At 62.8% G+C, this 114,590-nt stretch carries 105 protein-coding genes (2 of these 105 cut by a window edge); 78 read left to right on the forward strand and 27 right to left on the reverse strand.

All coding sequences use genetic code 11. From position 1 onward, the window contains the following. From rfbF to VUG52_RS08105, 57 genes are all read left to right on the forward strand, one after another. Positions 1-468, forward strand: the 3' portion of a protein-coding gene (rfbF, locus tag VUG52_RS07825) for a glucose-1-phosphate cytidylyltransferase (RefSeq protein ID WP_050706696.1). The gene continues 303 nt to the left of window position 1, outside the view; 468 of the gene's 771 nt are visible here — the last part of the coding sequence; its start codon lies beyond the left edge, outside the window; the stop codon is at positions 466-468. Further along, positions 450-1,523, forward strand: a complete 1,074-nt coding sequence (gene rfbG, locus VUG52_RS07830; RefSeq protein WP_262974389.1) for a CDP-glucose 4,6-dehydratase — start codon at positions 450-452, stop codon at positions 1,521-1,523. The genes rfbF and rfbG overlap by 19 nt, the downstream gene beginning before the upstream one ends. Then, positions 1,520-2,842 carry a lipopolysaccharide biosynthesis protein RfbH gene (rfbH, locus tag VUG52_RS07835; protein ID WP_331832651.1) on the forward strand — a complete coding sequence of 441 codons (1,323 nt, stop codon included), beginning with the start codon at positions 1,520-1,522 and terminating at the stop codon, positions 2,840-2,842. Before rfbG ends, rfbH begins: the two co-directional genes overlap by 4 nt. After that, complete coding sequence (locus tag VUG52_RS07840) at positions 2,842-3,537, forward strand: sugar phosphate nucleotidyltransferase (RefSeq protein WP_331832652.1); 696 nt, start codon at positions 2,842-2,844, stop codon at positions 3,535-3,537. The genes rfbH and VUG52_RS07840 overlap by 1 nt, the downstream gene beginning before the upstream one ends. Further along, positions 3,534-4,898, forward strand: coding sequence for a GHMP family kinase ATP-binding protein (locus VUG52_RS07845; RefSeq protein WP_331832654.1), 1,365 nt, complete (start codon positions 3,534-3,536; stop codon positions 4,896-4,898). Before VUG52_RS07840 ends, VUG52_RS07845 begins: the two co-directional genes overlap by 4 nt. Beyond that, positions 4,895-6,466, forward strand: a complete 1,572-nt coding sequence (locus VUG52_RS07850; RefSeq protein ID WP_331832656.1) for an N-acetylneuraminate synthase family protein — start codon at positions 4,895-4,897, stop codon at positions 6,464-6,466. Before VUG52_RS07845 ends, VUG52_RS07850 begins: the two co-directional genes overlap by 4 nt. Continuing rightward, positions 6,405-6,794: a TIM barrel protein gene (locus tag VUG52_RS07855; RefSeq protein WP_331832658.1), complete on the forward strand. Its 390-nt coding sequence runs from the start codon at positions 6,405-6,407 to the stop codon at positions 6,792-6,794. Before VUG52_RS07850 ends, VUG52_RS07855 begins: the two co-directional genes overlap by 62 nt. Before the next feature lie 43 nt (positions 6,795-6,837). Further along, positions 6,838-8,625 (forward strand): thiamine pyrophosphate-binding protein, encoded by a 1,788-nt coding sequence (locus VUG52_RS07860; protein ID WP_082337810.1) that lies wholly within the window; start codon positions 6,838-6,840, stop codon positions 8,623-8,625. 1 nt (position 8,626) lies between these two features. After that, complete coding sequence (locus VUG52_RS07865) at positions 8,627-9,388, forward strand: TylF/MycF/NovP-related O-methyltransferase (protein ID WP_050706690.1); 762 nt, start codon at positions 8,627-8,629, stop codon at positions 9,386-9,388. Next, positions 9,381-10,469 (forward strand): FkbM family methyltransferase, encoded by a 1,089-nt coding sequence (locus VUG52_RS07870; protein WP_262951838.1) that lies wholly within the window; start codon positions 9,381-9,383, stop codon positions 10,467-10,469. The genes VUG52_RS07865 and VUG52_RS07870 overlap by 8 nt, the downstream gene beginning before the upstream one ends. Beyond that, positions 10,462-11,772 carry an FkbM family methyltransferase gene (locus VUG52_RS07875; RefSeq protein ID WP_262951839.1) on the forward strand — a complete coding sequence of 437 codons (1,311 nt, stop codon included), beginning with the start codon at positions 10,462-10,464 and terminating at the stop codon, positions 11,770-11,772. Before VUG52_RS07870 ends, VUG52_RS07875 begins: the two co-directional genes overlap by 8 nt. Before the next feature lie 60 nt (positions 11,773-11,832). Further along, positions 11,833-12,480: a class I SAM-dependent methyltransferase gene (locus tag VUG52_RS07880; RefSeq protein WP_050706687.1), complete on the forward strand. Its 648-nt coding sequence runs from the start codon at positions 11,833-11,835 to the stop codon at positions 12,478-12,480. Next, complete coding sequence (locus VUG52_RS07885) at positions 12,477-13,394, forward strand: nucleoside-diphosphate sugar epimerase/dehydratase (RefSeq protein WP_050706686.1); 918 nt, start codon at positions 12,477-12,479, stop codon at positions 13,392-13,394. Before VUG52_RS07880 ends, VUG52_RS07885 begins: the two co-directional genes overlap by 4 nt. A gap of 5 nt (positions 13,395-13,399) precedes the next feature. Continuing rightward, positions 13,400-14,482 carry an NAD-dependent epimerase/dehydratase family protein gene (locus tag VUG52_RS07890; protein ID WP_256206019.1) on the forward strand — a complete coding sequence of 361 codons (1,083 nt, stop codon included), beginning with the start codon at positions 13,400-13,402 and terminating at the stop codon, positions 14,480-14,482. 52 nt (positions 14,483-14,534) lie between these two features. Then, entirely contained in the window at positions 14,535-18,017 is a 3,483-nt protein-coding gene (locus VUG52_RS07895) for a glycosyltransferase family 2 protein (protein WP_331832660.1), read from the forward strand. 243 nt (positions 18,018-18,260) lie between these two features. After that, complete coding sequence (locus VUG52_RS07900) at positions 18,261-19,196, forward strand: ketoacyl-ACP synthase III (RefSeq protein WP_050706683.1); 936 nt, start codon at positions 18,261-18,263, stop codon at positions 19,194-19,196. Between the two features lie 238 nt (positions 19,197-19,434). Further along, positions 19,435-20,283, forward strand: coding sequence for a flagellin domain-containing protein (locus VUG52_RS07905; RefSeq protein ID WP_050706682.1), 849 nt, complete (start codon positions 19,435-19,437; stop codon positions 20,281-20,283). Positions 20,284-20,355: 72 nt separating this feature from the next. Beyond that, on the forward strand, positions 20,356-20,730 hold the full coding sequence (locus VUG52_RS07910; RefSeq protein WP_050706681.1) for a flagellar protein FlaG: 375 nt from the start codon (positions 20,356-20,358) through the stop codon (positions 20,728-20,730). A 78-nt stretch (positions 20,731-20,808) separates the two neighbouring features. Next, a complete protein-coding gene (gene fliD / locus VUG52_RS07915) occupies positions 20,809-22,212 on the forward strand; it encodes a flagellar filament capping protein FliD (RefSeq protein ID WP_050706680.1) in 1,404 nt (467 codons plus the stop codon). 131 nt (positions 22,213-22,343) lie between these two features. Next, positions 22,344-22,739, forward strand: coding sequence for a flagellar export chaperone FliS (gene fliS / locus VUG52_RS07920; RefSeq protein ID WP_050706679.1), 396 nt, complete (start codon positions 22,344-22,346; stop codon positions 22,737-22,739). 14 nt (positions 22,740-22,753) lie between these two features. After that, positions 22,754-23,050 carry a flagellar protein FliT gene (locus tag VUG52_RS07925; RefSeq protein ID WP_186714840.1) on the forward strand — a complete coding sequence of 99 codons (297 nt, stop codon included), beginning with the start codon at positions 22,754-22,756 and terminating at the stop codon, positions 23,048-23,050. Positions 23,051-23,216: 166 nt separating this feature from the next. Further along, complete coding sequence (fleQ, locus tag VUG52_RS07930; RefSeq protein ID WP_262951843.1) at positions 23,217-24,692, forward strand: transcriptional regulator FleQ; 1,476 nt, start codon at positions 23,217-23,219, stop codon at positions 24,690-24,692. A gap of 162 nt (positions 24,693-24,854) precedes the next feature. After that, a complete protein-coding gene (locus VUG52_RS07935; protein ID WP_262951853.1) occupies positions 24,855-26,072 on the forward strand; it encodes a sensor histidine kinase in 1,218 nt (405 codons plus the stop codon). Continuing rightward, positions 26,069-27,445, forward strand: a complete 1,377-nt coding sequence (locus VUG52_RS07940; RefSeq protein ID WP_050706675.1) for a sigma-54-dependent transcriptional regulator — start codon at positions 26,069-26,071, stop codon at positions 27,443-27,445. The genes VUG52_RS07935 and VUG52_RS07940 overlap by 4 nt, the downstream gene beginning before the upstream one ends. Positions 27,446-27,552: 107 nt before the next feature. Next, on the forward strand, positions 27,553-27,885 hold the full coding sequence (gene fliE / locus VUG52_RS07945; RefSeq protein WP_050706674.1) for a flagellar hook-basal body complex protein FliE: 333 nt from the start codon (positions 27,553-27,555) through the stop codon (positions 27,883-27,885). A gap of 15 nt (positions 27,886-27,900) precedes the next feature. Next, on the forward strand, positions 27,901-29,679 hold the full coding sequence (fliF, locus tag VUG52_RS07950) for a flagellar basal-body MS-ring/collar protein FliF (protein ID WP_050706673.1): 1,779 nt from the start codon (positions 27,901-27,903) through the stop codon (positions 29,677-29,679). Further along, positions 29,672-30,691: a flagellar motor switch protein FliG gene (fliG, locus tag VUG52_RS07955; protein WP_023631000.1), complete on the forward strand. Its 1,020-nt coding sequence runs from the start codon at positions 29,672-29,674 to the stop codon at positions 30,689-30,691. Before fliF ends, fliG begins: the two co-directional genes overlap by 8 nt. A 193-nt stretch (positions 30,692-30,884) precedes the next feature. Next, positions 30,885-31,658, forward strand: a complete 774-nt coding sequence (gene fliH, locus VUG52_RS07960; RefSeq protein WP_262974386.1) for a flagellar assembly protein FliH — start codon at positions 30,885-30,887, stop codon at positions 31,656-31,658. Further along, on the forward strand, positions 31,648-33,003 hold the full coding sequence (fliI, locus tag VUG52_RS07965) for a flagellar protein export ATPase FliI (RefSeq protein WP_038706560.1): 1,356 nt from the start codon (positions 31,648-31,650) through the stop codon (positions 33,001-33,003). Before fliH ends, fliI begins: the two co-directional genes overlap by 11 nt. Before the next feature lie 6 nt (positions 33,004-33,009). After that, the gene (fliJ, locus tag VUG52_RS07970) at positions 33,010-33,462 is read left to right on the forward strand and encodes a flagellar export protein FliJ (protein WP_050706671.1); all 453 of its coding nucleotides are present in this window, start codon (positions 33,010-33,012) and stop codon (positions 33,460-33,462) included. 79 nt (positions 33,463-33,541) lie between these two features. After that, positions 33,542-33,847, forward strand: coding sequence for an STAS domain-containing protein (locus VUG52_RS07975; RefSeq protein ID WP_050706670.1), 306 nt, complete (start codon positions 33,542-33,544; stop codon positions 33,845-33,847). Between the two features lie 8 nt (positions 33,848-33,855). Further along, complete coding sequence (locus VUG52_RS07980) at positions 33,856-35,547, forward strand: fused response regulator/phosphatase (RefSeq protein ID WP_262974385.1); 1,692 nt, start codon at positions 33,856-33,858, stop codon at positions 35,545-35,547. Between the two features lie 50 nt (positions 35,548-35,597). Beyond that, complete coding sequence (locus VUG52_RS07985; RefSeq protein WP_050706668.1) at positions 35,598-35,945, forward strand: Hpt domain-containing protein; 348 nt, start codon at positions 35,598-35,600, stop codon at positions 35,943-35,945. A gap of 67 nt (positions 35,946-36,012) precedes the next feature. Then, on the forward strand, positions 36,013-37,359 hold the full coding sequence (locus VUG52_RS07990; RefSeq protein ID WP_050706667.1) for a flagellar hook-length control protein FliK: 1,347 nt from the start codon (positions 36,013-36,015) through the stop codon (positions 37,357-37,359). A gap of 146 nt (positions 37,360-37,505) precedes the next feature. Further along, positions 37,506-38,003 (forward strand): flagellar basal body-associated protein FliL, encoded by a 498-nt coding sequence (gene fliL / locus VUG52_RS07995; protein WP_050706666.1) that lies wholly within the window; start codon positions 37,506-37,508, stop codon positions 38,001-38,003. A gap of 10 nt (positions 38,004-38,013) precedes the next feature. After that, positions 38,014-38,982, forward strand: coding sequence for a flagellar motor switch protein FliM (fliM, locus tag VUG52_RS08000; protein ID WP_050706665.1), 969 nt, complete (start codon positions 38,014-38,016; stop codon positions 38,980-38,982). A gap of 46 nt (positions 38,983-39,028) precedes the next feature. Next, entirely contained in the window at positions 39,029-39,493 is a 465-nt protein-coding gene (fliN, locus tag VUG52_RS08005) for a flagellar motor switch protein FliN (protein WP_050706705.1), read from the forward strand. Next, entirely contained in the window at positions 39,494-39,940 is a 447-nt protein-coding gene (gene fliO, locus VUG52_RS08010) for a flagellar biosynthetic protein FliO (protein WP_050706664.1), read from the forward strand. Then, positions 39,940-40,695, forward strand: coding sequence for a flagellar type III secretion system pore protein FliP (gene fliP / locus VUG52_RS08015; protein ID WP_050706663.1), 756 nt, complete (start codon positions 39,940-39,942; stop codon positions 40,693-40,695). Before fliO ends, fliP begins: the two co-directional genes overlap by 1 nt. A 21-nt stretch (positions 40,696-40,716) precedes the next feature. Next, complete coding sequence (gene fliQ / locus VUG52_RS08020) at positions 40,717-40,986, forward strand: flagellar biosynthesis protein FliQ (protein ID WP_050706662.1); 270 nt, start codon at positions 40,717-40,719, stop codon at positions 40,984-40,986. 7 nt (positions 40,987-40,993) lie between these two features. Beyond that, positions 40,994-41,770: a flagellar biosynthetic protein FliR gene (gene fliR, locus VUG52_RS08025; RefSeq protein ID WP_050706661.1), complete on the forward strand. Its 777-nt coding sequence runs from the start codon at positions 40,994-40,996 to the stop codon at positions 41,768-41,770. 2 nt (positions 41,771-41,772) lie between these two features. Next, entirely contained in the window at positions 41,773-42,915 is a 1,143-nt protein-coding gene (gene flhB, locus VUG52_RS08030; RefSeq protein ID WP_262951850.1) for a flagellar biosynthesis protein FlhB, read from the forward strand. A 168-nt stretch (positions 42,916-43,083) separates the two neighbouring features. After that, positions 43,084-44,447 (forward strand): IS3 family transposase gene (locus tag VUG52_RS08035; RefSeq protein ID WP_423812696.1). Its coding sequence is split into 2 segments (ribosomal slippage): positions 43,084-43,569 and positions 43,572-44,447, totalling 1,362 coding nucleotides; the frame shifts between segments, so codons are not numbered across the junction. Between the two features lie 875 nt (positions 44,448-45,322). Continuing rightward, positions 45,323-47,452, forward strand: coding sequence for a flagellar biosynthesis protein FlhA (flhA, locus tag VUG52_RS08040; RefSeq protein WP_050706658.1), 2,130 nt, complete (start codon positions 45,323-45,325; stop codon positions 47,450-47,452). An 11-nt stretch (positions 47,453-47,463) separates the two neighbouring features. Continuing rightward, positions 47,464-48,777, forward strand: coding sequence for a flagellar biosynthesis protein FlhF (gene flhF, locus VUG52_RS08045; RefSeq protein WP_050706657.1), 1,314 nt, complete (start codon positions 47,464-47,466; stop codon positions 48,775-48,777). A gap of 114 nt (positions 48,778-48,891) precedes the next feature. After that, complete coding sequence (gene fleN, locus VUG52_RS08050) at positions 48,892-49,725, forward strand: flagellar synthesis regulator FleN (RefSeq protein ID WP_016393812.1); 834 nt, start codon at positions 48,892-48,894, stop codon at positions 49,723-49,725. After that, positions 49,722-50,462 carry an RNA polymerase sigma factor FliA gene (gene fliA, locus VUG52_RS08055; protein WP_050706656.1) on the forward strand — a complete coding sequence of 247 codons (741 nt, stop codon included), beginning with the start codon at positions 49,722-49,724 and terminating at the stop codon, positions 50,460-50,462. The genes fleN and fliA overlap by 4 nt, the downstream gene beginning before the upstream one ends. A 103-nt stretch (positions 50,463-50,565) precedes the next feature. Beyond that, positions 50,566-50,940, forward strand: coding sequence for a chemotaxis response regulator CheY (locus VUG52_RS08060; protein WP_172402424.1), 375 nt, complete (start codon positions 50,566-50,568; stop codon positions 50,938-50,940). A gap of 19 nt (positions 50,941-50,959) precedes the next feature. Continuing rightward, a complete protein-coding gene (locus VUG52_RS08065; protein WP_050706655.1) occupies positions 50,960-51,748 on the forward strand; it encodes a protein phosphatase CheZ in 789 nt (262 codons plus the stop codon). Between the two features lie 12 nt (positions 51,749-51,760). After that, positions 51,761-53,983 (forward strand): chemotaxis protein CheA, encoded by a 2,223-nt coding sequence (locus VUG52_RS08070; RefSeq protein WP_050706654.1) that lies wholly within the window; start codon positions 51,761-51,763, stop codon positions 53,981-53,983. A 45-nt stretch (positions 53,984-54,028) separates the two neighbouring features. Further along, a complete protein-coding gene (locus VUG52_RS08075; RefSeq protein ID WP_050706653.1) occupies positions 54,029-55,153 on the forward strand; it encodes a protein-glutamate methylesterase/protein-glutamine glutaminase in 1,125 nt (374 codons plus the stop codon). Beyond that, positions 55,153-55,893: a flagellar motor protein gene (locus VUG52_RS08080; protein WP_186735477.1), complete on the forward strand. Its 741-nt coding sequence runs from the start codon at positions 55,153-55,155 to the stop codon at positions 55,891-55,893. Before VUG52_RS08075 ends, VUG52_RS08080 begins: the two co-directional genes overlap by 1 nt. A gap of 3 nt (positions 55,894-55,896) precedes the next feature. After that, positions 55,897-56,754 carry a flagellar motor protein MotD gene (gene motD, locus VUG52_RS08085; protein WP_331832666.1) on the forward strand — a complete coding sequence of 286 codons (858 nt, stop codon included), beginning with the start codon at positions 55,897-55,899 and terminating at the stop codon, positions 56,752-56,754. Positions 56,755-56,832: 78 nt separating this feature from the next. Further along, positions 56,833-57,621, forward strand: coding sequence for a ParA family protein (locus VUG52_RS08090; RefSeq protein ID WP_028691011.1), 789 nt, complete (start codon positions 56,833-56,835; stop codon positions 57,619-57,621). Further along, complete coding sequence (locus VUG52_RS08095; protein WP_050706650.1) at positions 57,621-58,541, forward strand: CheW domain-containing protein; 921 nt, start codon at positions 57,621-57,623, stop codon at positions 58,539-58,541. The genes VUG52_RS08090 and VUG52_RS08095 overlap by 1 nt, the downstream gene beginning before the upstream one ends. Before the next feature lie 67 nt (positions 58,542-58,608). Continuing rightward, a complete protein-coding gene (locus VUG52_RS08100; RefSeq protein WP_003254393.1) occupies positions 58,609-59,088 on the forward strand; it encodes a chemotaxis protein CheW in 480 nt (159 codons plus the stop codon). Position 59,089: 1 nt separating this feature from the next. Then, positions 59,090-59,485 carry a DUF2802 domain-containing protein gene (locus VUG52_RS08105; RefSeq protein ID WP_023630608.1) on the forward strand — a complete coding sequence of 132 codons (396 nt, stop codon included), beginning with the start codon at positions 59,090-59,092 and terminating at the stop codon, positions 59,483-59,485. A gap of 32 nt (positions 59,486-59,517) precedes the next feature. On the opposite strand, the gene VUG52_RS08110 is transcribed toward VUG52_RS08105, so the two are convergent. From VUG52_RS08110 to fliK, 4 genes are all read right to left on the reverse strand, one after another. Continuing rightward, positions 59,518-62,235, reverse strand: a complete 2,718-nt coding sequence (locus tag VUG52_RS08110) for a dermonecrotic toxin domain-containing protein (RefSeq protein WP_331832677.1) — start codon at positions 62,233-62,235, stop codon at positions 59,518-59,520. Positions 62,236-62,351: 116 nt separating this feature from the next. Beyond that, on the reverse strand, positions 62,352-65,060 hold the full coding sequence (locus VUG52_RS08115) for a dermonecrotic toxin domain-containing protein (protein WP_050706648.1): 2,709 nt from the start codon (positions 65,058-65,060) through the stop codon (positions 62,352-62,354). Between the two features lie 105 nt (positions 65,061-65,165). Next, positions 65,166-65,507, reverse strand: coding sequence for an EscU/YscU/HrcU family type III secretion system export apparatus switch protein (locus tag VUG52_RS08120; RefSeq protein WP_050706647.1), 342 nt, complete (start codon positions 65,505-65,507; stop codon positions 65,166-65,168). Next, positions 65,504-67,066, reverse strand: coding sequence for a flagellar hook-length control protein FliK (gene fliK / locus VUG52_RS08125; RefSeq protein WP_050706646.1), 1,563 nt, complete (start codon positions 67,064-67,066; stop codon positions 65,504-65,506). The genes VUG52_RS08120 and fliK overlap by 4 nt, the downstream gene beginning before the upstream one ends. A gap of 186 nt (positions 67,067-67,252) precedes the next feature. Between fliK and ccmA the strand changes: the two genes are divergently transcribed. The 10 genes from ccmA to VUG52_RS08175 are packed head-to-tail and all read left to right on the forward strand — an operon-like array spanning position 67,253 to position 74,598. Next, a complete protein-coding gene (ccmA, locus tag VUG52_RS08130; protein WP_050706645.1) occupies positions 67,253-67,885 on the forward strand; it encodes a cytochrome c biogenesis heme-transporting ATPase CcmA in 633 nt (210 codons plus the stop codon). Further along, on the forward strand, positions 67,882-68,550 hold the full coding sequence (gene ccmB, locus VUG52_RS08135) for a heme exporter protein CcmB (RefSeq protein WP_028691018.1): 669 nt from the start codon (positions 67,882-67,884) through the stop codon (positions 68,548-68,550). Before ccmA ends, ccmB begins: the two co-directional genes overlap by 4 nt. A gap of 46 nt (positions 68,551-68,596) precedes the next feature. Beyond that, complete coding sequence (locus VUG52_RS08140) at positions 68,597-69,364, forward strand: heme ABC transporter permease (protein WP_050706644.1); 768 nt, start codon at positions 68,597-68,599, stop codon at positions 69,362-69,364. After that, positions 69,361-69,537: a heme exporter protein CcmD gene (gene ccmD / locus VUG52_RS08145; RefSeq protein ID WP_011534872.1), complete on the forward strand. Its 177-nt coding sequence runs from the start codon at positions 69,361-69,363 to the stop codon at positions 69,535-69,537. The genes VUG52_RS08140 and ccmD overlap by 4 nt, the downstream gene beginning before the upstream one ends. Beyond that, positions 69,534-69,989, forward strand: coding sequence for a cytochrome c maturation protein CcmE (gene ccmE, locus VUG52_RS08150; protein ID WP_028691020.1), 456 nt, complete (start codon positions 69,534-69,536; stop codon positions 69,987-69,989). The genes ccmD and ccmE overlap by 4 nt, the downstream gene beginning before the upstream one ends. Before the next feature lie 11 nt (positions 69,990-70,000). Then, on the forward strand, positions 70,001-71,974 hold the full coding sequence (locus tag VUG52_RS08155) for a heme lyase CcmF/NrfE family subunit (RefSeq protein WP_177330856.1): 1,974 nt from the start codon (positions 70,001-70,003) through the stop codon (positions 71,972-71,974). Next, on the forward strand, positions 71,971-72,507 hold the full coding sequence (locus VUG52_RS08160; RefSeq protein WP_050706642.1) for a DsbE family thiol:disulfide interchange protein: 537 nt from the start codon (positions 71,971-71,973) through the stop codon (positions 72,505-72,507). The genes VUG52_RS08155 and VUG52_RS08160 overlap by 4 nt, the downstream gene beginning before the upstream one ends. Then, entirely contained in the window at positions 72,504-72,980 is a 477-nt protein-coding gene (locus VUG52_RS08165; RefSeq protein WP_050706641.1) for a cytochrome c-type biogenesis protein, read from the forward strand. The genes VUG52_RS08160 and VUG52_RS08165 overlap by 4 nt, the downstream gene beginning before the upstream one ends. Continuing rightward, entirely contained in the window at positions 72,973-74,160 is a 1,188-nt protein-coding gene (gene ccmI, locus VUG52_RS08170) for a c-type cytochrome biogenesis protein CcmI (protein ID WP_050706640.1), read from the forward strand. Before VUG52_RS08165 ends, ccmI begins: the two co-directional genes overlap by 8 nt. Before the next feature lie 12 nt (positions 74,161-74,172). Further along, entirely contained in the window at positions 74,173-74,598 is a 426-nt protein-coding gene (locus VUG52_RS08175) for a hypothetical protein (RefSeq protein WP_050706639.1), read from the forward strand. Between the two features lie 43 nt (positions 74,599-74,641). Here the strand turns inward: VUG52_RS08175 and VUG52_RS08180 are convergent, their stop codons facing one another. Further along, on the reverse strand, positions 74,642-75,424 hold the full coding sequence (locus tag VUG52_RS08180; RefSeq protein WP_156329662.1) for a hypothetical protein: 783 nt from the start codon (positions 75,422-75,424) through the stop codon (positions 74,642-74,644). A 249-nt stretch (positions 75,425-75,673) separates the two neighbouring features. Between VUG52_RS08180 and VUG52_RS08185 the strand changes: the two genes are divergently transcribed. Beyond that, the gene (locus VUG52_RS08185) at positions 75,674-76,612 is read left to right on the forward strand and encodes a 2-hydroxyacid dehydrogenase (RefSeq protein WP_050706637.1); all 939 of its coding nucleotides are present in this window, start codon (positions 75,674-75,676) and stop codon (positions 76,610-76,612) included. A gap of 297 nt (positions 76,613-76,909) precedes the next feature. Then, a complete protein-coding gene (locus VUG52_RS08190) occupies positions 76,910-77,698 on the forward strand; it encodes a PhzF family phenazine biosynthesis protein (RefSeq protein ID WP_331832678.1) in 789 nt (262 codons plus the stop codon). 71 nt (positions 77,699-77,769) lie between these two features. Here VUG52_RS08190 and VUG52_RS08195 read toward each other — a convergent pair whose 3' ends face one another. The 5 genes from VUG52_RS08195 to VUG52_RS08215 all read right to left on the reverse strand — a co-directional run bounded on the left by VUG52_RS08195 (position 77,770) and on the right by VUG52_RS08215 (position 87,046). Further along, on the reverse strand, positions 77,770-79,920 hold the full coding sequence (locus tag VUG52_RS08195; protein WP_331832679.1) for a hypothetical protein: 2,151 nt from the start codon (positions 79,918-79,920) through the stop codon (positions 77,770-77,772). 304 nt (positions 79,921-80,224) lie between these two features. Continuing rightward, positions 80,225-82,303 carry a hypothetical protein gene (locus VUG52_RS08200; protein ID WP_331832680.1) on the reverse strand — a complete coding sequence of 693 codons (2,079 nt, stop codon included), beginning with the start codon at positions 82,301-82,303 and terminating at the stop codon, positions 80,225-80,227. Between the two features lie 208 nt (positions 82,304-82,511). Next, positions 82,512-84,737 carry an autotransporter outer membrane beta-barrel domain-containing protein gene (locus VUG52_RS08205; RefSeq protein WP_262951587.1) on the reverse strand — a complete coding sequence of 742 codons (2,226 nt, stop codon included), beginning with the start codon at positions 84,735-84,737 and terminating at the stop codon, positions 82,512-82,514. 256 nt (positions 84,738-84,993) lie between these two features. Beyond that, on the reverse strand, positions 84,994-86,616 hold the full coding sequence (locus VUG52_RS08210) for a hypothetical protein (RefSeq protein WP_052896068.1): 1,623 nt from the start codon (positions 86,614-86,616) through the stop codon (positions 84,994-84,996). Continuing rightward, positions 86,564-87,046, reverse strand: a complete 483-nt coding sequence (locus VUG52_RS08215; RefSeq protein WP_331832681.1) for a hypothetical protein — start codon at positions 87,044-87,046, stop codon at positions 86,564-86,566. Before VUG52_RS08215 ends, VUG52_RS08210 begins: the two co-directional genes overlap by 53 nt. 149 nt (positions 87,047-87,195) lie before the next feature. Between VUG52_RS08215 and VUG52_RS08220 the strand changes: the two genes are divergently transcribed. The 5 genes from VUG52_RS08220 (at position 87,196) to VUG52_RS08240 (ending at position 90,648) form a co-directional block, all read left to right on the forward strand. Beyond that, on the forward strand, positions 87,196-87,609 hold the full coding sequence (locus VUG52_RS08220) for a GFA family protein (RefSeq protein ID WP_050706630.1): 414 nt from the start codon (positions 87,196-87,198) through the stop codon (positions 87,607-87,609). Between the two features lie 73 nt (positions 87,610-87,682). Beyond that, on the forward strand, positions 87,683-88,021 hold the full coding sequence (locus tag VUG52_RS08225; RefSeq protein WP_050706629.1) for an FKBP-type peptidyl-prolyl cis-trans isomerase: 339 nt from the start codon (positions 87,683-87,685) through the stop codon (positions 88,019-88,021). 179 nt (positions 88,022-88,200) lie between these two features. After that, positions 88,201-88,446: a hypothetical protein gene (locus tag VUG52_RS08230; RefSeq protein WP_262951584.1), complete on the forward strand. Its 246-nt coding sequence runs from the start codon at positions 88,201-88,203 to the stop codon at positions 88,444-88,446. A 300-nt stretch (positions 88,447-88,746) separates the two neighbouring features. Next, positions 88,747-89,409 carry a histidine phosphatase family protein gene (locus VUG52_RS08235; protein ID WP_186732943.1) on the forward strand — a complete coding sequence of 221 codons (663 nt, stop codon included), beginning with the start codon at positions 88,747-88,749 and terminating at the stop codon, positions 89,407-89,409. Positions 89,410-89,454: 45 nt separating this feature from the next. Beyond that, positions 89,455-90,648 carry a D-amino acid dehydrogenase gene (locus tag VUG52_RS08240; RefSeq protein WP_331832683.1) on the forward strand — a complete coding sequence of 398 codons (1,194 nt, stop codon included), beginning with the start codon at positions 89,455-89,457 and terminating at the stop codon, positions 90,646-90,648. 89 nt (positions 90,649-90,737) lie between these two features. On the opposite strand, the gene VUG52_RS08245 is transcribed toward VUG52_RS08240, so the two are convergent. The 3 genes from VUG52_RS08245 to VUG52_RS08255 all read right to left on the reverse strand — a co-directional run bounded on the left by VUG52_RS08245 (position 90,738) and on the right by VUG52_RS08255 (position 93,955). Continuing rightward, entirely contained in the window at positions 90,738-91,466 is a 729-nt protein-coding gene (locus VUG52_RS08245; RefSeq protein ID WP_028692810.1) for an aspartate/glutamate racemase family protein, read from the reverse strand. Between the two features lie 18 nt (positions 91,467-91,484). After that, positions 91,485-93,020 (reverse strand): NCS1 family nucleobase:cation symporter-1, encoded by a 1,536-nt coding sequence (locus VUG52_RS08250; RefSeq protein ID WP_050706625.1) that lies wholly within the window; start codon positions 93,018-93,020, stop codon positions 91,485-91,487. A 497-nt stretch (positions 93,021-93,517) separates the two neighbouring features. Further along, the gene (locus VUG52_RS08255) at positions 93,518-93,955 is read right to left on the reverse strand and encodes an Lrp/AsnC family transcriptional regulator (RefSeq protein WP_050706624.1); all 438 of its coding nucleotides are present in this window, start codon (positions 93,953-93,955) and stop codon (positions 93,518-93,520) included. Positions 93,956-94,088: 133 nt separating this feature from the next. On the opposite strand from VUG52_RS08255, the gene VUG52_RS08260 reads away from it, so the two are divergent. Then, the gene (locus tag VUG52_RS08260; RefSeq protein WP_262951578.1) at positions 94,089-94,994 is read left to right on the forward strand and encodes a DMT family transporter; all 906 of its coding nucleotides are present in this window, start codon (positions 94,089-94,091) and stop codon (positions 94,992-94,994) included. 208 nt (positions 94,995-95,202) lie between these two features. On the opposite strand, the gene VUG52_RS08265 is transcribed toward VUG52_RS08260, so the two are convergent. The 8 genes from VUG52_RS08265 to VUG52_RS08300 all read right to left on the reverse strand — a co-directional run bounded on the left by VUG52_RS08265 (position 95,203) and on the right by VUG52_RS08300 (position 103,575). After that, entirely contained in the window at positions 95,203-96,063 is an 861-nt protein-coding gene (locus tag VUG52_RS08265) for a glutathione S-transferase C-terminal domain-containing protein (RefSeq protein ID WP_050706622.1), read from the reverse strand. A gap of 1 nt (position 96,064) precedes the next feature. Beyond that, positions 96,065-96,712 (reverse strand): FMN-dependent NADH-azoreductase, encoded by a 648-nt coding sequence (locus VUG52_RS08270; protein ID WP_050706621.1) that lies wholly within the window; start codon positions 96,710-96,712, stop codon positions 96,065-96,067. A gap of 206 nt (positions 96,713-96,918) precedes the next feature. Then, complete coding sequence (locus tag VUG52_RS08275; RefSeq protein ID WP_028692820.1) at positions 96,919-97,356, reverse strand: PaaI family thioesterase; 438 nt, start codon at positions 97,354-97,356, stop codon at positions 96,919-96,921. Positions 97,357-97,367: 11 nt separating this feature from the next. Continuing rightward, positions 97,368-98,444, reverse strand: a complete 1,077-nt coding sequence (locus VUG52_RS08280) for an acyl-CoA dehydrogenase family protein (RefSeq protein ID WP_050706620.1) — start codon at positions 98,442-98,444, stop codon at positions 97,368-97,370. A 10-nt stretch (positions 98,445-98,454) separates the two neighbouring features. Continuing rightward, positions 98,455-99,579: an FAD-dependent oxidoreductase gene (locus tag VUG52_RS08285; RefSeq protein WP_062574716.1), complete on the reverse strand. Its 1,125-nt coding sequence runs from the start codon at positions 99,577-99,579 to the stop codon at positions 98,455-98,457. Next, positions 99,576-101,519 carry an asparagine synthase (glutamine-hydrolyzing) gene (asnB, locus tag VUG52_RS08290; RefSeq protein ID WP_331832685.1) on the reverse strand — a complete coding sequence of 648 codons (1,944 nt, stop codon included), beginning with the start codon at positions 101,517-101,519 and terminating at the stop codon, positions 99,576-99,578. The genes VUG52_RS08285 and asnB overlap by 4 nt, the downstream gene beginning before the upstream one ends. Before the next feature lie 80 nt (positions 101,520-101,599). Further along, positions 101,600-102,382, reverse strand: a complete 783-nt coding sequence (locus tag VUG52_RS08295) for an enoyl-CoA hydratase-related protein (protein WP_331832687.1) — start codon at positions 102,380-102,382, stop codon at positions 101,600-101,602. A gap of 5 nt (positions 102,383-102,387) precedes the next feature. After that, positions 102,388-103,575 (reverse strand): hydroxymethylglutaryl-CoA synthase, encoded by a 1,188-nt coding sequence (locus VUG52_RS08300; protein WP_331832688.1) that lies wholly within the window; start codon positions 103,573-103,575, stop codon positions 102,388-102,390. On the opposite strand from VUG52_RS08300, the gene VUG52_RS08305 reads away from it, so the two are divergent. Together VUG52_RS08305 and VUG52_RS08310 are read left to right on the forward strand one after the other, a co-directional pair. Continuing rightward, a complete protein-coding gene (locus VUG52_RS08305; RefSeq protein ID WP_331833199.1) occupies positions 103,498-103,704 on the forward strand; it encodes a hypothetical protein in 207 nt (68 codons plus the stop codon). The genes VUG52_RS08300 and VUG52_RS08305 overlap by 78 nt on opposite strands. 453 nt (positions 103,705-104,157) lie before the next feature. Further along, entirely contained in the window at positions 104,158-105,054 is an 897-nt protein-coding gene (locus tag VUG52_RS08310) for a LysR family transcriptional regulator (RefSeq protein ID WP_052896062.1), read from the forward strand. 635 nt (positions 105,055-105,689) lie between these two features. Here the strand turns inward: VUG52_RS08310 and VUG52_RS08315 are convergent. The 4 genes from VUG52_RS08315 to VUG52_RS08330 form a co-directional block, all read right to left on the reverse strand. Then, positions 105,690-107,057 (reverse strand): TolC family outer membrane protein, encoded by a 1,368-nt coding sequence (locus tag VUG52_RS08315; RefSeq protein ID WP_331832689.1) that lies wholly within the window; start codon positions 107,055-107,057, stop codon positions 105,690-105,692. Between the two features lie 78 nt (positions 107,058-107,135). Continuing rightward, positions 107,136-110,213 carry a MexW/MexI family multidrug efflux RND transporter permease subunit gene (locus tag VUG52_RS08320; RefSeq protein WP_050706615.1) on the reverse strand — a complete coding sequence of 1,026 codons (3,078 nt, stop codon included), beginning with the start codon at positions 110,211-110,213 and terminating at the stop codon, positions 107,136-107,138. 36 nt (positions 110,214-110,249) lie between these two features. Beyond that, entirely contained in the window at positions 110,250-111,353 is a 1,104-nt protein-coding gene (locus VUG52_RS08325; protein ID WP_331832690.1) for an efflux RND transporter periplasmic adaptor subunit, read from the reverse strand. Beyond that, positions 111,350-112,003 (reverse strand): DsbA family oxidoreductase, encoded by a 654-nt coding sequence (locus VUG52_RS08330; RefSeq protein WP_110739300.1) that lies wholly within the window; start codon positions 112,001-112,003, stop codon positions 111,350-111,352. Before VUG52_RS08330 ends, VUG52_RS08325 begins: the two co-directional genes overlap by 4 nt. A gap of 161 nt (positions 112,004-112,164) precedes the next feature. Between VUG52_RS08330 and VUG52_RS08335 the strand changes: the two genes are divergently transcribed. Beyond that, a complete protein-coding gene (locus VUG52_RS08335) occupies positions 112,165-113,094 on the forward strand; it encodes a class I SAM-dependent methyltransferase (RefSeq protein ID WP_331832691.1) in 930 nt (309 codons plus the stop codon). 111 nt (positions 113,095-113,205) lie between these two features. Here VUG52_RS08335 and VUG52_RS08340 read toward each other — a convergent pair whose 3' ends face one another. Continuing rightward, a complete protein-coding gene (locus VUG52_RS08340; protein WP_050706612.1) occupies positions 113,206-114,204 on the reverse strand; it encodes a sulfate ABC transporter substrate-binding protein in 999 nt (332 codons plus the stop codon). 221 nt (positions 114,205-114,425) lie between these two features. Beyond that, positions 114,426-114,590: the final stretch of an ion transporter gene (locus VUG52_RS08345; protein ID WP_050706611.1), read on the reverse strand. Its footprint extends 657 nt past the window's final position; only the last 165 of its 822 coding nucleotides appear in the window; its start codon lies off the right edge, out of view; it ends in the stop codon at positions 114,426-114,428.

The following is a 114,590-nucleotide window of genomic DNA, read 5'->3' on the forward strand; positions in this document are numbered from 1 at the left end:
GAGAACACCGCCACCGGCGGGCGGATCAAGCGGGTGCGCGACTATGTCGGCGACGAGACCTTCTGCCTGACCTACGGCGATGGGGTTGCCAATGTCGATATTCCCGCGCTGATCGATTTCCACAAGAACCACGGCAAGCTGTCGACCGTTACCGCCGTGCAGCCACCCGGGCGCTATGGCGCGCTCGATGTGCGGGGCGAGCAGGTGCAGGGTTTCCAGGAGAAGCCCCTGGGTGACGGCGGCTGGATCAACGGCGGTTTCTTCGTGTTGGAGCCGGGCATCTTCGACTATATCGACGGTGACGACACCACCTGGGAATACGAGCCCATGCGTGCGCTCGCCCAGGACGGCCAACTGATGAGCCATACCCACCGCGGTTTCTGGCAGGCCATGGACACCCTGCGTGACCGCAATTACCTCGAAGAGCGCTGGAAGTCGGGAGAGGCGCAATGGCGGGTATGGCCGTAAGCCGCGATTTCTGGGTCGGGCGTCGGGTATTCCTGACCGGCCACAGCGGCTTCAAGGGCGGCTGGTTGGGGCTGTGGCTCAGCCAGTTGGGTGCCGAGGTGTATGGCTATTCGCTCGCACCGGACACCCAGCCTGCGCTCCACCAAAACGTGCGCCTGAACGAGTGCATGGCGGGCGAGTTTGCCGATATCCGCGATGCCGGGCACCTGGTGCGCAGCCTGCAGGCGTTTCGCCCCGAAGTGGTCCTGCACCTGGCCGCGCAACCTTTGGTGCGTGAGTCGTACCGGACCCCGGCAGACACCTACGCAACCAACGTCACCGGCACCCTCAACCTGCTCGAGGCTGTGCGCCAGTGCGATACGGTGCGTGCGGTACTGGTGGTGACCAGCGACAAGTGCTACGAAAACCGCGAATGGTTCTGGCCTTATCGCGAGCAGGATCCCCTGGGCGGCCATGACCCCTATAGCAGCAGCAAGGCCTGCGTAGAACTGCTGTGCGCGTCGTGGCGCGATTCCTTTCTGCGCGAGCGTGGTGTCGCGTTGGCGACCGCCCGTGCCGGCAACGTAATCGGTGGGGGCGACTGGTCGGCAGACCGCCTGTTGCCGGACATCCTGCGTGCCTGGGACGCGGACGAGACGCTGACCCTGCGCTATCCGGGCGCGGTGCGGCCGTGGCAGCACGTGCTCGACCCCCTGCACGGCTATCTGCTCTTGGCCCAGGCGCTGGTCGAGCGCGGCCAGGCGGTGGCCCAGGCCTGGAATTTCGGCCCCGACAGCCAGGGCACGGCCACCGTCGGCGAGGTGGTCCAGGCCATGGCCGGGCTGTGGCCAGGCGAAGCGCGCTGGACGGTCGAGTCGCTCGGCCAGCCCCACGAGGCCGGGCTGCTCACACTTGATTCATCCCGGGCCCGTCAGCTGTTGGGCTGGCGCCCGCGCTGGGGCTTGCCGCAGGCCCTGCAACGAACCCTTGATTGGCATCGTGCCTGGCGCGACGGCCAGGACATGCAGCAATACAGCCGTGTGCAGATCGCGGCATATGAAGGCGAAAACCAATGACTGATCAAACGGCGCAGCAGTTGCGCCAGCAAATTGCCGAACTCGTCGGGCGTTACGCCGAACTGGAATTGGCAACGCCGCAGTTCGTGCCTGGACAGCATGCCGTACCGCCGTCGGGCAAGGTCATCGGTGCGCCGGAGTTGCAGGCCATGACCGAGGCGGTGCTTGATGGCTGGCTGACCACTGGCCGTTTCAACCAGGCTTTCGAAAAGCGCCTGGCCCGTTACCTGGGGCGCCGTGGCGTACTGACCGCCAACTCCGGGTCGTCGGCCAACCTGCTGGCGTTTTCCGCGCTGACCTCGCCGCGCCTGGGTGATCGTGCGATCCGCAAGGGTGATGAAGTCATTGGCGTCGCCGCCGGTTTCCCGACCACGGTCAATCCGATCCTGCAGTTCGGCGCGGTGCCGGTGTTCGTCGATATCGAGATGGGCACCTACAACATCAACCCGGCGTTGATCGAAGCGGCCATCGGCCCGCGTACCAAGGCGATCATGCTCGCCCACACGCTCGGCAATCCGTTCAATCTCAAGGTGGTGCGCGAGTTGTGCGACCGCTATGGCCTGTGGTTGATCGAGGACTGCTGCGACGCCCTGGGCGCGACCTACGATGGCCGTCAGGTGGGCAGTTTCGGTGACCTGGGGACGCTGAGCTTCTACCCGGCGCACCACATCACCATGGGTGAGGGTGGCGCGGTGTTCACCGACTCGCCGTTGCTCAAGCGCATCGTCGAGTCCTTCCGCGACTGGGGCCGGGACTGCTACTGCGGCCCAGGCGAGGACAACACCTGCAGCAAGCGCTTCTGCTGGCAGCTTGGCGATCTGCCGCAGGGTTACGATCACAAGTACACCTACTCACACCTGGGCTACAACCTGAAGATCACCGATATGCAGGCCGCCTGTGCCTTGGCGCAGATGGACCGGGTGGATGACTTCATCGCTGCGCGCAAACGCAATTTTGCCTGGCTCAGCGATCGCCTCGCCGGCTGCACCGAGCAACTGATCCTGCCTCATGCGACACCGAACAGCGATCCGTCCTGGTTCGGTTTCCCGTTGACCCTGCGTGACGAGAGTGGCACCGAGCGCCTGGACCTGCTGCGTCATCTCGATGCGCAGAATGTCGGCACGCGCCTGCTGTTCGCCGGCAACCTGACTCGCCAGCCCTACATGAAGGATCAGCAGTACCGTGTGGCCAGCGACCTGAGCGTGACCGAGAAAGTAATGAACGACACCTTCTGGATCGGCCTGTGGCCGGGGCTCTCGGAGGATCATCTGGAGCATGCGGCCCGCAGTATCGAAACCTACGTGCGGAGGCTGCGTTGATGCGCGCCTACGTCCTTTGCGGCGGCTTTGGCACGCGTCTGCAGAGTGTGACCCAGGGCGGCCAGAAAGCCCTGGTGCCGGTGCATGGCGCGCCGTTTCTGCAGGGCGTGCTGGGCCAGCTGGCACAGGCAGGCATCTCCCAGGTGGTGCTGTGCGCTCATTACCGTGCCGACCAGATGGCCGAGCAGCTTGATACCTTGGCCCAGGCCAGCGGTCTGGAGCTGCGACTGGTGGTCGAGGCCGAGCCGCTTGGCACCGGTGGCGCGTTGTTGAATGCCTTGGGCGAGCAGCCGGCCGATGGACGTTTTCTTGTGCTCAATGCCGACACCTACCTGGATGCACCCGCCTACCGCTTGGCGGTGGAGGCAGACGGGCATGCCATCGTCGGCGTCAAGGTCGAAGAGCGCAGCCGTTATGGCAGCCTGGCGACCGATGCCGCAGGCCACCTGTACGCCATCGAGGAGAAGGGTGCAAACGGCCCAGGCCTGATCAATGCAGGTGTCTACGCGTTCACCGCCACGGCGTTCGTCGACCAGACCGTGCGCGCCTGTTCCCTGGAGCGTGAGCTGCTGCCAACGCTGCTGGGGCGTGAGTCGATTGCCGTATGCCAGTATCAGGGTCGCTTCATCGATATTGGCACGCCCGAGTCGTTTGCCCGCTACTCCGCAGATTTCCACAGGGGCGCCGCGCAATGACCTCACTTGTCCAGACCTTGAGCATCAGCGAGCGGCACAGCATCCTCGATGCGGTCGAGCGCATCGAGGCCGGCACCCTGCAGATCGTCTTCGTCGTTGATGAAGCCGGATGCCTGGTGGGCGTGGTAACCAACGGCGACGTTCGCCGCCACCTGCTGCAGGGGGGGCAGACCGACCTGCCGGTGACCGCCTGCATGAACCGCCAGTTCCGCGCCGTGCCGGTCGGTACCTCGCGCGAGGAGCTGCTCAAGCTGTTCGACCTGGGGTACATCGCCCTGCCGGGTGTGGATGCCGAGCATCGTCTGGTAGAGGTCTATACCCGCCAGCTGGCCGCCAGCCCCGAAGTGCCAGTGCTGGCCCGGGCCCGGGCGCCGGTGCGCATGAGCTTCTGCGGCGGTGGCACCGACCTGACCTATTTCTTCATCGACCACCCGGCCGCCGTGCTGAGCTGCACCGTGGGCCTGTACGCCCATGCCACCCTGGTACCGCGCAATGACCGGCAGATCAGCATCCATGCCGAGGACCTGGGCCAGGAAGAACTCTTCGACTCCCTGGCCGATCTGTTGGCGGCCGACGGCAAGAGCCTGCTGGCGACCATCATCTCGGTGATCAAGCCCAGCTACGGCTTCGACCTGTTCCTGCGCTCGGACTTTCCGGTGGGCTCGGGGCTGGGCGGTTCTTCGGCAGCGACCACGGCGACCATCGCGGTGTTCAACGAGCTGCGCCAGGATCGCTGGAGCACCTACGAAATCGCCGAGCTGGCGTTCCAGTCCGAGCGGTTGTGCTTCGGCATTGCCGGCGGCTGGCAGGACCAATACGCCTCGGCCTTCGGTGGTTTCAACCTGATCGAGTTCGAGAACCAGCGCAACCTGGTGCATCCGATCCGACTGGAAGATGCGATCCGCAACGAGTTCGAATCCTGCCTGCTGCTGTGCAACACCGGTATTTCCCACGACTCCGGGCGGCTGCATGAACAGCAGCGCGAAGAGATCGAAGCACAGGACAACCAGACCGATCTGCTGCACGCCAGTGTGACGCTGTGTCGTCGTATGCACCGTCATCTCATTCGCGGCGAACTGCATGGCGTGGGCCTCTGCCTGGACGAAGCATGGCGCCTGAAAAAGCGCTTTTCTTCAGGGATCAGTCATGGGCGTCTCGATGAGATCTACGAGTCCGCCATCGCGGCCGGTGCGGTTGGCGGCAAGCTGCTGGGAGCCGGTGGTGGTGGTTTCTTCCTGTTCTATGTGCAGCCCCAGTCGCGTCAGCGCGTGATTCGCGTGTTGAACGGATTGGGCTGTCAAACCCAGAATTTCCGCTTTGAATCCAGCGGCGTAACCTCATGGCGAGCGAAAATCCAATGACTTCCATTCTTCTTGACGGCATCCCGCTGGGCGGCGAGCGCGTCTATGTCATTGCCGAGGTGGGCAACAACCACAACGGCTCCCTGGAGCTGGCACGACAGTTGGTGGACGCGGCCATTGCGGCTGGTGCGGACTGCGTCAAATTCCAGTTGCGCAACCGCGAGGCGCTGTACCGACGCAAGGCCGATGGCTCGCGGGCCGAAGATCTTGGCGTGGAATACATCCAGGACCTGCTGGACAAGGTCGAGCTAAGCCTCGATGAACACCGTCAGGTGCGTGCGTATTGCGCACAGAAGGGTATCACCTACCTGTGCACACCTTGGGATGAACCGAGTGTCGATGCCTTGGCCGAGTTCGATGTGGCGGCGCTGAAGATTGCCTCGGCGGACCTGTGCAACCCCTACCTGATCGCCAAGGCGGCCAGCCTGGGCAAACCGTTGATCCTGTCCACGGGGATGTCGTTCGAGCATGAAATCATCCGTGCGATCGAGCAGCTCAAGGCGTTGGGCACCCCCTTTGCGTTGCTGCATTGCAACAGCGCCTATCCGGCGCCGGAGTCCGACATCCAGCTGGGGTATCTGCGACGCCTGCAGGAGCTGCACGACCTGATCGGTTACTCGGGGCACGAACGCGGCACCGCCATCACCCTTGCCGCCGTTGCGCTGGGCGCCAGGCTGGTGGAACGGCACATTACTCTGGACCGCGACATGGAGGGGCCTGATCACCTGGCCAGTCTGGAGCCGACCGAGTTCCGCCAACTGGTCGACGGCATTCGCCAGTTGGAACTGGCGCTGCCATGGCAAGGTCCTGGCCGGCATGCCAGCCAGGGGGAACTGCTCAACCGTGAAAACCTCGGCAAGAGCGTGATTGCCGCCCAGGATATCGCGCGCGGTTGCGTGCTTGAGTCGCACATGTTGCGCGTCGCGAGCCCGGGCCAGGGATTACCGCCCTATCGACTGCCGGAGCTGCTTGGCAAGGCTGCCCAGCGCGATATCGCCTTGGGTGACTTCCTGTTCGAAAGCGACCTGGAAGAACAGCAAGCTGAGCAGCGGCTGGAGTTCCAGATGCCGATTCGCTGGGGGGTGCCGGTGCGTTATCACGACTTCCTTGACTACCGTCGTCGAATTCAGCCGGACTTGTTCGAGTTCCACCTGTCGTACCGCGATCTCAGCCTGGCGCCGCAGTCGTTCCTTGCGCCGGTCGACTGTTCGCGTCTGGTGGTACATGCCCCCGAGTTGTTCGAGAACAGCGAGTTGCTGGATCTGGTGGCCGATGATCCAGCCTATCGCCAGCGTTCCATCGACAACCTTCAGCGCGTGGTGGATGCGACCCAGCAGATTGGCGAGTTCTTCACCCATGCCGATGCCCGCCTGATCGTTGCCAACATTGGCGGGTTTTCCGCTGACGCTCCGCGTCCGCTGGCTGAGCGTGAGCAACTGTACGAACGCTTCCATGAGTCGTGCGCGCGCATTGACTTTGGCTCGAACAGAACTCATTCCGCAGAACATGGCACCGTTCCCTTGGCACTTCGGCGGCCAGCGTCACCAGAACATCTTCATGATGCCTGACGAGTTGGCGGCCCAGGCCCGTGACAATGGAATGCGCCTGTGTCTGGACCTGTCCCACCTGCAAATGACCTGCTTCCATTTCGGCCTTGATTTCCAAGAGGCGCTGACCTTGCTGCTGCCGTATTCGGCGCATCTGCACGTGGCTGATGCCAAGGGTACCAATGGCGAAGGCGTGCTGATGGGGACGGGTGATATTGACTGGCCTTCGGCGTGGGCACAGGTCAAGGCGCACCCACAGGTGAGCTTCATTCCGGAAGTGTGGCAGGGGCATAAAGATCACGGCGCAGGGTTTTGGTCGGCGCTGGCGTTTTTGAATCAATTGAATTGAGCCGAACGCTCGGCGGATAAGGGTTTGAGGGATGGGAAACAAAATGCGTGTAGCTGACTACATCATGAATCGATTGGCAGAGCTTGGTATCAAGCAAGTTTTCTTCCTGCCAGGTGGTGGTGCCATGCACCTGAACGATGCGCTGGGGCGCCACCCCGATCTTGAGCCAGTGTTGTGCCTGCATGAGCAAGCGTGCGGTGTTGCTGCCGAAGCAGCCGGCAAACTGTCTGGCGGCCCCAGCGCTTGCATGACCACCTGCGGTCCGGGTGCGACCAATGCTGTAACCGCCACGCTGGGGGCATGGTTGGATTCTACCCCGGTATTTTTCATTTCCGGTCAGGTAAAAACTGCTGACCTCAAGGCCGACAGTGGGCTGCGCATGTTGGGCGTGCAAGAGGTCGATATCGTCTCTATCGTGTCATCGATTACCAAGCGTGCAGTGACGTTAACCGATCCCGAGGCGGTAGCCGAAGTGTTCGATGAACTCGAACACGCCGCGCTCACTGGGCGCCGCGGTCCGGTCTGGCTGGATGTGCCGCTTGACGTTCAAGCGGTCCAGATCGATCCCTCCACCCTGCGCAGGGCGCAATTGCCGACACCGGCCAAGTCTGTCGAGTTGGCTGGCCCCGTAGCCCGTACTCTTGAATTGCTCAAGGGGGCCAAGCGTCCGGGGATTATTGCGGGAAGTGGCATTCGCATGGCTGGAGCGGTCGAGGCCTTCCGCCAGTTGGCGCAGAGTGCTGGCGTGCCGGTAATGCCGACCTGGCTGGCGATGGACCTGATCGAAGATGAGCACCCTCTCTATGGCGGCCGTCCGGGCTCCATCGCGCCGCGCTGGGCCAACTTCACACTGCAGAACTGTGATTTGCTGATTGTCCTCGGCTCACGACTTGACATGGCGTTGACTGCCTACAATCACGCTCACTTCGCACCCAAGGCGAAGAAAGTTGTGGTCGACATCGATCCAGCCGAAATCGCCAAGCTGCAGATGGAAATAGAGTTGCCAGTCGTATCGGACGTCAAGCCATTCATCGAGCAATTGCAGGCGGCGATTGACGTGGAATGTCTGCCGGACTTCGCCGCTTGGCGTGAGCAGATTGCAAGCTGGCGTGCGCGTTATCCATTGCTGCAACCAGAGCATGCTGACGATAGCCAGGGCGTGAGCATGTATCACTTCAGTGATCGACTCTCCGATCTGTTGAAGGAAGGGGATGTGATCGCTCCGGGCAGCTCCGGATTTGCCTCCGAGTTGTTTCTGCTGAATCTGCGTCTGAAAAAGCATCAGCGATGCTTCCATAACCGAGGTACCGGATCAATGGGCTTCGGAGTGCCTGCTGCCATTGGCGCCTGCCTGGCGGCGGGGCGCAAACAGACGATCTGCGTCGATGGTGACGGTGGTGTGCAGATGAACATCCAGGAGTTGGCAACCTTGGCCGCGCAGAAGCTGCCGATCAAGGTATTTGTCATCAATAACCAGGGTTATGCCTCGATACGTACATCGCAAAGTGCGCATTTCAAGTTGCTGGTGGGGGCCGATGCCAGCAGCGGCCTGCAACTGCCAGACTTGCAGCAGCTCACGGCGGCCTACGGAGTAGGGTATTCACGCATCGATAGTCATATGGCACTCGACGAAAAGCTGATGGAGGTGCTTGATCGCGATGGTCCGGTCGTTTGTGAGGTGGTGGTGCAGGTCGAAGAAGCCCGGGTGCCTCGCGTCATGACCCGCATCAACGAACAGGGCAAGCCGGAAACTGGGGCGTTGGAAGATTTGTACCCGTTCCTCCCTCGCGACGAGTTTGCTGCACAGATGGCCGTGTCGGAGCGTGATTGAGATGGCATGGCTCAAGAAAAAACTGACAGGTCTCAGCTATCGCTACCTACGCGGCACTACTCCATGGTCCCATGATCGTTCGCCGGAAATCCGTCATGAACGATTGCTGCCTTATGCCAGCTATGCCCCTTGGCATGGCGATCAGGCTTTTGTCAGAGCCCTTGGGTTGGTCCAGGCCAATACGTTGGTCGATAAGTATCGTCTTTATGAACTCTGGTCACTGGTACGGCAACTGGATGGTTTGGAGGGGGACTTTCTCGAGGTTGGCGTCTGGCGAGGCGGTTCGGGCTGCCTGCTGGCGCTGGCCAACCAACGTGCAGGGCGCCAGGTGTTCTTGGCGGATACCTTCTCCGGCGTGGTCAAGGCGGGTAGCCAGGACACCCGTTATCAGGGGGGGGAGCATGCTGACACCGATGTGCAGTTGGTCGAAAGCCTGGCCGCGAAATGCGGTGTTTCGGACAGTGTGAAACTGCTCAAAGGGATGTTCCCTGAGCAAAACGCGGAATGCGTGGCAGGTCAACTAGCACTACTGCATATCGATGTCGATGTTTATGACTCGGCGCGTGACGTTTTGATTTGGGCGTTGCCGCGTTTGTCGACCGGTTCCGTGGTTGTCTTCGATGATTATGGTTTCTTTGGCTGCGAAGGTGTCACCCGCTTGGTGAATGAGTTCATTGCCGAGAATCCTGATTTCCGCTTTGTGCACAATCTAAACGGGCACGCCGTGCTCGTGCGGGTGGCCCAAGGGGTCAGTCATGTTTGATAGGCAGAGCCACCGGCAGTTACTGATTTACGGCGCGCGCCTTGCGGGTCAGCGGGTACAGGCTTACCTGGCGGATCGTGACATTGGGGTTGATGGTTACCTTGACAGAGACGAGTCACTGTTCGAGGTGGATGGAATTCCTGTCATGACCGCCGGTAAGTGGGCCGACCGGCATGACCCATCGGAAGCCTGTGTGATCATAGGTTTGTTCAATAACTATGTAGATGTCGCTCAAGTCGTGCGTGACTTGCAATTGCTGGGCTTTGGGCGCGTCATGAGTCTTGTGGAGTTTGTCAATTATTTTCCTCAGGACCAGCCGTTTCGCTACTGGCTCGTCGAGGGCAACTTCTACAGAGCGCATGCTGACCGGATTGCCTACCTGCGAGCACACTTGGCTGACGAGACCAGTCGGCAGTTGCTCGATCGTATCGTCGAGTTCAGGACTTCCGGCAACTACCAATGCCTTCCCCCGCCCTCTGGGCGCCAGTACTTCCCAGCGGACTTGCCTGATTGGCCTCAGCCATTACGTTTCATCGACTGTGGGGCCTATATCGGGGATACGGTCATGGAAATGCGTGAGGCCGGTATGGACTTTGCGGCGGTCGCTTGTTTTGAACCTAATCTTGAGTATTACTCGACGCTGTCCCGCAGTGTGGCTGGCCTGAATGTCGTTAATTTTCCTTGTGGGGTTTCGAGCCACAATCGCCGTGTTGGGTTCGACGGTGCTCTTGGTGCTGGCGGGCACTTGGCGGAGTCGGGTGCAGATACGGTCACCTGCGTGTGTATTGACGACGCAGTGCCGGGTTTCGCGCCCAATCTGATCAAAATGGACATTGAGGGGGAGGAGCCGCAGGCGCTCGAAGGAGCACGGCAAACGTTGGTGCGGCATCGGCCCAATCTCGCCATCAGTGTTTATCACCGTGCCGAGCATCTCTGGACAATCTTCGAGCAGTTGCAGGGGTATGCCTTGGGCTACCGCTTCTATTTACGTTGTCATGCGCAGAGCACATTCGACACCGTTCTTTACGCCGTAACATCCTACAAAGCAAATATGCAGGCCGAGGATTCGCCCCATGGATAAGTTTCAGGATATCGCGTCCTTGTTTGGTGAAGACTGGGCGGAAGGAAAAAGTATAAAGCTACAGCTTGATGTGAACGGTGAAGTGCTGCCCCTCACGGTTCGTCTTGGTTTGAATACGCCGATTGCGGCTAGCGAAGGCGTCAGCCTGCGTTCTCCTGACAAGCTGGATGTTCTGAAGCGAGTGGGGGAATTCCCCGCTATGTCCGAATTGCTGTCAAGGGCGCCGTCCGACTTTCCCTATGAGGCGCTGGAAAGGCGGCTGCAGGCCAAGATATTTATCTTCGGTGCTCATCAAGTTGGGGTGTTGCTGGCGAGGCTTTATGCGGAGCGTGGTGGGCAGATTGACGCGTTCCTAGACAACGATGTTGCCAAGCACGGTTCTCAAATCGATGGAATACCGGTGTTGGCGTTTGATCGTAATAACATGCCAGAGGATGCTCTGATCGTACTGGGCAGCGGGCGTTACAGTGCGGTGATCGAGCAGGAGCTGCGAGCGCTGGGCTGGAGCAACATCATGACGAAGCAGCAGTTCCTGGCTGCTATTGATGCGCCTTACATTACCGAGAGTAGCTTCCGAAACTACCGGTCCACAGTGATTCGGCAGCGAGATGCTTTCTTATCAGCATTCCTCTGTCTGGATGATGAGCGTTCCCGTCAGGTTTTCGATGGCCTGATAGCGCAACGGCTGCATTTTGGACATGCCGCACAAGAGATTCGCTCACCCTTCGCAGATGAGTACCTGGAAGCAGACTTCGTCTCTCAGCTTGACACTCGGCATTATGTCGATGCGGGTGCATATAACGGCGATACGTTGGCCAGACTGGAGGCTAGATTCGGGCAGGTTGAGAGCGCCCTGTTGTTCGAGCCGGAGACCCTTGCCTTTCAGGCGTGTCGCGAAAGGTTTAGAGACCGAGCAGGGGTCAGAGCGCTGCAGGCTGCAATGACCGAGCAGCATTGTGAACTTCCTTCCCCTGCAAGCAACAGTTGTGACGTATTGGGCGAATTGTCCGCTGAGTCGCAGCATTGCGCCCCCGCGAATGTGGTCGGATTGCCGTTGGACGAAGTGGCTGACTCTGCTATCACAATGATCAAGTTCGATATTGAAGGCGGAGAAGAGGGGGCGCTCAAAGGTGCTCGCCAAGTCATTTTGCGAGATCGTCCGAAGCTGTGTGTCTGTGCCTACCATCGCAGTGACGACTTGTGGAAACTGGTCGATACGGTCCTGTCGATACGGGGCGATTACAAGGTGGGTGTAAGACACTACTCCGATATCGTCGACGACACCACGCTGTACTTTTATTGATGCTCCGGCTCGTGAGTGATTTCACGATTGATTAATAACGCTGAAAGGGTTGCTCGCTCGATGAGTTCCATATCCACTCCCGCTGATCGCCAAGCTTACTGGGACGATTTTTACAGCCGCCAGGACGTCGCGCTACCCCTATTGCCTTCGCAGTTTGCGGTCTTTGCCGCTAGTGATTTCCCCGGCGTGGACAGCGTTGTCGAGTTTGGTTGCGGCAATGGGCGAGATAGTGAGTTTCTTGCCATGACTGGTCTTCAGGTGTTGGCGCTCGACGCATCGTCTGAAGCGGTGGAGCTTTGCCGGCAGCGAACTCGAAGTGCCAACGTCAGGTACGAGCACTGCAGTGTCCAGAATAGTGCTGAAGTGCTTCGCGCATTTGTGGCTGATAAGCGTCGTGTTGTGGTTTATGCGCGTTTCTTCTTGCACGCAATCGACGAGGCGATGGAAGCGGTGTTCATGGACCTGCTGGCCACTGGGCTACCTACTGGAAGTCTGCTGTATTTTGAGTATCGGACCAAGGAGGACGAGCAGGTTCAAAAGAAATTTGGCCAGCACTACCGCCGTTACATCGATCATGAGGCGTTGATCTGCAAGTTGCGAGCGCTTGGCTTCTCGCTAGATTACCAAGTTCAGGGCCGCGGTTTTGCCAAGTATCGTGACGAGGATGCATTGGTCGGACGTTGCGTTGCAGTGAAGGAGCAGCCATGATTCCAATTGATTTTAAGGGCAAGCGTCTGGTCCTGTTCGGCGCGGGGCGTGTGGCTCGGCTTATGTTCTCCCGGTTTCCGGAACTGAATGTGGTTGCCTTTGCAGATAATGACAGCGCAAAACATGGCACTTTTGTCGGCAAGGTGCCTGTGGTGCAGCCTGAAGCATTGCGCCATCTGGAATACGACCTGGTAGTGATCAGCACGGGCTGGTGGGAAAGTATCACTGCCCAGTTGCAGGCTCTTGGGGTGGCCCCTTCGAGGATTGTGCTTCCGCCAAAGAACATGCTGGCGATCAATAATGGTGAGAAACCATTTTCCCATGCGCCGACCAAGGCGCTGGCTTTGGAGGTTCTAGGGTGTGTGGCCGATTTCAGTGCGCGTCATGCCATTCCCATCATGCTGGATTTCGGCACTTTGTTGGGTGCGGTCCGTGATGGTGATCTGATTCCATGGGACGATGATATCGATTTTTCTTTAAACGACCATGCGTATCCACTCTTCGTTAATCACTTGGCTGATTTGAAAGTCGCGTTACCCAAGCCTGCGGGTTGTGATTTGGACATGACAGTGCTCGAGGCAGAAGACCTCATCACCGGGGTTGCAGTTACCTATAGGAATGCTGTCGGGTGTAACGCCATCGTGCCGTTCGAGATAGGTTTCATGCGTCGTGTGATTGAAAATGGCCAGTCCGTAACCAAAGGGGCAGGGCCTTCGTTTATCGCGCCTGAGGTGCATTTTCACAACGTTGGAAGCATCACCTTCCTCGGCAAGCAGTTTTGCACGCCTGATGATGCACTAGGTTATTTGTCCTATGTTTACGGGGATTGGAAAACTCCTAGGCAGGATGTGACGTTGGCAGAATACCCCATGCAAGAGTCCGAATATCTTGAAACTTCCCGGACATTGGTTTGATCGTTGTGGATAGCATTTCGCGAACATTGTTGCCGATACCTGAAGCGTTGCTTCCTCTTCTGGCCAGTCTGGGGTTGCGTGATGCTTTTGCTGGAAAACACTTGCTTATTACCGGAGGTACCGGCTTTTTTGGTAAGTGGTTGCTTTCCGTGCTAGCTGAACTCAATCGCCAAGGGGCCGAAGTTACGGTAACGGTCGCTTCTCGCGATCCGCAGCGATTTCTATCCAGTTGGCCTGTTTGTCGTTATTTCACTTGGCTTGATTGGATTCCCGGAGACATCAGGGAGTTATCTGCCCTGCCTGGTCGGAATGCGGATTTTATCTTGCATGCGGCGGCAGATACGAGTGCTGCAGCGGGTGACAGGCCACTCGAGTTGTTTCAGACCATCGTGCAAGGTGCGCAGCGAGTGTATGAGCTCGCCTTGCGAAGTGGGATGGCAAGGGTTCTGATTACGGGGTCCGGAGCGCAATACGGGAGCCTGCCGGTGAGTGGCGGAGTTTGTGAGACTTACGCCGGGGCCTGTAGTAGCAATACACCGTCAAGTGCCTATGGGGAAGGTAAGCGGGTCCAGGAAACTCTGGGTGCCCTCTATGGCCACTCTCACGGACTGGAGGTAGTGATGACGCGCTGCTTTGCCTTTGCCGGCCCAGGCCTGCCGTTGGACGGTCATTTTGCTATCGGTAACTTTGTCCGCGATGCATTGCTGGCTGACGAGGTAGTACTCAACTCCAGCGGTGAGGCCGTACGCAGCTATCTGCATGGTGCAGATCTGGCGATCTGGTTGTTGACCCTCTTGATAAAGGGCAAGTCGGGTGTTGCATACAATGTTGGATCCGATAGTGCCGTCAGCATTGCCGAGCTAGCCCGGCGTGTGGTTGCGCGACTGGCTCCGCACAAGACTGTGCGAGTGCTCGGGCGGCCAGAAGGATTGTCGCGCTCGAATTACGTGCCAGACATCTCGCGGGCTCGCGAATTGGGGCTGGAGGTATGGACCTCCCTGGATGCGTCGATCGACAGTATGGCTACCTGGGCCAGTCGGGACGGGACTGATAGCGTCATTGGCCAATCCCGCTCCATTTCTGAATGAGCCCAGTGCTGGGCATTTATTGTTTCTGCTGCTTGTGAACTCGAGGTCAACGGTGACACGCAAACTATTCTCCAAACGCTCACAGCCATACTACATCTATGCGCCGGATTATCGCCGCAGTTCTGCAGGTATTCGCGTTCTGCATATGTTGTGTGATGCACTCAACCGTTCGGGGCAGGAAGCTTATGTCACGACCCGCGTGCTGGAGCCGCAGTTGGTAACCCCTTACCTGACGGACGATATCATCGCGCTTCACAAATCTCAGCGGCTTGAACCTATCGTGGTTTATCCGGAGATCGTCGACGGTAACCCGCTAGGCGGAAAAGCCGTTGTTCGCTATCTGCTGAACAAGCCTGGGCATCTGGGAGGACGTGGCGAATATGCCAAGGATGACCTGATTTTCGCCTACACCCGGGGTTTGTTGCCTGCCGGTGTGTCAGAGCAAAACGTATTGTACTGTCCCGCCATTGACCTGAGCATTTTCCGTCCGCCGCTTGATGGTAATACCCGTGTGCCAGGCAAAGTATGCTATTACCAGGGGCGAAGCGGTCAGGCGCTCGTTGATCCCACCCTCCTACCGCCGGATGCGGTGGAAATAACACCCACGTTCCCGGGGTCCTGGGAGGCTCTGGCAAGCCTATTCCAGCAGTGTGAGTACCTCTATTTGGGAGAACGCTCGGGTTTGGCTGCCGAAGCCGTCTTGTGTGGTTGTGTATGTATTGTCATCCCTGGCAAATGGGCGCCTGAGCCATTATCCCTGTCTGAGAATAATAGCTATGGGACCGCGTGGGGAAATTCTCCCGAGGCTGTCAAGCGGGCTCGCGAAACCCTCCCGTTGTTGCATGCGCGTCAGGTCGAGCATCAATCGAGCTTCTGGTCTTCGCTTGATTACTTCATCGAGACGACTCAGGCGGTAGCCGAGTCCATGGCAATAGCTGACCGCTTCGGTAGGTTGAGTTGGTTGCGCGAGCGTGTTCCTGATGCCCAGCAACTCGCTCTGATTGCTCAGCGACTTGATAGCGCACAAGTGCCGCTTCTGGATGTGATCATCCTGAATGTGGAGGATAATTGCGATGCGTTGCAACGGAGTCTGGCCAGTCTAGCTGACAATACCTACATCCCTTCTCGGGTCTTTGTGCTGGGGGGGGAGTGTCTCGAGACTGCGGATGTCCAGTGGCTTGCTGTCGACACCTCGCCGAAGGTCGAGGTCATCAATGCCGCGATACGACAAAGTACAGCGAGTTGGGTGCTCCTGGTCGAAGCGGGAGTTGAATTTACTGATAGTGGCTTGCTTGTTGCTGCTCTCGACTTGCTGGATGCTCCTGATGATTGCCTGGCGGTGTACGCCGACGAGGTTTTGCGTGCGAAGAGTGGCGTCATCGACGTGCATTTCCGACCTGACCTGAGTCTGGATTTGCTGTTGAGTGATCCGGCGGGGCAATCGCGGCACTGGTTATATCGACGCGAGAGGTTGGAGCAGGCTCGATTCGCCGTTGAGGCGGGCGCGGCGTTCGAACTGGCCTACCAGTTGAGTCTGATCGAGCAGTTTGGGCTTGCCTGCATCGGGCATATCAATGAACCGCTGCTCATTACCGAAGAGTGGCAGGGGGCATCTCAATCTGATGAGCGTGCCGTGATTGAGCGGCATCTTCGAGCGCGCGGTTATCCCCAGGCTTGTGCCGCCGAAAAGCCCGGTGGTGGCTACAGGATCGATTATGCCCACGGTCAACAACCGTTCGTAAGCATCCTGGTTTATCTCGAAGGAAGCCTGGCACTTTGTCAGCGTTGTGTCGAAAGTCTTCTGGAAACTACCCAATATCCTCATTTTGAGCTTTTACTGATCGATCCCGGTATCGATGACGAAGCGACGTTGGCGTGGTTAGCCCTCATAGAGCAATTAGGCGCCTCTCGTATGAAGGTTGTGCGCTCGCCATCAGTCTCGAATTGGGCGAGCCATTGCAACGCCGCAGCCGAGTATGCCTGTGGTGACTTCTTGCTCTGGTTGAGTGCGGGTATTGGGGTTTTCGAAGGTAATTGGATGTCCCAAATGCTCAATCATGGCCAGCGTCCCGAGGTCGGGGCGGTCGGGGCCAAGCTGGTGACCGATGAGTTCAAGGTTTACCATGCCGGTCTAGTGCTGGGCCTTGGTGGTGAGGTGGGGCGTGCATTCACTGACTGGCCGGGTCAGGATGCCGGCTACATGGGGCGGTTGCAGGTCGACCAGAATTATTCCGCAGTAAGTAGCGAGTGTTTCATGATCTCGCGCGCTGTGTTTGTCGAGCTTGAGGGGTTTAGCGAGGATCCGTTGCTTGCGCCTTGGGTTGATGTTGACCTTTGCTTGCGACTCCGGCAGGCGGGGTATCTGAATGTCTGGACGCCTCACGCCCAGTTGCTCATCAGTCCTGTGCCGAGGCCGTCAGCAACTTCCGAGCAAGAGAATGCATTGTTCGAGCGCTGGCTTCCTCAGCTGGCAAACGACCCAATCTACAACTCGAATCTTTCTTTACGACGCGATCAAGCCTTTGTTCCTGACAATAATGTCATTGTCTGGCGTCCGACAAAGGGCATCTTGCCGACCGTGCTGGCCTATACGTCGGATACTCAAGCCTCAGCGCAGGACCGGCTGATCCAGCCTGGTGCACACTTGCGGGAGGCAGGAATGGTCGATGCCCTTGTATTGCAGAAACCATTGATGCCGGTCGAGTTGGAGCGACTCAAGCCTGATACTGTCATTTGGCAACGCCCGGTTGATGACGGCGCGTTGAGCTCCGCGCGGCGTCTGCGCACATTTTCCACTGCTCTGCAGATTTACGACCTGGACGGTTACCTGCCGCACATGGCAATCGGGAAATCCTACGATGCGGATGATCTTCTTCAGCGCTTACGCTTGGGTCTGATGCAGGCGGACCGGGTACTGGTGGCGACACCAGCCCTGGCAGACCTGGTGCAAGGGCATTGTGATGATGTGCGCGTGCTTCAGAGTGCACTGCCAACCAGTTGGCGAAACCTGAAAAGTCAGCGTCGGGTGGGTGATAAGCCGCGAGTCGGTTGGGTGGGAACGGCGGAGGCGGGTGAATTGCTTGCCCAGGTGGTACCAGCGCTGGTGACCGATGTCGACTGGGTGGTCTTGGGTGAATGTCCGTTGCATTTGCAGCCGTATGTAAAGGAGCAATACGCGAGTGTCGCTGCGGATAGGCTTCCTGCTGCCCTGGCCGCTTTGAACCTCGACCTGGCATTGGCGCCCATGCTTGAGAGCATGGCTAATGCCTGTGCGGGTAGCCAGCGTGTGTTGCAGCATGCAGCCTGCGGCCACCCGGTCATATGCAGTCGGGTAAATGGCTTTACTGGTGCCGATGCATTACCGCTGTCCAGGGCGGACAATAACGCAAGTGATTGGCTGCGGATGATCCGCATGCACCTGGCGGATCGAGATGCTTCGGCTGCCTTGGGTGATGCCCTGCAGGCTGCGGTGCGAGCGGATTGGCTGCTTGAAGGAGCGAGGCTGGAAGAGTGGCGCCGGGCTTGGCTTGCGTAAGTTGAAGGCGTGAGTCAAGCACCGGCTTCCCGTCAGAGGGCGAGTGGCGGTAGACATCAATAGGCGTTTCAGGGGGGGCACGTGCCAACTGTGAGTGATGCTTGTTCAAGCAGTGACTTGGCAGTCGAAACGTGCATCTCTAATCTATTGAGTCTGTGGGTAGCTGTGTCGGCATGACAAGCAAAGCTTGTGAGCCTGTCCTTTGAGCCCGCATTTTTTCGCTATTTCCATCGGGAAGCCACAATGATTGGCATCAAAAGCATCGCCAGTTACGTACCTGCCGAAGGCGTCGACAACTACGCCCAAGGCGCGAAATTTGGCAAAGACCAGGATTTCATCTTTGGCAAGATCGGCTCGACCTTCCTGCCACGCAAGGGTGTCGACCAAGAGACCTCCGATCTTTGTGTCGAGGCTGCCCGCACGTTGTTTGCCGCCAATCCAACGCTTGATCCGGCAGCCATCGATATCGTCATCGTAGTTACCCAGAACGGCGATGCCGAAGGGCTGCCGCATACGGCGGCCATCGTGCAGCACAAGCTGGGCCTGCCCACTGCGGTTGCCGCTTTCGACGTCTCCCTGGGCTGCTCGGGTTATGTCTACGGTCTGTATGCAATGAAAGGCTTCATGGAGGCTGCAGGCCTGAAGAACGGCTTGCTGCTGACAGCCGACCCTTACTCCAAGATCGTTGACCCCGAAGACCGTAATACCACCATGCTATTCGGCGATGCCGCCACCGCCACCTGGATGGGGGGGGATGCCATCTGGCAGCTGGGCCGGTCGCTGTTTGGCAGTGACGGCGCGGGGGCCGAGCACCTGCGCACAACCGATGGCAAATTCTTCATGAACGGTCGTCAGGTGTACAACTTCGCTTTGGTCAAGGTACCGGCCCACCTGCAGCAATTGCTCGAGGCCAGCCAGTTGCGGGCTGACGATGTAGATCTCTATTGCCTGCACCAGGGGAGCGCGGCGATCGTCGACGCGGTGGCCCAGCGCTTCGACGAAGGGCGCCATCGCGAGAAGTTCATCAAGGACATGGTCGAGACCGGCAATACGGTGTCCTCGAGCATTCCGTTGTTGCTCGAGAAGCATGTGCTCGGCTCGCAGCACAAGCGGGTGGCGCTGAGCGGGTTCGGCGTAGGGCTGTCGTGGGGCTCGGCGATCATCGAGCGCTGTAATTAAGCGTGGCACCCTTCAAGCGCTGACCATTTCCGGTCGGCGCTTTTGTTTTAGGTGCTGTTTTCCTGGCGTCAATCCCTTGATTTCATTGGGGTGGCAGGGTGCCAGTAAAAAAATTGAGAATTCGGCCTAAAGCAAACTGCCCTGACGACGATAAACATTACGAAGGTTCTCTAGGCCACCTACCCGGCGAATTGCCAAGGCCGGAAGCCGTAGTACCCAATCCAACGAGGAATTCGTCATGGCTTTGACTGTAAACACTAACACCACCTCTCTGGGCGTTCAGAAGAACCTGAACCGTGCTTCCGACGCACTGAGCACCTCGATGACCCGTCTGTCTTCCGGCCTGAAAATCAACAGCGCCAAAGACGACGCCGCCGGCCTGCAGATCGCTACCCGCATGACCTCGCAGATCCGTGGTCAGACCATGGCTATCAAGAACGCCAACGACGGTATCTCCATCGCCCAGACCGCTGAAGGCGCGATGCAAGAGCAGACCAACATGCTGCAGCGTATGCGCGAACTGGCACTGCAGTCGCGAAACGACTCCAACAGCACCGAAGACCGTGCCGCTCTGGACAAAGAGTTCCAGTCGCTGGCTTCGGAACTGACCCGTATCGCCAACAGCACCCAGCTGAACGGCAAGAACCTGCTGGACGGTTCGGCTTCGACCATGACCTTCCAGGTTGGCTCGAACACCGGTGGCATCAACCAGATCAGCATCAACCTGAGCCAGAAGTTCGACGCCACTTCCCTGGGCATCGCTTCGACCGTCAACATCCAAGGTTCGACCAGCGCCCTGGCTGAAACCAACTACAGCGCCGCCGTTACCGCGATCGACAAGGCTCTGCAGACCATCAACACCAACCGTGCTGACCTGGGTGCCGCCCAGAACCGTCTGACCAGCACCATCAACAACCTGCAGAACATCAACGAGAACGCCGAAGCCGCTCGTGGCCGTGTACAGGACACCGACTTCGCTGCTGAAACTGCCCAGCTGACCAAGCAGCAGACTCTGCAACAGGCTTCGACCTCGGTTCTGGCCCAGGCCAACCAGCTGCCATCGGCAGTCCTGAAGCTGCTGGGCTAATCTGCCTGATAGCTGATGGCGGGGGAGTGCTCTCCAGGCGCTTCCCCGCTTTTTCATTGTGAGGTGGTGGACATGGACATGAGCGTCAAGCTGAACCTGTCTTACCCGGCTGCGCGCACGGCCGAGCAAGTTGCCGAAAAGCCGGTCGCCCGGCCGGATGTTCCCGGTGACAGCGAAAAAAGGCAGGATTCGACCAGGGTGCAAGGCGCCGACAAGGTCCAGGCTGCCGACAAGGTCAAGGAAGCTGTCTCGGAAATCGAGAAGTTTCTCAAGGAAACACGACGTAACCTGGAGTTCTTCACCGATGAAGAGTCCGGTAAGATCGTGGTAAAGGTCATCGCCAGTGAAACAGGTGAGTTGATTCGACAGTTGCCCTCTGAAGAGGCCTTGCGGATCGCCCATAGCCTGAGTGATGTCAAAAGTATTCTGTTCGACGCCAAGGTCTGATTGGCGGCGAGCGCAAATAAGTGATTCAAGTCGGCCTTGCAGGAGCGGGGCGGGCCCATCGAAGAGAGGAGCGACAGCATGGCAAGCCCGATTACTACCAACACGGGTGCGGGCTACGGGCTCGATATCAAGAACATCGTCAGTGTGTTGGTGAATGCCGATACTGCGGCCAAAGCCAACCAGATTGCTCGGCAGTCGAGCAACAACTCCGCGATGATTTCCGGTATCGGCTCCCTGCGCAGCGCCCTCACGGCGTTCCAGGACGCCATGAAGAAGCTCAACGACAAGAATGCGCCTGCGTTCAATGCGTTTGCTGGTACTTCTGCCAACGAAAACGTTGTCAAGATCAAGTCCAGTAACTCGGCGGTTGCTGGCAACTACGACATCAAGGTCGATCAGTTGGCCACTGGCTCCAAAGTCGCCAGCCAGCAGTTCGTGGGTGGGGCCTCCACGGCGATCAGTGCCGGTGAGCTGACCGTCAGCCAGAACGGCAAGGACTACAAGATCAATGTTGCCAGTGGTGCCACGCTGCAGAGCGTGCGTGACCAGATCAACAAGGAGATGGGTGCCAAGGGTATCACCGCCAACATCATCAACGAGGCGGGCGGTTCGCGACTGGTGTTCAGTTCCACCACTACCGGCAAGGGCAGTGACATTTCCGTTGGCGGCATTCCGGAGCTGGCCATCGATGGCACCCAGAAAATTTCCGGGAGTGGCGCGGGTTATATCACCGGGCTCGCCCAGGATGCGCAGTTCTCCATCGACGGTTTGGCGCTGACCAGTTCGAAAAACACCGTCGACCAGGCTGTCAGTGGCCTGACGCTGGAGCTCACGGGCGTATCTGCGAAGGATACAACCACGAAGGTTACCGTGGCGCAGGACAACGAAGGGCTGAAAAAATCGGTGCAGTCGTTCGTCGACGCGTACAACACCCTGCAGAAGGCTGTCACTGCGCTGGTCACGCCGACCAAGGACGCCAACGGCAACGTCACCAGTCTGGGTCCGCTGACCAACGACCCGACTACTCGATCGTTGCTTGCCGATGTTCGCAAGGTGCTGACCGAAACCGGTTCGGGTGACAAGCTGACCACGCTCAGCCAGCTGGGGATCAATACCCAGAAGGACGGCACCCTTGAATTCAACAGCACCAAGTTTAACGCAGCGCTGAACGACAAGAAGTTGGGCTCTGAAATCCAGGAGTTGTTCACGGGCACCAACGGTGTGTTCGAGCGGATGAACAAGGCGATCGATCCGTACAATGCCACCGGTGGGTCGCTGGATACTCGCAAGAGCAACCTCGACAAGGTGGCCCGAAACCTGGAGAACCAGAAGACGGCATTGGATCGTCGCACTGAGTTGCTGACTACATCGCTGACCAAGAAATTCTCTGCGCTCGATACCGCTCTGGCCAAGATGAAGAAGCAGGGCGAGCAGATCACCTCGATCTTCGAGGCGATCAACGCCCAGGCCAAGAAGTCCTGATCGATCGAGCATGACAAAAGCCCGGCGGCGCCCTACAGGCGTGCCGGGCTTTGTCTTTTCCGGCTAAAGTTTTTTGACGCGGCGGCGATACAAGAGGTATATGCACCTTTTCGCTGCAACGAGGTAGATCCATGAACCCGATGTTGGCCCTTCGGCAATACCAGAAAGTCAATGGCGTGGCACAGACTTCCGAAGCCAGTCCGCACCGCCTGGTACAGATGCTCATGCAGGGTGGTCTCGACCGCCTGGCTCAGGCCAAGGGCGCCATCGCCCGCAAGGATGTTGCCCAGAGGGGTGTTCTGATCGGCAAGGCAATCGACATCATCGGTGGCCTGCGTGAAGGTCTCGACCTGGAAAATCATGCCGAGAGCCTGGCTGATCTGGACAACCTGTACACGTACATGAGCCGGCGTCTGCTTGAGGCCAATGTGAAGGGTGATCCCGAGATCATCGACGAAGTCGCGCGCCTGCTGATCACGGTCAAGGAAGGCTGGGATGCGATCGGCGAACAGCAGCCGACGCCCTGAACCAGGAGGTTGTCATGAGTGAGGTGATCGAGCGTATCGACCAGACCCGCGAGCTGCTGCTCGCCGCCCTGGCCAGTCGTGACTGGGAGGCGGTTGGCGAGCTGGATCTGGAGTGCCGCCTGTGCGTCGACGATGTGCTGGCCGAGGCGTTGTCGAACGAGGATGAGGTGCGTGCCAGCCTGGAGCAGTTGCAGGCTGTCTATCGGCAGCTAATCGAAGTTGCAAGTGGTGAGCGTCAATCGGTAGTCGACGAGATGGCGAAGATACGTCAGGCGGAAAACGCGACAAAGGTATACCATTTGTTCACCTGACCACAGGTGACACAAAAATCAGCGCGCCATAAATTTGACTGTGTGCCGTTTTTTGACTTTACTAGTGGCTGTTTTCGAAATTCAGACGTCCGAACACTGACCATTCAGTCGGAATGATGTCGTGCACGCCTTCGGGCGCCGATATGACTAGGGAAGTTGCTATTGCATGTGGCGTGAAACCAAGATTCTCCTGATCGATGACGACAGCGAACGCCGCCGCGATCTGGCGGTGGTCCTGAATTTTCTCGGCGAAGAAAACCTGTCCTGCTCCAGCGACAACTGGCAGCAGGTGGTCGAGGGTTTGTCTTCCAGCCGTGAAGTGCTGTGCGTCCTGATCGGTACCGTAAATGCCCCGGCCAGCGTGCTGGGGCTCCTTAAGACAGTGGCTGGATGGGATGAGTTCCTTCCGGTTCTGCTTCTGGGTGAAATTTCTTCCGCGGACTTCCCCGAGGACCTGCGCCGCCGTGTGCTGTCCAACCTCGAGATGCCGCCGAGCTACAGCCAGTTGCTCGACTCCCTGCACCGTGCCCAGGTCTATCGCGAGATGTACGACCAGGCCCGCGAGCGTGGTCGCCAGCGCGAGCCCAACCTGTTCCGCAGCCTGGTGGGTACCAGCCGTGCCATCCAGCATGTGCGGCAGATGATGCAGCAAGTGGCCGACACCGATGCCAGCGTGCTGATCCTCGGCGAGTCGGGCACCGGCAAGGAAGTGGTGGCGCGCAACCTGCACTACCACTCCAAGCGTCGCGAGGCGCCGTTCGTGCCAGTCAACTGCGGGGCGATCCCGGCGGAGCTGCTCGAAAGCGAACTGTTCGGCCACGAGAAGGGCGCCTTCACCGGGGCGATCACCAGCCGTGCCGGGCGCTTCGAGCTGGCCAACGGTGGTACGCTGTTCCTCGACGAAATCGGCGACATGCCGCTGCCGATGCAGGTCAAGCTGCTGCGCGTGCTGCAGGAGCGCACCTTCGAGCGGGTCGGCAGCAACAAGACCCAGAGCATCGACGTGCGCATCATCGCCGCGACGCACAAGAACCTCGAGACCATGATCGAGGATGGGACCTTCCGCGAGGATTTGTATTACCGGCTGAACGTGTTCCCGATCGAGATGGCGCCATTGCGTGAGCGGGTGGAAGACATCCCGTTGCTGATGAACGAGCTGATCTCGCGCATGGAGCACGAGAAGCGCGGCTCGATTCGCTTCAATTCCGCGTCGATCATGTCGCTGTGCCGCCACGGTTGGCCGGGCAACGTCCGCGAGCTGGCCAACCTCGTGGAGCGCATGGCGATCATGCACCCGTATGGGGTGATCGGCGTGGCGGAGCTGCCGAAGAAGTTCCGTTATGTGGATGACGAGGATGAGCAGCTGGTCGACAGCCTGCGCTCCGATCTCGAGGAGCGCGTGGCGATCAACGGCCATGCGCCGAACTTCGCCAGCCACGCCATGCTGCCGCCCGAGGGGCTGGACCTCAAGGACTACCTCGGCAGCCTGGAGCAGGGGCTGATCCAGCAGGCGCTGGACGATGCCAATGGTATCGTTGCCCGTGCCGCCGAGCGCCTGCGCATCCGTCGCACCACGCTGGTGGAGAAGATGCGCAAGTACGGCATGAGCCGCCAGGGTGGCGAGGAGCAGGCGGACGACTGATCCCGTCTTGCCTGGACACAATGGTCGGGGGGGCTGTGACAGCCCCGGCCATTGCCTTCGATCAACGATCCCGCATTCGATTATCCCCATCTCCGGCACGGCTATTGCTACACCGCAGGCAACATACCGTTTTTATGACGGTCAGCCATGCGAGAGAGCACGATGCCCCAGGCCGCCCACCGTTCCCATGCCGCCGATCCGCGCGGGCACACCCCGCTCGAGCAGGAAAGCCGGCAGGGCCTTGAGCAGGCGTTCGCCCTGTTCGATCAGGTTTCCAGCCAGCTGAGCCAGTCCTACACCATGCTCGAGACGCGGGTCAGCGAGCTCAAGGGCGAGCTGGCGGTGGTCAGTGCGCAGCGCATGGCCGAGCTCGATGAGAAGGAGCGCCTGGCCAATCGCCTGCAGAACCTGCTCGACCTGCTGCCGGGCGGGGTGATCGTGATCGACGCAGAAGGGTGTGTGCGTGAAGCCAATCCGGCGGCCTGCGAGTTGCTCGGCGAGCCATTGATCGGCATGCGCTGGCGCGAGGTGATCGCCCGCAGTTTCGCGCCGCGTGACGATGACGGTCATGAGGTCTCCCTGCGTGACGGGCGTCGTCTGTCCATCGCGACGCGCTCGCTGGATGCCGAGCCGGGGCAGTTGGTGCTGCTCAACGACCTGACCGAAACCCGCCGCATGCAGGATCAGCTGGCGCGGCACGAACGCCTGTCGTCCCTGGGCCGCATGATCGCGTCCCTGGCGCACCAGATCCGCACGCCGCTCTCGGCGGCGATGCTCTATGCCAGTCACCTGGCCGAACCGCAGCAGGTATTGACGGACGAAACCCGGCTGCGCTTTGCCGGCAACCTCAAGGAGCGTCTCCACGAACTCGAGCACCAGGTGCGCGACATGCTGGTGTTCGCCCGCGGGGAGTTGCCGCTCAATGACCGCATCAGCCCCAAGGCGTTGTTCCAGGCGCTGCAACAGGCAGCTCATGCCCATGTCGAGGGGCATGCGGTGCGCTGGCAGTGCGACAGTCGCCTGGGGGAGTTGCTGTGCAACCGTGACACCCTGGTCGGCGCCTTGCTCAACCTCATCGAGAATGCCCTGCAGGCCAGCAGCGGGCCGGCGAAACTCAAGGTGCACCTGTCGCGCCGCGACGACAATCTGCGCGTGTGCGTCAGCGATGCCGGCAGCGGTATCGACGCGCAGTTGCTGGCGCGCCTGGGCGAGCCGTTCGTGACCACCAAGGCGACCGGCACCGGCTTGGGATTGGCGGTGGTCCAGGCGGTGGTGCGTGCGCACCGCGGCACCCTGCAGCTACGCTCCAGGCTTGGGCGTGGCACCTGTGTCACCGTGCTGCTGCCGTTGATCGACGGCCGTGGGGAGGTAAATCAATGAGCGTCAAGGTGCTGCTGGTCGAGGATGATCGGGTTCTGCGCCAGGCGTTGGCCGACACCCTGGAGATCGGCGGTTTCTGCCACCGTGCCGTCGGCAGTGCCGAGGAGGCCTTGCTGGCGGTGGCTGAAGAGTCGTTCAGCCTGGTGGTCAGCGACGTGAACATGCCGGGCATGGACGGTCATCAACTGCTCGCCCAGCTGCGTCGGCAGCACCCACAGCTACCGGTGTTGCTGATGACCGCCCATGCGGCGGTGGAGCGGGCGGTGGAGGCCATGCGCCAGGGGGCTGTCGATTACCTGGTCAAGCCTTTCGAGCCCGCAGCGCTGAACGGCCTGGTGGCGCGTCATGCCGTCGGCAGCGCTGCCGGCAGCGATGACGAGGGGCCGGTGGCGTGCGAACCGGCCAGCCGGCAATTACTGGAATTGGCGGCACGGGTTGCACAAAGCGACTCCACCGTGCTGATCTCCGGTGAGTCGGGAACCGGCAAGGAAGTGCTGGCGCGCTACATCCATCAGCAGTCGCGGCGGGCGGATCAGCCTTTCGTGGCGATCAACTGCGCGGCCATCCCGGACAACATGCTCGAGGCGACCCTGTTCGGCCATGAAAAGGGCGCCTTCACCGGGGCGATCGCCGCCCAGGCGGGCAAGTTCGAGCAGGCCGACGGTGGCACCTTGTTGCTGGACGAGATCTCCGAGATGCCGCTCGGCTTGCAAGCCAAGCTGCTGCGGGTGCTGCAGGAGCGCGAAGTCGAGCGCGTCGGTGGGCGCAAGCCCATCGCCCTGGACATCCGCATCCTTGCCACGACCAACCGCGACCTGGTGGGGGAGGTGGCGGCCGGCCGTTTCCGTGAAGACCTGTACTACCGCCTTTCGGTATTCCCCATGGCCTGGCGCTCCCTGCGCGAGCGTCCTGCCGATATCCTGCCGCTGGCTGAGCGCCTGCTGGCGCGCCATGCCCGCAAGATGCGCCATGCCCAGGTGTGCCTGTCCAGCGAGGCGCGGGCGTGCCTGCAGGCGTATGCCTGGCCAGGGAATGTGCGGGAGCTGGACAACGCCGTGCAGCGGGCGCTGATCCTGCAGCAGGGTGGTGTGATCGAGGCGGCGGATTTCTGTCTGGCTGGCGCCATTCCATTGTCGGTGCCGAAAGTGGCCACTATTGAGCCATTGTCCGTTGAGCCGGTTGCCGAGGTTGGCGGGCTGGGCGACGACATGCGGCGTCATGAGTTCCAGATGATCATCGACACCTTGCGTGCTGAGCGTGGCCGTCGCAAGGAGGCTGCCGAGCGCCTGGGGATCAGCCCCCGCACCTTGCGCTACAAGCTGGCGCAGATGCGTGACGCGGGCCTGGATGTCGAGGCCAGCCTGTTCGGTTGATGCGTCGTTTTGAATGATTTTCGGGTTGGCTGGCACTCCTCTTGCTAGTTCCAACCCATTCGCTGCACGAGTGTCAAAAAAAGTGCGGCAGCCGGAGAGAGAAGTCCATGACCCAAGGTGTTGAATTCAATCGTCTGATGTTGGACATGCGTGCCATGCAGGCCGAAGCCATGTCCCAGCCCAAGGCTGTCGCCGCGCCTGAACTGGCGCCAGGCCAGAGCAGCTTTGCCGACATGCTTGGCCAGGCCATTGGCAAGGTGCATGAAACGCAGCAGGCCTCCTCCCAGCTGTCCAACGCTTTCGAGATCGGCAAGAGCGGGGTCGACCTGACCGATGTGATGATCGCCTCGCAGAAGGCCTCGGTGTCGTTCCAGGCCCTGACCCAGGTGCGCAACAAACTGGTACAGGCGTACCAGGACATCATGCAGATGCCGGTATAAGGGCGAGAGTGAGTCATGGCCGAAGCAGTCGTCGATAACGCCCCCGCCAAGAGTGGTCCGCCAGCGGCCAAGCCGCCGCTGTTCGGCATGGCGTTCCTGGAAAACATCTCGCAGATGCCCATGCTGCGTCAGGTCGGCCTGCTGGTCGGCCTGGCCGCCAGCGTGGCCATCGGTTTCGCCGTGGTGCTGTGGTCGCAGCAGCCGGATTACCGGCCGCTGTACGGCAGCCTGGCGGGCACCGACACCAAGCAGGTGATCGATGCCCTGACCGCCGCCGATATCCCCTATCGCGTGGAGCCGAACTCCGGCGCCCTGCTGGTCAAGGCCGACGACCTCTCCCGTGCGCGCCTGAAACTGGCCTCCGCCGGTGTCGCGCCAAGCGATGGCAACGTCGGCTTCGAGTTGCTCGACAAGGAGCAGGGCCTGGGCACCAGCCAGTTCATGGAAGCCACCCGCTACCGTCGCAGCCTGGAAGGCGAGCTGGCGCGTACCGTGTCGAGCCTGAACAATGTCAAGGCCGCCCGCGTGCACCTGGCGATCCCGAAAAGCTCGGTGTTCGTGCGCGACGAACGCAAGCCCAGCGCCTCGGTGCTGGTCGAGCTGTACCCGGGTCGTGCCCTGGAGGCGGGCCAGGTGATGGCCATCGTCAACCTCGTGGCCACCAGTGTTCCGGAACTGGACAAGTCCCAGGTGACCGTGGTCGACCAGAAGGGCAACCTGCTTTCCGACCAGTTGCAGGACACCGCCCTGACCATGGCGGGCAAGCAGTTCGACTACAGCCGCCGCATGGAAGGCATGCTCACCCAGCGCGTGCACAATATCCTCCAGCCGGTGCTGGGCAACGACCGCTACAAGGCCGAGGTGTCGACCGACGTTGACTTCAGCGCCGTCGAGTCCACCTCCGAGCAGTTCAATCCAGACCAGCCGGCGCTGCGCAGCGAACAGTCGGTCAACGAACAGCGTGCCAGCAGCCAGGGCCCGCAAGGTGTGCCGGGCGCCCTGAGCAACCAGCCGCCGGCCGGCGCCTCCGCGCCCGAAAACGCCAAGGCCGCCGCCACGCCGGCCGGTGCCATCCAGCCTGGGCAGCCGCTGGTGGACGCCAACGGCCAGCAGATCATGGACCCGGCCACCGGCCAGCCGATGCTCGCGCCGTACCCGAGCGACAAGCGTCAGCAAAGCACCAAGAACTTCGAGCTGGACCGCTCCATCAGCCACACCCGTCAGCAGCAAGGTCGCCTGACCCGCCTGTCGGTAGCCGTGGTGGTGGACGACCAGGTCAAGCTCGACGCCGCCACCGGCGAAACCACCCGCACTCCGTGGGGTGCCGAAGACCTGGCGCGCTTCACTCGCCTGGTGCAGGACGCAGTGGGCTTCGATGCCAGCCGTGGCGACAGCGTCACCGTGATCAACGTGCCGTTCGCCGCCGACCGTGGCGACGAGCTGGTCGACATTCCGTTCTACTCGCAGCCATGGTTCTGGGACATCGTCAAGCAGGTGCTGGGCGTGCTGTTCATCCTGGTGCTGGTGTTCGGCGTGCTGCGTCCGGTGCTCAACAACATCACAGGTGGCGGCAAGCAGGCTGCCACGGACAGCGACATGGAGCTGGGCGGCATGATCGGTCTGGATGGCGAACTGGCCAACGACCGCGTCAGCCTGGGTGGCCCGACAAGCATTCTGTTGCCGAGCCCGAGCGAGGGTTACGAGGCACAGCTCAACGCAATCAAGGGCCTGGTGGCCGAAGACCCGGGCCGCGTGGCCCAGGTCGTGAAAGAGTGGATCAACGCCGATGAGTGACAATCGAGCCATTACCGCCAAGCTGAGCCGCGTCGACAAGGCGGCCATCCTCCTGCTCTCGCTCGGCGAGACCGATGCCGCGCAGGTCCTGCGCCACATGGGGCCCAAGGAAGTGCAGCGGGTCGGTGTGGCCATGGCGCAAATGGGCAACGTCCATCGCGAGCAGGTCGAGCAGGTGATGAGCGAGTTCGTCGAGATCGTCGGCGACCAGACCAGCCTGGGCGTCGGTTCCGACGGCTATATCCGCAAGATGCTCAACCAGGCGCTCGGCGAGGACAAGGCCAATGGCCTGATCGACCGCATCCTGCTCGGTGGCAACACCAGCGGCCTGGACAGCCTCAAGTGGATGGAGCCGCGTGCCGTGGCCGACGTCATCCGCTACGAGCACCCGCAGATCCAGGCCATCGTGGTCGCCTACCTCGACCCCGACCAGGCCGGCGAGGTGCTGAGCAATTTCGACCACAAGGTGCGCCTTGACATCGTCCTGCGCGTGTCGTCGCTCAACACCGTGCAGCCGGCGGCGCTCAAGGAACTCAACCAGATCCTCGAGAAGCAGTTCTCCGGCAACTCCAATGCCGCGCGCACTACCCTGGGTGGCATCAAGCGCGCCGCCGACATCATGAACTTCCTCGACAGTTCCGTGGAAGGCGCGCTCATGGACTCGATCCGCGAGATCGACAGCGACCTGTCGGAGCAGATCGAAGACTTGATGTTCGTCTTCAACAACCTGGCCGACGTCGACGACCGTGGCATCCAGGCGCTGCTGCGCGAGGTGTCCTCGGACGTGCTGGTGGTGTCGCTCAAGGGCGCCGACGAGCGGGTCAAGGACAAGATCTTCAAGAACATGTCCAAGCGAGCGTCGGAGCTGCTGCGCGACGACCTGGAGGCCAAGGGGCCGGTGCGGGTCAGCGACGTGGAAACGGCGCAGAAGGAAATCCTCACCATCGCCCGCCGCATGGCCGAGGCCGGCGAGATCGTGCTGGGCGGCAAGGGCGCCGAGGAAATGATCTGACCTGCGGGGTAACGCGGTCCCTTGTAGGAGCGGCCTCGCCGAGGCGTCGGACCTGTCGGAAAAGGCAGCAGGGCTGCCCCGACAATTTTGCGGTGACATCGAGATCGTGGGGCTGCTGCGCAGCCCTTTCGCGACGCAAGGCCGCTCCTACAGGGGCGCGTTGGTTGCAGATGGCTTTTGAGTACCTGAAAACATGTCCACCACCGAACATCCCAGCGACCTGATCCGTGCCCGCGACCTCGAGGGCGTGGATGTGTGGGCGCTGCCCAGCTTCGACCCCGAGCCCGAGCCGCAACCCGAGCCGGAGCCTGAGGTCATCGAGGACGAAGTCGAGGAGGTGCCGCTGGAGGAAGTCCAGCCGCTGACCCTCGAAGAGCTCGAGGCCATCCGTCAGGAGGCCTACAACGAGGGCTTCGCCACTGGCGAGCGCGAAGGCTTCCATAGCACCCAGCTGAAGGTTCGCCAGGAGGCCGAAGTGGCCCTGGCGGCCAAATTGGCCAGCCTCGAACAGGTCATGAGTCATCTGCTCGAGCCCATTGCCGAGCAGGACACCCAGATCGAGAAAGCCCTGGTGCAACTGGTCGCCAGCATGACCCGCCAGGTCATCGGTCGCGAGTTGCGCAGCGATTCGAGCCAGATCACCCACGTCCTGCGTGAGGCGCTGAAACTGCTGCCGATGGGCGCCGACAACATCCGTATCCACCTCAATCCGCAGGATTTCGAGCTGGCCAAGGCCTTGCGCGAGCGTCATGAGGAGAGCTGGAAACTGCTCGAGGATGAGTCGTTGCTGCCGGGCGGCTGCCGGATCGAGACCGCTCACAGCCGTATCGACGCGACCATGGAGACCCGCATCGAAAAGGCCGTGACGCAGCTGTTCGACCAGTCTCACGACCAGGCCCTGCATCCTGCTGCGGCGGATATATCCGTCGAGCTGGACGTGCCGGCGGGTGAAACCGATGCGCCTTGACCGCACCAGCTTCGGCAAGCGCCTGGAGGGCTACGCCGACGCGGTGAAGCTGCCCGACCAGCCGATCGTCGAAGGGCGCCTGCTGCGCATGGTCGGCCTCACCCTCGAGGCTGAAGGCCTGCGCGCTGCGGTGGGCAGCCGCTGCCTGGTGATCAATGACGACAGTTATCACCCGGTGCAGGTGGAGGCCGAAGTCATGGGCTTTGCCGGCAGCAAGGTGTTCCTGATGCCGGTCGGCAGCATTGTCGGCCTTGCTCCCGGTGCGCGCGTGGTGCCGCTGGACGACAGCGGTCGCCTGCCGATGGGCATGAGCATGCTTGGCCGGGTGCTCGACGGCGCCGGTCGCGCGCTGGACGGCAAGGGCGGGATGAAGGCCGAGGACTGGGTGCCGATGGACGGCCCGATCATCAACCCGCTCAACCGTGATCCGATCAGTCAGCCGCTGGATGTTGGCATCCGCAGTATCAACGGCTTGCTCACCGTCGGTCGTGGCCAGCGCCTGGGCCTGTTCGCCGGTACTGGTGTCGGTAAGTCGGTGCTGCTGGGCATGATGACCCGCTTTACCGAGGCCGAGATCATCGTGGTCGGCCTGATCGGCGAGCGGGGTCGGGAAGTGAAGGAGTTCATCGAGCACATCCTCGGCGAGGAGGGGCTCAAGCGCTCGGTAGTGGTCGCCTCGCCGGCGGATGACGCGCCCTTGATGCGTCTGCGCGCGGCGATGTATTGCACGCGAATTGCCGAGTATTTCCGCGACAAGGGCAAGAATGTCCTGCTGCTGATGGATTCGCTGACCCGCTTCGCCCAGGCCCAGCGCGAAATCGCCCTGGCCATCGGCGAGCCGCCCGCCACCCGCGGTTATCCGCCTTCGGTGTTCGCCAAGCTGCCCAAGTTGGTGGAGCGGGCTGGTAATGGCGAGCCGGGCGGTGGCTCGATCACCGCGTTCTACACGGTGCTGTCCGAAGGCGACGACCAGCAGGATCCGATCGCCGACTCGGCGCGGGGCGTGCTCGATGGTCACTTCGTGCTGTCCCGGCGCCTGGCCGAGGAAGGGCACTACCCGGCCATCGACATCGAGGCCTCGATCAGCCGGGTCATGCCCCAGGTGGTCGATCCCGATCACCTGCGTCAGGCGCAGAAGTTCAAGCAGCTCTGGTCGCGCCTGTCGCAGAGCCGTGACCTGATCAGCGTCGGCGCCTATGTGGCCGGTGGCGATCCGGAGACGGACCTGGCCATCGCCTTGCAACCCAAGCTGGTGGACTTCCTGCGCCAGCGCCTGGATGAGAACGTCGGCATGGCACAGAGCCGTGAAGAACTGGCCGCGGTGTTCGCGCCGCCGGCGGGCTGATAGACCATGGCCCAACCCAGCCGAGCGGCACGCCTGGTGCCGGTGGTGGACATGGCCGAGGAGGCCGAGCGCAAGGCCGCCCAGCGCCTGGGGCATTTCCAGAGGCTGCTCAGCGATGCCCAGGCCAAGCAGGCCGAGCTCGAGAGTTTTCGCGAGGCCTATCAGCAGCAGTGGATCAATCGCGGAAGCCAGGGCGTCGATGGCAACTGGCTGGTCAACTACCAGCGCTTCCTCGGGCAGCTGGAGACGGCGATGACCCAGCAGCGCCAGAGCATGGCCTGGCACCAGAACAACCTGAACAACGCCCGCAACACCTGGCAGCAGGCCTATGCCCGGGTCGAAGGGCTGCGCAAGCTGGTCCAGCGCTACCTGGATGAAGCGCGCCGGGCCGAGGACAAGCGCGAGCAGAAACTGCTCGACGAGCTGTCCCAGCGCCTCCCGCGCCAGAGCCACCCCTGATCGACCTGACTGGCGCCTGTCGCCAGTGCCTGCTAAACCTTCAGAAGTCGCATTCGCCATCATCGAAGGAATCGCTCGCATGGCAGTCGAAACTGATTTTTCACAGGACGGGAAAAAGCTGACGATCAAGGTCAAGGGTCGTTTCGATTTCGGCAAGCACCAGGAATTCAGGGACGCCTACGAGCATCAGCGCCCGCGCCCGGATTCGGTGGTGGTCGACCTGAAGGAGGCCACGTATCTCGACAGCTCGGCGTTGGGCATGTTGCTGCTGCTGCGCGACCATGTCGGTGGCGAGGATTCGGATATCCGTGTGGTCCATGCCAGCCCTGATGTGCGCAAGATTCTGGCAATCTCCAACTTCGAAAAGCTGTTCGACATCAGTTGAGCGTGGCCATGTCCGCCGATCAGCCGTTGACCGTGCTGGTGGCCGAGGACGGCGCCGCGGACAGGCTATTGCTGGCGCAGATCGTCCGCCGCCAGGGGCATGAGGTGGTCACGGCCGAGAACGGCGAGCAGGCGGTGGCGCTGTTCGCCGAGCGACGGCCGCAGCTGGTGCTGCTTGATGCGCTGATGCCGGTGATGGATGGTTTCGAGGCGGCCCGGCGGATCAAGTCGCTGGCCGGCGAGGCGCTGGTGCCGATCATCTTCCTGACTTCTCTTAATGAAGAGGAGGGGCTGGTGCGTTGCCTGGAGGCCGGTGGCGACGATTTCATGGCCAAACCCTACAGCGCCGTCATCCTGGCGGCGAAGATTCGTGCCATGGATCGCTTGCGTCGCCTGCAGGCGACGGTGCTGGAGCAGCGCGACCAGATCGCCCGCCATCACCATCACCTGCTCAACGAACAGCGGGTGGCCAAGGCGGTGTTCGACAAGGTCGCCCACTCCGGTTGCCTGGGTGCCTCGAACATCCGCTACCTGCAATCGCCCTACGCGCTGTTCAATGGCGATCTGTTGCTGGCGGCGTTTACCCCTTCGGGCGACATGCATGTGCTGCTGGGGGATTTTACCGGCCATGGCCTGCCGGCCGCGGTCGGCGCCATGCCGCTGGCGGAGGTGTTCTATGGCATGACCGCCAAGGGCTACGGCCTGGTCGAAACGCTGCGGGAGATGAACGCCAAGCTCAAGCGCATCCTGCCTGTGGACATGTTCTGTTGTGCGCTGTTGCTCAACCTGAGTTTCCAGCGAGAAACCGTGGAGCTCTGGAACGGCGGCATGCCGGATGGCTATCGCTTGTCGGCGCAAGGCGAGGTGCTCGAGGTGTTGCCTTCGCGTCACCTGCCGTTGGGCATTCTGCCACCTGAGCAGTTCGACGATACCACCGAGGTGAGGCCACTTGCGGTGGGAGAGCGATTGTTCCTGTTGTCCGATGGCGTAGTCGACACTGGGGATGCCCGGGAATGTCTGTTCGGCGTGGAGCGCCTGTTGGAAGTGCTGGCGGCCAACCGCGATCCGGTGGTGTTGTTCGACGAGGTCATGCAGGCACTGGCGGGCTTCGGCGGTCAGTCTCGTGACGATATCAGCCTGTGCGATATCCGTATGCTGGCGCCTGAACATGTAGTGCCGCAGGCGGTGGTGTACTCCGACAGTGGTCGTTCCAGCCCGCTGGACTGGTCGTTGCAGTTCGAGCTGCGGGGCGAGAGCCTGGGCCGCTTCAACCCGGTTCCTTACCTGGTACAGCTGTTGCAGGAAATTCACGGGCTCAGGCCCAGCAGTGGCAAGTTGCACAGTGTGCTCAGCGAGCTGTACTCCAACGCGCTGGAACATGGCGTGCTGGGGTTGGACTCGGCGCTCAAGCGCGACGCCAAAGGCTTCGCCGAGTACTATCGCCTGCGCGCCGAGCGCTTGGGGCGGCGGGTGCACGGCAGCGTCGGCATTGCCCTGCGGGTGGAACCTCAAGGTGCGGGTGGGCGTCTGATCATCGAGGTCCGCGACAGCGGCGCAGGCTTCGACGTGGAGCGCCTGTCGGTCACCACGCCGGTGGCGCAGGGCTTCAGTGGGCGAGGGGTGAGCCTGGTGCGGCGGTTGGCCGGCAATGCCCAGTGGTTGGAAGGTGGACGCTTGGCGCGGGTGGAGTTTCAATGGTGAGCCGGATTGCGCGGCTCGGGCCTAATCAGGCTTGATCAAGGAGTGAGCAAGTGGCGGACATGCATATTGATCAGAAGGTGCTGAGTGACTTGCGGGAGGTCATGGAAGATGGCTACCTGCAGTTGCTGGAAACCTTCCTGGAAGACTCCGAGCGGCGCCTGAGCCAGCTGCACGAGGCCAAGGATGCCGACGAGCTGGGCCTTGCCGCACACAGTTTCAAGGGTAGCAGCAGCAATATGGGGGCCGTGGGCCTGGCCGAGCTGTGTCAGCAGCTCGAGGAGCGAGTGCGTCAACAATCCTTGTATGGCATCGAGGACCTGATCAACCGTATCGACCAGGAGTACCTGGAGGTCCAGCGCTTCTACCGTGGCGAGCGTCAGCGAATCGCCGCCGAGTAAAGCTGGCGCGAGTTTTGCTTTTCTTCGCACAGACGCACTTTACCAGTTCTGCCGCGGAGACCTTTCAATGCCTGTCGCACCCAATCCATTGTTGCAAGCCGGCCTCGTCAATACGGCGTCGCGCCCGGCTGCCGGAGTGGCCGACAAGCCGCTGCAAGCCCCGGCCAGCCAGGGCGTTGGCTTCGACCAGGTCATGGCTCGCCAGGGGCGCGACAATGCTCCTTCCCGTGACGTGAAGGTGACCAAGGACGCCACCCCGGCCAAACCCAAGGAGCAGACAGCTCCCGCCAATGGCGGCAAGCCGCAGGATGCCAGCAAGCCAGTCGTTGCCGATGACGGCAAGAACTTGCCTGCGACGGCTGACACCAAGCCGGCCGGCGAAACGGACGAGTCGGCTGAGAGCAGCAATACTCCCTCCCTCGATGCCAATCTGGTGGCAGGGCAGATCACCGATGCCCAGGCCGGCGCGCAGCTGATCCAGGCCCAGGCCGAAGCGGTCGCGCCGGTTTTGCAGGCGGCGGTGCAGACGCCGCAACCCGCCGTGCCGGCTCCGCCGGTCGGTGAGGAGGTCCTCAAGGACGCAAACTTCGATCCGGACGCCGACCCACTGGCCGATATGCCGACCTTGCGTCTGGCGTTGGAGCACGAGGCCCAGGCCAAGGGTACGACTTCGGCGCATGCCGCCAGCGCGCGCCCGGAAAATGGCCAGGCGCCGGCCGACCCGGCCGCGACTGCCGTCAATACCTTGGCGAATGTGACAGAGAAGGCCGAGTCCGAGGCCGGGCACTCCGAGCGTGGCGACAAGGCGTTCGCCGGGCTGATCGACGATGGCCTCAAGGACATCAAGGAGGCCAGCAGCGACACGCGTGTGGATGACTTCGCCAATCGCCTGGCAAACCTGACGCAAGCGGCGACGCCCAAGACCGCCAACGCCGTGCCGGTAGCGCCGAACCCGCTGCAGCAGCCGCTGGCGATGAATCAGGGGGCCTGGACCGAAGGCCTGGTGAATCGGGTCATGTACCTGTCCAGCCAGAACCTTAAGTCGGCGGATATCCAGCTTGAACCTGCCGAGCTGGGTCGCCTGGACATTCGTGTCAATGTCGCGGCGGATCAATCCACCCAGATTCACTTTGTCAGCGGTCACGCCGGGGTGCGCGATGCTCTCGACAGCCAGGCCTTCCGTTTGCGCGAGTTGTTCGCCCAGCAAGGCCTGGCGCAGCCGGACGTCAGCGTGGCCGATCAGTCCCGTGAGCAGCAGCAACAGCAGCAGGCTCAGCAGGGTGGGTCGAACCTGTCCGGCGTCGCGGCGCGGCGCGCCGAGGCGGCCGGGGAGGGCGGCGAACTGGCCGATGCCGCGCATCCCGTCGAGCAGCAAACGGTGATCGGCAGCAGCATGGTCGACTACTACGCCTGATCTTCTCCCGGCCCTGGCCATGCCCCGTCGGGCGGGTACTTTCCCGCGACGGGGTGGGTGCTTTCCGACACGAGCGGATTTGGCATAACACTTGCTCAAGCCACGTCATCCTTCCTTGAAACCCCGATGGACGACGGATTATTGGCATGGCGAAGAGTGACGCAGTGAAAGACCCCGCCACTAAAGGCAAACTCAAGTTGATCCTGCTGCTGGTGCTGGCCCTGCTCCTGGCGGTCGGCCTGTCGGTAGGCGCTACCTGGTTCTTCATGCACAAGAGCGAGTCGGCGCCAGCGCCCGACGCCGCGCAGAGCAATGTCAAGCTGCCGGCGATCTACGAACCGCTGGCACCGGCCTTCGTGGTCAACTTCAACCAGAACGGCCGCCAGCGCTATATGCAGGTGAGCATCACCATGCAGGGGCGCAGCCAGGCCGACCTCGAAGCGCTCAAGGTGCACATGCCGGTGATCCGCAACAACCTGGTGATGATGTTCTCCGGCCAGGGCTTCGACACCCTTGCCGCCAGCCCCGTCGGGCAGGAGATGCTGCGCCAGAAGGCCACCGCGGTGGTGCAGGAAGTGGCGCAGAAGGAAGTCGGCAGGCCGGTCGTCGACCAGCTGCTGTTCACCAATTTCGTATTGCAGTAGGAGCACATAGATGGCCGTGCAGGACCTGCTGTCCCAGGATGAGATCGACGCCCTGCTGCATGGGGTGGACGATGGGCTGGTACAAACCGAGAGCGCTGGCGAGCCCGGCAGCATCAAGAGCTACGACCTGACCAGTCAGGACCGTATCGTGCGGGGTCGCATGCCGACCCTGGAAATGATCAACGAGCGTTTCGCCCGTTATACCCGCATCAGCATGTTCAACCTGCTGCGTCGCTCCGCCGACGTGGCGGTGGGCGGCGTGCAGGTGATGAAGTTCGGCGAGTACGTGCACTCGCTGTACGTACCCACCAGCCTCAACCTGGTCAAGATCAAGCCGTTGCGCGGCACCGCGCTGTTCATCCTCGACGCCAAGCTGGTGTTCAAGCTGGTGGACAACTTCTTCGGTGGCGACGGCCGTCACGCCAAGATCGAGGGTCGCGAGTTCACCCCGACCGAGCTGCGCGTGGTGCGCATGGTCCTGGACCAGTGCTTCGTCGACCTCAAGGAAGCCTGGCAGGCGATCATGCCGGTCAACTTCGAGTACATCAACTCCGAGGTCAACCCCGCCATGGCCAACATCGTCGGCCCCAGCGAGGCGGTGGTGGTCTCGACCTTCCACATCGAACTCGACGGCGGTGGCGGCGACCTGCACGTGACCATGCCGTATTCGATGATCGAGCCGGTGCGCGAAATGCTCGACGCCGGCTTCCAGTCCGATCTGGACGACCAGGACGAGCGCTGGGTCAAGGCCCTGCGCGAAGACGTGCTGGACGTCAACGTGCCGGTGTCGGCCACGGTCGCCCGTCGCCAGCTGAAGCTGCGTGACATCCTGCACATGCAGCCGGGCGACGTGATTCCGGTGGAACTGCCGGAGCACCTGGTGCTGCGCGCCAACGGCGTGCCGTCGTTCAAGGCGCGGCTGGGTTCGCACAAGGGCACCCTGTCGCTGCAGATCATCGACCCGATCGAACGCCGCTGACGGCGTGCCGGTCGCTCCAACGTATTGAATGCCTGTCGAGGAAATCATGGCTAACGAAAACGAGATCAATTCTCCCGAGGAACAGGCCCTGGCCGATGAGTGGGCTGCCGCCCTGGAAGAGACCGGTGATGCCGGTCAGTCCGACATCGACGCGCTGCTGGCCGCCGACGCCGCTTCGGCCGGCGCCGGCCGCCTGCCAATGGAAGAGTTCGCCAGCTCGCCCAAGCCCAACGAGCATGTCAGCCTCGAAGGCCCCAACCTGGACGTGATCCTGGATATCCCGGTGAGCATTTCCATGGAAGTGGGCAGCACCGAGATCAGCATCCGCAACCTGCTGCAGCTCAACCAGGGTTCGGTGATCGAACTCGACCGCCTGGCCGGCGAGCCGCTGGACGTGCTGGTCAACGGCACGCTGATCGCCCATGGCGAGGTGGTGGTGGTCAACGAGAAGTTCGGCATCCGCCTGACCGACGTGATCAGCCCCAGCGAACGTATCAAGAAGCTGCGCTGAGTGAAGGGCATGGTTCGGGGCATCACGGCTGTCGGGGCGTTGCTGGTCAGCGAGGCGGTGATCGCCGCCGCCGAGCCTGCTGCCGCATCGACGGCGGCGCCTGGTGGATTGGGTGCGCAGCTGGCGCAAACGGTGATCGGCCTGCTGTTGGTGGTAGGGCTGATCTTCTTCCTGGCCTGGCTGCTGCGGCGCATGCAGGGCAGCGCGCAGCAGGGCGCCCAGGTGATCGAGGTCATCGGCACCCGGGCCATCGGTCCGCGTGATCGGCTGCTGCTGGTGCAGGTCGGCAAGGAGCAGATCCTGATCGGCCATACCCCCGGCAGCATCGAGGCCCTGCACGTGCTGGCCGAACCCGTGGATGTGCCGGCCTCGGCGCGCCAGGCTACGCCGGAATTCGCCCAGCGGCTGCTCGAGCTGATGGGCAAGGACCAGAAGGACAAGAAGTGATGAGCGGCGCAGTGCGCTTTCTGTTGACCCTGGCGCTGCTGCTGGCCGCGCCGCTGGCCCTGGCCGCCGATCCGTTGTCGATTCCGGCCATCACCCTGTCCAGTGGGGCGGACGGGCAGCAGGAGTATTCGGTCAGCCTGCAGATCCTGCTGATCATGACGGCGCTGAGCTTCATTCCGGCGTTCGTCATCCTGATGACCAGCTTCACCCGCATCATCATCGTCTTCTCGATCCTGCGTCAGGCCCTGGGCCTGCAACAGACCCCGTCGAACCAGTTGCTTACCGGCATGGCGCTGTTCCTGACCATGTTCATCATGGCGCCGGTGTTCGATCGGGTGAACAAGGACGCCTTGCAGCCCTACCTGGCCGAGCAGATGACCGCCCAGCAGGCGATCGACACGGCCCAGGTACCCTTGAAGGACTTCATGCTGGCACAGACCCGGCAGAGCGATCTCGACCTGTTCATGCGCCTGTCCAAGCGCACCGACATCGCCGGGCCCGACCAGGTGCCGCTGACGATCCTGGTGCCGGCGTTCGTCACCTCCGAGCTCAAGACCGCATTCCAGATCGGCTTCATGATCTTCATCCCGTTCCTGATCATCGACATGGTGGTCGCCAGCGTGCTGATGGCCATGGGTATGATGATGCTGTCGCCATTGATCATCTCGCTGCCGTTCAAGATCATGCTGTTCGTCCTGGTCGATGGCTGGGCGCTGATCATGGGCACCCTGGCCGGAAGTTTCGGCGGTGTCTGACGCCGTCAAGGAGAGCCTCGCATGACACCCGAAGTCGCCATCGACCTGTTCCGCGAAGCGTTGTGGATGACCACCATGATGGTCGCCATCCTGGTGGTACCGAGCCTGTTGGTCGGCCTGGTGGTGGCCATGTTCCAGGCGGCGACGCAGATCAACGAACAGACCCTGAGCTTTCTCCCGCGCCTGCTGGTGATGCTGGTCACGTTGATCGTCGTCGGTCCGTGGCTGACGCAGAAGTTCATGGAGTATTTCATCGGCCTCTACACCAGCATTCCGCAGCTGGTCGGTTGACGCCACGATGCTGGAATTGACCGACACGCAGATCGGCACCTGGGTCGCCACCTTCATCCTGCCGCTGTTCCGGGTGACCGCCTTGCTGATGACCATGCCGATCATCGGCACCAAGATGCTGTCGGCCCGGATACGCCTGTACGTCGCCGTTGCCATTACTGTGGTGATCGTGCCGGCCCTGCCGCCGTTGCCCGAAATCGATCCGTTGAGCCTGCGCGGCGTGCTGTTGTGTGGCGAGCAGGTGATTGTCGGGGCGCTGTTCGGTTTTTCCTTGCAGTTGCTGTTCCAGGCTTTCGTGGTCGCGGGGCAGATCGTCGCGGTGCAGATGGGCATGGCCTTCGCCTCCATGGTCGATCCGGCCAACGGCGTCAACGTCGCTGTGATCGGTCAGTTCATGACCATGCTGGTGAGCATGTTGTTCCTGCTGATGAATGGCCACCTGGTCGCGTTCGAGATCCTTACCGAGAGTTTCACCACGTTGCCGGTGGGGCACGCGCTGGTGGTCGATCATTTCTGGGAAATGGCCGGGCGCATGAGCTGGGTGCTGGGGGCCGGGTTGCTGCTGATCCTGCCGGCAATCGCCTCGCTGCTGGTGGTCAACATTGCGTTTGGCGTGATGACCCGCGCGGCCCCGCAATTGAACATCTTCTCCATTGGCTTCCCGCTTACGCTGGTGCTGGGCATGGTGATCTTCTGGATCGGCCTGGCCGATATCCTTTCACACTACCAGGCACTGGCCAGCGAAGCGCTGCAGTGGCTGCGTGAGCTGGCACGGGCGCGCTGAACATGGCGGAAAGCGAAAGCGGTCAGGACAAGACAGAGGAACCCACCGACAAGCGCAAGCGCGACGCGCGGGAAAAAGGTGAGGTCGCCCGCTCCAAGGAATTGAACACGGTGGCGGTGACCCTGGCTGGCGCTGGGGGACTGCTGGCCTTTGGTGGGCACCTGGCCGAAGAATTGATGGCGCTGATGCGCATGAACTTCAGCCTTACCCGCGAGGTGGTGGTGGACGAGGGGAGCATGGCGGCGTTCCTGCTGGCCTCGGGCAAGATGGCCATCTGGGCGGTGCAGCCGGTGTTGATCCTGCTGTTCGTGATCGCGTTCGTCGGCCCGATCGCGTTGGGTGGTTTCCTTTTTTCCGGAAGCTTGCTGCAGCCCAAGTTCAGTCGCATGAACCCTTTGTCGGGGATCAAGCGCATGTTTTCGATGAACGCGCTGACCGAACTGCTCAAGGCGCTGGCCAAGTTCTTCGTGATCCTGATCGTGGCATTGGTGGTGTTGGCCGGGGATCGCCAGGCGCTGCTGGCGATTGCCAACGAACCGCTCGAGCAGGCGATCATCCACTCGGTGCAGGTGGTGGGTTGGAGCGCGTTGTGGATGGCGGCTGGGTTGTTGCTGATTGCTGCGGCCGATGTGCCGTTCCAGCTGTGGCAGACCCACAAGAAAATGAAGATGACCAAGCAGGAAGTGAAGGACGAGTACAAGGACAGTGAGGGCAAGCCTGAGGTCAAGCAGCGTATTCGCCAGCTGCAGCGCGAGGCGTCGCAGCGTCGGATGATGGCGGCGGTGCCGGATGCGGATGTGATCATTACCAACCCGACTCACTATGCCGTGGCCTTGCAGTACGACCCCGAGAAGGGGGGCTCGGCGCCGCTGCTGGTGGCCAAGGGGACCGATTTTGTCGCCTTGAAGATGCGGGAGATCGGGGTCGAGCATAACGTGCAGATACTTGAGTCGCCGGCCCTGGCGCGGGCTATCTATTACTCTACCGAGATGGAGCAGGAAATTCCGGCGGGGTTGTACCTGGCGGTGGCGCAGGTGTTGGCCTATGTGTTCCAGATTCGGCAGTATCGGGCGGGCAAGGGGAAGGCGCCGGAGCCTTTGAAAGGGGACTTGCCGATTCCTGATGATTTGCGGCGGGATAGTTGAGTTTGGTTGTTTGGTTGTTTGGTTGTTTGGTTGTTTGGTTGTTTGGTTGTGGCTGTATTGAAAGTTGTATGCGCATTCATTTGTGATGTTGACGCTTATTCACCTTTCCGCCCTTACGTGAACTGACCCCCGAAAGTTGGACGCCTGACTCCAACCGGAGGGTGTTCCATGACGAAATACAATCTAGCGCTCAAGCAAGCACTCATCGAAGAGTGCCTTTCTGCACGGAGTGTTCATGAGGTAGCACTGAAGCATAGCCTGAGTCCATCGTTGCTACGCCGTTGGATAAAGGGCTATGAGCAACACGGCGCAGCAGGTCTGACTACCAAGTACAGCCACTACGACGCCCAGTTCAAGTTGAAGGTTTTGCAGTGCATCGAGCAAGGCGGACTGTCAGCCCAGCAAGCCTGCATACAGTTTGATATCCGAGGTCCGAGTAGCATCAGGCAGTGGAAAAGGCTGTACGATGAAGGCGGAGTAGAAGCACTTCACCCGCATCGTGCCCGAGAATCCCGAATGCCCCGCAAAGCATCAAAACAACCCAGCATAAGCCCGGCTACCCCTGCAGATACCGAGCTGACACCTGAGCAGATGCTCGAAGAGCTGGAGTATCTGCGTGCGGAGAATGCCTATCTAAAAAAGCTCGATGCCTTGATCCAAGCGGACCCCAGCACTGCGCAATCAAGAAAGCGCAGACCGTCCAAGGATTGAGGCATGAGCATCGGCTAGCTCTGCTTTTACGCGCGGCAGGGCTGGCACGCAGCACCTTCTATTACCAAAGCAAAGCGTTGGTGACCGACAAGCATGCGGTTCTCAAAGAGCGCATCAATAGCCTCTATCACAAGCACAAGGGGCGGTACGGCTATCGCCGCATCACCGCAGTGCTTGAGCGGCACGGCGAAGTGATCAATCACAAGAAGGTGCAGCGGTTGATGCAGTTGATGAATCTGAAATCCCTGGTAAAAGTGAAGAAATATCGCTCCTACCGAGGTTCCGAAGGGCTTGTTGCATCTGATCTGCTCAAGCGTGAATTCAAGGCGGAAGCCCCTAATCAGAAATGGGTAACCGATGTGACTGAGTTTAAGGTGAAAGGGCAGAAGCTGTATCTTTCACCTGTGATGGACCTGTACAACGGCGAAATTCTTGCCTATCAGATCAATCCGCGCCCTGAGTTCAAGATGGTATCGACGATGTTGGAGCAAGCTTTCGAGCGGCTGAGCCCAGATGACAAACCGATATTGCACTCCGATCAAGGTTGGCAATATCGACAGCCTGCTTATCGACATATGCTGGGCGGAAAGGAAATCCAGCAGAGCATGTCGCGTAAGGGCAACTGCCTGGACAATGCCGCGATGGAAAGCTTTTTCGGTACACTCAAGAGCGAGTTTTTCTATCTGGAATCGTTTGACAGTGTTGAGCAACTGGCATCAGGGCTAGAGGACTACATCGCCTACTACAATCAAGAACGTATAAGTCTAAGACTGAATGGCTTGAGCCCGGTACAATTTCGGACTCAAGCGCTGAACCCATAGCGTACCCCGTCCAACTTTCGGGGGTCAGTTCAACGGCGGGTTACTTTGGTCGTGGCCAAAGTAACCAAAGCCGTGGCGCTCCATTCATCCGGCCCTACGCTTCGCTCCGGGTTCCCTCACTCCGGCCTTGCTCCCGGGAGGACCGCGCTGCAGGGCCCATCCTGGGCCCCAGCGCTTGACGGGCATCCATGCCCGTCACCTCCCTCCGCAAGACCTCCGTTCGGCCTCCTGAAGTCGCGAAGTTACGAGCGGCGCCTGGACTGGCGCAGCTGTCGCTAGTTGGAGCTTAATTAATCTCTCGATCGCATCGTGGGGCAAGCCCGCTCCCACGCAATAGTCGCCGTTATATAGATCCCTGTAGGAGCGGGCTTGCCCCGCGAAAGGGTCGGAACAGCCAATACATAATTAACTGTAAAAAACTAACTTCAAACTTTTGCTTTTGCTTTTGCTCTTGCTTCTAAGTGCGCAATAGTCCAGGCGCCGCCAATTGCGACTTCAGGAGGCCGAGCGGAGTTCTTGCGTAGTGGGGCGACGGCCATGGATGGCCGTCGAGCGCTGCGGCCCAGGATGGGCCGTACAGCGCGGTACCCACGGGAGCAAGAACGGAGCGAGGGAACCCCGGAGCGAAGCGTAGGGGCCGGATGAATGGAGCCAGCGGTTTTTGCCTACTTTTGCCCAAGAGCAAAAGTAGGTCGCCGTAAAGGCGAAAAGGTGCCTATGCGTCACCATCGCCAATGAATGCGCATAAAAATATCAAAACAGTAATCCCCCGAAGCCCCCGAAAACCCCCACCCCCAGAAAAGTTGGAAAGCTTCTTGCAAAGGCAGCGCCAGCCGCCACACAGGCGTCAAAGTTTTGCTTGAAGAGGAATCGCGGTGGATCGCACTCAGTTAATCAGCAACGCCCGCAACAACCTGGCCGGTCTCGGCCGGGGCAACCTCGGCGTGCCGCTGCTCCTGCTGGTGATGCTGGCAATGATGATGTTGCCGATCCCGCCGTTCCTGCTCGACGTGTTCTTCACCTTCAACATCGCCCTGTCGATCGTGGTCCTGCTGGTCTGCGTCTACGCCCTGCGCCCGTTGGACTTCGCCGCGTTCCCCACCATCCTGCTGGTGGCAACGCTGCTGCGCCTGGCGCTGAACGTCGCCTCCACCCGCGTGGTCATGCTCCACGGCCAGGAAGGCCACGGCGCCGCGGGCAAGGTGATCCAGGCCTTCGGTGAAGTGGTGATCGGCGGCAACTACGTTGTCGGTGCGGTGGTGTTCGCCATCCTCATGATCATCAACTTCGTCGTGGTGACCAAGGGTGCCGGGCGAATCTCCGAGGTGAGCGCGCGCTTCACCCTCGACGCCATGCCCGGCAAGCAGATGGCCATCGACGCCGACCTCAACGCCGGCCTGATCGACCAGGCCCAGGCCAAGTCGCGCCGCGCCGAGGTCGCCCAGGAGGCCGAGTTCTACGGCTCCATGGACGGTGCCAGCAAGTTCGTCCGCGGTGACGCCATCGCCGGCCTGCTGATCCTGTTCATCAACCTCATCGGCGGCATGCTGATCGGCATGCTGCAGCACGGCATGACCTTCGGCGATGCCGGCAAGGTCTACGCCCTGCTGACCATCGGTGACGGATTGGTGGCGCAATTGCCATCGCTGCTGCTGTCCACCGCCGCCGCGATCATGGTTACCCGTGCCTCGGGGTCCGAGGACATGGGCAAGCTGATCAACCGGCAGATGTTCGACTCGCCCAAGGCCCTGGCGGTCTCCGGTGCGTTGATGATCGTCATGGGCCTGGTGCCCGGCATGCCGCACATCGCCTTCCTCGGCCTGGGCGGGTTGGCTTGCGGTGGCGCCTACCTGGTGTGGAAGAAGCAGCAGAAGGCCAAGCTCGTGGCTGAGCAGGAGGCCCAGCGCCAGCAGGACCTGCTGCCGTCGCCGCAGCGCGCCATGGACACCAAGGAGCTGGGCTGGGACGACGTTACGCCCATCGACATGATCGGCCTTGAGGTCGGCTATCGCCTGATTCCGCTGGTGGATCGCAACCAGGGTGGCCAGTTGCTGGCGCGGATCAAGGGCGTGCGCAAGAAGCTCTCCCAGGACCTGGGCTTCCTCATGCCGACCGTGCACATCCGCGACAACCTCGACCTGCAGCCCAGTGCCTACCGCCTGACGCTGATGGGGGTGATCCTGGCCGAGGCCGAGATCTACCCGGATCGGGAGCTGGCGATCAACCCGGGCCAGGTGTTCGGCTCGGTCAATGGCATCGCCTCGCGCGATCCTGCCTTCGGCCTGGAAGCCGTGTGGATCGATGTCGGCCAGCGCGCCCAGGCGCAATCGCTGGGCTACACGGTGGTTGACGCCAGCACCGTGGTCGCCACCCACCTCAACCAGATCCTGCAGAAGCACTGCCACGAGCTGATCGGGCACGAGGAGGTGGTGCAACTGCTGCAGGTGCTGGCCAAGGTCTCGCCGAAGCTGGCCGAGGAGGTGGTGCCGGGTGTCATTTCCTTGTCGGGCCTGCTCAAGGTCCTGCAGGCGCTGCTCGCCGAGCAGGTCCCGGTGCGTGACATCCGCAGCATTGCCGAAGCCATCGCCAACAACCCGGCGAAGAGTCAAGATACCGCCGCGCTGGTGGCGCTGGTGCGGGTCGGATTGTCCCGCGCTATCGTGCAAAGCATTGTCGGCGTTGAGTCCGAGCTGCCTGTGATTACCTTGGAACCAAGGTTGGAACAGATCTTGCTCAATAGTTTGCAAAGGGCCGGGCAGGGTCAGGAAGATGGTGTTCTTCTTGAGCCGAGCATGGCCGAGAAGCTTCAGCGCTCGCTGATCGAGGCGGCCCAGCGTCAGGAAATGCAGGGCCAGCCGGCCATCCTCCTGGTCGCCGGCCCGATCCGCGCCATGCTGTCGCGCTTCGGTCGCCTGGCTGTACCGAATTTGCATGTTTTGGCGTATCAGGAAATACCTGACAACAAGCAAGTCACCATTGTTGCCACCGTGGGCCCCAACGGCTGAGGTAGTGGGTTATGCAAGTTAAGCGTTTTTTCGCCGCCGATATGCGTCAGGCCATGAAGCTGGTCCGGGATGAGCTCGGCTCCGACGCCGCCATCATCGGCAACCGCCGCATCGCTGGCGGTGTCGAACTGACGGCCGCGCTGGACTACAAGCTGTCCGCCCTGGCCCCACGCGTGCCCAATGCGGAGCTCGAGGACGAGCTGCGCAAGACGCAGTCGCGCATCGTCACCGCCCAGGCCGAACTGACCGGGCGCGGTGATGCCGTCGAAGGCGGCAACCGGCAATTGTTTGCCGGCCAGTCGCTGACTGCGTCCGAGCCGTTGATCGAACCGCACGTCGATGAGCCGGTGGTCGCAGCTGTGCCGGCAGCGGCTCCTGTCGATCCGCGTCTGTTCGATGCCATGCGCTCCGAGCTGACCGGCCTGCGCGAGCTGCTGGAAGTCCAGCTCGGTTCGCTCGCCTGGAGCCAGCTGCAGGGCAGCAAGCCACAGCAGGCCAACCTCTGGCGCCGACTGCAGCGCCTCGGCCTGTCTGGTGGCCTGGCCCGCGAGCTGCTCGACCTCACTGCCGAAATCGAAGATCCGCGTCATGCCTGGCGCATGGTCCTGGCGCACTTGGCGCGGATGATCGAAGTGCCCGAGATCGAACCGATCGAGGAGGGCGGGGTCATCGCCATGGTCGGCCCGGCCGGCATGGGCAAGACCACCACCCTGGCTAAGCTGGCTGCCCGCTATGTGCTCAAGTACGGCGCGAACAACCTGGCGCTGGTCAGCATGGACAGCTTCCGCATCGGCGCCCAGGAGCAGCTAAAGACCCTGGGGCGCATCCTCAACGTGCCGGTCACCTACGTCGACCCGGGCGAGTCGCTGGCCCAGGCGCTGGAGCCGCTGCTGCGCAAGCGCGTGGTGCTGATCGACACCGCCGGCCTGCAGGCCAGCGACCCGGCGCTGCGCATGCAGCTCGAGACCCTGGCCGGGCGCGGCATCGCCGCCAAGAATTACCTGGTGCTGGCAACCACCAGCCAGAAGCAGGTGCTCACCGCCGCCTACCACAGCTACAAGCGCTGCGGCCTGGCCGGTTGCATCCTGACCAAGCTCGATGAAACGGCATGCCTCGGCGAAGTGCTGAGCCTTGCCATCAGTCATGAACTGCCGGTGGCCTATCTGACCGATGGGCCGCGCATTCCTGACGACCTGCAACTGCCGCGCAAGCACCAGCTGGTGAGTCGCGCGGTCAGCGTGCAGTTGCAGGACGAGCCCAGCGACGAGGCCATGGCCGACATGTTCGCTGATCTCTACCACAACCCTGGCAAGCGTGCGGGTTGAGGGTGAATACTGTGCAAAGTACCTACATCATGGGGTTGTCCGGCCGGACCGTGGCCTTGAACGTTCAGCCCCTCATGTGGCCTGGGTCCAAGCGAGACAAGGTAAAGAACAGACATGGGTAGCATGCATCCCGTACAGGTGATCGCCGTGACCGGTGGCAAAGGTGGCGTCGGCAAGACTAACGTTTCAGTGAACCTGTCCCTGGCACTGGCCGAGCTCGGCCGCCGGGTCATGTTGCTGGACGCCGACCTGGGCTTGGCCAATGTCGACGTTCTGCTGGGGCTCACGCCCAAGCGCACCTTGGCCGACGTCATCGAGGGCCGCTGCGAGCTGCGCGATGTGCTGCTGCAGGGCCCCGGCGGTGTGCGCATCGTCCCGGCGGCTTCCGGAACCCAGAGCATGGTGCACCTGGCGCCCGCCCAGCACGCCGGCCTGATCCAGGCCTTCAGCGAGATCGGCGACAACCTCGACGTGCTGGTGATCGACACCGCTGCGGGTATCGGTGACTCGGTGGTCAGCTTCGTCCGCGCCGCCCAGGAAGTGTTGCTGGTGGTGTGCGACGAGCCCACTTCGATCACCGACGCCTACGCCCTGATCAAGCTGCTCAACCGCGACTACGGGATGAATCGGTTCCGCGTGCTGGCCAACATGGCCCAGAGCCCGCAGGAAGGGCGCAACCTGTTCGCCAAGTTGACCAAGGTCACCGACCGCTTCCTCGACGTCGCCCTACAATACGTCGGCGCCGTGCCGTACGACGAGTGTGTGCGCAAGGCCGTGCAGAAGCAGCGGGCGGTCTACGAGGCCTTCCCGCGCTCCAAGTGCGCGCTGGCGTTCAAGGCCATCGCGCAGAAGGTCGACAGCTGGCCGTTGCCTGCCAACCCGCGCGGGCACCTGGAATTCTTCGTCGAGCGCCTGGTGCAGCCCACCAGTGCAGGGCCGGTGTTATGAACGCGAGTGGTTTCAAGATGTACAGCAAGGCCGCCAAGGACGCTCAGTACGAGCTGATCGAACGCTACGCGCCACTGGTCAAGCGTATCGCCTACCACCTGCTGGCGCGGTTGCCGGCCAACGTCCAGGTCGAGGACCTGATCCAGGCCGGGATGATCGGCCTGCTGGAAGTGGCCAACAAGTACGACGCCAGCAAGGGCGCCAGTTTCGAGACCTATGCCGGCATCCGCATCCGCGGCGCCATGCTCGACGAGGTGCGCAAGGGGGACTGGGCGCCACGCTCGGTGCACCGCAACACGCGCATGGTCAGTGACGCGATTCGCTGCGTTGAAGCAAAGACGGGACGCGACGCTAAAGATCACGAGGTTGCTGCCGAACTCCAATTGAGTCTCGATGATTACTACGGGATTCTGAACGACACCCTGGGCAGCCGCCTGTTCAGTTTCGACGACCTGCTGCAGGACGGCGAACACGAGGGGCTGCACGAGGATGGCGCCAGCAACCAACTGGAGCCGGCGCGGGACCTGGAGGACGAGCGCTTCCAGGCCGCATTGGCCGAAGCGATCGCCAACCTGCCGGAACGCGAGCGCCTGGTCCTGGCGCTGTACTACGACGAAGAGCTGAACCTCAAGGAAATCGGTGAGGTGCTGGGGGTCAGCGAATCGCGTGTCAGCCAGTTGCACAGCCAGTGCGCGGCACGTCTGCGCAGTCGCCTGGGTGAATGGCGGGCGCGTTGAGCCAAGGTTCGATGCAGTCGTTTTTTGTGGTGCCGAATTGATTGAGTGCGCGCTCGGCGCCGAGCGCGTTTAAGACTGCTTGGAGGTCTAATTGAACAAAGACATGAAAATCCTCATCGTTGACGACTTTTCGACGATGCGGCGGATCATCAAGAACCTGTTGCGTGATCTGGGTTTCACCAACGTCAAGGAAGCCGATGACGGCAACACGGCACTGCCGATGCTCACCAGCGAGCACTTTGACTTCCTGGTGACCGACTGGAACATGCCGGGCATGACCGGTATCGACCTGCTGCGCGCGGTTCGTGCCGACGAGCGCCTCAAGCACCTGCCGGTGTTGATGGTCACCGCCGAAGCCAAGCGCGAGCAGATCATCGAAGCTGCCCAGGCCGGTGTAAACGGCTATGTGGTCAAGCCTTTCACCGCCGTGGCGCTGAAAGAAAAGATCGAGAAGATCTTCGAACGCGTCAACGGCTGAGTCACGTCTGGGGGGCGCAATGGAGTCAACCAACAACTCTTTGGGTGAGTTTGAATCAACCCTGAAGAAGCATGCCCAGGAGCTGGTCGAGAGCCTCGAGCGCGGCCGGTTCGGTGATGCGGTGCAGCTGATCCACCAACTGAACCAGACCCGCGACCGCGGGCTGTACCAGGAGGTTGGCAAGCTCACCCGTGAACTGCACAGTGCAATCGTCAACTTCCAGATCGACCCGTCCATGCCGCAGGCCGAGGAAGTGTCGCAGATTACCGACGCCGCCGAACGCCTCTCCTACGTGGTTCGCCTCACCGAAGGTGCGGCCAACCGCACCATGGACCTGGCGGAGGCGTGCACCCCGGTGCTCAACGACCTCGCCGCCGAGGCCCAGAGCCTGTCCACCGACTGGCAGCGCTTCATGCGCCGCGAGGTGGCAGCGCCGGAATTCCGTGAGCTGGTCAAGCGTGTGGACAGTTTCCTGGCGCACAGCGCCGAAGGTAACCAGAAGGTCGCCGGCCATCTCAACGATATCGTCCTGGCCCAGGATTATCAGGATCTCACCGGCCAGGTGATCAAACGGGTGACCGCGCTGGTCACCGAAGTCGAAAGCAATCTGCTCAAGCTCGTGCTGATGGCAAGCCAGGTCGACCGCTTTGCCGGGATCGAACATGACCACCAGCAGCTGCGCGCTGAAAAAGATCAAGAAAAACATCCGACTCGGGGTGAAGGTCCGCAGATTCATGCCGATAAGCGTGAAGACGTCGTGTCCAGCCAGGACGATGTCGACGATCTGTTGTCCAGCCTGGGTTTTTAAGGAGCACGTTTAATGAGCTTCGGCGCCGATGAAGAAATCCTTCAGGATTTCCTGGTAGAAGCCGGCGAAATCCTCGAGCAACTGTCCGAGCAATTGGTCGAGCTGGAAAGCCGGCCCGATGATGCGGACCTGCTCAATGCGATTTTCCGCGGTTTCCACACTGTAAAAGGGGGCGCCGGCTTCCTTCAGCTCAATGAGTTGGTGGAGTGCTGCCACATTGCCGAGAACGTGTTCGACATCCTGCGCAAAGGTGAGCGCCGTGTTGACGCGGAACTGATGGACGTGGTGCTCGAGGCCCTCGACACGGTCAACAGCATGTTCGGCCAGGTGCGCGAACGTACCGATGTCACGCCGGCCACGCCGGAGCTGCTGGCGGCGCTGTCGCGCCTGGCCGAGCCCGGTGGCGCCGAAGCCCCGGCCCCGGTGGTCGAGGCGGCGCCCGTGGTCGAAGCCGCGGCTGCCGAGCCCGACATCACCGATACCGAGTTCGAGCAACTGCTCGACTCGCTCGATGCGGTCAAGGCCGAAGCTCAGGTTCATGAGCAGCTGCAAGGCGAAGACGTCAGCGGCGGCGGTGACGAGATCACCGATGCCGAGTTCGAGTCGCTGCTCGATCAGTTGCACGGCAAGGGCCAGTTCTCGGCCGATGCCGCCGTCAGCGCACCTGCGCCAGCCGCCCCGGCCAGCGACGAGATCACCGACGACGAGTTCGAGTCGCTGCTCGACCAGTTGCACGGCAAAGGCACCTTCGCCGTCGACGCCCTGCCAGGCGCCGCCGCGCCAGCGGCCAGTGCCGCACCCGCTGCGGGCGACGAGAGCATCAGCGAACACGAATTCGAGGCACTGCTCGACCAGTTGCACGGCAAGGGCAAGTTCTCCGGTGACGCAGTCACCGCCGAAGCGCCTGCCGCTGCCGTTGCCGCACCTGTCGCGGCCAAGGCCGAGGTCAAGCCCGTTGCCAAGCCGGCACCGGCTCCCGCGCCTGCTGCAGCTCCAGCTGCCGCCAAGCCTGCCGCGGCGGCCCGCGCCCCGGCGCCGGCCGCCGAGAAGCATGGCGCCAGCGAGGCAGAAACCACCGTGCGGGTCGATACCGCGCGCCTGGACGAGATCATGAACATGGTCGGCGAACTGGTGCTGGTGCGTAACCGCCTGGTGCGCCTGGGGCTCAACAGCGGCGACGAGGCCATGTCCAAGGCCGTGTCCAACCTCGACGTGGTCACCGCCGACCTGCAGACCGCGGTCATGAAGACCCGCATGCAGCCGATCAAGAAAGTCTTCGGCCGCTTCCCGCGCCTGGTTCGCGACCTGGCCCGCCAGCTCAAGAAAGAGATCAACCTCGAGCTGGTCGGTGAAGAGACCGACCTCGACAAGAACCTGGTCGAGGCCCTGGCCGACCCGTTGGTGCACTTGGTGCGCAACGCCGTCGACCATGGCGTCGAGATGCCCGACGAGCGCGAAGCCTCCGGCAAGTCGCGCATGGGCCGGGTGGTGCTGTCCGCCGAGCAGGAGGGCGACCACATCCTGCTGTCGATCTCCGACGACGGCAAGGGCATGGACCCGAGCATCCTGCGCGCCAAGGCGGTGGAAAAGGGCCTGATGGACAAGGACGCGGCCGACCGCCTGAGCGAGTCGGACTGCTACAACCTGATCTTCGCCCCGGGCTTCTCGACCAAGACCGAGATCTCCGATGTGTCCGGCCGCGGCGTCGGCATGGACGTGGTGAAGACCAAGATTTCCCAGCTCAACGGCTCGATCAACATCTTCTCGGCCAAGGGCCAGGGGTCGAAGATCGTCATCAAGGTGCCGCTGACCCTGGCGATCATGCCGACCCTGATGGTGATGCTGGGCAACCAGGCGTTCGCCTTCCCGCTGGTCAACGTCAACGAGATCTTCCACCTCGACCTGTCGCGCACCAACGTGGTCGACGGCCAGGAAGTGGTGATCGTGCGCGACAAGGCGCTGCCGCTGTTCTACCTCAAGCGCTGGCTGGTCCAGGACCACGAGCACGAGGAGCAGCACGAAGGCCATGTGGTGATCCTGTCGGTCGGCACCCAGCGCATCGGCTTCGTCGTCGACCAGCTGGTCGGCCAGGAAGAGGTGGTGATCAAGCCACTGGGCAAGATGCTGCAGGGCACCCCGGGCATGTCCGGCGCGACCATCACCGGTGACGGCCGGATCGCGCTGATCCTCGACGTCCCGAGCATGCTCAAGCGTTACGCCGCCCGGCGTATTTGATTTCGGTGGCGCGCCCTGGCGGGTGCGCCGCCTAATGGAGTGTTTATGGCAGTCAAGGTCCTGGTGGTGGATGATTCCGGTTTCTTCCGCCGCCGTGTCTCGGAAATTCTCTCGGCGGACCCGACGATCCAGGTCGTGGGTACCGCGACCAACGGCAAGGAAGCGATCGACCAGGCGCTGGCGCTCAAGCCCGATGTCATCACCATGGACTATGAAATGCCCATGATGGACGGTATCACCGCGGTGCGGCACATCATGCAGCGCTGCCCGACGCCGGTATTGATGTTCTCCTCGCTGACCCACGAAGGCGCCCGCGTCACCCTCGACGCCCTGGACGCCGGCGCGGTCGACTACCTGCCGAAGAACTTCGAGGACATCTCGCGCAACCCGGAAAAGGTCAAGCAGATGCTGTGCGAGAAGGTCCACACCATCTCGCGCAGCAACCGCCGTTTCAGCGCCTATTCCAGCCCGGCTCCGGCTGCCGCGCCAGCTCCAGCCAGCAGCCATGCGCCGACCAGCAGCTTCGCCAGCACCGCCCCTGCGCGCACGGCCGCCCCGGTCCGTGCCGCGGCACCGGCTGCCGCGCATTCGCCGGCGCCCAAGCGCAAGCCGTACAAGCTGGTCGCCATCGGCACCTCCACCGGTGGTCCGGTGGCGCTGCAGCGGGTGCTGACCCAGCTGCCCGCCGGATTCCCGGCGCCGATCGTGCTGATCCAGCACATGCCGGCGGCCTTCACCAAGGCCTTCGCCGAGCGTCTGGACAAACTGTGCAAGATCAGCGTCAAGGAAGCCGAGGACGGTGACGTGCTGCGTCCGGGCCTGGCCCTGCTGGCCCCGGGTGGCAAGCAGATGATGGTCGACGGCCGCGGCACGGTGAAGATCCTGCCGGGTGACGAACGCCTGAACTACAAGCCCTGCGTCGACATCACCTTCGGCTCCGCCGCCAAGTCCTATGGCGACAAGGTGCTCTCGGTGGTGCTCACCGGCATGGGCGCCGACGGTCGCGAAGGCGCGCGCCTGCTCAAGCAGGGCGGCAGCACCGTATGGGCGCAGGATGAAGCCAGCTGCGTGATCTATGGCATGCCCATGGCCATCGTCAAGGCCAACCTGGCCGATGCCGTGTACAGCCTGGACGAGATTGGCAAGCACCTGGTCGAGGCCTGCGTCTGATGGATGTGTTGAGCCTTATCGGCCTGATCCTCGCCTTTGTCGCCATTGTCGGCGGCAACTTCCTCGAGGGCGGCCACGTCGGTGCGCTGATCAACGGCCCGGCGGCATTGATCGTGCTGGGCGGTACCCTGGCGGCGGCATTGCTGCAGTCGCCGCTGTCGTCGTTCAAGCGCGCGCTGCAGATCGTGCGCTGGATCTTCTTCCCGCCGCGAGTGGACCTGCCCGGTGGCATCGACCGGGTGGTGAACTGGAGCCTGACCGCACGCAAGGAAGGCCTGCTGGGCCTTGAGGGCGTGGCCGACGCCGAGCCCGATCCCTATGCGCGCAAAGGCCTGCAGCTGCTGGTCGACGGCGCCGAGCCGGAAGCCATTCGCAGCATCCTTGAAGTCGACTTCCTGACCCAGGAAGCCCGCGACATCCAGGCCGCCAAGGTGTTCGAGAGCATGGGCGGCTACGCGCCGACCATCGGTATCATCGGTGCGGTGATGGGCCTGATCCATGTGATGGGCAACCTGGCCGACCCGTCGCAGCTGGGCAACGGCATTGCCGTGGCCTTCGTCGCCACCATCTACGGCGTGGCCAGCGCCAACCTGATCCTGCTGCCGGTCGCCAACAAGCTCAAGGCCATCACCCTGCGCCAGTCGCGCTACCGCGAGATGCTGCTCGAGGGCCTGCTGTCGATCGCCGAAGGCGAGAACCCGCGCTCGATCGAGCTGAAGCTGCAAGGCTTCATGGAGTAAGCCATGGCCCGTCGTCGCAAGATCGAAGAGCACGAGAACCACGAGCGCTGGCTGGTCTCGTACGCCGACTTCATCACCCTGCTGTTCGCCTTCTTCGTGGTCATGTACTCGATCTCGTCGATCAACGAGGGCAAGTACAAGCAGATTTCCCAGGCGCTGATCGGGGTGTTCAACGACCCCGAGCGCAGCATGAAGCCGATCCCCATTGGTGATGAGCGGCCACTGAGTGTCAAGCCCGCAGAGCCGCTGATCAAGGACAGCGAGCAGACCGACGCGGGCCTGGCGCAGACCAGCGTCGATCCGCTGAAGACCATCAGCGACGATGTCCGCGACGCCTTCGGCGACCTGATCAAGTCCAACCAGATGACCGTGCGCGGCAACGAACTGTGGGTGGAGATCGAGCTCAACTCCTCGCTGCTGTTTGCCAGCGCCGACGCCATGCCCAGCGACGTCGCCTTCGAGATCATCGAGAAGGTGGCGAAGATCCTCAAGCCGTTCGCCAACCCGGTGCACGTCGAGGGCTTCACCGACAACCTGCCGATCCGCACCGCCCAGTACCCGACCAACTGGGAGCTGTCGTCGGCGCGGGCGGCGAGCATTGTCCGCTTGTTGGCCATGGAAGGGGTCAGCCCCGGGCGCATGGCTTCGGTGGGGTATGGCGAGTACCAGCCGGTGGCCGGCAACGACACCGCCGAAGGCCGGGCGCGCAATCGTCGGGTGGTGCTGGTGATCTCGCGTAACCTCGAGGTGCGTCGCAGCCTGACCGGCAGCGGCAGCGCCAATGCCACCCCGGATGCGGCGATGCGCCGGGCTGGCACACAAAGTGCACCAGCCTCGCCAGCACCGTCGACCGGGGGCTGATTTCGTCAAATCCCCGTCACTGAATTTCACACCGTTCCCGGCAGGGCAGGCGGCCATACCGGGAGGAAGCAACGCACGATGAGAGTCTGGGCAGTAGCCAATCAAAAAGGTGGCGTCGGCAAGACCACCACCACCATCGCCTTGGCCGGCCTGCTGGCCGAGGCGGGCAAGCGCGTGGTCGTGGTCGACCTCGACCCGCACGGCTCGATGACCAGCTACTTCGGGCACAACCCCGATGCGCTCGAGCACAGCTGCTACGACCTGTTCCTGCACAAGGGCACGGTGCCCGAGGGCTTGCCGGGCCAGTTGCTGCTGCCGACCAGTGATGAGCGTATCTCGCTGCTGCCGTCGAGCACCGCGCTGGCGGTGCTGGAGCGCCAGTCGCCAGGCCAGAGTGGCCTGGGCCTGGTGATCGCCAAGAGTCTGGCGCAGCTGTGGCAGGATTTCGACTTTGCCCTGATCGACAGCCCGCCCTTGCTGGGCGTGCTGATGGTCAATGCCCTGGCCGCCAGCCAGCAGCTGGTGATCCCGGTGCAGACCGAGTTCCTCGCGGTCAAGGGCCTGGAGCGCATGGTCAGCACCCTGGGCATGATCAACCGCTCGCGCAAGCAGGCGCTGCCCTACCAGATCGTGCCGACCCTGTTCGACCGCCGCACCCAGGCATCGCTGGGCACCTTGAAGGTGCTGCGCGACACCTATGGCGACCAGGTCTGGCAGGGCTACATTCCGGTGGACACGCGCCTGCGTGACGCCAGCCGCAACGGTGTCACGCCTTCGCAGTTCGACGGCAAGAGCCGTGGCGTGGTGGCCTACCGGGCACTGCTCAAGCACCTGCTCACCTACCGATCCGCGTTGCAGGTGGCGTGATGAACCAGGCACGGCAGATCACCACCAAGCCACAGATGGCCTTGCAGTCCTATCTCGATGGGCTGCTGCAGGAGGCCACCGAGTCGTTCGAGCTGCCGGCGGAGCTGGAGGCACCCGTCGAGGAGCCTGTCGAGCAGGCCCCAGGCGATGACTTCGAAGCCGCGGTCCGCGAAGAACAGGCTCGTGACGCCCAGCGCCAGGTGGCCCCGGCCCTGCCTGCGGCGCGGCCCTTTGCCGAGCCGCAGGCGAAGGTCCTGCCGACCGTGCTGCCGCCTGCCGCGCCGGTGGTGGAGCCGGTGGTCGCCGTGGTCGAGACCGAGGTGGTGGCCGAAGCCAGCATCCCGGTCCTGAGTGAAACCCAGATCATCGAACCCGTGGCGCCGCTGGTGGAGCTGCATGTGCCGGCGGCACCCGCCGCGCCGACGCCGCCGGCCAGCGTCGATGGCCGTCCGGATTGGGCCGCCGAGCCGTTCGAATGCCTGTTGTTCGATGTCGCCGGGCTGACCCTGGCGGTGCCGCTGGTATGCCTGGGTTCGATCTACACGCTTGCCGGCCAGGAGCTGACACCACTGTTCGGCCAGCCGGACTGGTTCCTCGGCATCCTCACCTGCCAGGCGGGCAACCTCAAGGTACTCGACACGGCGCGCTGGGTGATGCCCGATCGCTACCGCGACGATTTCCGCCAGGGCCTGCAATACGTGATTTCCGTGCAGGGTTATGAGTGGGGGTTGGCCGTGCACCAGGTCAGCCGCTCACTGCGCCTGGACCCGAACGAGATCAAGTGGCGCAGCCAGCGCGGTCAACGCCCGTGGCTGGCCGGCACGGTGATCGAACACATGTGCGCGTTGCTCGACGTCGCCGAACTGGCCGAGCTGATCGCCAGTGGCGCGGTCAAGCAGATGAACACAAAACACAACTGAATCAACGCCGCTACTGCCGCGGCAACACAGAGCACACCGCCGATGGCGGATTTTGAGGGCTAGGGGAATGAAAAAGTCGTCTGCACAAGGTTCCGAAGATCCGATCCTGCAGTGGGTAACCTTCCGTCTGGACAATGAGTCCTACGGTATCAACGTCATGCAGGTGCAGGAAGTCCTGCGCTACACCGAGATCGCCCCGGTTCCGGGCGCCCCCAGCTATGTACTGGGCATCATCAACCTGCGCGGCAACGTGGTGACGGTGATCGACACCCGCCAGCGCTTCGGCCTGATGCCGACCGAAGTCACCGACAACACCCGCATCGTCATCATCGAGGCAGACAAGCAAGTGGTCGGCATCCTCGTCGACAGCGTCGCCGAAGTGGTCTACCTGCGTCAGTCGGAGATCGAGACCGCGCCGAACGTCGGCAACGAAGAGTCGGCCAAGTTCATCCAGGGCGTTTGCAACAAGAACGGCGAGCTGCTGATCCTGGTCGAGCTGGACAAGATGATGACCGAGGAAGAGTGGTCCGAGCTGGAGAACATCTGAGTTGATCTTCGAGGTTGCTGTCATCTTCCTGGCGCTGCTCTGGGCGCTGAGCCTGTGGTTCTTCCTCAACTACAGCAAGCGCCAGCGCGAGCTGGCCGCCCAGCAGGCCCAGGGCGATGCGCTGCGTGACCAGCGCATCAAGGACCTGGCCAAGCGCCTGGACGACTATCAGAACGGCACCGTGCGCATGGGCGAGGCGATCCATGAGCTGCGCGCGGTGGTTGCGCCGTTGCCCGAGAAGCTGCAGCAACTGGAGCAGCGCGACCCTAACAGCGTCACCTTCGCCCAGGCCGCCAAGCTGGTGGGGATGGGCGCGAGCGTCGAGGAGCTGACCCAGACCTGCGGGTTGACCCAGGCCGAGGCGCAGTTGATGAGCAAGCTGCACCGTGGGGAATGATTGATCGGGCGACGCAAGTCGCCCGGTTGTTGTCAGGCCTTGCCCCATGAATGCGCGTTGCCGATCTCCACGAGGGCACTCAGCGCCTGGTCGCTTTTCTCGGCGGCATCAATGGCGCCGAACGGCTCTGCCATGAGGAATCGGAAGTTGCGTTGAGGAGTCGATCTCAGCTTGGCGATTTGTCGCAGGATGCGCAGCCGGGACAGCTCCTCGTTGTCGACATCGTCAATCACGTCGTTGAGCACGCGAGGTCCGGTCATTCTGCTCAACTCCTTTACGTAATCCTCGTAGCCGACTTCACCCTTCAATGGTCTGCTCTCATAGAAGTCTGGCTTGTCGAGGAAGCGTTCGCGCATCACTTCGGAGATTCTTTCCAAGGTGTAGTTGTCTGCATGGCTGCCGATGATGCTGGTGCCGTATTCGAGATGCATGCCCATGAGGTCGTTACTCATCGGGGCGCTCAGGACCAGCCCCTCCGGAGTCGTTCTCAAGGTGGTCGAGCCGATCAGTGCTTTGGTGTCCAGATTGTGCGTGGCACTCTGCAAGGTGTCGTCGACGTCCATGTAAATTCCGCCTTCCGCGTTGAGTAGCGGGTAACGGAGTACGTCACAGGCCGAGGCGAAGTGTTTCATCTCGATGGCCTTTTGGTATTGGGTGTAATACTCGGTGTCCTTGAAGTCTTCGAAGGGCTGTTCGTCTTCCAGCTTCAATATCTCCAGCTTGTCGCTGTATTTCGCCAAGTTTGTCTCATTGATGGCGAATGCCTGCGGGTTCTCCATTGACAGATACATCCGATAGCGATAGCTGGTTCCCCGCAGGCGTTCGACGTTGGTGCCGACGGTTTTCAGCAGGTCTTCAGGAATAACCTTGTCACCCACCCAGATACTGATGATTGTCTTGGGCAGCGCTTTCAGATCGGCTCCGTTGACCGCTGGAATTTCGATGGGCAGCTGCAAGTCGACACCCAGAGCACGCAATGTCTTCATGCGCATCTGGTTTGTAACCAGGCGGTTGGTGTCCTCCATCGCAACCAGACCGTTACTTTGAGGCGTGACTTGATAGAACGTCGGTTGTCTGTTTTCGGCATCCGATTCGAGAATGAATGCGTCGTGCTCGCTGTCGTACCGCACCACGACCTTGCGTTCGTCCAGGACTGCTTCCAGGCGCGTGGCGCCAGTTTCTCCGTCAATGACTCTGTTTACCCACTGGGCTACCGGGCTATCTCCCGCAGACACGGTTGGCAACGGGAACGAGGGGCGAGGGAAGTATCTTGCCGGGTCCTCTTCCGGTAACCGGGGAGGGTCCATGGGGCTCAGGGAGTAGCCCAACTGATCGTTCACTCGCGTTGGCGTGACGAATCGCCAGTTTTTGCCTGGAAACAGGATTTGTGGGCGGGTCGCCAGTAGCAAGGGCAGCGGTGCGGCATTGAGCAGGCCGAACTCGATGTTGCTCACGCCGCCCGCTTTGTCCTCGGGTGTCTTGCCGTTGATCGCCTGGTCGATTCCCAAGCCAAACTGCGCGATGCCACCGACGGCCAGCAGCGGTATGAGTTCAGGAACCACTAGCGCCAGGGGCGCCAGCAGATTGATCGAGGTCACCAGGTAGTCCCGCCAGCGGGCCTTGGTCACTTGCGTCTTGCTGGTGATGAGAAAGTCGGCGTCGGCATAGCTGCGTTTGCGCTGGCGCAGCGTGAGGGCTTCGAACAAGTCGCCTTCTATCAATGGGCTGTACTTGTGAGCCTTGTAGTTGACGTAGTCCCTGGGCGGCCAAGGACCATCGACGGTAAAACCGGGTCGGTTGGGCGACCGGGTGTGAAAGCGTGGGTAGGTGCCAAGGCCGTCCAGCGCGGTATCCAGCCCACTGAAGTCCAGGCCGTCGGGGGTGTCGGCCAGTTTGAAATACTGACGCAGGCGCTGGCGTTTTTCGCTGTCACGGCACTGTTCGGCGAACCAGTCCTTCAGGGCGTTCATGCCATCGAACTCATGGAAGGGTGATGAGTTGCCCGGCAGGTACAGCAGTACTTGCGGATGTGCTGGGTCAGCAATCTGGATGATGTCGGTGGCGGCGTAGCCATAGACATTCAAAGGCCTGATTTCAAGGCCCGAAGCGCTCGGCATGAGTCCCGCCGCTTGCCAGGCCAACTGACGGCCAGCGTCACTCAAGGAGCCTTCCTGGACCTGTTTGTTGCAGGCGGCGATAAAGCTTATTTGCAGAGACTGTGGATGGGTTTTGCTGGTCTTTTGCCAATACTCGTCCAGCATCGTGACGAAGCGGGCGTGCAGGTCCAGGTTCCAGATGAACTGCTGCATGGCCTCGACATCGACCGGCAGGTGCGTGGTGCTGTCGTAGCGCGCCGGGGTGGACCTGCTGAAGATGCCGTTGAAGACCGAGAAACGTGCGCTGTTGTCGAACGGGCCGGGCTCCGGCAGATGTTCGACAATGGTCAGCGGGCCGTCTGGCAAGGTGCCTGCCCAGTTTCCCGGGAATAGCTGGCCGATCAGGTCCTTGTTGTTTTCACCTTGCCAGTTCGACAGCACCGCCTGGGTGAGCGAAAGGCGCTGGGCAACCACGGCCTGATTACCCCGGTAGTGCAGGGTGACGACGTCGGTCTGGTCGGGGTCAAGCTGATGCTGCTCCTGCTCTGCCCATTCACGGATTGCCTTGGCGGCATACAGGTTAGGACTGGGAATATTCTGCAGGTGGCGGCGGATGAACTGTTCGCCCGCGTTGTTTACAAAAGTGGAAGCCATTGGAATCGAACCGCGTGGATAAATGAGGCTCTACGGTAGCGACGGCGGTTACCCAAGCTTACGTATATGTTTACCACCAGGATGATAAAGGCGGCCGTCAGGCCGCCCCGGCTGTATCAGGGCTTGGCCCAAGAGTGGTAGTTGCCGACTTCGGCTACATGGTTGAGCGGTATGTCGCCTGTCGCGGCTTCACGCAATGCCTGCTCGACGGGGGCCACCAGGTACAGCGCATTGTGTTGCGGCAAGGCGTGCAGGTTGATGATTCGCCGCAGTTCCCGCAGCCGTGGCAGGCGCTGGTCGATGACATCGTTCAGCAGGCCAGGCCCGGTCATGTGGCTCAGGCGCAAGGCATAGGCATCGAATTCGGGCCCCTTCACTACGGGCCTGTTGCCGTAGAAGTCACGGTTGGCCAGGTAGCGTTCGTGCATGGCGTCCGAGATCGCTTGCAGCGTCGGGTTGCCGGCATGGCTGGCGATCATGTTGGTGTTGTACTGGCAGTACATCCCCAGGGCGTCGTTGTTCATCGGGACACCTAAAATGAGGCTGTCCGGTGTGGTGGCCAGGGTCACCGAGTCGATCGCGGCGCGGTTTGGATTGTCTGGATGAGCCGGGTCGGCGAGCAAGGTATCGTCGACGTCCAGGTACAACCCGCCTTCTTCGGTGAGCAGGGGATAGCGCAGGATGTCGGATGCCGAGGAGAAATTTGCACCTGCGCCGCTAACGGCATCCTGATACTGCTCGAAGTATTTGCTGTCGCGCAACCTTGCGAAAAACGGTTGCTCCTCCAGGGTCAGTACATCGAGATTCGGTGCGTGCGCGGCCAACAGCCGAAGGTTCTCGCTGAAGGCCTGGGCATTGGCGTTGGACAGGAACAGCTGATAGGCATACTGGCTGGTCGTCAGGCGCTGCTGGTTGCGTGCCAGTGTGGTCAACAGTTTGGGGGCGATCACCTTGTCGCCCACCCAGATGCTTGAGATCTTGCGCGGGATCGGCTGGCGCAGGTGTGCCTCGAAAGGCGGGACTTCCAAAGGCAGTTGCACATCCACGCCCATGGCTCGCAGACTGCTCATGCGCATCGGGTCGGTGACTGTCCGGGCGTTCGGGGTCATCTCGACAAGTCCGTGGCCTTCTGGCGATACCCGGTAGTAGGTTGGCCTTATCTCGTTCGCCTCGGACTCGAGGATGAACGCATCATGTTCACTGTCGTAGAGAACCAGTGTGTTGTAGCCATTCAACAGGGACTGCAGCTGCGCTTCCGAGTCCGCAGAGACCGGCACGCGCGCCAGCCATTGGGTGATGGCGGTATCGCCACCAGGCAAGGGCGGCACCGTCGAGCCAAACAAACCGACCAGTTTGCGCTCAGGCAGCGCGGGTGGTGTGATCGGGCTGAGCGGGTAGCCCAGTTGGTGGTTTACCCGGCAGGGCAAGACAAAACGTCTGCCCTGGGAGGGGTACATCACGCGAGGTTCCGCCAATGGCCGCAAGGCAAGTGGTGCAGCGTTCATCAGGCCGAACTCGATGTTCGTCACGCCCTCGGCCTTGTCTTCGAGTGACTTGCCGTTGATTGCCTGATCGATTCCAGCCGCGAACTGGGCAATGCCACCCAGGGCAAGCAGCGGCGCCAGTTCTGGCAGTACCACGGCCAAGGGTGCCAGCAGATTGATTGTATTGATCACGTAGCCGCGCCAGCGCGACTTGGTCACCTCCTGATTGCTGGTAACGATGAAGTCGGCGTTGGCATAGCTGCGCTTGCGCTGGCGCAGGCTCAGGGCTTCGAACAGATCGCCGTCGAGCTTCGGGCTGTATTTGTCCGGACGGTAGTTGACGTAGTCCCTGGGGGACCAGCGGCCGTCGGTGGTGAATCCCGGTCGGTTTGCCGAGCGGTAGTGTATGCCAGGGTAGGCGCCAAGGCCTTCGAGGGCTGTGTCCAGACCGCTGTAATCAAGGCCATCCGGCGTGTCGTCCAGGCTGAAGTGCTGGCGTAGTCGCTGGCGTTTTTCAGGGTTTTGGCATTGCTTGGCGAACCAGTCCTGAAGCGCCGCCATGTTGGCGAACTCGTGAAGGGGGGAGGCGTTGCCTGGCAGGTAGAGCAGGGTGAGCGGCTGGGATTTGTCGGTGATGCACAGCAGATCGGTGGCGCTGTAGCCGTAGACGTTCAGTGGCCTGATTCGCAGGCCGACCGCCCGGGGGGCCAGGCCGGCAGCCTGCCAGGCCAGCTGGCGCGCGTTATCGCTCAACGAGCCTTCGCTCACTTGCTTGTTGCAGGCGGTGATGAAGCTGATCCGCATGGACAACTGGTGGCCATGCAGGGCGTGCTGCCAGTAGTCGTCCAGCATGGCGGTGAAGCGGGCGTGAAAGTCCAGGTTCCAGATGAAGCGCTGCAGGGCCTCGACATCCACGGCAAGATGCGTCGTGCTGTCGTATTGGCCGTTGCCGGTGCGGCGGAACAAACCATTGAATACCGAATGATCGGCACCGTTGGCCCATGGTCCGCGAGCTGGAAGTCGATCGACGATCTGCAGTGGGCCGGACGGCAGTGTGCCGGACCAATGACCCGGGAGCAGTTGGCCGATCAGGTTCTTGTCGGTCTCGCCTTGCCAGTTTGAGAGCACGGCTTCGGTCAGTGACAGGCGCTGGACGATGACAGCCTGGTGGCCTCGATAGTGCAGGGTGACGACGTCGGTCTGATCCGGATCCAGGTCCGATCCCTGGTGTTTGGCCCAGTCACGGATGGCTTGGGCGGCGTGCTTGTCGGGGCGGGGGATGGCCTGCAGGTGATCGCGGACGAGCTGTACACCCAAGTTGGTGATGAAGGGTAAAGGCATGATTGAGTCGACCTGTGTGAGAAACCAGGCACAACGGTGACTCAACCCCAATGGCGGGGAGCGGTAATGAATTATCGCGCAAGCATGGCACCACTCCCAAAGGGGTCAGTGCGTATCCACGCCTGCCGGCAGGAACAGCTGCTCGGGCGTGATATCCCGTGGCGGCGCAGGTTGGTCGTCGAAGCCCACCGGCACTTTGCCGCGCAATTGCCAGGCGAAGGCGATGATCTCGGCGATGGTCAGGTACAGCGCCTCGGGAATCTGCTCGCCCAGTTCCAGCCTGGCCAGCAGGCGTACCAGCTCGGCGTTCTCGTAGATCGGCACTTCATGTTCGCGGGCCAGGGCGAGGATGGCCTCGGCCAGTTCGTCGTCGCCCTTGGCGCTCAGGGTCGGCGCCTGCTGGCCGTCGTAGCTCAGGGCGATGGCCTGGCGTGGTTGCTTGTTCATGCGGTTTCATCCACCCAGCGTTGTTCGAGGCGTGTGCGTGGGCCTTGCGGTGGCGTGCCGGGGTGGCACTCCAAATCACCGACATCCAGGCCGCGGGCCAGCAGGCGTTCGCGCAGCGTGCCGAGCTGACTGTCGATCAGGCGGGCGGTCTGTTCCTGCTCTGCCCACAGCTGTCCCGACAGACGTCCTTGCAGCAGTTGCGCCTGGACCTGCAGCGGGCCGAGCGGTGACAGGTCGAAGGCCAGTTCGATCCGCCATATGGCCTCCAGTGGATCACGCCCTTCACGTTCGCGATCCGCTTGCTGCTCCGGCGTTTCCTCGCGCTGCAGCTTGACCTGCAGGGGAATGAACTCCTGGCCATGGCGGATGGGGATCTCGGTTTGCCAGGTGGTCTGCTGGTTGCCGTTCTCCAGTGGTCCGGATTGCTGCAGGCTGGACAGTGCGTGGCTCTGCAGGCGCGAGATGGCGGCGGCGGCCAGGCGCAGCAACTGCTGCAGGTCGCCTTCGTTTTCCAGGCTCTGCAACAGCCGCGAGGGCAACGGGAAGGCTCCAGGTTGCGGGCGCGGGCTGACCTGGCCGAGCATGCCCAGGGCGCTGCGGGCGAAACCAGGCAGGGCATGGGCCAGCGTACTGGTCTGTGCGGGCGTGAGCGCTTGTCCCGTGGGGGGATTGGGCAACTGTGCGATCAGCCTGACCAGTTGTGTCTTCAGGTCGGGCGCCACGCCGCTTGCCAGGCCGCCCAGCAGCTTGGCTTCAAGGAAGGCGCCACTGTTGTTCAGCGCCTGGGCCAGATTTTTCGCATCACCCAGTTGGCGGGCATCGGGCAGGCTGGCCAGCAAGCGTTCGGCGCTGGCGCGCAGTTGTGTGCCAGTGTCGCCGGAGGTGGCGACCTGCTGCAGGGCATTGAGCAAGCCAGGCAGCGAGGCCTGTCGGCCTTGCTGGGTCACCAGCTGCTGGGCAATGGCCAATTGATCCTGGCGGCCGCTCAAGGGAACGAAGCGCAGCGACTGGTCACCTTGTACCAGCGCGCTGAGCAGGCTGCCGACGGGCAGTGGCCGCGGGCTGTCGATGGCCAGGGTGGCGCCGGCCTGGCTGCTGTTGAGCAGGCTTACCAGCGAGCGGAAACTGGCGATCTCGCCTGCGTTCTGCGGCAGGGGCTGGCTGGTCAGGACCTTGCCTTGCAGCAGTGTGCCGACTGGAACCTGGCCGGTGTCCAGGCGGGTGAGGGTAGTGATGTTGTTGGCGTGGACCTTCTGCACCATGACCGCCAGGCGATTGCTTTCAGTCTGCGTGACCGTGACCTGGCTGCCTTGGGGCAGGGGTTGGCTGGCATTGGCCTGCAACTGGGTCTGGTTGCCGTTGCCCTGGGTCAGACGCAGCGATAGCTGGAAATCAACGCCGACCTGGCGCATCGACATGACCTCGGCACGTGCCGTCTCACCCGGGGCCAGCAGGCCGGGTTGCGCTTGCAGCAGGCGCAGCAGCTCGCCGGTCATGGCCGCCTTGGCCGCCTGGGGCCCTGGCACGGTTTGTGCGCCGAGACTATTGATTTCAGTCATGATTGTATACAACCTGTCGAACTCGGCCTCTTGGCAGCGCGGTGACGCGTGTAATAATGCCGACCGCCCATTGTTGCCAGTATAACGGCAGCGCGGCGGGCGACTTGAGACATAGGGGCTTTGGAGCGGCGTTACCCGCGAAGCAGGCGACACCGCGCCGAAGCCCTACAAAGATAAGGCGAAACCGTGACCCTTCACCTCCAAGCCGCAGGCCTGGCCTGCGAGCGCGACTGGCGCTTGCTGTTCGAGCAACTCGATTTCGAGCTGGGCGCCGGCGACATGTTGCAGATCAGCGGCCCCAACGGCAGCGGCAAGACCAGCTTGCTGCGCCTGCTGGCCGGGCTCATGCAACCCACCGCCGGGCAGATCCTGCTCGGCGGCCAGCCATTGGCCGAACAACGCCATGCCCTGGCCAGCATCCTGCTGTGGATCGGCCATGCCGCCGGGATCAAGGATTTGCTTACCGCCGAAGAGAACCTTGCCTGGCTCTGCGCCCTGCACCGGCCGGCCGGTCGCGAGGCGATCTGGCAGGCGCTGGAGGCTGTCGGCCTGCGCGGTTTCGAGGATGTACCCTGCCACACCCTGTCCGCCGGCCAGCAGCGCCGGGTCGCCCTGGCACGGCTTTATCTGGACAGCCCGCCGCTGTGGATCCTCGACGAACCGTTCACCGCCCTCGACAAGCAGGGCGTGGCCCAGCTGGAGGCCCACCTTGCGGCCCACTGCGAGCAGGGCGGCACCGTGGTGCTGACCACCCATCACACGCTCGAACGCAAGCCATCCGGTTACCGTGAGCTGAACCTGGGGCAGTGGGCGGCATGAGCGTATTCCTTCTGCTGTTGCGCCGCGAGGCGCGCCTGTTGTTCCGCCGCCCGGCGGAGCTGGCCAATCCGCTGGTGTTCTTCGCCATCGTCGTCGCCCTGTTTCCGCTGGCGGTCGGTCCTGAGACACAATTGTTGCAAACCTTGTCGCCGGGACTGGTCTGGGTCGCGGCCCTGCTGGCGGTGCTGCTGTCGCTGGACGGGTTGTTCCGCAGCGATTTCGAGGACGGTTCGCTCGAACAGTGGGTGCTTTCGCCGCACCCGCTGGCCTTGCTGGTACTGGCCAAGGTGCTGGCGCACTGGATCTTTTCCGGGCTGGCGCTGGTATTGTTGGCGCCACTGCTGGCATTGATGCTGGGCCTGCCGAGCGCCTGCCTGCCGGTGCTGCTCGCCTCCCTGCTGCTGGGCACGCCGGTGTTGAGCCTGCTGGGCGCGGTGGGCGCGGCGTTGACGGTCGGTCTCAAGCGCGGCGGCCTGCTGCTGGCGTTGCTGATTCTGCCGTTGTATATCCCTGTATTGATCCTGGGCAGTGGTGCGTTGCAGGCGGCGTTGCAGAATATGCCAGCCACCGGCCATCTGCTCTGGCTCGCCAGCCTGACGGCGCTGGCGGTGACACTGGCACCCTTTGCGATCGCGGCCGGCCTGAAGATCAGCGTCGGCGAATAACGAGTCCCGGGCACCGCAGCCCGGCCAATACCCTGGATGTACCCTGATGAAAATGAGTTGGACGTGGTTCCACAAGCTGGGTTCCCCCAAATGGTTCTATGCCATCAGCGGCCGCATGCTGCCGTGGCTGACCGTTTCCTCTATCGTGCTGCTGCTGGTCGGCATCACCTGGGGCCTGGCCTTCGCCCCCCAGGACTACCAGCAGGGCAATAGTTTCCGCATCATCTATATCCACGTGCCGACCGCCATGCTCGCCCAGTCGTGCTACGTGATGCTCGCGGTGGCGGGGGTGGTGGGGCTGGTGTGGAAGATGAAGCTGGCCGACGTCGCGCTGCAGTGCGCGGCGCCCATCGGCGCCTGGATGACCGCGGTGGCCTTGGTGACCGGGGCGATCTGGGGCAAGCCCACCTGGGGCAGCTGGTGGGTCTGGGACGCGCGCCTGACATCCATGCTGATCCTGCTGTTCCTGTACTTCGGCATCATCGCCCTGGGCCAGGCCATCAGCAACCGCGACAGCGCGGCCAAGGCCTGCGCAGTGCTGGCGATCGTCGGCGTGGTCAACATCCCGATCATCAAGTACTCGGTGGAGTGGTGGAACACCCTGCACCAGGGCGCCACCTTCACCCTCACCGAAAAACCGGCAATGCCCGTTGAGATGTGGCTACCGCTGCTGCTCACCGCGCTGGGCTTCTATTGTTTCTTCGGCGCCGTGCTGCTGCTGCGCATGCGCCTTGAAGTGCTCAAGCGCGAAGCCCGCGCCAGTTGGGTCAAGGATGAGGTGCTGGGGCAGCTCGGACGGGAGGCGGTACGATGAGCTTTGCGTCCTTCAGTGATTTTCTCGCCATGGGCCACCATGGCCTGTACGTCTGGTCGGCCTACGGCATCTGCCTGGCGGTGCTGGCGCTGAATGTCGCCGCGCCCCTGCTGGCCCGTCGCCGCTACCTGCAAGAAGAGGCGCGTCGTCTGCGCCGGGAGAGCAAACCGTGAATCCGCAGCGCAAGAAACGCCTGTTCATCATCCTCGGCCTGCTGGCCGGTGTCGGCGTCGCCGTGGGCTTCGCCCTGAGCGCGCTGCAGCAGAACATCAACCTGTTCTACACCCCGACGCAGATCGCCAACGGCGAGGCGCCGCTGGACACCCGCATCCGCGCCGGCGGCATGGTCGAGAAAGGCTCGGTGCAGCGCTCGGCCGACTCCCTCGACGTGCGCTTCGTGGTCACCGACTACACCAAGTCGGTGCCGATCACCTACCGCGGCATCCTCCCCGACCTGTTCCGCGAAGGGCAGGGCATCGTCGCCCTCGGCAAGCTCAACGCCGACGGCGTGGTGGTGGCCGACGAGGTGCTGGCCAAGCACGATGAGAAATACATGCCGCCGGAAGTCACCAAGGCCCTGAAGGAAAGCGGCCAGGCCGCCAGCGACGCGGGAGCCAAGCCATGAATGCGGCCCTGGTGATCCCCGAGCTCGGCCAGCTGGCGATGATCCTGGCGATCTGCTTCGCCGCCGTGCAGGCCACTGTACCGCTGCTCGGCGCCTGGCGCGGCGACAGCCTGTGGATGGGCCTGGCGCGGCCGGCGGCCTGGGGGCAGTTCGCCTTCCTGGCGTTTGCCTTCGCCTGCCTCACCCACGCCTTCATGACCGACAACTTCTCGGTCGCCTACGTCGCCAGCAACTCCAACAGTGCCTTGCCCTGGTACTACAAGTTCAGCGCTGTGTGGGGCGCCCACGAAGGCTCGCTGCTGCTGTGGGCGCTGATCCTCGGCGGTTGGACCTTCGCCGTGTCGATCTTCTCGCGGCAGTTGCCGCAGGTGATGCTGGCGCGGGTGCTGGCGGTGATGGGCATGATCAGCGTGGGCTTCCTGAGCTTCCTGATCATCACCTCCAACCCGTTCTCGCGCCTGTTGCCGCAGGTGCCGGGCGATGGTCGCGACCTCAATCCGCTGTTGCAGGACTTCGGCCTGATCGTCCACCCGCCGATGCTGTACATGGGCTACGTGGGCTTCTCGGTGGCCTTCGCCTTCGCCATCGCCGCCTTGCTCGGCGGGCGTCTCGACGCCGCCTGGGCGCGCTGGTCGCGGCCCTGGACCATCGTCGCCTGGGCCTTCCTCGGCGTGGGCATCACCCTCGGCTCGTGGTGGGCCTATTACGAACTGGGCTGGGGTGGCTGGTGGTTCTGGGACCCGGTCGAGAACGCCTCGTTCATGCCCTGGCTGGTGGGCACGGCGCTGATCCACTCGCTGGCGGTCACCGAAAAGCGCGGAGTGTTCAAGAGCTGGACTGTGCTGCTGGCCATCGCCGCGTTCTCCCTGAGCCTGCTGGGGACCTTCCTGGTGCGCTCCGGCGTGCTGACCTCGGTGCATGCGTTCGCCGCCGACCCGTCGCGCGGCATCTTCATCCTGATCTTCCTGCTGTTCGTGGTTGGCGGCTCGCTGACCCTGTTCGCCCTGCGCGCGCCGGTGGTCAAGAGCCAGGTGGGCTTTGCCCTGTGGTCTCGTGAAACCCTGCTGCTGGCCAACAACCTGGTGCTGGTGGTGGCCGCCTCGATGATCTTGCTGGGCACCTTGTACCCGCTGGTGCTCGACGCCCTGACCGGGGCCAAGCTGTCGGTCGGCCCGCCTTACTTCGACGCCCTGTTCCTGCCGCTGATGGCACTGCTGATGGTGGTGCTCGGCGTGGGCGTGGTGGTGCGCTGGAAGGATACCCCGGGTAAGTGGCTGGCCGGCATGCTGACGCCGGTGCTGGTCGGCAGCGCGGTGCTGGCGCCACTCGCCGGGCTGCTCGTCGACGACTTCGACTGGCCGGCCCTGAGCGTGTTCGCCCTGGCCGCCTGGGTGGTCCTGAGCGGCGTGCGCGACATCCTCGACAAGACCCGTCACAAAGGCCTGGCCAAGGGGCTGGCGGGCCTGAGCCGCAGCTACTGGGGCATGCACCTGGCGCACCTGGGCCTGGTGGTGTGCGCCCTGGGCGTGGTGCTGTCGAGCAACAACAGCGCCGAGCGCGACCTGCGCATGGCGCCGGGCGAGACCGTCGAGCTGGGTGGCTATCACTTCCTGTTCGAGGGGGCCAAGCACTTCGAAGGCCCGAACTTCATTTCCGACAAGGGCACCGTGCGGGTCTCGCGCGATGGCCGCGAAGTGTCCGTGTTGCACCCGGAAAAACGCCTGTACACCGTGCAGCAGTCGATGATGACCGAGGCCGGCATCGACGCCGGCTTCACTCGCGATCTGTACGTCGCCCTGGGCGAGCCGTTGGAGAACGGCGCCTGGGCGGTGCGGGTGCATATCAAACCCTATGTCCGCTGGATCTGGCTGGGCGGTCTGCTGACCGGCCTGGGCGGCTTGCTGGCGGCCCTCGACCGACGCTACCGCGTCAAGGTCAAGACCCGGGTGCGTGAGGCCCTGGGCGTGTCTGGAGCGACTGCATGAAGCGTTGGATCATGGTGGTGCCGCTGGCGGTGTTCCTGCTGGTGGCGGTCTTTCTCTACAAGGGGTTGTTCCTCAAGCCCGACGAACTGCCATCGGCGATGATCGGCAAGCCGTTCCCGGCGTTCGCGCTGGCGAGCGTGCAGGGCGATCGCAGCCTCACCCAGGCCGACCTGATCGGCCGCCCGGCACTGGTCAACGTGTGGGGCACCTGGTGCCCGTCGTGCAAGGTCGAGCACCCGTACCTGAACCAGCTGGCCGAGCAGGGCGTGGTGATCCACGGGGTCAACTACAAGGACGACAACGCCGCCGCGCTGAAGTGGCTGGCCGAGTTCCACAACCCGTACCAGCTGAACATCGCCGACCAGCAAGGCTCGCTGGGCCTGGACCTGGGCGTGTACGGCGCGCCGGAAACCTTCCTGATCGACGCCAAGGGCATCATCCGCTACAAGCACGTGGGCGTGGTCGATGCCACGGTGTGGCGCGAACAGCTGGCGCCGCTGTACCAGGGACTGGTCGACGAGGCCCGGCCATGAGGCGCTGGCTGGCGGCCGCCGTGCTCGGCCTGAGCCTGGTCGGGGTGGCCAAGGCGGCCATCGACACCTACCAGTTCCGCGACGACGCCGAGCGCGAGCGCTATCAGCAACTGACCAAGGAACTGCGCTGCCCCAAGTGCCAGAACCAGGACATCGCCGACTCCAACGCGCCCATCGCCGCCGACCTGCGCCGCGAGATTTTCCGCATGCTGGGCGAGGGCAAGGACAACCAGCAGATCGTCGATTTCATGGTCGATCGCTATGGCGACTTCGTGCGCTACAAGCCGGCGCTCAGCGGGCGCACCTGGCTGCTCTGGTTTGGCCCGGGGATCCTCCTGGCTGGAGGTTTCGTGGTGCTGGCGCTGATCGTGCGCCGTCGCCGTGGCCAGTCCGTGGCCGGCAACACCGAACTGTCCGCCGACGAACGCGAGCGTCTGGCCAAACTGCTGGATAAAGAACGTACCCATGACTGAATTCTGGCTTAGCGCGGGCCTGCTGCTGCTCGCCGCCCTGGCTTTCCTGCTGCTGCCGATCCTGCGCGGTCGTCGCCGTCAGCAGGCAGAGCAGGATCGTACCGCCCTCAATGTCGCGCTCTATGAAGAGCGCGTTGCCGAACTGGCCGCCCAGCAGGCGGCAGGCGTTCTCGACGAACAGCAACTGGCCAATGGCCGCGATGAGGCCGCCCGTGAGTTGCTGGCCGACACCGAGCGCGGCGAGGTGACGCGTCAGGGCCACCTGGGCAAGCCCGTGCCGCTGCTGGCGGCGGTGCTGGTGCCGGCCATGGCCCTGGGGCTGTACCTGCACTTCGGCGCCGCGGACAAAGTCGAGCTGACCCAGGAGTTCGCCCGCGCGCCGCAGTCGATGGCGGAAATGACCACGCGCCTGGAACGTGCGGTGCAGGCCCAGCCCGACTCTGCAGAAGGCCTGTACTTCCTCGGTCGTGCCTATATGGCCGAGCAGCGCCCAGCCGACGCGGCCAAGGCCTTCGAGCGCGCCGTGGCCCTGGCCGGACGCCAGCCCGAGCTGCTCGGGCAGTGGGCGCAGTCGCTGTACTTCGCTGCAGACAAGCAGTGGTCGGCGCAATTGCAGGCACTTACCGACGAAGCGCTCAAGGCCGACCCACGGGAGGTCACCAGCCTCGGCCTGCGCGGCATCGCCGCCTTCGAGGGCGAGCGCTACCAGGAGGCCATCGACTACTGGCAGCGTCTGCTGGCGCAGTTGCCGCAGGGCGATGCGTCCCGTGACGCGCTGCAGGGCGGCATCGACCGCGCCGCCGACAAGCTCAAGGCCGGTGGCGGCAAGGTCGCCGAGAAGTCGCGCCTGAAGGTACGGGTGGAGTTGGCCGCAGCGCTCAAGGACAAGGTGCGCCCGGACGACACCGTGTTCATCTTTGCCCGCGCCAGCAATGGCCCGCCCATGCCGCTGGCGGCCAAGCGGGTGACGGTGGCGCAGCTGCCGATCGAGGTGGAGCTGTCCGATGCCGATGCTATGATGCCGCAGATGAAACTGTCGGACTTCGCCGAAGTCCAACTGGTTGCCCGGGTCTCGCGCGCCGGACAGCCCACCGAAGGTGAATGGAAGGGCCAGAGCGCCCCGCTGGCCACCGGCACCCGGGGCACCCAGCATGTGACCATCGACAGCCCCGACTCATAAGAGAGCAGCCCCATGAACAGCACCGTCCGCCTGACCCTGATTTCCCTGGCCCTGGGTCTTTCCGCGTGTACGGTGCATCAGCCCGGGGAGCGTGAGCCGTTGCCGCCGATCGAGACCACCCCGCCGCCGCACAAGGGGCCGGTGGTGAAGCCCCTGCCAGGTGGCCAGCCCGGCACCCAGCCGAGCAAGCCGGCGGCGATTCCCAAGCCGATGCCGCGTACCTCCGCCAGCTTCGCGCCACCGCCGGGGGGCGCCAGCCACTGGGACCCGAAGCTGGGGGTCTATGTGCTGGAGAAGCAGCCCAACACGTTCTACCGCCAGCGCACCTATTACCGCTGGAACAATGGCTGGAGCTGGTCGCTGAGCCCCAACGGGCCGTGGCAGGACACTGACAGCAGTGGCGTGCCGGGTGGGTTGGGCAGGGCGTTCGGCCAGTAGTCAGCGTACCAGCCGAATGTTTCGAGTCGTGTTGGCTTCGGCATCAACCATTGTCGCCAGGTATGTATTCGAACCGCGCCTCTTGCTGGAGGGTAGCGGGCAGGGTCATCTTGATCAGTGGCATGCGTGTGCCGGTCTTGTTCTGGAAGTTGTCACGATCTTTCCTGGCATTACCCAGTCCGGTCGAATCGACATAGAAGAATGCTTCGATCGGTAGCTCATTAGGGATGTTCTGTGGCCAGGTGGCAATGCGAAACTCGTTTGCCGTCTGGAACAGGTGATCCTGAATTGCGCCGGAGATGTTATGTACAAGCATGGCCTGCTTGAAGGCCGGGCCGGCGGCCTCATTGCGGTCGTCGCGGATATTGAAGCCGCATTGGCTTTCACGCGTCATCTGCGTCGCGAGGTAGTGGATATGCCAAGCCAGAGCGGCATCGATATTCTGTAGCTCGCAGGAGCGACTAACGCTGGGGTAGTCCTTGTGCTCACCACAGCCCGGTTTTTCCCTTTGGTCGGTGTCGGCGTCGATCGGGAAGTAGCACAGGATATTGAATGTCTGCTTGCCGAAAGGCGTATTGAGGACCGGATGGAAGATGAAGCCATTGTGCTGCCCTGGCACCATGTTCTTGAATTTGGCGTCTTTGCGCAGATAGGAGAATGAAACTCCCCCACTGGCCACCGAGTTAGGGCTGGGGTTCCACGAGTCGTACTCAGGTGAGTATCGGGTGGCTCTGAAAATCACGCCGCTGCAGAGGAAGGCCGGTTTGGAGTCCTCGCCACAGTCGGGCGGTGCATAGTTGTAGCGTTCGTTCAGGCGTGCGGCCACCAGGGCGCCATCCTGAGTCATTTGAGAGGGGCTGTTCGCGGTAGGTGGCGGGGTGGCGCAACCCGAGACCAGCAGGCAGGTCAGAACAAGTACTCTTAGGTTCATGTGAATGGCCCTGGAAGTTGTCAGTTGCGCAAGCATTGCAAGAACGCCCGAAGCCGGCACCTGGCAAAACTGCTAGTTTGCCGTGGGTGGTCCTGTAGGAACTGTCCGCGCATAATCCCCCTTCGCATTCAACCGGAGGGTGGCATGAGCAAGACAGTCCTGGTGCTGGTGGAAACCGTCGATGACTACCTGCCGCTATTGGAACGGGCCGGCTATCGCCTGATCCGCGCACCGTCGCCGAAGATGCGCGCCGACGCCATCGCCCGTCACGCCGGCGAAATCGACGCCGTGCTCACCCGTGGCCCGCTGGGCCTCACGGCGGATGAAATTGCCACACTGACCCGGTTGCGGATCATCTGCGTGATAGGCGCCGGCTACGAGCAGGTCGACCTGGCCGCCGCCGCTGCCCGTGGCATCACCGTCACCAATGGCGCCGGCGCCAATGCCTCCGCCGTGGCCGATCACGCCCTGGCCCTGCTGCTGGCCCTGTTACGCGACATCCACCGTGCCGACGCCAGCACCCGCCGTGGCGAATGGCAGCGGGTGATCAGCCCGTCGGTGAGCGGCAAACGCCTGGGCATCCTGGGGCTGGGCGCGGTGGGGTTGGCAATCGCCAAGCGTGCCAGCCTCGGCTTCGACATGCCCGTCAGCTATCACAGCCGCACTCCGCGCAACGATGTGCCCTACACCTGGTACGACAGCCCGCTGCACCTGGCCGATGCCGTGGATATCCTGGTCGTCGCCACCCCAGGCGGGTCCGGCACCCAGCACCTGGTCGACGCGCAGGTGCTCGACGCGCTGGGCGCCGAGGGATACCTGGTGAATATCGCCCGCGCCAGCGTGGTCGATACCCAGGCGCTGGTTGCCGCCTTGGCCCAGGGGCGGATTGCCGGCGCCGCACTCGACGTGTTCGATGATGAACCGGGCGTGCCCGATGCCCTCAAGGCCCTCGGCAATACCGTGCTCACCCCTCATGTCGCCGGCCAGTCGCCCGAGGCCGCCCGCGACACGGTCAGCCTGGTGTTGCGTAACCTGCAGGCGTTCTTTGCCGGCGATCCGGTGCTCACGCCGGTACGCGGATAGCCTGTACCCGTCACCGGAAAGCCAACTCCCACAGGTCATCTCTATTCCCTGTGGGAGATCGCCCAGCCCTCCGGGCTACGCTGTCGCGCAGGGAACAGAATTCCAGCGTGGGAGCGGGCTTGCCCCGCGATCACCGGCGTAGCCGGTGCCAAACGCCGCATCGCGGGGCAAGCCCGCTCCCACGCTGTCCCAGTCAAATCAAAGAGTTGTGTTTTGTTCCATGAGAGCCGGCTTGCCGGCGATGGGCTGCAGAGCAGCCCCAGTCAGCCCATAACTCTCACTTGAAGGAGTGCATGCATGCAAATCGAGATCTTCCAGGTCGATGCTTTTTCCGCCAAACCGTTCGGCGGCAACCCAGCGGCGGTGATCCCTTTGGAGAGCTGGCTACCCGATGCGCTGCTGCAGCGTATCGCCGAAGAAAACAATCTGTCCGAAACCGCCTATTTCGTTCGCAACGGTGAAAGCTACGACCTGCGCTGGTTCACCCCGACGGTCGAAGTTGATTTGTGCGGCCACGCCACCCTGGCGTCGGCCTGGGTGCTGTTCGAGCAGTTGGGCGAGCAGCGAGAGGTGCTGCGCTTCAACACCCGCAGCGGTGAACTGCGGGTCAGCCGCGGCGCCGAGGGCCTGCTGGCGATGGATTTCCCGGCCAAGCAGCCGCTGGCAGTGGAGATACCAGCGGGGTTGCTGGAGGCCCTGGGCTTGGCCAGTGCGCGAGGCCTGTATCGTACCGACGACTACATCGTGGTGATCGATGACCCGGCGGTGCTCGCGGCCTTGCAGCCCGATTTCGTGGCCTTGTCTCGCTTCGACGTGCGTGGCATCGCGGTGACGGCGCCGGGGGGAGGGTTCGATTTCGTCACACGTTGGTTCGGGCCGCGGGTCGGGGTCAATGAAGACCCGGTCACCGGCTCGGCGCATACCTCGTTGGTCCCTTACTGGGCTGAGCGGCTTGGGCTGGCACGGCTTCGTTGTGAGCAGGGTGGGACGCGCAAGGGGCAACTGGTCTGTGAGCTGCCGGGCAATGGTCGGGTAATCATCAGTGGCCATGCGGCTTTGTACTTGCGCGATACGGTGACTCTGTAACGCAGAAGGCGTACCCCCCTGGAGGGGTACGCTGATGTCGCATCGTCTGCCATGAACCATGAGAGCAGGGATCAGGGTTTGGGCTTGGATTTAGACTTAGACTTGGTTTTAGTCTGATCCTTGCCCTTGCCCTTGCCCTTGCCCTTGCCCTTGCCCTTTTTCTTTTTCTTGTTTTTAGACTCAGCGTTTTCGCCGCGGGTGTCGACAATTACCAAGGGAGTCGTGGAATTTGATACAGACCCAAATTCATTTGTCGCGGTCCAGGTGACATGGATATGGCAAAAATTATTTGGGAACAACAGATGATGTGCAGGGATTTCGAACTCTGTTTCTTTGTCTTTATCGTCTTCACCAACGGGTTTCGAGAAGGTGTATTTGCTCCCTTCGATAGGCGTTTCGTTACCGGCGTGTGAACCGCCAGCGGCCTGGTACAGCTCGATCGAAATCCTGTTACCCGGCTTCTTGTTCGCATAGTGCGGTGTAATGAACTTGACCCCTCGATTGATCTCGTCCTTTGTGATTCTGCCGGAGGCATTGAGAGGGATATATTTACCATCCTCGAGGCTTCCTTCGCCCGGAAGTTCATCGTTTCCGTGCACCGTGATCGGTTGTTCATAGGACAGCGAAGTATTCTCCGCCCCCCCTGTGATCGCGCGGGTTACCATGAAGTAGAGCGGTTTTGAACCAGAGCCTTCCTGCGCGATCTGGGCGGCAGTCAGCGTAAATTGCAGATCGGCCGTACCGTCCGCTTCCTGTTCGGTGACAATACGTACAGGAAACGCTATCGCACCATAAATGACCGAGACCTTGTCGCCCTCCTCCAAGACCTTCCTGGGTGGGAATGTTCGATCGTACAACGGTATGTAGATCGTAGCGTCCTGGTCGAACTCATCACTGGGGATTTCATTATATTTTTTGCTCGCGGTCTCCAAGTAAGGGGGCCGCAGGTTCGGATGCACCGGATCTTCCGGATCTGGATTTGGATCGCCCCCGACCTGGAACAAGTTGACCGCCACTGTGGTGATCGCAGAGGTGCCGGCAACAATACCATTTCGAATAATGCGGTAGAACACATCGATACTGGCGACCAGGTTGGCACCTGCCGTTGTCTTCTTCCAAGTATCGTAGAGGGCTGCATAAGAGGGATACAAAGTCTGCGGATTGCCTTCTTCACCACCAGGGATAGCCACCAGTCCATGCACGGCGTCACCCCACACCAGTTCGATCATGTCACCCGGTTGGATTTTCGGTGGGCCAGGATGGGCGGGCACGACCAGTTCCAGCGGCTCGCGTGCTTCTGCATCGATGATGAGACCGTCATTGTGGGCAGCAATTTGCGGGGCGAGCAGGCCTGTCAGTTCACCCTTGAGGAGTACCTTCAGCGTCAGCGGGCGGGACGCCATCGAAACATTGCCCGCCCGATCCGTGACTTTGTAGGTGAAATCGAGCGTACCGTCCCCCAAGGCCTCGATATCTGCCCGCAGGAAGCGCAGCGTCAATTCGTCCTTGGGACGACGACGCATGCTCCCCCGGGCTTTGCGTCGAGAACGTAACGTGCTGCGGATTGTCCCCTCGATGATGTCGCCGGCCGCTATGCCGCCATAACCGGCGATGGTGCATTCCAGGTATTGCTCGCCGTTGTCTTCCTTAAGCTTGTCCGAGGTCAGCCCTTTCGTTTTTATTAGCTCATCAACAATCAACTCGGCCAGCAAGGGTTCGCCAGGCGCGGTCAGGTCGACAACGAAGGATTGGGGTGGGCCGCTCTCTGTCCCTCCGCCGGAGTAAATGACTTTGTAGATGATCGTGTGGGTGCCTTCCGTGCGAACAGAAGCAGGCAAGTCGATTTCAAAAGGGTCCCCAGGTATTTTACCTGTGAACGTGACGGGCGGCTCCAATGGAACATCATCTACTACCAGTTGCACTTTATCCCCGTCCGGGTCCATGATCGTGGCAGGCACTGGAAATGTGAGCTTGAGCGTATCGTTCTTGACGCTTGCCAACAATAAATTGTCTGCAGCTCCGGGCGACGGCGGCTCCGCCAGGGCGTCATCCGGGAACACCAAGTGATCAGGAAAACCCAGTATGCCTGGTGACCGTTTGCGTTTTGCCTTGTAGACGATTGGGCACTTGCAACGCCCGGAGTAGGCAATGGATTGGCTTGGCACCTTGCCGGGTGTGTGCACGGGTGTGTGCACGTCGATGCGAGAGGATCGTTTTGACATGGTTGCATTCCAGTGGCTAGGGGATTCACAGGGTTGCTGTCGTGCGATGTGCCCCGTCGGGCGCTGCCACGGCAGTTCTACTGGCTGTCCCGGTACCTGGCGCAGCCGATGCGATCACAAGGTCATGGTCGGAAAAAAGCGCGCGTTTGTAACCTGACAGAATTGCCAGGTCGCCCGTGGCTGGCGGGCGTGGCCACAGAAGGAAGCGGGCAAGAAGTGCGCTTTTATCGCACGCGTTGTGGGAGGCCCCTCGGTATCGACCGAAGGGTTCCCGTGGACGGAGGGCTGGAATGCCGTGCGCGGTTCACCGCGTGCCGCGGGAGTCCACGATCAGCAGGGCGGTGGTGTCGTTCTCTACCGGTTTGCCATTCCTGATGACCCGCCAGGTGGAATGTATATGGCAGCGTTTGTTGGGAGCGAGCAGCTTGTCCGTTGGAAGGGGAAATGGGTACGCCTCGGTCCCTTCGCTAATATCGCGCACCGTATAGGAGCAGATGATTCTCGACTCTTCCAAGAACTCCTCATTACCCGTGTGTTCAATACCCTCTACTTGCACCAGGTTAATCTCAATCACGTCCTCTGGTCGCTTGTGCTTGTAGGCCGGCGTTACGAAATACACGATCTTGTCATCTTCGAAATCAGCCGGGATGATGCAGCAGGCGGACTTGAGGGGCGCGTACTCACCTTCTCCCAGATCGCCATCGCCAGGCAGTTGCTCATCCGCGTCAACGAGCACCGGTTGGACCGGCCCCTGTGACGTGTTGTAGGTCGGGCCTTGGACAGGGCGCTCCACCTCATAGACCACGGCCTGTGTACCTCCCGCTTGTTCTGCGATCAGGTCGGGCGTGAGGGCAAATTCGAGGTCAGCCTTCCTGCCGACGTCAGCGTCGCTGACGGTCCGGGGGGAAAACGCATAGGTACCGTATCTGAGCCGGACCACATCGCCCTTGATCAGCACCGGTGCCGTCGGTGAGTGCCGGTCGAACCATGGCACGAAGAGCCTGGCGTCCTTGTCGTAGTCATCCTTGGGAATGTAGTTGAGCTGCCCTGACCAGGACATCAGCACGGCTGGGCGCAGGTTCGGGTGGGTCGGTACCCCGGGTTCTGGATCGCCACCCACTTGGTGCAGGTTGATGTTCACGTCCAATCCTGCGGAGGTGCCGGCCACCATGCCTTCGCGAATGATCCGGTAGCGCACCGTGATGCGCGCGACTTTATCCCGCCCCTGCGATTGCGCCTTCCAGGTGTCGTAGAGGGCCGCATAGTCCGGGTAGATAGGCAGGCGGGCACCTTCCTCACCGTCGGGGTAGGGCAGCAGTTCGTGGTAGGCATCGCCCCAGATCAACTCGATGGCATCGCCTGGCAAAATACCTTTCTTGAGGCGTTTTTTCGGGATGCGTTTCGACTTTCTCTTCCGGGTGTTGATCGCATAGGCGGGGATGATCACCTCAAGCGGTTTGCGCGCTTCTTCATCATTGATGATGCCGTCAGCGCTGTCCGCCACTTCCGGCGCCAGCAGGCCCGTCAGTTCTCCCTCGAGCAGTACCTTGAGCGTCACGGGGCGCGAGGGGGGCGAAACATTGCCGGCGCGGTCGGTGATGGTGTAGGCGAAAGTTTTAAGGCCATCCCCTGCGCGTTCGATGTCCTCCCTCAGGAACCGCAGGATGATCTCGTCGCCAGGCCCGAATTCCTGCTCGACATCAGTTGTGCTGCCGAACCCGTCGAGGTCGGCGATCACGCCACGGATCCTGTCGCCAATTCCAAGACCGTTGTAGCCATTGAGGGTCGTTCTGAGATAGTACTTGCCATTGTGGGGTTCGAGGGTGGCCGAGGTGACCCCGCCATCGCGGATGGCGGGATCAACGTTCAACTCGGCCAGTGACGGCAGGCCAGGTGCTGTCAGAGCGACCTTGAAGGATTGAAGGGGACCGTCCTCCGAGCCGTTGTTCGAGTAATGTATGCGGTACTGGATTGTATGGGTGCCCTCCTTGCGAGCGCTGGCGGGCAGTACGATGGAAAAGATGTCCCCCGCTTTGTAGCCCTCGAAGGTGACGGGGTCGCTGAACGCGCTGCCGTCCACGAGAAGCAGTACGGCATCCTGGGTTGGGTCGACAACTTTAGCCGGGATCCTGAACCGTAGCGTGATGGGGTAGTTCTTGAAGGCTGTCAGCAACAGGTTGTCTGGCTCGACACCCGGGAGGGGCGGAGCGAGCGCATCCTTGGGAAACACCAGTTTCTCATCAAAGCCCCACTTGGCGATATTGCGACTAGGTTTGCGGACCGCCTTGTAGGTGCGCCGGCTATGGCAACCACATTGCGAGGCAATGGACTTGGCCGGCAGGGGGGCAGGCCTATACTCGGCGATGAAGTAACGTTCGGACATGGTTGTTTTCCTGTGCTGTCAGGGCTTCAGGTTTGGGGCAGGCGGTGACGGGCCTTGGCAGTGCTTCAAGTCGTTTCGATACCGGGTACGGTGCAAACGAACGCAGGTTCATAGTCGGGAAAAAGCGCGAACTTGTAAGCTGACAGAATTACTAGGTCGCGCTGGCGGGAGGGGTATGCGTCGGTTTGGCCGACGCATGCTCAGGCGGTCAGAACGACAGGCGCAAGGCCAGGGAGGCCGCAGTATCGGAGAAGTCGTTGCTGCCCACTTGCTGGGCCAGCGACGCGCTGATGGTCAGATCACGGTTGATGCGGCCTTCCGCGCCGACCTTGAATTCGGCGATATTGCGGGTGCCGGCCTGGGTCACACTGACGCCGTCGAGGCTGACGCCAGCCTGGCGGCTGTTGTGGATCCAGTTGGTTTCGACAAAGGGCTTGAAGCTGTCGACCAGGGTGTCATCGCCGGTGTAGTTCAGCTTGAGCGAGGCGCGGGCGCCGACACTGACGCTCAGGGTATCGCTGCCCTGGGTGGAGACGACGGTGCCGTTGTCTTCACGGTGATCGTCCGGCGTCACGCCCGACCAGACCACCCTGGCCTTGGGTTGCAGGAACCAGGCATCGCCGTCGTCGAAGCGGTCGCTGAACACATAGCCGGCCTCCAGCGAGGTGGAAACGCCCTTGGCACTGTAGCGCTCGGTGGCCACGTCGTCGCCGGAGACCTGGGCGTCGAACCAGCTGTACTGCAGCACGGCATCGGTGTACAGGCCCTGTTCGCTGTTGCCGTCGGCGTACCAGGTGCCGTAGACGCCGGTGGTGTAGCCCTTGACCTGGCTGCTGGCGGAGTGGTTGGTCAGCTGCGAGGTGCTGTTGCCATGGCTGTTGCCGTAGCCGGCAAAGACCCCCGTGCGCCAGGCGCCGCCGGCACGAGTGGAGCCGCCAGCGAGGTCGGCGCCGAACAGCGTGGCGTTGCGGCTGACATGGGTGTTGAGTTGCCCGCTGCTGTCGGTGCTGCGCTGGTGTCCATCGCTGTGCTTCATCCACAGGTTGGTCGAACGGCCATCGGCCGCCAGGGTGTCGGCACGTTCGGTGTCGCCGCCACGCTGGCCGACACTGGCATCGAACAAGGTGCTCATGGCGTACAGGTTGGCCGCGTAGGCGCCGCCTTCGGGGCGTACGATCAGGATCGGCGCGTCAGGGTTGCCGGGATCGATCAGTTCATTTCGCAGGTACCAGTTGCCGTAGTTGTCGCCTTCACCTCGTACCAGTTGATAGTCGTAGGCTCCGGCAACGATACGACCTGCCTGAGTGAATTCCCCGTTGGAGGCGCCGCCGACGGTGATCAGTTCGATACCGTTCAAGGTCTTGGCACCAGATCCGCCGAGGTTGTTGACGCTGACCGACGTGGTGCCGCTGGTATCGCCTTCGATGATCAACCTGTCGGTTACCGAGGCATCGCCCTCCAGCTTGGCGTTGAATTCTATGCTGCCGCCATCGCCGACGTAGTCGCCGTGCACGGTCAGAATCCGGCCGGCTTTGTCGCCTTCCCTGTCGTTTTGAAAGGTGATCCTGCCACTGTTGGTGAGCAGTTCGTCGATGGAGGAGTCAGCAGTGACGATCCATTGCCCGGAACCGCCGACATCGAGCTGGTCCACGCCCTGCATCGCGCCACGCAAGATGGCGTTTTCACCGAGCGCCACATGGGTCGTGGCGGTGTCGGCAGAGATGATATCGCCTTCGATTTCACTGGTCTTGATGGTCAGGAACACGCTGGCGTCGTCTTCCACCTCGAGCAGGTTGCCGTTCCCTGCTTCCACCACGGTGCCATCGCTAAGGTTGATATGGGCTATCGGGGCGATAGGTTCCGAGTCGAAGGCCTTGCCGACATGGATCGCGCTGCCGGTGGTCGAGATCAGCGTGCTGTTGGCGATGTTCAGGGTGGCTTCTTGATTACCGGGGTTATCACCTCGGCTGTCCGAGCTGATGGCAATGGCGTGGAGGTCGCCCTCGAGCTTCGATTCGTCGCCGATGGTGCTGGTGCCGCCGTACATCTGCAGTGCGACGCCAGACAAAGCGCTGGTGCCATCACTGGTGGCGATCACATGGGTGCGCTCCAGGGTGACGTTGCTGTCGTTGTTGATAATCGCGCGCCCGGCGGCCCTGATGGTGGCGCCCGTGGCGTTAAGGTTACCGCCTTGGGTCAGTGAGATCGCCACGCCCGATGACGAATCCGAGGCATCGGCCTGGCTGCCGGCGTTCATGTTCAGGGTGGCGCCATTGCTCACCTGCCAGGACTCCACAGGGCTGCCGGCCTCGAGAGTGGCCTGTTCACTGCGCCCTTCAAGGACACCTGCGGTGGCCAGGGGCGTGCAGCCGAGCAGCAGGGCACAGGCGAATCGATATGGCCGGCGGGCACGCAAGCACAGGTCTTTTTTCATCGTAGACTCCGACGCGAATAAGTAAGTGGGACAAGCATTCGGGGAGCGCTGAAGAGTGCGGGAAGAAGTGAACTGAGGCTGTAGGAATAGCCTGAGCATGCTGTGGGAAAAGGTGAACATGGGCGTCACTTCCTGGCTCATGCGTGCGGGTAGCTTGAGCCAAGGGTGATGGGAAGTAACCTGACAAAAATGCTAGTTCTCGTGCCTCGGTAGCGTGGCAGGGAGAGCCAGGGCCGGATAGGGCCCTGGTGGTAGTTCAGAGCTGAATGAGCCCGGGAGGTGAGTAGAGGAAGGTTGTATCCTTGTCGCGCCGGATACCGTAGTTGAACAAGACGGCGCCGCCTCGGTTTTCTTCTATCCAGGAGTCTAGCGCCAGAATTTTAGCTTTTTTAGGTTCATCAAATTGGCGATATCCAATAGAGCGCTTTGCCACTCGGCCATTAATTATGAGGTTAACCTTGTCGCTATCTTCCCAGTCTGGGAACTCGATTTCGGCAGTATACTTGTCACCATCAGGGATGATTTTGATGGCCGGAGTTTCCACCGCTTGAGGCTCAATGGCCACTTCGCGTGGTGTGGAAGCTATGCCATTTACAAAGCTGGTCACGGAGACCTCGCTCGAGTAGCCCCCCATCGCCAGCGAGTCCGGCAACAAGAAATTCAGGGTCTCCCTCGAACGGACTATTTTCTCCTCGCTGCGCCATTCAACAACGCCCGTTGCCTTCCACACTACAGTGACCTTTTGTCCAGCTCGCATACCGGGGTAAGGCTCCACATCGACCTTGAGATGCTGATCGGGCAGCACATCGCGTAGGTAATCCAGCTTGTCGTTCTTGGCTTGGGGAAGCGTGGGGGCTGCTATGACGGTGTGGATGACCAGCCGGAAAGTACTTTTCGACAGATGTTGACCGTCGACGTGGTAGGCGACACGGATCGAACCTTTCACCAATGCTTTTACGAAGTCATTGGGAATCTTGAACAACATGTCTTCAACCGGAGAGCCGGCGTTCTGTGGGTCACTTGTAGAAGTCATGTCTTCGCCGTCGGCGTTGCGACCGTATGCCTCAACGACGACAGCTTGTCCTGGCTGCAGATTCTCATTCGCAGGCACCACCACCACTAGGTCAGCGGTCAACAGGTACCTCATGTCGATCTCTTGGTCTTCATGACCGTCGACAAGAACGCGCGGCGCGCCAGGTTGTTCGGGATAGTCGAAGTCCACGTCCACCGTCGTGGGCGGGGCCAGGAGCGAGTAATTGCCTGCATCGTCGGTAATGCTGTAGGTCAGCGAAGTTCTGCCGCCAGGGATCTTGGATCGCAAGTCGTCGAGGACGATCACCGTGTCATTATAAATATCATCAATTCGGATACTGTGTTCGAAACCGGACCAATGTATTGTCAACGTGTCGTATCCGGATTGGTAAGTCCATTTGGGGACCGTTATGGTGACCTTCTCGGTGTCCCCTGCCAACCACTCAGGGACGATCGACGCTTTTTCCAGCTTGTAGTTTTCCTCTGGGAGCGGCAGGGCTTTATCAGGGTCTCCGGGGATCGTGGTCTTTATGAAGAGCTCAGTTTCATCCGAGGGGAACTCTATGCCACCTGGGAAACTTATGAACTTGTACCAGAGGCCATACAAGCCTTCGTTTGTATTTATAAAGTGTTCCGCAGTAGGTTCTAGCACTATGACGCCGGTCTCGTCTTTTTTGACGAATCGACTGTATATCATGGTGTCGTCCAGAAATAGCTGAATGTCATCGCCATCCGCTACGTCGAGGTATGGGCCAACACGCGTTTCAAGAATCTTCTTTGGGTTGTGCAACAAGTCATAGTAGCCGAGACCACCATTCCCATGGCCATCGTCGTCGGCATCCGTCATTTTCGGAGGCATCAGGTTGGCGGAGGGAGTGGGGCCGGTGCAGGTACCAGTTGTGCTGGTTGTAGTTGTGGTTGTAGTTGTGGTTGTGGTTGTGGTTGAGTTTGTAGTTGTAGTTGTAGTTGTAGTTGTAGTTGTAGTTGTAGTTGTAGTTGTAGTTGTAGTTGTAGTTGTAGTTGTAGTTGTAGTTGTAGTTGTAGTTGTAGTTGTAGTTGTAGTTGTAGTTGTAGTTGTAGTTGTAGTTGTGGTCGCGGGTGTGGGCGTCGTTGTCGTTGTAGGGGGTGTGGTAGCGCTGGTTTTCGCGGGCATATTGGACGTGCTGCTCATAGGTGCTTCTCCTGGCCGGCGCGGGGGACAGGCATTGCCGGAGCTCCCAAGTTAGGAATTGTACTGATGTGCAACAACTGGCAAAAATGCTAGGTCGAGTGGGCATGGGCGCGCCTGGATTATCCAGGGTACGGCCATGCACACTTGCCTACGAGCGCCTGGCCAGGATGCTGGGCTGAGTCAGGGCGATACCGGAGATGCCTGGAGCCTGCGCCTATACTGCAACTCCCCGGAACAACCGCAAGGAGCCCCAAGATGCCCGTGGAAAAACAAGGCAGCTGCCTGTGTGGCGCAATCCGCCTGAGCGCAACAATCGACAATACCCATGTCAGCGCCTGCCATTGCAGCATGTGCCGCAAATGGACCGGCGGCCCGCTGCTGGCGGTCCATTGCACCGAGCCCCCGAAGTTCCAGGGCCCAACCCCGAGCGCCTATGATTCCTCCCCCTGGGCCCAGCGCGGCTTCTGCGGCCAGTGCGGCACGCACCTGTTCTACCGCTTGAAAGAGAGCAACCTCTACGTCGTGCCGGTCGGCCTGCTGGACGGCACGGAAAACTGGACCTTCACCGAGCAGATCTTCATCGACGAAAAGCCCGCCTGGTACTGCTTCAAGAACGAGACCAAGAACCTCACCGGCCAACAGATCTTCGACCAGTTCGCCCCGTCCTGAGCCGACCCGCCTTGCCAAACCCGCATATTCCTGAGAAAAGGGCGCCCATCAAAACCGTCTCGAGGAACCTGCCATGAGCAGTGAGCTGCAAGTCATCGATCTACAGGAAGGCGACGGCAAGGCCGTGGTCAAGGGCGCGTTGATCACCACCCAGTACCGCGGCACCCTGGCCGACGGCAGCGAGTTCGATTCGTCCTGGTCGCGCGGCAAGCCGTTCCAGTGCGTGATCGGCACCGGCCGGGTGATCAAGGGTTGGGACCAGGGCCTGATGGGCATGCGCGTGGGCGGCAAGCGCAAGCTGCTGGTGCCGGCGCACCTGGGCTATGGCGAGCGTTCGGTCGGGTCGATTCCAGCGAATTCGGACCTCACCTTCGAGATCGAGTTGCTGGAGGTGCTGACCCGGGACGATTGAGGGGCGCGATGGCGGGGAGTCGGGTGATGAAACCTTGCGCTGGGGTATTAACTGCCTGATCTGGGAAATTTCCCACGTGCTTGTCAGGCGTTGGCTGGCATATGGAGTGGTATTTCCGCAGGTATCGTCTCAGGTTCTCCTGGCTCTTTGTCCAGAGCCTAACTACCCGAGAGTCACTGATGTACGAGGATCCTGTTCAGATCGCCCTGTCGCTGTTCATAGGCTTTGCGATTGATCGCTGGTTGAGGTCACCCCGGCTGCGTACCTGGCTTGGCGTGAGTCTTCTCACTACGGGGGGGCTCGGTATGCTGTTCTTGCACCGTGAAACGCTCAATGGTGCTGATGTGGTGCTGTGGAAGTCTTTCGCTATCGTGCTGGGTGTATGCCTGATTGTATTCAGCGACCGCTACAAGGATGCGACGTGACGTTGCTCTCTCAACACTTTGACTCAAGCATTCGGGGCTCACCGGTCCTGCGATAGACCGAAACTGTGCTGACCCGCGACGATTGAGCCACGAGCAATAATTCAGCAACACACAGGCGTTAACGTGGCCTATGTCCATGGAACGGCATGTGCGCCCAGGGAGGAACCAAACGGGTCGAGGGCACTCTGACCCTCACTCGCTGCCACGGAAGGGATTCACGACAAGGACGACCAGCAGCCAAGGCTGCAGGACCATGTGGCGGGGCAACCCAGTACCGCTTGCCACAAGAGTTCATCCCAGATGAAGCTGCCCACCTTCCTTCGCCGTCGTCGTCACCTGTTGTTGAGCCTGACGCTCGCTGCTGCGGCCGTGCCGTTGGCCTTGGCTGTGGTCGAGAGTCGCGCGCAACCCGTGGATGGCACCCAGACCCTGGTCTTCCTGCGCCATGCCGAGAAACCCGGGGAGGGGTTGGGACAGCTGAACTGCCAGGGACTCAACCGCGCCCTGGACCTCGCCACCTTGCTGCCCGAGCGCTTCGGCAAGGCTGACTACGTATTCGCCGCCAACCCTTCGCGGGGTGTCGAGGAAGGTAGCCAGGATGAGCGCTACAGCTATATCCGCCCGCTGATGACCATCAGCCCCAGCGCCATCCGCCTCGGCTTGCCGGTGAACATCGACTATGGCGCCAACGACACCGACGATCTGGCTGACGAATTGCTCAGTAGCAAGTACCGCAATGCGACGGTCTACACCGCCTGGTCACGCGGCTATCTTCCGGAACTGATCAACACCGTGGCCGGCAAGGCCCTGGGCGAGGAGCGGGTGCTCACCGAAGACTGGCATCGCGACGATTTCGACACCTTGTACGTGCTCACGCTGACCTGGCGCGATGGCAAGGCGACCCTGCTCAGCCGCAACGTGCGCCAGGGGCTCGATCACGGCGAGTCTGGCTGCCCGACCTGACCTGCTGTTACTGTCTGGCCATCAGGCCGGGACGGGAATGGACGCATGAACCAGCGGGTGACAGTGATCGGCGGCGGGGTGGTCGGCCTGGCGACGGCTTATGCGCTGGTGCGCGACGGCTGGCAGGTCGACCTGGTCGAGGCCCGCGACAGCCTGGCCAGCGCCACCAGCTTCGCCAACGGTGGGCAGCTTTCGTATCGCTATGTGGCGCCGCTGGCCGATGCCGGTGTGCCGTGGCAGGCGCTTGGCTGGTTGCTGCAGGGGGACTCGCCGTTGCGCCTTCGGTTGCGTCTGGACCCTGCACAGTGGTGTTGGCTGGCGGCTTTCGTCATGGCCTGCCGCACCTCCGTCAATCGCCGTAATGCCGCTCGGCTGCTGAGTCTGGCGCTCGAAAGCCAGGCGGCTTTGCAGCGCTGGCGCGAGCAGGACGGCCTCGATGATTTCGCCTGGCGGCGCAATGGCAAGCTGGTCGCATTCCGTACCCAGCGTGCATTCGACCACGGGCGCCAACACCTGCTTGATCCCCAAAGCCAGCGAACACTGGATGCTGCCGAACTGCGTAGACTCGACCCGGCACTGGCAGATGCACCTTTCGTTGGCGGCGTGTTCACTCCGGGCGAGGAAGTCGCCGATTGCCACCGTTTCTGCCTGCGCCTGGCCGAGTGCCTGGAGGCATCCGGGCAATGCAGATTGCTGTTGGGGCGGCCGGTGACACGGCTGATAGCGCACGATGATCAGGTGCTGGCCCTTGAGATGGGCAATGAGCGGCTGGAAGTACAGCGCCTGGTGCTAAGTACCGGGCACCGTAGCGCCGGCCTGGCATTGCCGGGCTTGAATTTGCCGGTCTATCCCTTGAAAGGTTACAGCCTGACCGCGCCGATTGGCGCCGCGCATCGGGCGCCCGAGGTGAGCATCACCGACTACGAACGCAAGATCGTCTATGCCCGGCTGGAGGATCACCTGCGTGTGGCGGCGATGGTGGATATCGTCGGCTACGACGAGTCGGTGGATGCCGGCAGGCTCGCGAGCATGCGACGGCTGGCGCGCGAGACCCTGCCGGAGGCCGCTGATTACGGGCAGGCGGTGGAGTGGGCTGGGATGCGGCCGGCTACGCCGACCGGGGTGCCGATCATCGAGGCCACACGGTATCGCAACCTGTGGCTGAATCTGGGGCATGGGGCCTTGGGGTTTACCCTTGCCTGTGGCAGTGGCGAGCGACTGGCGAAGTTACTGCGCTGACTGTGCGGATCTGATCGCGGGGCAAGCCCGCTCCCACGAAGGTGTGGGTGCGGGAGTGCGCCGATGCGACTTGCCCCGCGATGGGCAGATCAGCGACCGAAGCGCATCGGCCAACCCACCACCTTCTTCGCCCTCGGCGTGGCATAGGTGCGCACCTTGGAGGTACTCAACCCCAACCTCACCAGCGACTCGGCAATGGTCACCGCCGCGCTCACACCGTCCACCACCGGCACCCCGGTACGCTGGCGGATCTGCTCGTCAAGCCCGGCCATGCCGCCGCAACCCAGGCAGATGACCTCGGCCTTGTCCTCGCGCACGGCCCGTTCGGCCTGCTCGACGATGGCTTCCACTGCACGCCGTGGGTCGCTTTCCAGCTCCAGCACCGCCAGGCCGCTGGCGCGTACCGAGGCGCAGCGCTCGTATAGCCCGGACAGTTTCAGGCGGTCCTCGATCAGCGGCACGGTGCGGTCCAGCGTGGTCACCACTGAGTAGGCGTGGCCCAGGTACATGGCGGTGCTGGCGGCGGCATCGGTGATGTCCACCACCGGCACGTCCAGCAGCTCCTGCAGGCCTTCGCGGCCATGCTCGCCGTAGCCGGCCTGGATCACGGCATCGAAGGGCTGGTCGTAGGCCAGCACCCGGTCCATCACCGCGATGGCGGCCAGGTAGCTCTCGAAGTTGCCCTCCACCGACTCGGCGCCGAACCACGGGGTCAGGCCGACGATCTCGGTACCGGGTGCGGCCACGCTGCGCGCTTGCTCGGCAATGGCTTCGGTGATGGCTTCGGTGGTGTTGACGTTGGCGATCAGAATACGCATGACGGATCTCCCTGAAATTCAGTGGCTGCTGTGGTCGACGGCGATGCATTCGCCGCTGACATCGAGGTATTGGCGGTGGCGTGGCGCGATCAGCAGGTAGACGGCGGCGGCGATGCCGGCACCGATCAGCCAGGAGAACGGCGCGATACCGTGGAAGTTGGGCACTAGGGCCAGGACGATGGCCAGCAGCGCGGCCGGGATGAACGCGGCCACGGCGCGCAGGTTGATGCCGCGGGTGTAGTGGTAGGCGCCGGCGGGATTCTCGCTGTACAGCTCGGGCACGTTGATACGGCCCTTACGCAGCAGCCAGTAGTCGGCCATGATCACCCCGTACAGCGGGCCGAGCAGGGCGCCCAGGCCCGAGAGGAAGTACACGATCACCAGCGGGCTGTTGTACAGGTTCCATGGCAGGATCAGCACCGCCAGGGTGGCGCTGATCAGCCCAGCGCGGCGGAAGTTCAGGTGGCGCGGCGCCAGGTTGCTGAGCACGAAGGCCGGGGCGACGAAGTTGGCCATGATGTTCACCGCCACGGTGACGATCAGGAAGGCCAGGCAGCCCAGCACCAGGAACACGGTGTTGGGGATGCTGGCGACGATCTGTGTCGGGCTGTCGATGACCTGGCCGTTGATCTGGAACTGCGCGCCGCACAGCACCACGGTGATCGCCGCGAACACCAGGATGTTCACCGGCAGGCCCCAGAAGTTGCCGACGCGGATGGTCCTGCGGCACGGCGAGGAGCGGGCGAAGTCGCAGAAGTTGAGCACCAGGGTGCCGTAGATCGCCAGCCACAGCGCGCCGCCGGCGAAGATATTGCGCCACATTTCGTAGCCGCTCAGGGGCTCGGCGACCGACCAGGCGATACGCGCATCGGCCTTGAAGTACATGAATACTGCCAGGCTCGCCACGGTCAGCAGGATCACCGGGCCGGCGAAGGCCTCGTAGCGGCGCACCATCTCCATGCCGTAGGCGAGGATCACCAGCTGCACCAGCCAGATCGCCACGAAGCACACCCAGCCCAGGCTCGACAGGCCGAGGATGCTGTCGTGGTCATAGGCGGCCACCTGTGGCCACACGGCGGTCAGCAGCACCCGCAGCACCACTGAGGCCAGGTAGGTCTGGATGCCGAACCAGGCGATGGCGATCACCGCGCGGATCAGCGCCGGGATCTGCGCGCCATGGATGCCGAAGGCGATGCGGCTGATCACCGGGAACGGCACGCCGGTCTTCTGCCCCATGTAGCCGGACAGGTTCATGAAGAAGTACACCAGCGCCGCGCCGATCGCCAGCGACAGCAGGATCTGCCAGCCGCCCAGGCCGAGGGCGAACAGCCCCATGGCGAAGGAGTAGTTGGCGATGTTGTGCACGTCGTTGGTCCACAGCGCGAAGATGCTGTAGCCGCCCCAGCGGCGGCCTGCCAGTTTGGTCGGGGCGAGGTCGCGGTTGTGCAGGCGCGGGCTCAGTTCGAGATCGGCGGGTTGGCCTTCGAGGGTGGTGGTCGAGGGATGGGTGCTGGCAACGGAAAGTTCAGGGGCAAGGGGGAGGCTGCTACTCATTCCGGCGGCTCCTGATGCGTGTGACTGCGATGAGCGGGCGCTGGCGCACGGGCTCGCCATCTCGTCGGTGCAGGCGTTGGCATCACTGGGTTCTGGGCGCAACGGTCACCGGTGGGGTGACGCTGCGGGTTCTTGTGTATTTATGTTTCGTCAAACTTGTATACAAAACGCAAACACATAAAAGCCAGTTCCATGCCAGCGATCAACTCGCTTTCAGGTTGCTACTAATTTGAATCTATCTATTTGAAAGATAAGTTGATGAAATAAAGGAAATATAAGCTGACCAAATGAACAGGTAATATTTTTTGCTCGACATTTTAGTTGATCGAATGGTCAGATTTAGTTGATTGGAGTATGTAACTTAATGGGGCGTTACCGGTCAAAAGTGAACACAAAAATGGCACTTATGGTGACATTCATGTGTACAAGTTTTGGCCGGGCCGACTGCGTGGGAGCGGGCTTGCCCCGCGATAAGGCCTGCAACTGCAAAACCTCCCTCACGCCATCGGCGGCAACCGCCGCTTCACCGGCGTCTTCTTGATGATCGCCGTGTTGGTCTCGGCCAGCACGTTGAGGCGGTCGAGCAGCGTGTCCAGTTGCTCCATCGAGCGCACATGCAGGCGGGCGATGAAACAATCCTCTCCAGTGACTTTGTCGCATTCGGTGAACTCGGGAATGGCGATGATTTGCCGCTCCACTTCCTGCAACTGCCCCGGCAGCGGGCGAATCCGTACGATCGCCTGCAACTGGTAGCCGAAACAGCGCGGGTCCACCTCCACCGTATAGCCGCGCAGCACGCCGCGCTCCTCCAGGCGGCGCAGGCGCTCGCTGACGCTGGGCGCCGACAATCCGCTGATCTGCGCCAGGGCCTTGAGCGAGCGGCGCGAGTCTTCCATCAGGGCGTTGATCAGCAACTGGTCGATGGCATCGGTCATGGCAGCCTCGTTAGGTGATTTTCATGATATGCCTTGATAGTAAAGGCGAGAGCACCGATATGCCTTGTTTATCCGCTGGAAGGTCGCCCTCGACCCTCCGCATACTGTGCCCATCGTCGACAGGAGGTGTGAGATGGACAATTCGCTGCGCCGTGGCTCGCTGGAAATGATCGCCGCCATGCTGATCTCCGGGACCATTGGCTGGTTCGTGCTGGTGTCCGGGCAGCCGGTGCTGGAAGTGGTGTTCTGGCGCTGCGTGTTCGGCGCCGGCACCTTGCTGCTGATCTGCGCGGCCATGGGCTTTCTCAAGCCGGGCGTGCTGACCCGCGCCACCTTCCTGCTGGCGGTGGCCAGCGGGGTGGCGATCGTCGGCAACTGGGTGCTGCTGTTCGCCTCCTACTCGCGGGCTTCGATTGCCATCGGCACGGCGGTGTACAACGTTCAGCCGTTCATGCTGGTGGGCCTGGCCGCGCTGTTTCTCGGCGAGAAGATCACCCCGGCCAAGCTGACCTGGTTGAGCGTGGCGTTCCTCGGCATGCTGGCCATCGTCAGTGCCCATGGCGCGGGGCAGGCCAGTGGCGACGAGTACCTGCTGGGCATTGCCCTGGCATTGGGCGCGGCGTTCCTGTACGCCGTGGCGGCGTTGATCATCAAGCGCCTGACCGGCACGCCGCCGCACCTGATCGCGCTGATCCAGGTGAGCACCGGTGTGTTGCTGCTGGCGCCGTGGGTGAAGCTTGGTGGATTGCCGGGTGAACTGCCGGCGCTCGGCAGCCTGGTGACACTGGGGATCGTGCATACCGGGTTGATGTACGTGCTGCTGTACAGCGCCATCCAGCGCCTGCCCACGGCGTTGACCGGGGCGCTGTCGTTCATCTACCCGATCGCGGCGATCCTGGTCGACTGGGTGGCCTTCGACCATCGCCTGGCGGCGGTGCAGTGGCTGGGGGTGGGGCTGATCCTGCTGGCGGCTGCGGGCATGCAGCAGGGCTGGTGGTTCCGCCCGGCCAGCGGCCGCGGCGTGGCAAGGCCTGAATGAGGTTCAGTTTGTAAGATCGGCGTGGTCTTGGCGTGTAACAGCCTCAAGGTGTTGAAGTCGTCCGGAGTCGGTATTCGGCTTCAACCGCCGGGGCTGCGAGGCAGCCCTTTCGCGGCACAAGGCCGCTCCTACAGGGGGATGCGCCTCCTGTAGGAGCGGCCTTGCCGAGGCGTCGGACCGGCCGGAAAAGACCGCAAACGCCGACTGCTCAGTTCAACCAGCTCAACGCCGGCCCCTGGGGCACGATCCGGGTCGGGTTGATGTGGTTGTGCGAGTAGTAGTAATGCAGCTTGATATGCGCCATGTCGATGGTGCGGTAGATCGCCGGGATCTGCGTCAGGCGTACCAGGTACTGGTATAGCGCCGGGTACTCGGCCAGGGTCTTGTGGTTGGTCTTGAAGTGCACGTAGTACACCGCCTCGTAGCGGATCAGCGTGGGCAGCAGGAACAGGTCCGACAGGCTCAGCTTGCCGCCCACCAGGTACGGCTGCTTGCGCAGCCGGTGCTCGAGGGTGTCCATGGCCGCGAAGAACTGCTGGAAGGCCTGGTCGTAGCTCGCCTGGTCCGCGGCGAAGCCCATGTGGTAGACCATGCGGTTGATGTTGGTGTGCAGCCACTGGTTGAGCTCGACGATGTCGCAGCTGGAGCGGTCGGGCACCAGGTCGATCGGGGTCTTGGCCAGGGGCAGCAGGCGGGTGGCCATCTGCAGCGCCAGCTCCGCCGAATCGTTGTGCACGATACGGTTCTGCTGACGATCCCAGAGCACCGGCACCGACTGGTTGCCGGTGAAGCCCGGGCGCGAGCGCTCGTACAGGCTCGACAGCAGGGTGACGTCCTTGTGCAGCGGGTCCTGGTCGTGCTCGTCGAACTCCCAGCCCTGGTCGTGGCGGCGCGCCGCCACCGAGGTGACGTCCAGCGCGTCTTCCAGGCCCAGCAGGCTCTGCACCAGGTGCACCCGGTGCGAGAACGGGCAGGCGTGGGAGATGTACAGGTGGTAGCGGTTGGGCTCGGCCACCAGTTCGCTGAGGAACAGCTCCTGGACCGACGGGTTGTCTTGGCTGCGGGTCATCTTACCTCCCTACGGCGGTGGCCAGGCTTGGGCATGGGCGTTCGCCGAGGGCGGCGATGCTGTGCTGGATCTTCAGGTTGGCGGCGGCCAGGCCCGCGGCCAGGCTTTCTTCGCCCATGCCCAGGCCTTCGGCGTAGATGAACTCGACGCTGTTCAGGCCGACGAAGCCCAGGGTCTGCGACAGCCAGCCGGCCAGGGTGTCGGTGCCCTGGCTGTAGACGCCGCCGCTGGCGTTGAGCACGTGCACTGGCTTGTCATCCAGCAGGCCGACCGGGGCGCCGTCGACGTAGGTGAAGGTAACGCCGCCGCGCACGATGTAGTCGACCCAGGTGTGCAGGATCGACGGTGCGCCGAAGTTGTAGCGTGGCAGGCCGATCACCACGCGGTCGGCTTCCTGGATCTCTTCGATCAGCTCGTTGGACAGCTTCAGCGCCGCGGCCGCCTCGATGCTGCTGGCGTCACCGCCAAACAGGGCGTCCATGGTCACCGCATTGAGGTGCGGGATGGGCTGGGCGTGCAGGTCGCGTACCACCACCGAAGCTTCGGGGTTGACCTCTTTGAGCTGCTTGAGGAAGTTGTCCACCAGTTGGCCGGAGAAGCCGCCATCGGACTTGATCGAGGAGCGGATGACCAGGACCTTGTGATTCATTGCGAGAATCCTTTCTGTGATGTGTGTGATAGCCAGTCTTGAGCAATCGGGCGGGAGTGAAAAGCGCAGATAATCAGGGTATTACCCTTAAGGTTGTCATGTATCGCCAGGGGCTCTGTGCTGAAACGATCGCGGGGCAAGCCTGCTCCCGCAAATCGCGTGGGAGCGGGCTTGCCCCGCGATGAACGTGATGGGTGATTACGCCATTACCACTCGCGCTTGAGCCTGAACTTGCTCAGCTGCGCGCTGGCGATGCGCGTCTGGCTGCCGTCGGCGTTGACCCGCCAGGCCTCGGCCTGGGTGAACATCAGGTTGCGTCCGTCGCGGATCACCTTGGCGTGGAACAGCACCTCGGTGTCCCGTGGCGTGGCCGACAGCAGCAGGGTGTTGAAACTGTTGGTCAGGGCGTACTCGTCAGGCCCCAGCAAGGGCAGGGTGGCGAGCATGCTGGTGACGTCGAGCATCGAGTAGATCACCCCGCCGTGCAGGGTCTGGCTGAGGTTGTCGATGGCATCGGTAACGGTCAGCCGGCAGGTGCACTGGCCGGGGGATTGTTCCAGCATTTCCAGCCCGCAGTAGCGCTGGTAGGCGTGTTCGAGCAGCGCGCGCGAGTGCGCGGCGGCGTGGTCGCTGATGGTGCTCATGGTGTGATCCTTCACAGGTGCCGGGCAATGATTTCCAGCATGATTTCGTGGGTGCCGCCGCCGATGGCCAGCAGGCGGGCGTCGCGGTGGATGCGTTCGACCAGCGAGGGCTCGACGCAGCCGTGGGCGCCATGCAGCTGCACGGCGTCGCGGGCCAGGGTTTCCAGGGTCTGCACGGCGCTGTTCTTGGCGATGGCCACCTGGTGTGGGTCCAGGGTGCCTTCGGCCTGGCGGGCCACGCAGGTGTCGACGAACTGGCGGCTGACTGTCAGCTGTGCGTAGTGCTCGGCCAGGCGCTGGCGGATCACCGACTTGTCGAACAGCGCCTTGCCGCCGACCTGACGGCTCTTGCACCAGTCGATGGCGGCCTGCAGGGCCATGTCGGCGCTGGTGATGGCCATCACCGCCAGGTTCAGCCGCTCCTGCTGCAGGCTGGCCTGCAGCAGGCGGCCGACGCCGCCCTTGCCGGTCAGGCGCAGCGCTGGCACGTCCACAAGCTCCAGGTCGGCCAGCGGCAGGCAGCGCCAGCCCAGGGCCTGGCGCGGGGTGTGGCGGATGCCGGCGGCAGAGCCTTCGACCAGGAACAGCGCCAGGCCGTCCTCGCAGTGGCCGACCATCAGCAGCCAGTCGGCGCGGGTGGCGTTGCAGATAAACGCCTTGTGTCCGTTCAGCCGGTAGCCGTCAGCCTGGCGCGTGGCCCGGCACTCCAGGGCGCGCAAGTCGGAGCCAGCCTGGCGCTCGGTGATCGCCAGGGCGATGCTCTGGCGGCCGTCGAGCACCGCCGGCACCAGGTCGTGGACGATCGGGTGGCCGGTGGCCTGCACCGCCTTGAGGCTGACGAAGTGCGAGCCCAGGCCCATGGTGATGCCCTGGGCGCCGCTGCGGGTCAGCTCCTCGATCAGCACCGCCACGGCCCGCGGGTCGTCCGGCAACTGGCGGTGGTCGTGGCCCAGGCCGAGCAGGCCGGCGGCGCCGGCCTCGCGGTTGAGCGTGGCCGGGTAGGCGCCGAGCTGCTCCCAGGCCGCCACGTTCGGCGTGATGCGCTCGCTGACGAAGGCCTGCAGGCGCTGGCGGTATGCGTCACTCATGGCGATCTCCTCAGAACACCGTGGTCAGGGCCAGGTCGTGGAAGCGCTCGACGATCGGCCGGATCCGCGAGGAGGTCATGGCACTGTCCTCCTCGAAGTAGTACAGGTCGGTCATGTCGCGCATCACTTCCAGCATCACTCGCGAGCGCTCGGCGGCGCGGATCTCGTAGCGCTGCAGGGCGCTGTCGAGGCGCTCGTCGCAGCAGCCGACCAGGGCCTGGGCGAGCATGAAGGCGTTCTCCAGGCCCAGGGTCAGGCCGTAGCCGAGGGTCGGCAGCATTGCGTGGATGCTGTCGCCGAGCATCACCACGCGGCCGTTCTGCCAGCAGCCGGCGCCGGTCAGCGCCATCATCTTGTGGGTGAGGATCTGCTCGTGCTCGGTGGCTTGCATCATCCGCACCACATCCGGCGGCAGGTCGGCGAACAGCCGCACCAGGCCGTCGCGGTCGAGCAGCGGCTGGTTGCGGTGCTGGTAGGCGGCGAACCAGTAGCGGTACGGACGGTCGGCCGCCAGCGGGTAGGTGACCACCCGCGAGAACTCCGAGGCGAAGATCTGGCAACGGTCGGGCAGCAGCAGCGGCGAGTCGAACTCGACCATGCCGCGGCTGGCCACCAGGCCCGTGTCGTAGGGCGTCAGGCCCGGCTCCAGGCACTGACGCACGGTGGAGCCGACGCCGTCGCTGCCGATCACCAGGTCGAAGTCTTCCTGCTCGCCGTTGCTGAAGGTGACCCGCGCCTGTTCGCCGACCTTCTCCACCTTCTCGCAGCCCATCTGGTAGCGGATCTGCCCGGGGGCCAGGCGTTCGCGCAGCAGGCCGAACAGCTCGGGACGCGGGAACATCACCGCCGGCGCCGGGATCCCCAGGCCGTCCGGGCGCACCGGCTGGCTGTGGATCAGGCGACCGTCGCGGCCATGGGTGTCGAGGAACTCGATGGCCTTGCCGCGGCCGATGAAGCCGGTGTCGTTGAACAGGAAGCGCAGCACCTGCACGCCCTGGGGCCAGACGTAGATGCCGGTGCCCGAGTCGCGCGGGCCATTGGCCCGCTCGTACACCGTGGCCTCGAGGCCGAAGCGCTTGAGAATCAGGGCGCAGGCCAGGCCATTGAGGCCGGCGCCGATGATCGCGATCTTCATGCGGCCACCTCGTTCAAGGTGTTCCAGCTCTGGCCGCTCATGCGGTAGCGGCGTTGCAGCAGGCACAGGCTGGTCAGCTCCATCAGCATCGGGTCGAGCAGGCCCTGTTCCTGGGCGCTGAGGGTCGGCAGCTGCTTGAGCAGGCTGCGGACCTTGGCCGCGTCGAAGAACGGCAGGGCGTCCAGGTCACGGCTGTGCAGGGTGTCCTGCACCAGTTGCCACAGGCGGCCTTGCTGCTGCAGGGTGGCCGGCGGGGCGCGGAAGTAGTGCTTCTTGCGCTCGTACAGGGCCTTGGGCAGGTAAGGGCGCATGGCTTCGCGGAACACGTACTTCTCGGTGGCGCCGCGCACCTTCATCCACACCGGCAGTTGGCAGGCCAGTTCGACCACGTGGTGGTCGAGCAGCGGCACGCGGCCTTCGATGCTGTTGGCCATCTCCATGCGGTCGCCCAGGGTGGTGAGGACGAAGTTCGGCAGGTACGACTTGGCCCATAGGTACATGGAGTTGTGCACCGGGTCGCGATCGGCGAGCTTGCCGTGGTCGAGGCGGTCGAAGAACTGGCGGTACGGGTCGACACCGGTGAAGTGGTCGCGGAAGTCACCGCGGTACAGGCTCTCCAGGGCCTTGAACCAGCCGGCCTGGTTGTCCAGCCACGACACGCCGTGCTTGAGCTGGTCGACCATCCAGTGGATGTCGTGGGGCATGTGTGCGTTGGTGTAGCCCTGCTCGTTGGCCTGGATGCGCTGGCGCAGCAGGTCGATGACTTTCGGGTCTTGTTGTTCGTTGTTGTACAGCAGCATGTCGCGGCGGAAGTGCGGGTAGCCGGCGAACACTTCGTCGGCGCCTTCGCCGGTCAGCACCACCTTCAGGCCGGCCTTGCGCACTTCCTTGCTGAGGATGTACTTGGCCACGCCGTGGGCGTTGAAGAACGGCGTCTCGTTGTGCCACACCGCCTGCTCGAAGTTGTCCGCCAAGTCATCCTGGGTGATCTCGATGGTGTGGAAGCGCGCGCCGTTGTGCTCGGCGGCCATGCGCGCGAAACGGTTCTCGTCGTAGTCGTCCATGTCGGTGAACGACAGGTTGAAGGCGTCCAGCGGCTCGCCCTTGAGGGCGGTGGCCATGCCCAGCATCGCCGAGGAGTCGATGCCGCCGCTCAGGTACACGCCCATCGGCACGTCGGCGCGCAGGCGCAGGCGCACGGCTTCCTCGATGGCGGCGCGCACGGATTCGATCATGCCGGCCTCGTCGCTCGGCGCCGGGGTGTCGCGGCGGGCGAATTCCATGTCCCAGTAGCGGCCGCTGTGCAGGCCGCCGTGGTCGACCATCACCCAGCAGCCCGGCTGCACGCTGCGCACGCCTTCGAACAGGGTGTGGTCGCGCAGGTAGAAGGCGCGGCTGGCGTAGGCGTTCTCGTCCCAGGTCGGGTTGACGCCGGCGGCCAGCAGGGCCTTGATCTCGGAGGCGAAGTACCAGTTGCCTTCATGCTGGGTGTAGAACAGTGGCTTGATGCCCAGGCGGTCGCGCACCGCCAGCATCAGGCGGCGACGGCGGTCGAACAGGACCATGGCGAACTCGCCGCGGAGCTCCTTGAGCCCGGCCATGCCGGAGCGGCGGTACAGGTGCAGGGCGATCTCGCTGTCCGAGGCGGTCTTGAAGATCGCGCCTTCGGCCTGCAGTTCGGCACGGATGCGCTCATGGTCGTAGAACTCGCCGTTGACGATCACCGCCAGGTCGCCTTCGTCGGCGACGATCGGCTGCATGCCGTTGTCCAGGCCGATGATGCTCAGGCGGGTGTGGCCGAGCACGGCGCGCTCGCCCGGGTCACGCCACAGGCTGTGCTCGTCCGGGCCGCGGTGGTTGATGGCGGCCAGGGCGTCGAGGATCGACTGGTCGCTGATGCTGTTGCGTTTGGACTGGTAGACACCGATGAAACCACACATGGCAAAATCCTTTTCTCATAGGTCGGGCGTCGTCGGCGACGCCGGAACGGCGCGGGCTTCGTGGTCCGCGCACCCAGGGTTCATTGCGCCCAGTCGGGGCGGCTGCGTTCGAAGAAGGCGGCAAGACCGTGCTGGCCCTCGCTGGAGGTGCGCAGGCGGGCGATCAGTTGCAGGTTGCAACCCTGCTCGTCGAGCAGGTGGTCGCGGCCTGCCAGGCGCGCCAGCATCTGCTTGATCTCGCGACTGGCCTGGGGGCCGGTCTGCAGCAGGGTGGCCAGCCAGCGGTCGCGGGCCTGCTCCAGCTCGGCGGCGGGCACCAGGCGGTGGACCAGCTGCAGGCGCAGCGCGTCCTCGCTGCCGAACACCTCGGCCGAGAGCATGTAGCGCCGTGCCTGGCGCACGCCCATGGCGCGCACCACGTAGGGGCTGATCAAGGCCGGGGCCAGGCCCAGGCGCGCCTCGCTGAAGCAGAACCGCGCATCCTCGGCGGCCAGCACGTGGTCGGCGCAGCACAGCAGGCCCAGGGCCCCGCCGAACACCGCGCCGCGGGCCAGCATCAGCACCGGCACCGGGAAGTCGTCCAGGCGCTGCAGGACATTGGCCAGCAGGCTGGCGTCCTCCAGGTTGCGCGCATGGTCGAAGTCGCGGCTGCGGCGCATCCACTCCAGGTCCGCCCCGGTGCACAGGTGCTCGCCGGCGCCGTCGAGCACCAGGGCGCGCAGCCCCGGGTGCTCGGCGAGGGCCTGCAGCTGCTCGTGCAAGGCCCCGAGCAGGGCCTCGTCGAGGGCGTTGCCGGCATGCGGACGGTTCAGGGTCAGGCAGGCGACCGCGGGTTGCGGCCAGCTCAGCAGCACGTCGCTCATGGTCGTCAGCTCGCCATCTTCAGGGACAGGGCGGTGCTCTCGTACTGACGGCGATAGCCCTCGCAACCGCCGTAGCGGAACGCGCCGCCGGTGACGTACGGCGTGCTGTAGTCGGCCACGGCCGGGTGGTTGTCGCCGTAGAACCAGGTGCTGTACTGCTCATGGCCCAGGCGGGTGCGGCTGGCCAGCATGCGCGCATGCGCCTTGCGCCGCGAATGGGCCTGGTAGCCCGGCACCACGGTGGCGCTGAAGAACTCGCCGACGCTGCCCGAACCGTAGCTGAACAGGCCGATGTTGCGGCCGGTCAGGTCCTCGTCGCTGTTGTCCAGCAGTGACAGCAGGGCGATGTACAGCGAGGCGGTGTAGCAGTTGCCGATGGCCTTGCCGTACAGCTGGCTGGTGGAGTACGCCTTCTCGCCCAGGGCCTTGGCTGCTTCAGGCTCGATCTCCTCGAACACCGAGAAGGCTTTCTTCGCCATCTTGGTGAACGGCTGGTGGAAGCACAGGAAGCTCATGTCTTCCAGGCCCAGGCCGCCGTCGGCGCGGTAGCTCTGCCAGGCGTTGCGCAGCGACTCCAGGTAGACCTCGATCGACAGCTTGCCGTCGACCAGCGCGGTGCTGCGCAGGTTCGGTCGCCAGAAGTCCGAGACGTCCAGGCTGTAGCGGCCCTGGTGCGGGTGCAGCTCCAGCAGGCGCGGGTTCTCGGCCACGATCATGGCCACGGCGCCGGCGCCCTGGGTGCATTCGCCCTCGGAGTTCTGCTCGTAGCGGGCGATGTCGGTGGCGATCACCAGTACCTTTTCGTGAGGACGCTGGGCGACCAGCGCACGGGCCATCTGCAAGCCGGCGGTGGCGCCGTAGCAGGCCTGCTTGAACTCCACCACGCGGCAGTCGGCGCGCAGGCCGAGCAGGCTGTGGACGAACAGGCCGGCGGCCTTGGACTGGTCGATGCCGCTCTCGGTGGCGAGGATCACCGTGGCGATCGAGGCGCGGGTGGCGTCATCGAGCAGCGGCAGGGTGGCGTTGGCCGCCAGGGTCACGATGTCTTCGTCCGGGGCCGGCACGGCCATGAACTCCTGGCCGATGCCGACCAGGTATTTCTGCGGATCGATACCATGCCGTTCGGCAAGTTCTTCCAGTGCGAAAAAGTGTTGCGGTACAGACAGCCCAATATCATCAATGCCGATTTTCATGTGTATGCCCAATTATTTTTCACTGTTGAAAAAATCCCAAAATACACAACCGGTCTTGTTGTTCCGGTGCCAGACCCTGCTGGCCATTTAATTATTGCGGGTGAAGCTTTTGCCAAAAAAAGCGAATAATTCCGATGGGATTGATGACGCCTGTTCATGGTTTTTTTTGGCTATTAAGTTATGCGTTTTTTTAGTGCGCGCAGGCGCGGGCCCCGTGCTGCCACGCGGCTTCCATAAAGGTTTGGGAGGGGGTTGTTGAACAATAGGGCAATTAAAATTTTCAATTAAGTTAATATGAAAATTTTATGGCGTTATCGCCGCATACTTTGCCGTGTTGTTCCGGCTGTTGATTTAGGCCGTATCGCTTGTGCATCTCTGCATGGGGGACGCTCCTTGTCCATTATTCATCCATTAGTGCCGGACACTGTCCGGGACGTTGTTGTCGCACGAAGTGGCCTGGGCGAATAGTGACAAAAAGTGCGTGCATCGCGGCATGGTCTTCATGTGTCGTGCGCAGCTGTGGTACAACGCCGCAGGACACAGGATTCGTCGCCCGGTTTTCGGGTACACAAGGAGGTGATGGTGTTTTCCAAGATCAGTCTCGATCAGTGGCGCGCGTTCGTCTGCACGGTCGAGTGCGGCGGTTTCCAGCAGGCCGGCGAGCACATGTACAAGTCGCAGTCGGCCATCAGCCACTCGGTCAACCGCATGGAAATGCTCCTGGGCCAGGAGCTGTTCATCATCGAAGGCCGCAAGGCCGTGCTCACCTCCCTGGGCAAGGCCCTGCTGCCCCAGGCCAAGCACCTGCTGGGCGCGGCGCAGAAGCTCGAGCACCTGGCCAACCAGTACCAGCCCGGGCTGTTCACCGAGCAGGCGCTGGCGGTGGATGTGCTGTTCCCCATCGAATTGCTGCAACAGGCATTGCAGGAGTTTGCCCTGGAGTACAAGGATCACCGTATCCGCCTGTACGAAACGGCATTGTCCGGGGCCCGCGAGCTGCTGGAGGATGGCAAGGTCGAGCTGGGCATCGCCAGCAGCCTGCCTTCCGGTTACCTGCAGGAGTTCCTGCTCAATGTCTCGCTGGTCTGCGTGGTGGGGGCCAGCCACCCGCTGAGCGCGGCGCAGGGGGAGTTGAGCCTGGACGACATGAAGAACCACCGGCAGGTGGTGATCCGCGATTCCGGCACGCGCAATTCGCAGAACAGCGGTTGGCTGGGGACCTCGCAGCGCTGGACGGTGAGCAGCCTGGCGGCGGCCGAGAGCTTTGTCGAGCGGGGGATGGGCTTTGCCTGGTTGCCGGAGCATCGGGTGCAGCAGGGGCTGGCGCAAGGGCGGCTGGTGCGGGTCAACCTGCAGCATCAGCGGGAGCGGGAGGTACCGATGTACATGGGGTATCCCGAGGAGTATCGGCACAGTCCCGAGGTGCGGTTGCTGGCGCAGATACTGCGGGAGCGGTGTCGGGAGTATCGGCCGGGGTGATTGTTGGGGCGGTAGCTGGGGCTGCTGTGCAGCCCTTTCGCGGCACAAGGCCGCTTTCATGAAGCAAAAAACAATTCTTTGATCTAGCTCGGGCAGCGTGGGAGCGGGCTTGCCCCGCGATGCGGTGTTTGGCACCGGCTTCGCCGGTGATCGCGGGGCAAGCCCGCTCCCACGCTGGAACTCTGCTCCCTGTGCAGCAGCCCCCAACCAAATGCTTCAGCCAGCAAAGCTTGGGATCTACCCTACGCGCTTGCCGGAAGCCGCCGCGTTGTCGGGGAAATACCCCGCAGATAACTTCACTGGGTCGCCACACCAGGTGACCGGGCGTGAGAACCCGAGGCGTAAAGTATCGGCAATCCAGTTATGGCAGCCGTGCCCGGGCAGACTTCGGTCTGGCCGAGTTTTTCTTGCGCCTCGGTTTCTCACCCCGTGCACGGCTGCCACCATTTGCTTCTCGCTCCAAAGCGCTGTCGTGGGAGCGGGCTTGCCGCGATTCGGGCGCTGCCAGGCCAATGCTTCATGGTTGCCGTACGCGGGCAGACTTTGGTCTGGCCGGCTTCAGTGCGTCGGTTTCTCACCCCGCGTACGGCGGCCACCTACTTCGTGAGAAAGATCGAGCTGGGCAGTGCTCCCAGTCAACCCCGCAGATCACTCGGCAGGAAGTCCCGCTCCGGCTCGTAATCCAGCTTCAGATACCCCGCCAATTCGCGCAGGTCATCCGGGCTCAGGCTGCCGGCCTGCTGCTTGAGCCGCAGGCTGTCGACGATGTACGCATAGCGCGAGACGTTGTAGTCGCGCACCGCGTTGTACAGGTCGCGCTGCGCATCGAGGATATCGACGATGTTGCGGCTGCCCACCTCATACCCGGCCTCGGTCGCCCGCAACGAGCCCTGGCTGGAGATGATGCTCTGGCGCCGCGCCCGTACCTGCTCGACATCACTGACCACCGCGCGGAAGGCGTTGCGCGAACCTTCCAGCACCTCGCGTTCGAGGCTGGTGCGGCCGTACTCGGTGCGTGCCAGCTCATGGGTGGCCTGGCGCACCCGCGCGCTGGTGCCGCCGCCGCTGAACAGCGGCAGCTTCATCTGCACCATCACCGAGCTGTCGCGCTGGTTGCCGGGGCGCTGGCCGAAGTGCGCGCTGGAGTCCATCAGGTCGCTGTCGCCCTCGGCGTAGCCCATGGCCAGGTTGAAGGTCGGCAGGTGATCGGCCTTGCTGCTGCGCAGGGTCTGGCCGGCCTGGCTGACGGCGGCCTGGCTGGCGCGCAGGCGCAGGTTCTGCGCCATGGCCTGTTCGACCCAGGCCTCGGCGCGCTCGGGCACCGGCGCCTGCACCGGCAGGCTGTGGCGGATCCCGGCCAATGCCGGTTGCGCCTGGCCAGTCAGGCGCATCAGCGCCTGGTAGGCGTCCTCGCTGCGGCGCTGGCTGTCGATCAGGTTGGCGCTGGCGCGGTCGAAGCTGGCCTGGGCCGAGAGCATGTCGTTCTGGTCGGACAGGCCGGCGTCGTAGCTCAGCCGGGTCTGCTGCAACTGGCGGTCGAAGGCGCGCAGCTCGGCCTTGGCGGTGGCCAGGTTGTCCTCGGCCAGCAGGGTGTCGAAGTAGCGGCTGGCGGTGTCGAGGATCAGTTGCTGCTGGAACGCCGAGAAGTCCAGTTCGGCCTGTTCGTTCTCGGATTGCGCGGCCTTGAAGTCGAACCAGCGGCTGAGGTCGAACAGCGGCTGGTCGAGGCTCAGGCGGTACAGGCTGCCGCTGCGCTGTTCGACCTGGCGGCGGTCGCTGCGCACGTCGCCGGCCTCGGCATCCAGGGCTACCTGCGGCAGCAGGCGGGCGCGGGCCAGGGGCACGGCCTCGCGGCGGGCCAGGTAGTTCTCGCGGGCGGCGGCCATGTCGCTGTTGTGCTCGACCACCTGGGCATACACCGACATCAGTGTCGCGCGCTCGGCGGCAACGGCCTGGGCCAGGGGCGCCAGGAGCAGCAGGGGCAGAAGGGTCTTACGTAGCATGTCGTTTCTCTTAATTCGGGCCGGCCGCTCCCAGGGGCAGCCGATCACGGCTGCCACAGGGGAGGGCGGGCTAAAGGGTCAGGCCGGCTGGGTGTAGGCGGCCAGTTCCTGCAGGCGTGGGTCTTCGCTGGCGCGGTGGTCCTTGGCCAGCAGCGAGTACACGGTGGGCAGGATGAACAGGGTGAACAGCGTGCCGACCAGCATGCCGATGACGATCACCAGGCCCAGGCTGAAGCGGCTGTGGGCCCCGGCGCCGCTGGCCAGCAGCAGCGGGACCAGGCCCACCACCATGGCCGCGGTGGTCATCAGGATCGGCCGCAGGCGGATCTGCGCGGCGCGCTCGATGGCCGTGCGGCGGTCGAGCTGGTCGGCCTGCTGCAGCTCGTTGGCGAACTCGACCATGAGGATGCCGTGCTTGCTGATCAGGCCGACCAGGGTCACCAGGCCGATCTGCGTGTAGATGTTCACCGTGGCGTAGCCCAGGTACAGCGGGATCAGCGCGCCGCACACCGACATCGGCACGCTGACCAGGATCACCAGCGGGTCGCGCAGGCTTTCGAACTGCGCCGCCAGCACCAGGTAGATGACCAGGATGGCGAAGATGAACGTCACCACCAGGGCGCTGCCTTCCTGGACGAACTGGCGGGCATCGGACAGCCAGTCATGGCTGAAACCGGTGGGCAGGGCATTGGCCTGGGCGGCGAGGAACTGCACCGCGTCGCCTATGCTCACGCCCGGCGCCGGCACCGCCTGCAGGGTGGCCGAGTTGAGTTGGTTGAACTGGGTCAGCTTGTTGGGCTCGATCGACATGTCGAAGCTGACCAAGGTCGACAGCGGCACCTGGGCGCCGTTGGCGGCCTTGACGTATTGGCCGACCAGCATCTCCGCCGACAGGCGCTGGGCCCGCGCGACCTGCGGGATCACGTCGTAGGAGCGGCCGTCGAGGGCGAAGCGGTTGACGTAGTTCTCGCCCACCAGCACCGCCAGGGCGTCGCCGATGGCCTGCATGCTGATGCCCAGGTCGTTGGCCTTGCTGCGGTCGATGTTGATGTTGACCAGCGGGCTGTTGAAGTCCAGGTCGCTGTCGACCACGGCGAACAGGCCGCTGGCCATGGCCGCCTGCTTGATCTTGTCCATGGCGTCGAACACCACGCGGTGGTCCTGGGAACTCTGGATCACCATCTGCACCGGCAGGCCGCCGGTGGAGCCGGGCAGCGGCGGCAGCTGGAAGGCGAAGATGGCCACACCCTCGATCTCGCCGACGGCTTTCTGGATTTCGGCCTGCAACTGGTCGGCGCTGCGCTGGCGTTTTTCCCAGGTGCTCAGGTTGGCGCCGCCGAACGCGGTGCGCGGGCCGTCGTTGCCGTTGACCACCCAGGTGATGTCGGTTTCCGGGAAGGTGGCGAACAGACGGTCCATGCGGTGCGCGTACATCTCGGTGTAGTCGATGTTGGCGTACTGCGGCGCCTTGGCCACCGCCAGCACCTGGGCCTGGTCCTCGACCGGCGCCAGCTCGCGCTGGGCGCCGAGGTAGAGGATCGGCAGGCTGACGAATACCGCCGCGGCAATTGCCAGGGTCAGCCAGCGGTGGTGCAGGGACACGTCCAGCACGCGGCCGTAGCCCTTGCCCAGCCACTGGAAGAAGCGCTCGGCGCCACGGGCCATCGGCCCTTCGCTGGCCTGGCGGTTGAGCAGGAAGGCGCTCATCACCGGCGACAGGGTCAGCGCCACCACGCCGGACACCACCACGGCGCCGGCGAGGGTGAAGGCGAACTCCTTGAACAGCGCGCCGGTGAGCCCGCCCATCAGGCCGATCGGGGCGTACACCGCAGCCAGGGTCAGGGTCATGGCGATCACGGGGCCTGCGATCTCGCGGGCGCCGACCAGCGCCGCCTGCAACGGCGACTTGCCTTCCTCGATATGGCGGTGGACGTTCTCCACCACGACGATGGCGTCGTCCACCACCAGGCCGATGGCCAGGACCATCGACAGCAGGGTCAGCAGGTTGATGCTGAAACCGAACAGGCTCATGATCGCCGCCGCGCCGATCAGCGACAGCGGGATGGTCACCAGCGGGATCAGCACGCTGCGCAGCGAGCCGAGGAACAGGAAGATCACCACGGCGACGATCACCACGGCTTCGATCAGGGTCTTGACCACTTCATCGATGGACGCCTGGATGAAGCGCGCCACCTCGAACACGATGTTGGCGGTCATGCCCGGCGGCATGGTCTCGCGGATCTGCGGCATCATCTCCTGCACCGCGCCGACGATGGTCAGCGGGTTGCCGGCGGGGGTGGCGTGCAGGCCGATGAACACCGCCGGCTCGCCGTCCATGATGCCGCTGGTGTCATAGGAGGTGGCGCCGAGCTCGGCGGTGCCGATGTCGCTCAGGCGGATCAGCGTGTCGCCGTCGCGGCGCACCACCATCTGGCGGAACTGGTCGACGCTGGTCAGGTCGGTGTTGATGTTGATGTTGGCCGAGACGTACTGGCCCTTGGTCTGCCCGGGGGCGGCCTGGAAGTTGTTCTGGCGGATGGCCTCGGCAACGTCGCTGGCCGACAGGTTGCGCGCGGCCATGCGCGCCGGGTCCAGCCACAGGCGCATGGCCAGCTTCTGGCCGCCGAGGATCTGCGCCTCGGCCACGCCGTCGATGGCCGCCACGCGTGGCTGCACCACCCGCGAGATGTAGTCGGTGATCGCCGGCAGGCCGATGTCCTTGCTCGAGAAGCCGATGTAGATCACCGCTGTGCCTTCACCGGAGGACTTGGCCACCACCGAGTCGTAGGCGCCTTCGGGCAGGCGGTACTTGACCTGGTTGACGGCGGCCATGATCTCGGTGAGGGCCTTGTTGGAGTCGGCGTTGAGCTTCAGGCGCACGCTGATGACGCTCTTGCCCTGGGTCGAGGTCGAGCTCAGGTAGTCGACGCCGTCGACCGAGGCCACGGCTTGCGAGATGGGCTGGGTGACGAAGCCCTGCATCAGTTGCGAGCGGGCGCCGGGGTATTCGGTGGTGATGGTGATGGTCGCGCTTTCCAGCTGCGGATACTGGCGGATCGGCAGGTTCAGCAGCGCCAGCAGGCCAAGCATGACGATCATCGCGCAGACCACCAGGGTCAGTACCGGGCGGCGGATGAACAGGTCGGTGAATTTCATGGTGCTACAGGTCCTTTTCAGTGGCACGCAAACCCATTACTGCTGGGCCAGGTCCGGCTTGCGCGTGGTGCTGGCGGCCAGGGTGTCGTCGGTGACCCGCACCGGCATGCCATTGCTCAGGCGGATCTGCCCGGACACCACCACGCGGTCGCCCGGGGTCAGCGCATCGAGCACCACCACGCGGTCGTCGCGGCGCGCGCCCAGCTTGACGAACACCTGCTCCACGCGCAGCGCGCCGTCCTTCTCGCGCAGCACGTACAGCGAGTTGCCGTAGGCGCTGTAGCTGATCGCCGTTTCCGGCACGCTGAGCACGTCGGCGTGGCTCGGCAGCTCGATGCTGACGTTGGCGAACATGCCTGGCTTGAGTTGCTGGCCAGGGTTGTCGAGGGTCGCCTGCACCTGCATGGAGCGGGCACCCGGATCGATCTGCGGCTCCAGGGTGGTGACTGCGGCGACAAAGCGCTGCTGCGGCCAGGCATCGACCTTGAGGGTGATGGCCTGGCCCGCCTGCAGGGCGGCGGCGGACTGCTCGGGCAGCGGGAAGTTGACGTGCAGGCGCGACAGCTCGGTGAGGGTCACCAGGCTGTCGCCGGGGCTGACGTACTGGCCGAGGTTGACTTTGCGGATGCCCAGCACGCCGGCGAACGGGGCGCGGATGGTCTTCTGCGCGATCTGCGCCTGTACCTGGGCGATCTCGCCAAGCAGCTGGTCATAGTTGGCCTGGGCCTGGTCCAGCTGGGCCTGGGTGGAGGCCAGCGGCAGCACCTTGCGCGTGCGCTCCAGGGCCAGCTTGGCGTTCTTGGCCTGGGCCTGCAGCTTGGCAAGCTCGCCGCGCTCGGGCGCGTCGTTGAGCTTGACCAGCACTTGGCCGGCGGCCACGGCCTTGCCGGCGGTGAACTCCAGCGCGGTGATGCGCCCGCCGACTTCCGGCGAGACATTGACCTGATGCACCGCCTCCAGGGTGCCGACGGCGCTGAGCACCTGCGGCATCGGGCCGGACTGCACCCGGGCGACCGCCACCGGGGTGGCGTTGGCCTGGGCGGCGGGGGCGTCGTTGGCCATCACCGCCGGGGCGGGCAGCAGGGCCATGGTCAGCAGCGACAGCGAGGTGCCGGCGGCGATCCAGTAGCGATTGTTCATTGTGCGGCTCCTTGTGCCTGGTTCTGGTTGGCACGGACCTGGATGAAGGTCTGGCGCAGTTGCTCGAGGCTCAGGGCGCCGGGGACCAGGTAGCGGCCATCGATCACCAGGCTGGGCACCGAGCTGATGCCCAGGCGCCGGCCCAGGGCCAGTTCTTCGTCGAGCATCTGCGGTGCCTGCTGGTCGAATGCCGTGGCGAAGGCCTGCGGGTCGAAGCCGGCCTCGGCGGCCACCGCCAGCACGGTGGCGCGGTCGCCGATGTTGCGGGCCTGCACCAGGTGGGCTTCCTGCAGGCGGTCGAACATGCGCTCGTGGCCTTCGTTGCCGCCCAGCGCCTTGGCGGTCTGGCAGGCCAGGCCTGCGAGCAGGCCGGTGGGGTATTCGAAGTCCTGCTGGCGCATGGCTTCGATGTTGATGCGCTTGACGTCCTCGGCGCGCGAGCACGACAGCCAGTGGCTGAGGATGGTTTCCTTGGCCTTGGGCATCGAGCCGAAGCGCTCGACCATCGCCTCGCGGCTGGTCTGCAGGATGAAGCTGCGGTGCTGGATGTCCAGGTTGAGTTCGTCCTGCAGCTGCTTGAGGCGCGGGGCGAGGACGAAGCACCAGCCGCAGACGACATCGTGGAAGAATTCGACTTTCAAGGGTGACATGGCAGTGATCCGGTTTCTGGGAGGGATGGCCGCACTATCCACAGCGCTCCGGCAAGAAAAAAGCGACAAAAGTGCCGCAAACCCTCTCATCCCCTTCATCGATGACCGCCCGGCCCGGCCGCGAGCGGGTAGAATGGCGCTTTTGCCTGACCGTAGCCGACATGAGCCCAGCCATCGCCACCCTCGAGCAGCACCTGCTCGCCGCCCTCGATCCCGCCCCGCAGGAGACCCGCCGCCTGTTCCATGGCCGTGGCCGTTGCTGGCCGGGCCTTGAGCAGATCACCGTCGACTGGCTCGATGGCGTGCTGCTGGTGGCGCTGTTCCGCGAGCCGCCCGAGGGCCAGCTGGCGGAGCTCGAAGCGATGCTGATGGCGCTGGCCGAACGCCCGCAGTGGACCGGCCAGGCCATCCTGCTGCAGCACCGCTACCTGCCGGACAGCCCCGGCCAGTGGTTGTGGGGCGAGCCGTGCCAGCAGCGCGAGGTGGTCGAGGATGGCCTGAAGTACCTGCTCGACCTGGGCGTGCGCCAGAACAACGGCCTGTTCCTCGACATGCGCTACGGCCGACGCTGGGTACGCGGGCAGGCGGGCGGCAAGCGCGTGCTCAACCTGTTCGCCTACACCTGCGGTTTTTCGGTGGCGGCGATCGCCGGCGGCGCCGAGCAGGTGGTCAACCTGGACATGGCCAAGTCGGCGTTGTCCCGGGGCCGCGACAACCATCGGCTCAATGGCCATGACGCCTCGCGGGTGGCGTACCTGGGGCATGAGCTGTTCAAGTCGTGGGGCAAGGTGCGCAAGTACGGGCCGTACGACCTGATCATCATCGACCCGCCGACCTTCCAGCGCGGCAGCTTCGTGCTGACCCAGGACTACGCCAAGATCCTCCGGCGTTTGCCGGAGTTGCTGAACGAAGGCGGCACGGTGCTGGCCTGTGTCAACGATCCGGGGATCGGGCCGCAGTTTCTCATCGAGGGGATGGCCGAGCAGGCGCCGGGGTTGGTGTTTGTCGAGCGGCTGGAGAATCCGCCGGAGTTTCCGGATGCGGATCCGGAAGGTGGCCTGAAGGCGCTGGTGTTCCGCCAGCAGGCCTGAGGCAGGACTCTTGTAGGAGCGGGCTTGTCCCGCGATGGCGTCAGAACAGGCAACATCATTGCTTGGTCTGACGCCATCGCGGGACAAGCCCGCTCCTACAGGGGACGTTGGTTATTTGTTGGTATAGATCTGGTCGAACACGCCACCGTCATTGAAGTGGGTCTTCTGCACGGTGCGCCAGTCGCCGAAGGTCTTCTCCACCGACAGGAAGTCGACTTTCGGGAAACGGTCGGTGTACTTGGCCAGCACGGTGGCGTCACGCGGGCGCAGGTAGTTGTTCGCGGCGATCTCCTGGGCCTCGGGCGACCACAGGTACTTCAGGTATTCCTCGGCCACGGCCTGGGTGCCTTTCTTGGCCACCACCTTGTCCACCACGCTCACCGGCGGCTCGGCCTCGGCCGACACGCTCGGGTAGATCACCTCGAACTGGTCGCGACCGAACTCGCGGGCGATCATCTCGGCCTCGTTCTCGAAGGTCACCAGCACGTCGCCGATCTGGTTGGTCATGAAGGTGGTGGTGGCGGCGCGGCCACCGGTGTCCAGGACCGGTGCCTGCTTGAACAGCTTGCCGACGAAGTCGCGGGCCTTGGTTTCGTCACCGCCCTGCTTGAGCACGTAGCCCCAGGCCGAGAGGTAGGTGTAGCGGCCGTTACCCGAGGTCTTGGGGTTGGGCACGATCACCTGCACGCCGTCCTTGAGCAGGTCCGGCCAGTCCTTCAGCGCCTTGGGGTTGCCCTTGCGCACGATGAACACGGTGGCCGAGGTGAACGGCGCGCTGTTGTTCGGCAGTCGGCTCACCCAGTTGTCCGGCACCAGCTTGCCGTTGTCGGCCAGGGCGTTGATGTCGGTGGCCATGTTCATGGTGATCACGTCGGCCGGAAGGCCATCGATCACCGCGCGCGCTTGCTTGCTCGAGCCGCCGAAGGACATCTGCAGGTTGACCTTCTCGTTGTGCTCTTTCTCCCAGTGCTTCTGGAACGCCGGGTTGTAGTCCTTGTAGAAGTCGCGCATCACGTCGTAGGAGACGTTGAGCAGGGTCGGGGCGGCCTGGGCGAGGTTGCCCAGGGCCAGGCCCGCGGCGAGCAGCGAGGCGCTGAAGAGTTTTTTCACTGGGGGCATTCCTTGTTCTGGTTCAAAGGGTTGGCGCTTTGCCAGCGACTATAGCGGGTGGCTTTGCGTGGGTTAAAGAACAAAACGGTCTTTGGTTATGTCGTTGTCAGTGCCGGCCTCTTCGCGGGTAAACCCGCTCCCACAGGTATAGAGCAGCTCTTGAATACTGCGATATCCCTGTGGGAGCGGGTTTACCCGCGAAAGGGCCAGCACAGGCAGCCTCACTGCTTGGGAAACAACGCATTGCCACAGCGCGAACAGAACGCCGCGCCATGCTCATGGTGGTGCTTGGCACAGGTCGGGCAGTCATGCTGCAACTGCTCGCCGCGCAGGGCATTGGCCAGCTCGGCGGTGAAGATCCCGGTGGGCACGGCGATGATCGAGTA

Source organism: Pseudomonas sp. LH21, assembly GCF_036549575.1.
Lineage (GTDB): Bacteria > Pseudomonadota > Gammaproteobacteria > Pseudomonadales > Pseudomonadaceae > Aquipseudomonas > Aquipseudomonas peradeniyensis.

Coding starts and splice junctions, on each gene's coding strand:
- rfbG (WP_262974389.1), top strand. CDS start 450: ATGGCGGGTATGGCCGTAAGCCGCGATTTCTGGGTCGGGCGTCGGGTA.
- rfbH (WP_331832651.1), top strand. CDS start 1,520: ATGACTGATCAAACGGCGCAGCAGTTGCGCCAGCAAATTGCCGAACTC.
- VUG52_RS07840 (WP_331832652.1), top strand. CDS start 2,842: ATGCGCGCCTACGTCCTTTGCGGCGGCTTTGGCACGCGTCTGCAGAGT.
- VUG52_RS07845 (WP_331832654.1), top strand. CDS start 3,534: ATGACCTCACTTGTCCAGACCTTGAGCATCAGCGAGCGGCACAGCATC.
- VUG52_RS07850 (WP_331832656.1), top strand. CDS start 4,895: ATGACTTCCATTCTTCTTGACGGCATCCCGCTGGGCGGCGAGCGCGTC.
- VUG52_RS07855 (WP_331832658.1), top strand. CDS start 6,405: ATGGCACCGTTCCCTTGGCACTTCGGCGGCCAGCGTCACCAGAACATC.
- VUG52_RS07860 (WP_082337810.1), top strand. CDS start 6,838: ATGCGTGTAGCTGACTACATCATGAATCGATTGGCAGAGCTTGGTATC.
- VUG52_RS07865 (WP_050706690.1), top strand. CDS start 8,627: ATGGCATGGCTCAAGAAAAAACTGACAGGTCTCAGCTATCGCTACCTA.
- VUG52_RS07870 (WP_262951838.1), top strand. CDS start 9,381: ATGTTTGATAGGCAGAGCCACCGGCAGTTACTGATTTACGGCGCGCGC.
- VUG52_RS07875 (WP_262951839.1), top strand. CDS start 10,462: ATGGATAAGTTTCAGGATATCGCGTCCTTGTTTGGTGAAGACTGGGCG.
- VUG52_RS07880 (WP_050706687.1), top strand. CDS start 11,833: ATGAGTTCCATATCCACTCCCGCTGATCGCCAAGCTTACTGGGACGAT.
- VUG52_RS07885 (WP_050706686.1), top strand. CDS start 12,477: ATGATTCCAATTGATTTTAAGGGCAAGCGTCTGGTCCTGTTCGGCGCG.
- VUG52_RS07900 (WP_050706683.1), top strand. CDS start 18,261: ATGATTGGCATCAAAAGCATCGCCAGTTACGTACCTGCCGAAGGCGTC.
- VUG52_RS07905 (WP_050706682.1), top strand. CDS start 19,435: ATGGCTTTGACTGTAAACACTAACACCACCTCTCTGGGCGTTCAGAAG.
- VUG52_RS07910 (WP_050706681.1), top strand. CDS start 20,356: ATGGACATGAGCGTCAAGCTGAACCTGTCTTACCCGGCTGCGCGCACG.
- fliD (WP_050706680.1), top strand. CDS start 20,809: ATGGCAAGCCCGATTACTACCAACACGGGTGCGGGCTACGGGCTCGAT.
- fliS (WP_050706679.1), top strand. CDS start 22,344: ATGAACCCGATGTTGGCCCTTCGGCAATACCAGAAAGTCAATGGCGTG.
- VUG52_RS07925 (WP_186714840.1), top strand. CDS start 22,754: ATGAGTGAGGTGATCGAGCGTATCGACCAGACCCGCGAGCTGCTGCTC.
- fleQ (WP_262951843.1), top strand. CDS start 23,217: ATGTGGCGTGAAACCAAGATTCTCCTGATCGATGACGACAGCGAACGC.
- VUG52_RS07935 (WP_262951853.1), top strand. CDS start 24,855: ATGCCCCAGGCCGCCCACCGTTCCCATGCCGCCGATCCGCGCGGGCAC.
- VUG52_RS07940 (WP_050706675.1), top strand. CDS start 26,069: ATGAGCGTCAAGGTGCTGCTGGTCGAGGATGATCGGGTTCTGCGCCAG.
- fliE (WP_050706674.1), top strand. CDS start 27,553: ATGACCCAAGGTGTTGAATTCAATCGTCTGATGTTGGACATGCGTGCC.
- fliF (WP_050706673.1), top strand. CDS start 27,901: ATGGCCGAAGCAGTCGTCGATAACGCCCCCGCCAAGAGTGGTCCGCCA.
- fliG (WP_023631000.1), top strand. CDS start 29,672: ATGAGTGACAATCGAGCCATTACCGCCAAGCTGAGCCGCGTCGACAAG.
- fliH (WP_262974386.1), top strand. CDS start 30,885: ATGTCCACCACCGAACATCCCAGCGACCTGATCCGTGCCCGCGACCTC.
- fliI (WP_038706560.1), top strand. CDS start 31,648: ATGCGCCTTGACCGCACCAGCTTCGGCAAGCGCCTGGAGGGCTACGCC.
- fliJ (WP_050706671.1), top strand. CDS start 33,010: ATGGCCCAACCCAGCCGAGCGGCACGCCTGGTGCCGGTGGTGGACATG.
- VUG52_RS07975 (WP_050706670.1), top strand. CDS start 33,542: ATGGCAGTCGAAACTGATTTTTCACAGGACGGGAAAAAGCTGACGATC.
- VUG52_RS07980 (WP_262974385.1), top strand. CDS start 33,856: ATGTCCGCCGATCAGCCGTTGACCGTGCTGGTGGCCGAGGACGGCGCC.
- VUG52_RS07990 (WP_050706667.1), top strand. CDS start 36,013: ATGCCTGTCGCACCCAATCCATTGTTGCAAGCCGGCCTCGTCAATACG.
- fliL (WP_050706666.1), top strand. CDS start 37,506: ATGGCGAAGAGTGACGCAGTGAAAGACCCCGCCACTAAAGGCAAACTC.
- fliM (WP_050706665.1), top strand. CDS start 38,014: ATGGCCGTGCAGGACCTGCTGTCCCAGGATGAGATCGACGCCCTGCTG.
- fliN (WP_050706705.1), top strand. CDS start 39,029: ATGGCTAACGAAAACGAGATCAATTCTCCCGAGGAACAGGCCCTGGCC.
- fliP (WP_050706663.1), top strand. CDS start 39,940: ATGAGCGGCGCAGTGCGCTTTCTGTTGACCCTGGCGCTGCTGCTGGCC.
- fliQ (WP_050706662.1), top strand. CDS start 40,717: ATGACACCCGAAGTCGCCATCGACCTGTTCCGCGAAGCGTTGTGGATG.
- fliR (WP_050706661.1), top strand. CDS start 40,994: ATGCTGGAATTGACCGACACGCAGATCGGCACCTGGGTCGCCACCTTC.
- flhB (WP_262951850.1), top strand. CDS start 41,773: ATGGCGGAAAGCGAAAGCGGTCAGGACAAGACAGAGGAACCCACCGAC.
- flhF (WP_050706657.1), top strand. CDS start 47,464: ATGCAAGTTAAGCGTTTTTTCGCCGCCGATATGCGTCAGGCCATGAAG.
- fleN (WP_016393812.1), top strand. CDS start 48,892: ATGGGTAGCATGCATCCCGTACAGGTGATCGCCGTGACCGGTGGCAAA.
- fliA (WP_050706656.1), top strand. CDS start 49,722: ATGAACGCGAGTGGTTTCAAGATGTACAGCAAGGCCGCCAAGGACGCT.
- VUG52_RS08060 (WP_172402424.1), top strand. CDS start 50,566: ATGAAAATCCTCATCGTTGACGACTTTTCGACGATGCGGCGGATCATC.
- VUG52_RS08065 (WP_050706655.1), top strand. CDS start 50,960: ATGGAGTCAACCAACAACTCTTTGGGTGAGTTTGAATCAACCCTGAAG.
- VUG52_RS08070 (WP_050706654.1), top strand. CDS start 51,761: ATGAGCTTCGGCGCCGATGAAGAAATCCTTCAGGATTTCCTGGTAGAA.
- VUG52_RS08075 (WP_050706653.1), top strand. CDS start 54,029: ATGGCAGTCAAGGTCCTGGTGGTGGATGATTCCGGTTTCTTCCGCCGC.
- VUG52_RS08080 (WP_186735477.1), top strand. CDS start 55,153: ATGGATGTGTTGAGCCTTATCGGCCTGATCCTCGCCTTTGTCGCCATT.
- motD (WP_331832666.1), top strand. CDS start 55,897: ATGGCCCGTCGTCGCAAGATCGAAGAGCACGAGAACCACGAGCGCTGG.
- VUG52_RS08090 (WP_028691011.1), top strand. CDS start 56,833: ATGAGAGTCTGGGCAGTAGCCAATCAAAAAGGTGGCGTCGGCAAGACC.
- VUG52_RS08095 (WP_050706650.1), top strand. CDS start 57,621: ATGAACCAGGCACGGCAGATCACCACCAAGCCACAGATGGCCTTGCAG.
- VUG52_RS08100 (WP_003254393.1), top strand. CDS start 58,609: ATGAAAAAGTCGTCTGCACAAGGTTCCGAAGATCCGATCCTGCAGTGG.
- VUG52_RS08110 (WP_331832677.1), bottom strand. CDS start 62,235: ATGGCTTCCACTTTTGTAAACAACGCGGGCGAACAGTTCATCCGCCGC.
- VUG52_RS08115 (WP_050706648.1), bottom strand. CDS start 65,060: ATGCCTTTACCCTTCATCACCAACTTGGGTGTACAGCTCGTCCGCGAT.
- VUG52_RS08120 (WP_050706647.1), bottom strand. CDS start 65,507: ATGAACAAGCAACCACGCCAGGCCATCGCCCTGAGCTACGACGGCCAG.
- fliK (WP_050706646.1), bottom strand. CDS start 67,066: ATGACTGAAATCAATAGTCTCGGCGCACAAACCGTGCCAGGGCCCCAG.
- ccmB (WP_028691018.1), top strand. CDS start 67,882: ATGAGCGTATTCCTTCTGCTGTTGCGCCGCGAGGCGCGCCTGTTGTTC.
- VUG52_RS08140 (WP_050706644.1), top strand. CDS start 68,597: ATGAAAATGAGTTGGACGTGGTTCCACAAGCTGGGTTCCCCCAAATGG.
- ccmD (WP_011534872.1), top strand. CDS start 69,361: ATGAGCTTTGCGTCCTTCAGTGATTTTCTCGCCATGGGCCACCATGGC.
- VUG52_RS08160 (WP_050706642.1), top strand. CDS start 71,971: ATGAAGCGTTGGATCATGGTGGTGCCGCTGGCGGTGTTCCTGCTGGTG.
- VUG52_RS08165 (WP_050706641.1), top strand. CDS start 72,504: ATGAGGCGCTGGCTGGCGGCCGCCGTGCTCGGCCTGAGCCTGGTCGGG.
- ccmI (WP_050706640.1), top strand. CDS start 72,973: ATGACTGAATTCTGGCTTAGCGCGGGCCTGCTGCTGCTCGCCGCCCTG.
- VUG52_RS08175 (WP_050706639.1), top strand. CDS start 74,173: ATGAACAGCACCGTCCGCCTGACCCTGATTTCCCTGGCCCTGGGTCTT.
- VUG52_RS08185 (WP_050706637.1), top strand. CDS start 75,674: ATGAGCAAGACAGTCCTGGTGCTGGTGGAAACCGTCGATGACTACCTG.
- VUG52_RS08190 (WP_331832678.1), top strand. CDS start 76,910: ATGCAAATCGAGATCTTCCAGGTCGATGCTTTTTCCGCCAAACCGTTC.
- VUG52_RS08195 (WP_331832679.1), bottom strand. CDS start 79,920: ATGTCAAAACGATCCTCTCGCATCGACGTGCACACACCCGTGCACACA.
- VUG52_RS08200 (WP_331832680.1), bottom strand. CDS start 82,303: ATGTCCGAACGTTACTTCATCGCCGAGTATAGGCCTGCCCCCCTGCCG.
- VUG52_RS08205 (WP_262951587.1), bottom strand. CDS start 84,737: ATGAAAAAAGACCTGTGCTTGCGTGCCCGCCGGCCATATCGATTCGCC.
- VUG52_RS08210 (WP_052896068.1), bottom strand. CDS start 86,616: ATGACGGATGCCGACGACGATGGCCATGGGAATGGTGGTCTCGGCTAC.
- VUG52_RS08215 (WP_331832681.1), bottom strand. CDS start 87,046: ATGCCCACTCGACCTAGCATTTTTGCCAGTTGTTGCACATCAGTACAA.
- VUG52_RS08220 (WP_050706630.1), top strand. CDS start 87,196: ATGCCCGTGGAAAAACAAGGCAGCTGCCTGTGTGGCGCAATCCGCCTG.
- VUG52_RS08225 (WP_050706629.1), top strand. CDS start 87,683: ATGAGCAGTGAGCTGCAAGTCATCGATCTACAGGAAGGCGACGGCAAG.
- VUG52_RS08230 (WP_262951584.1), top strand. CDS start 88,201: ATGTACGAGGATCCTGTTCAGATCGCCCTGTCGCTGTTCATAGGCTTT.
- VUG52_RS08235 (WP_186732943.1), top strand. CDS start 88,747: ATGAAGCTGCCCACCTTCCTTCGCCGTCGTCGTCACCTGTTGTTGAGC.
- VUG52_RS08240 (WP_331832683.1), top strand. CDS start 89,455: ATGAACCAGCGGGTGACAGTGATCGGCGGCGGGGTGGTCGGCCTGGCG.
- VUG52_RS08245 (WP_028692810.1), bottom strand. CDS start 91,466: ATGCGTATTCTGATCGCCAACGTCAACACCACCGAAGCCATCACCGAA.
- VUG52_RS08250 (WP_050706625.1), bottom strand. CDS start 93,020: ATGAGTAGCAGCCTCCCCCTTGCCCCTGAACTTTCCGTTGCCAGCACC.
- VUG52_RS08255 (WP_050706624.1), bottom strand. CDS start 93,955: ATGACCGATGCCATCGACCAGTTGCTGATCAACGCCCTGATGGAAGAC.
- VUG52_RS08260 (WP_262951578.1), top strand. CDS start 94,089: ATGGACAATTCGCTGCGCCGTGGCTCGCTGGAAATGATCGCCGCCATG.
- VUG52_RS08265 (WP_050706622.1), bottom strand. CDS start 96,063: ATGACCCGCAGCCAAGACAACCCGTCGGTCCAGGAGCTGTTCCTCAGC.
- VUG52_RS08270 (WP_050706621.1), bottom strand. CDS start 96,712: ATGAATCACAAGGTCCTGGTCATCCGCTCCTCGATCAAGTCCGATGGC.
- VUG52_RS08275 (WP_028692820.1), bottom strand. CDS start 97,356: ATGAGCACCATCAGCGACCACGCCGCCGCGCACTCGCGCGCGCTGCTC.
- VUG52_RS08280 (WP_050706620.1), bottom strand. CDS start 98,444: ATGAGTGACGCATACCGCCAGCGCCTGCAGGCCTTCGTCAGCGAGCGC.
- VUG52_RS08285 (WP_062574716.1), bottom strand. CDS start 99,579: ATGAAGATCGCGATCATCGGCGCCGGCCTCAATGGCCTGGCCTGCGCC.
- asnB (WP_331832685.1), bottom strand. CDS start 101,519: ATGTGTGGTTTCATCGGTGTCTACCAGTCCAAACGCAACAGCATCAGC.
- VUG52_RS08295 (WP_331832687.1), bottom strand. CDS start 102,382: ATGAGCGACGTGCTGCTGAGCTGGCCGCAACCCGCGGTCGCCTGCCTG.
- VUG52_RS08305 (WP_331833199.1), top strand. CDS start 103,498: ATGCCGTTCGGCAAGTTCTTCCAGTGCGAAAAAGTGTTGCGGTACAGA.
- VUG52_RS08300 (WP_331832688.1), bottom strand. CDS start 103,575: ATGAAAATCGGCATTGATGATATTGGGCTGTCTGTACCGCAACACTTT.
- VUG52_RS08315 (WP_331832689.1), bottom strand. CDS start 107,057: ATGCTACGTAAGACCCTTCTGCCCCTGCTGCTCCTGGCGCCCCTGGCC.
- VUG52_RS08320 (WP_050706615.1), bottom strand. CDS start 110,213: ATGAAATTCACCGACCTGTTCATCCGCCGCCCGGTACTGACCCTGGTG.
- VUG52_RS08325 (WP_331832690.1), bottom strand. CDS start 111,353: ATGAACAATCGCTACTGGATCGCCGCCGGCACCTCGCTGTCGCTGCTG.
- VUG52_RS08330 (WP_110739300.1), bottom strand. CDS start 112,003: ATGTCACCCTTGAAAGTCGAATTCTTCCACGATGTCGTCTGCGGCTGG.
- VUG52_RS08335 (WP_331832691.1), top strand. CDS start 112,165: ATGAGCCCAGCCATCGCCACCCTCGAGCAGCACCTGCTCGCCGCCCTC.